Genomic DNA, 89256 nt, shown 5'->3' on the forward strand with positions numbered 1-89256 from the left:
GTGCGTGGTGGGCGACACGCCCGTGGACGAGCGCAGGCGGGCACCCGAGCTGCTCGCCCGCGGCGATGTCGCCGCGCTGGTGACCTGCGACCTGTACAACGAGGGCGTCGACCTGCCGCTGGTCGATACGCTGCTCCTGCTTCGCCCGACACAGAGCCCGGTGCTGTTCCAGCAGCAGATCGGCCGCGGCCTGCGCCTGGCCAAGGGCAAGGAGAGTTGCCTGATCCTCGATTTCGTCGGTCGGCACCGCGAGGAATTCCGCTTCGACCGCCTGCTGTCGACGCTCACCGGGCTGTCGCGTGCGCAGTTGATCGAGGCGGTGGACAAGGGCTTCGGCCTGCTGCCGCCGGGTTGCCACATCCACCTGCAGCGCCAGACGCGCGAGCAGGTGCTGCGCAGCCTGCGCAAGCTGGTGCAACAGAACTGGCGGCGGCTGAAGACGGAGCTGCAGGCCTACGCCGCCTTGCGTGGACGTACCGACATCAGGCTCTCGAGCTTCCTCGCCGAGCAGGCGATCGAGCTCGACGACCTGTATCGCAGCAGCGGCCGCTCCGGCTGGACCAACCTCAAGCGCGACGCGGGGCTGCTGAGTACGCCGCCGGGCAGCGAGGATGATTACTTCGGGCGGCGGTTTGGTGATTTGCTGCACATCGACGACCCGGTGCGGACCGATCTGCTGTGCTCGCTGCGGGAGCCGGACGCGGTCTACCGGATGCAGGGCGAGCGGGAGCGCAGCTTGCTGCAGATGCTCGCCTACCAGCTCGATGCGCAGCAGCATCAGAAGGGGCGTGGCGAGGATTTCCTGCAGCGGCTGCAGCAGCACCCCGAGCACGCGGCCGAGCTCGCCGAGTTGGGCGGGGTCTTGCAGGCGCGTAGCAGCCTCCGCTTCCAGGCGGTGCCGGGTTTGGAGGATGTGCCGCTCAGCCTGCACGCGGCCTATGGTATCCGCGAGATCCTCACGGCGCTGGGCTGGCTGAGCCCGAGCCGGCGGACGCCGTTCCAGGCCGGTGTGCTTGCGCTGCACGAGCGCAGAGTCGAGTTGCTATTCGTGACGCTGGACAAGCGTGAGGGCTACCACGAGCGCATTGCATATCGGGATTATGCGATCAGCCCCGAGCTCTTCCACTGGCAGTCGCAGAACTCGGCGGGGCCGGAAACCCCTGCCGGGCGGCGTTATTTGGAGAGCCCGGGCAATGGGTGGGGCTTCCAGCTTTTCGTGCGCATGGCCAAGGGGGCGCCGTATCGGGTGTGCGGGTCGGTCACGCTCGAGCGGGCGGAGGGTTCAAAGCCGATGAGCATCCACTGGCGGCTGGGTGTGCCTTTGCCCGGGCGGCTGTTCAGGGAGTTCAGCATCTTGAGAGGGGCGTGAGCGGTAGGGGCGGGCGGTCTGAGTGGGAAGATTTGTGCTTGGCGCCGCGCCTGCAAGCGGTCGCAGGTGGAGGATAATCGGCGCATGAAAACACGCCGCCTCCCCTCCCGCATCGTCTGCCTCACCACCGAAACCGTCGAAGTCCTCTACGCCCTGGGCGAGGAAGCCCGCATTGCGGGCATCACGGGGTACACCGTGATCCCGCCGCGCGCGCGCAAGGAGAAGCCCAAGGTGTTTGCCTTCTCCAGCGGCGACCTGGAGAAGATCCTCGCGGTCAATCCCGATCTGGTGCTGGGTTTTTCCGACATGCAGGCCGACGTGGCGCGCGATCTGATCAAGGCGGGCGTGGCGGTGCATGTGTTCAACCAGCGCAGCGTGGACGGCATCCTGGCGATGATCGAGACGCTGGGCCGCCTGGTCGGGGCGGAGGATCGCGCGCTGGCCCTGGTCGAGGAGCTCGAGGCGACGATGGCGGCGGTGCGTGCGCAGGCTGCTGCGCTGCCGCGGCGACCGCGGGTTTATTTCGAGGAGTGGGACGAGCCGCCGATCAGCGCGGTGGGCTGGGTGTCGGAGCTGATCGGGATCGCTGGCGGCGAGGATGTCTTCGCCGAGCGCGCATGCCATCCGGGCGCGGCCCAGCGCATCCTGGCCGATCCCCTGGAGGCGGCCAGGCGGGCGCCGGACATCGTGGTCGGCTCGTGGTGTGGCAAGCGCTTCCGCCCCGAACGCGTGGCAGCGCGCGCCGGCTGGGAGGACGTACCGGCAGTGCGCGATGGCGAATTGCACGAGGTGAAATCGGCGTTGATTCTGGCGCCCGGACCGGTGGCGATCCGCGAAGGCTTGCCGGCGCTGGCCGAGCTGATTGCGCGCTGGGCAGTGCGCCAACACGCCTGAGGCGGCAACGGCGGCGGCGACGCCCCGTACGGCCGGCCCGCTTATAGTGCGGGCTTCGCGGCCTGCCTTGCCGGCCCGCGCTGCGCCGGATACGCTCACGTCATTGAACACGTTTCGAGAGGCAATCTGCCCACCATGAGCCCTTCCACCCGTAGCGAAGCCCAGCAGCGCGTTGACGATATCCATGCCTTTCGTGTGGAACTCGCCCGCCTCGAAGGCGAGGGCGTGCTCCAGCTCGAGAGCGCACAGCGGCAGGCGCTGACGCGCCACCACGACAGCGTGCTGGACGACTTTGCGGTGCGCTTCGACATCGACCGCGACACCCAGGCGCGCCAGCTCTCCCTAGGCATGCGTGTGGCCTCATTCCTCGGCGCACTGGCTTTGGCGGCGAGCGTGTTCTTTCTGTTCTACCAGTTCTGGGGCTTCTTCACCGAGACCGCCCAGGTCGTGACCCTGATCGGCGCCAGCCTGGCCAGCCTGGGGCTCACGGCATGGATCCAGGGCCGCGATGCCTCGGGCTACTTCACCAAGCTTGCGGCCATGGTGGCGTTTGCCTGCTTCGTGCTCAACCTCTACATGCTGGGGCAGATCTTCAACGTCACACCGTCGGATACGGTGCTGCTGCCCTGGGCCACGTTCGCCTTCCTGCTTGCCTACCGTTATGACTTGCGTCTGCTGCTGGCTGCGGGCATTTGCTGCGTCATCGCCTGGGTGTCGGCGAGGGTGGGGGCCTTTGGTGGCGTGTACTGGCTGTCGGCCGGTGAGTGGCCCGAGCATTACTTCCCGGTCGGTGCGCTGCTACTCGCAGTGCCGATGCTGATTTCGCATCGGCGTTTTGCCGGCTTCGAGGCCATCTATCGTGTGTTCGGCTTGCTTTGCTTGCTGGTGCCGATGCTGATCCTGGGGCACTGGGGGCGGGGCAGTCACCTGGACATCGACCCCTGGCTCATCGAGGGCGGCTATCAGGTGGCGGGCTTTGTGGTCAGTGCGCTGGCGATCTGGACGGGCGCTCGGCGCTCGTGGAACGACATGGTCAACACCGGCATCGTGTTCTTCGTGCTCCTTCTCTATACCAAGTTCTTCGACTGGTGGTGGGCCATCATGCCGAAATGGTTGTTCTTCCTCGTGCTCGCGCTGTCGGCGATCCTGGTCCTGGTCGTGCTACGGCGTCTGCGTGGGCGCGGGGTGCCGGCATGAACACGCGTACGCTGACCCTGGCCTTGGGGGCCGCAATAATCGTGGTGGCCAATGCTGTCGCTTTGGGCGGGGTCGCCTGGAACCGTAGCGGCGAACCCGAGAGCCGCCTGGCGCTGTCGCAGCGCGAACTGGCGAAGACGGCTGAATGGCGGGCTCACCATGAGGACAGCGGCCTCGCACTGTCGTTGAAATGGCGCATACCGCGCGCCGGGCAGGAAGCTTACGAGAAGAACGGCTACTGGAGCTATGGCGGCAGCCCGTCCTGGCTGGACGAGCGCCGCCTTGCCGAGCTGGGTTTCGACGTTGAGCGAGCGAAGGCGCAAGGGGCAGGGCAGCAGCCTTACCTGCGCAAGTCAGAGCGTGAGGTGCTGGTCGTGCTCGAGCTGGCCGGAGCGGCCTGGGAGCAGGCGCTGGAGGGGGCCCGCCGCAACCTCGCCGACAAGCAGGCTGCGCTGGCGGCGGAGCCCGATGCAGAGCAGGTCATCCGTGCGGAGAAGCAGGCGCGCGACTGGCTGGAGCGTGAAGAACGCCACAATAGCCGCCTCTTTGCGATTGACGCCGGCACTGATCTTGCGGGCCTGCGCGCGCAGTACCCCGACCGAAGCCGCTACATGATCCTGACTGCCCACCTGCGCCTGCATCGCAGTGCGAACGGCGACGAAGTCGTGCTGGGGGGATACCTGAACACCCGCGCCGGACACCGCATCAACGTGCCGCATGCCTTGCGCGGTACTTTTGCCGCTGCGCGGGTGGCGGAGGTGTATGAGGTGTATGAGGCGAGCGGAGCGGCGCCGTTTGGCGTGGTGCTTGCGGTGGGGCGGCGGCTTGAGCCGTGGATCGAGTCTGTCGTTCAGCGTTGAACGGGCACCGGTGCGCGGCGCCGTAATTGCCTTTGAAGGCTCGCGGCTTGCGCCGCTCCCAGTGGAGAGACTCACCCGCGGCGGCTGGCTTTTCGGTAGGAGCGGCGCCAGCCGCGAGCTTTTCCGAGCCAGACCCAGGCGGCATCGCCTTCAACCCCTCGCGGCTCGCGCCGCTCCTACAGCGCTCCAACCGCTGCCGATCGCTCCCTGGAACTGCGAGCTGTTGTGCGTCCCCGCCTTGACCGTCAAGCCTTGTGGTGAAGCGAGGCGGGTGGGGAAGCGAAGAGGGCGATCGAGAACTAGAATGAAAGTGAAGGGTCCAGTATCCGAAGCTTAAAAGGAGACCGCAATGAGCCCGATTTCCGCCCCCCAGGCGAGCGGCATGCAGCAGTATGGCGCCACCGTCCAGCAGGGCGCTGGCGCGGCGCGGGCGCAGCCCTTGCCGACCCGGGCCGAGGCCCGTGAGCAACTCAACGTGCAGATTCTGCAGTCGTCGATGGAGGTCTCGATCCGCTCCGGTGATGAATCACTCGCGCTGTTGCTGAGGTCGGCAATCGAAGGTATCAATGCGGCGCTCGCGCCGACGCTCGGCCCTGATGCGTTGCAGAACGCAATGACCCAGGACAACTCGGCTGAGGCAACGGCCGAACGTATCGTGTCGATGTCGACAGGCTTTTTCGAGGCTTATGCGTCGGGCCGGCCGGGCGAGGATGCCGAGACGGTGTTGCGCGATTTCATCGACGTGATCCGCGGGGGCTTCGAGCAGGGCTTCAACGAGGCGCGTGACATCCTGAGCGGGCTGGGGGTGTTCAATGGCCAGGTCGAATCCGACGTGATGAAGACGCGTGAACTGGTGCTGCAGGGGTACGACCGCTTCATCCTCGACCGCCTGCCGACGGCCGACCAGCAGGCCTGAGCCTTGCGTTGGCCGTCAGCCTTGCTGCGGTGCCGAGGCCTTGAACCAGGCCTCGAGGAACTCCACGCACACGCGCAGCTTGGCCGAGTGTGACAGCCGCGAGGGGTAGACGGCATACACGTCAGCTTCTTGCGCATAGTCGGGCAGGACGCGAACCAGTTCGCCGCTGGCGATGCTCGGGCCGACGTCCCAGATCGAGCGCAGGATGATGCCGTGGCCATCGGCTGCCCAGCGCCGCACCACCTCGCCATTGTTTGCAGACAACGGGCCGCCGACGCGGACCGTTTCCAGCCCCTGCGGGCCGCGCAGGCTCCAGCGCCCGAAATCCTGGTCGCGCTCACGGATCACGATGCAGTCGTGCGCAGCCAGCGCTTGCAGGCTGCTCGGGGTGCCGTGGCGTTCGAGGTAGGCGGGGGCGGCGCACAGGACGCGAGCGTTACCGGCGATGCGGCGCGAGATCAGGTTGGCTTCCTGCACCGTACCGATGCGAACGTCGAGTTGGAAGCCTTCGCCCACCAGGTCGACCGGGCGGTCGAGCAGTTCGAGCTGGATCTCCAACGCGGCATAGCGCTTGGCGAGTGCGGACAGCGCGGGGGCAAGGCAATTGCGGCCGAACCCGGAGCTGCAGCACAGCCGCAGCAATCCGGCCGGCTCGGCGCGGTGGCTGCTGATTGCCTCGGTCATCTGGTCGACATTGTCGAGTATGCGCTGGGCCCACTGGTGGACGATGTCGCCCTGCTCGGTGGTGCGCAGGCTGCGTGTGCTGCGATGTACAAGGCGGGTTTGCAGGTTCTGCTCCAGCAGTGCGATCCGCTTGCTGATCAAGGCCTTGGAGACGCCGAGTTCGCGCGCCACGGCGCTGAAACTGCGCTGGCGCACGAGTTCGCAGAAGAGACGGAGGTCTTCGAGTTGGGGTCTATTGTTCACTATTCATGCACATCGAGTTCACGCTTTTCTGGATTGTAGCTTTTTACGTGAACGCTAAGCTTGGCGCTCGTGGCATGAGGATGCCAAAAAAGTCGTTTGGGCCAAGCGGAGAGAGCGGGAATGAAGACACACAGGATTGCGGTCATCGCAGGGGACGGAATTGGCAACGAGGTGATGCCGGAAGGCCTGCGCGTGGTTGAGGCGGCCGCGCACAAGTTCGGCATCGGCTTGGCGTTCACCACCTTCGACTGGGCCCATTGCGGCTACTACGAGAAGCACGGGCAGATGATGCCGGCGGACTGGTTCGAGCAGCTCCGAGGTTTCGATGCGATCTACTTCGGCGCGGTGGGCTGGCCTGACAAGGTGCCCGATCATATTTCGCTGTGGGGCTCGCTGCTCAAGTTCCGGCGTGATTTCGACCAGTACGTGAACCTGCGCCCGGTGCGCCTGATGCCGGGTGTCCCCTGCCCACTGGCAAACCGGAAGGTCGGTGACATCGACTTTTACGTGGTGCGTGAGAATACCGAGGGCGAGTACTCGGCGATCGGGGGGCGCATGTTCGAGGGCACCGAGCGCGAAACGGTGATCCAGGAATCGATCTTCACGCGCAAGGGTGTCGACCGGGTGCTGAAGTACGCGTTCGAGCTGGCGCAGCAGCGGCCGAAGAAGCATCTGACCTCGGCGACCAAGTCGAACGGGATGGCGATCAGCATGCCGTACTGGGACGAGCGTGTTGAGAACATGGCTGCCGCCTACCCCGATGTGCGCTGGGACAAGTACCACATCGACATCCTGACCGCGCGCTTCGTGCTCAGCCCGGAGCGCTTCGACGTGGTGGTGGCCTCAAACCTGTTCGGCGACATCCTGTCCGACCTGGGCCCGGCGTGCGCGGGGACGATCGCGATTGCGCCCTCGGCCAATCTCAACCCCGAGCGCAGCTTCCCGTCCCTGTTCGAGCCGGTTCATGGTTCGGCGCCAGACATTTACGGACGCAACATCGCCAATCCGGTGGGCATGATCTGGTCCGGGGCGATGATGCTCGACTTCCTGGGCAATGGGGATGCGGCCCATACCGCTGCACACGATGCCATCCTGCGTGCAATCGAGACCACGCTTGCCGAGGGGCCGCGCACGCCCGACATGGGTGGTACAGCCAGCACCAGCGACATCGGCAGGGCAATCGCCGCCGCGCTGTAAACGCAGCTGCCCGCCTGGGTGGCGGGCAGCGGGCGACACTTGGCGGGACCCCAGGGGGTGTTACTTGTCTTCGCCGTTCTGGCCGCGGACGATGAGCACGCTGATGCCGACCTTGCGCACGAGGTTCTCCGCCACGCTGCCGAGCAGCAGTCGGCGTACGCCGCGGCGGCCATGGGAGCCGACCACCAGCAGGTCTGCACCCGAGCTCTTGACCGCTTCGGCGATCAGGTCGTCGGTGTGCTCGCCATGGCCGCGCAGCATGTGGATGCGCGCGTTTACACCTGCAGCCTGTGCCTGCTCGAGCGCGCGGTTCAGTACGCCCTTGCCGCCAGACTCGAGCGCGTCCTTGAGTTGATTGGCGTTGGAGGTGGTGACCCCGCCGCTGTGGAAGACATGGACGAGGTGCTCGTCGATGGCGTGGGCGATCTCGAGCAGCGCGCCGTGCACCTTGGCGACGCCGATGGCTTCGTCGAGTGCCTTCTGCGAGGTGCGGCTCTCGTCGATGGCGATGAATACGTGTTTGTACATGCGTGACTCCTGTCGTGAGGGCGGGCGGCCCGCGTACTGTGCAGCCGCCCGCAGGGGGTCAGTCCAGGCCCTTGGCCGTGTTTGCCGGGTTGACGAACTTGCGCTGGAAGGCGAATACCACGCCTGCAGCAGCCAGGCCGATGAGGTCGGAGGCGAGGCCGCCTGCGATCATCGCCAACGCTGCCAGGATAAGCACAACACGCAGCGCCAGGTTGACCAGGCCGAAGAACCAGCCCTGGATGCCCGAGGCGAGCAGGTAGATGCCGAAGGCCGCGGTGACGAAGGCGTGCAGGTTCTCGTACCAGGCGCCTTGCATGAGCAGCGGCGCGGCATAGAAGAACATGAACGGAACCACGAAGGCGGCAAGGCCGAACTTGAAGCTCTCGACACTGGTCTTCATCGGGTCCGACTGCGCAATGGCGGCACCGGCGTAGGCTGCGAGCGCGACCGGCGGCGTGATGGCCGACATGACTGCGTAGTAGAAGATGAAGAAGTGCGCCGTCAGTGGCTCGATGCCGAGCTGGATCAGACCCGGGGCGATGACGCTGGCGGCCACCGCGTAGGCAGCCGTTGTCGGCATGCCCATGCCCAGGATGATCGACACGCACATCGCGAAGAACAGCGCCACCAGCTGACTCTGGCCCGCGAGCTCGAGCAGCATCGACGAGAAGCGGGTGCCGATGCCGGTGAGCGCAATGACGCCGACGATGACACCCGCTGCGGCGCACACCGCGACGAGCTGCAGCGACATGCGGGCGGCGATCTCGAAGGCGTAGAGGATCTCCTTCACGCCCATGCGGAAGGGCGTGAACCAGCTCACCACCGCGGCGGCGGCCATGGCCAGCGTGCCGGCGCGGATCACCGAGTAGCCCATGAAGAGGGCGCCGATCAGGGTGAAGATGGGAATGAACAGGAAGGCCTGGCGGGCGAGCTTGCCGAACTCGGGCAGGTCTTCGCGCGGCAGGCCGCGCATGCCCTTCTTCAGCGCTTCCTTGTCGACCATGAAATAGATCGACAGGAAATACAGAGCGGCCGGGATGATGGCGGCGATGACGATGTCCGAGTACGCGATGCCCGTGATCTCGGCCATGATGAAGGCGCCGGCGCCCATGATCGGCGGCAGGATCTGGCCGCCGGAGGAGGCGGCTGCCTCGACCGAGGCCGCCGTCTGCGGTGTGTAGCCGACGCGCTTCATCAGCGGGATGGTGAGCGAACCGGTGGACACGACGTTGCCGGCCGAGGTGCCGTTGATGGTGCCCATCAGTGCCGACGAGAACACCGCCACCTTGGCCGGCCCGCCGCGCGCACCACCTGCGGCAGCGAAGGCGAAGTTCACGAAGTACTCGCCCACGCGGCTAGCCTGCAGAAAGGCTGCGAAGGTGATGAACAGAATGATGTAGGTGGACGAGATCGCCGTGGTCGGGCCCAGGATGCCGTTGTCGGTGTAGATGAAGGCGAAGAAGCGCGCCGGGGCATAGCCCTTGTGCTCGAGCACGCCGGGGAGCCAGGGGCCGACGAAGCCGTAGAGGATGAATACGGAGACGATCGCGACCAGGGCGAGGCCGGCGAGGCGGCGGGTCATCTCCAGAATGAGCAGAATGCCGGCGATCGAGGCAAACATGTCATTGAAGTGGGGGAAGACCTGGGCGCGGATACGCAGGAACTCGGCGTGCGAGATGATGTAGGCGCCGACCGTGATTGCGGCGACGGCCATCAGCACGTCGGGCAGGGCGACGCGGTCGCGGGCGTGGGTGGGAGAAACCCATGAGGCGATCAGCGCAAGCGTGGTGCCGCCGAGCAGTGGATAGCCGAAGGTCCACAGCATCGCCTCCTTGGGGGCACCGGTCTTGACCAGTTCGCCAGAGGTGATGGCGAGCATGATCTGGCCCAGGGCGATCAGGATCATAACCGCTGCAGGCAGCAGCAACGCCCACTCGAGCGGGCTGAGCGCCTTCTTCCCGGCCGGCTCGGCCGGGAACGCGCGCCCCGAAAAATAGATGAAGCCGAGCGCCAGGCCGGTGGCGACGTGGGTCAGGCGGAACACCCAGGTCTCGAGGGGGTAGAAGTTCATCACCCCGATGTGGAAGGCGGTGTAGAGAATGCAGAGGGCGGCGAACACCCATGCAAGCTTGCCGGTGAATACGCGCTGGTTGGCGACGACGACTTCGGCGTCGACGCCCGCTGCGATGTTGTCCTTGTCGCGAATCTCGAAGTCGCTGGCTGGACCGGCCGTGTTCGCCGATTGCGGCGCTTGGCTGTTCATTGGGAGTCCTCCCGGTGCTGTTCTCGTTGGGATAGGGTCAAAAAAAGGGCCAGAGTCGCGGCATCGCGTTGCTCTGGCCCTTTGTCAGCGCAGGCTTCAGTCCTTGAGCTTGGCCGGGAGCGTGATGCCCTTCTCTTCGTAATAGCGCACGGCACCCGGGTGGTAGGGCAGGAAGCCGTTCTTGTCGACGTTCTCGAGCAGGGTCTCGGAGGCCGCGCTATGGATCTGCATCATGCGCGGATTGTTCTCCATCACCAGCTTGGTGATCTCGTAGGCGAGGCTGGCGGGCATGTCCTTGTGCGCTGTGGCGAAGTTCCACATGGCCACGGTGTTCTGGTCATAGTCGTGCCCGGAGTAGGTGCCGGCCTTGATCGTCAGCGCGGAAACCTCGGGGTGCTTGTCGAGGATCTTCGGCAGTTCGGTGTCATTGAAACCGAACATCACCACCTTGGCTTCGGCTGCGAGCTGGCTGAAGGCCGAGATCGGGATACCCGCGGCGAAGCAGAAGGCGTCGAGCAGGCCGTCCTGCAGTTGGCTGGCAGCGTCGGATGCGCCCGAGTTGGACTGCCGCGGCTTGACATCGAGGGTCGCCATGAAGCGCGGCCAGTAGGTGCCAGGGGTGCCGCCTGCGGGGCCGACGCTGACGCGCTTGCCGTTGAGGTCGCTCACCGCCTTGATGCCGGAACTGGCCATGGTGATGCACTGGAAGGGCGTCTGATACATCGGGAACAGGGCGCGCACATCGGTGTGCGGCAGGCCGGGTGCGAGTTCGCTCTTGCCGTTCCAGGCGTCGTACATCGGGCCCATGGTAACCAGGCCGATGCCGTGCTCCTTCATCTGCACCAGGGTGGCGTTCTGTACCGGACCACCGGTCACTTCGCCGCTGGCGGTGATGCCGAACGTCTCGCCGATGTAGGCGGCGAGGCCGTTGCCATACACGAAGTAGGTACCGCCCTGGCTTGCTGTGCCCACCGTGAGGGCGCGCGGCCAACCGGTACGGTCCTGGGCGATGGCCGCTCCTGCGCTGACGAGCGTGGCGCCGGCAATGACGGCTGCGATGGTTTTGACGAATCCTTTCATACCTGTCTCCTGGTCAAGTGGAATGGCCTTGCCGCACGAAGTGTTCGGTCGGCAGGTCAGACATCGCCCGGGCGGGCGAGCGCTGGTCGTGCGCCTCGCTTTGCTGCAAGGTCGCGGTCAGCTTGATGACAGGTTAGGCGCTCGGTCCGCCGCCGCCTATTGTGGATATCGCGTAAGGGATGCGCGCAGGCCCCACGCCTTCGCAATCTGCGCGTAGGAGTCGAGTCGGGCCTGGTGGTCGAAGATCTGCCCTGCGAGAATCAGTTCGTTGGCGCTGGTGCGTTCGACCAGGCGTGCGAGCGTATCGCGTACGCTGGCGGGGGAGCCCACTGCGGTGCACGCCAGGGACTGGTCGGCAAAGGCAAGTTCGGCGGTCGACCACTCGCGTTCGTTGAAGGCGTCCGGGGGCGGCAAGGGGCCGCGCAGGCCGCGCGCCATGGCGGCGAAGCGCAGCCGCAGCGAACGTAGCAGATGCTGCGCCTGCTCGTCGGTGTCGGCGGCGATGGCATTGGCAGCGACGATGACGTAGGGCGCTGCCAGCGCCTCCGAGGGCTGGAAGCGGTTGCGATAGAGCTCGACCGCTTCCATGAGCATGCGCGGGGCAAAGTGCGACGCGAAGCCGAAAGGCAGGCCGAAGTGGGCGGCGAGCTCTGCGCTGTAGAGGCTGGAGCCGAGCAGCCAGATCGGGACGTCGAGGCCAACCCCCGGTACGGCCATCACGGCTTGACCCGGGCGAGGTGGCTGGAAATAGCTGCGTAACTCGAGCACGTCCTGCGGGAAGCTGTTGTCGCTGTCCATGAGGTTGCGGCGTAGCGCGTGCGCGGTGATCTGGTCGGTGCCGGGCGCACGCCCGAGGCCGAGGTCGATGCGGCCGGGGAACAGGGACTCGAGCGTGCCGAACTGCTCTGCGATGACGAGCGGCGCATGGTTCGGCAGCATGATGCCACCGGCGCCGACGCGGATGCGGGTGGTCGCTGCGGCGACGTGACCGATGACCACCGCAGTTGCGGCGCTCGCGACGCCAGTCATGTTGTGGTGTTCGGCCAGCCAGTAGCGGGTGTAGCCGCAGCTGTCGGCGAGCTGCGCCAGTTCGCGGGTGTTGCGCAGCGCATCGGTCGCGCTGCTGCCGAGCGGGATGGGGGCGAGGTCCAGGATCGACAGCGGAACCGGTGGGGCGCTCGGGTACATGGCGGCTTGCTAGAATCGCGGCCTTCCATTACGCCACAGGCCCGACATGATTACCAGTAAGCCCGATATCGTGATCCTGACTGAAGACCGCTACGCGGTGATTGACGATGCGGATTGGTATCAGGGCCAGATCGCGCGTGAGGAAGCCCTGCTCGAGGCTGCCCTGCGCAGGCAGGGTCTGGGCGTGGTGCGGCGCTCGTGGTCGGATCCCGGCATGGACTGGTCGGCGTGTCGGGCGGCGGTGTTCCGCTCGACCTGGGACTATTTCGACCGCTTCGACGCCTTCATGCCCTGGCTGGAGCAGGTGTCGGCCCGGACCCGCTTGATCAACGATGCCGAACTGATCCGCTGGAACGTCGACAAGCGCTACCTGGGCGATCTTGCAGGCCGTGGGATCGATATCGTGCCGACCCGATTCGTGACGCGTGGCGAGGACCTCAGCCTCGCCGAGGTGATGGCGGAGCAGGGTTGGGAGCAAGCCGTGTTCAAGCCGGTGGTGTCGGGCGCGGCACGGCTCACCCATCGCGTCGATCGTAGCGAGGCCTGTGCTCATGAGGGCCTCTTCGCGCGCTGCGTCGCCAACGAGGCGATGATGGTGCAGCGCTTCGAGGACGGCATCCTCGCCGATGGCGAAGTCTCGGTGGTGGTCATCGGCGGCGGCGTCACCCATGCAGTGCGCAAGACTGCACGCGCGGGCGACTTCCGCGTGCAGGACGATCATGGTGGGAGCGTGCATGCACATGAACCAAGTGCGAGCGAGCGTGCCTTCGCGGAGGCCGTGGTCGCCGCCTGTCCTCAGTTGCCGGCCTACGCACGTGTCGATTTCGTGCGCAGCATCGATGGCGGGTTCCGGTTGATGGAAGTCGAGTTGGTTGAGCCGGAGCTGTTCTTCCGCTTCCACCCGCCCGCAGCCGAGCGCCTGGCGGCGCTGATCGGTGAAATTCTGATTTGAATCAAGAAGATTGCTGCGGTGCACTAACACGAATCCCGGTAACGAATGCGTGCTTAGCGGTTAGAATGCGCGCCTTTCAAGCTTCCAGAGGTTTCACCATGATCCGCCGCACGCTGATGTTCGCCGCCCTGGCGCTCGCCACCCAGGCCGCGGTTGCCAAGGACTGGGACACCATCCGCTTCGCCACCGAGGGTGCTTACCCCCCGTTCAACACGGTTGACACCGCGGGCGCGGTACAGGGCTTCGATGTCGACATCGCCAACGCCTTGTGCGAGGAGCTGAAGGCCAGGTGCACCTGGGTCAAGCAGGAGTGGGACGGCATGATCCCGGCGCTGCTCAGCCGCAAGTTCGACGCCATCTCCGCTTCGATGTCGATCACCGAGGAGCGCAAGAAGCGGGTCGACTTCACCGACAAGTACTACGCCACGCCGCTTGGGCTGGTGGCGCGCAAGGACAGTGGGCTGCTGCCGACTCTGGAGTCGCTCAAGGGCAAGCGGATCGGTGTGCAGCGTGGCACGGTGGCGGACAACTTTGCCTCGCGCTTCTGGGCCAGCCAAGGCGTCACCGTGGTGCGCTACGCGCGTCAGGAAGAGGCCTATCTCGATCTCGCTGCGGGCCGCATCGATGCCAGCTGGGTCGATGCACTGATGGCCGACGGAGGCTTCCTTCAGCAGCCTGCGGGGGCGGACTATGCCTTCGGCGGCGGCCTGTACCACGGCAGCAATGAGGCCGAGAAGGGGGTCATCGGCGAGGGTGTTGGCATTGCGCTGCGCAAGCAGGATGCGGCGCTCAAGGACAAGCTCAACCAGGCCCTGGCGGCGATCCGCGCCAACGGCAAGTACGACGAGATCCGCAAGAAGTACTTCGAGTACGACATCTACGGCGATTGACCCAGATCCACGGCGACTGTGCGGGCGCTTGCCCGCCGCCCCGCCAGCGGCCGTCTCGGGCCGGGGCTGACAGTCTGACATGGGTGGTCGCAGGGCCACCTTCACTTTCTGGCCGCAGGGCGGCGTCCGTGAGGGCGCTGCGGCGGCACAACCGATGCTTCACGGATACCTTCCTTCCCTGCTGGACGGCGCTTGGGTGACGCTGCGCGTGGCAGTGTTCTCGCTGCTGCTGGCGCTCGCGCTGGGCCTGCTCGGTGCCTCTTCACGGCTGTCGCCGCATGCGCTGCTGCGGCTGCCGGCGACCGTCTATACCACTGTCGTGCGCGGCATTCCCGACCTGGTGATGATGCTGTTGATCTTCTACGGCGGCCAGGTGGCGATCAACGCGATGACCGACGCGCTCGGCCTGGGCTATGTCGACATCAACCCCTTCGTGGCCGGCGTGGTGACGCTGGGCTTCATCTTTGGTGCCTACTTCACCGAGACCTTCCGTGGCGCCTTCATGGCGGTGCCTGCCGGCCAGCTCGAGGCCGGGCGCGCCTACGGCATGAGCCGCTGGCAGATCTTCCACCGCATCCTGTTCCCGCAGATGCTTCGCCATGCGCTGCCGGGGCTGGGCAACAACTGGCAGGTGATGCAGAAGAGCACGGCGCTGGTGTCGATCATCGGCCTGTCCGACATCACCTGGCTGGCCGACCAGGCTGGGCGCACCACCCATGAGCCCTTCCTGTTCTACATGGTGGTGTGCCTGTTCTACCTTGCGATGACGGCGCTCTCCGGGCTGTTGTTCGGCTGGCTTGAGCGGCGCTATTCGGTCGGTGTGCGGAGGGCTGCGGCATGATCGAATGGAGCCTGTTCGTCGACAGCTGGCCCTCGTACGCGGCAGGGCTGTGGGTGACGCTGCAGCTGACCGTGCTGTCGCTGGGCGCAGGCCTGGTGCTGGCGATCCCGCTAGCGGTGGGGCGGGTGTCGCCGCGGCGCTGGGTGGCCCTGCCGGTGTGGGCCTACACTTACTTCTTCCGTGGCACGCCGATGCTGGTGCAGCTGCTGCTGATGTACTACGGCATGGGCCAGTTCGAGTGGGTGCAGGCGCAGTGGGCGGACGGTAGCCGCTTCTGGCTGATCTTCCGCGAACCCTACGGCTGCGCGCTGGTGACCTTTGCGCTCAACACAGCGGCCTACACCACCGAGATCCTCGCCGGCGCGCTGCGTGCGACGCCGCATGGGGAGATCGAGGCGGCGCGCGCCTGCGGCATGTCGCGCCCGACCATGCTGCGCCGCATCCTGCTGCCGGGGGCCCTGCGGCGCGCGTTGCCGGCCTACAGCAACGAGGTGATCTTCATGCTGCACGGCACGGCGATCGCCTCCACGGTGACGCTGGTCGACCTGACCGGTGCGGCACGCAACGCCTATTCCCAATTCTTCGCACCCTTCGAAGCCTTCGTCTTCGCGGGCCTGATCTACCTGTGCATCACCTTTGCGCTGGTCGGCCTGTTTCGTGTCGCCGAGCGGCGCTGGCTTGCGCACCTGCAGCCGCGCAAAGCGTTGCGCAAGGCGGCCTGAAGGGCCATGAGGGCAAACGGAACTTCATCCATGACACAACTGAGCGTCGAAGACCTTCACAAGCGCTATGGCGACCACGAGGTGCTCAAGGGCGTCTCGCTGGCGGCCGAATCCGGCGACGTGATCAGCATCATCGGCTCGTCCGGTTCGGGCAAGAGTACCTTCCTGCGCTGCATCAACTTCCTCGAGCAGCCCGACGCCGGTCGCATCAGCGTGGCGGGCGAGGAGATCCGCCTGGTACCTGGCAAGGACGGCCATCTGCGCGTGGCCGATGCCCGCCAGTTGCAGCGCTTGCGCACGCGCCTGGCGATGGTCTTCCAGCATTTCAACCTGTGGGCGCACATGACCGTGCTCGAGAACGTGGTCGAGGCTCCCATCCATGTGCTGGGGGTGTCGAGGAAGGAGGCCCACGAGCGCGCCATGGCCTACCTCGACAAGGTCGGAATCAGCCGCTTCAAGGACAGCTATCCGGCGCACCTGTCGGGCGGTCAGCAGCAGCGCGTGGCGATTGCCCGTGCGCTGGCGATGGAGCCGGCGGTGCTTTTGTTCGACGAGCCGACTTCGGCGCTCGACCCCGAGCTGGTGGGCGAGGTGCTGAAGGTGATGCGCGGCCTCGCCGAAGAGGGGCGCACCATGGTCGTGGTGACGCACGAGATGGGCTTCGCGCGCGAGGTGTCGAACAAGGTGATGTTCCTGCACCAGGGCTTGGCCGAGGAGAGCGGCGCGCCCGCCGATGTCTTCGGCCAGCCCCGCAGCGAGCGTCTGCGCCAGTTCCTGTCGGGCAACCTCAAGTAGGCAGGCGGCGCAGGTAGAGTGCAACGGCGCCGGTCGCCAGCACACAGGCGCCCAGCAGCAGTGCGAGGCCGGGCCAGTGACCGGCGCCCCAGGCCGTGCCGGCGACGGTGCCGATGACGCTGGCGCCGAGGTAGTAGCTCGACAGGTAGAGTGCTGAACCGAGCGCCCGCCGCTCGCCTGCACGCTTGCCCACCCAGCCGCTGGCGAGCGCGTGGGCGGCGAAGAATCCGAAGGTGAATACGCCCACGCCGGCGATGATCAGTGCCAGTGGTCGGGCGAGCGTCAACGCCAGGCCCAGGCCCATCACCACCACCATGATCCACAACACCTTGTGCCGGCCGTGACGGTCCGCCAGGCGGGCGCTCAACGTCGACGCCCAGGTGCCGACCAGATAAAGCAGGAAGATCGCGCCGATGGCGGTCTGGCCCAGCAGGTAGGGCGCTTCGAGCAGCCGGAAGCCGAGGAAGTTGTAGAGCCCGACGAAGGCGCCCATGGCCAGGAAGGCCACCAGGAAAAGCGCCGGCAGGCCCGGGTCGCGATAGATGGCGAGCGTGTCGCGCAGGATGCGTGCAGGTGTTGCTGCGCGTGGCTGGAAGTGGTGCGAGGGCGGCAGGCGACGCCAGAACAGGACCGCAGAGGCGAGGCCAAGCACGCCGATAACGGCCAGCGCAATCCGCCAGGAGCTCCAGTCGGTGATCAGCGCTGCAATGAAGCGTCCGCTCATGCCGCCCAGCGCATTGCCGGCGATGTAAAGGCCCATCGCCCGCGCCTGCGCGTTGGGGGCGATCTCTTCACCGATGTAGGCCATGGCTGCTGCCGGCAAGCCAGCGATGACAGCGCCGAGCAGGGCGCGCAGCACCAGTAGCGAGCCGAAGTCGGGGGCGATCGCCGTCGCGCAGGCCAGGACCGCCGCGATTCCGAGCGCGACCATCATGACCTGGCGACGGCCGATGCGGTCGGCGAGCACGCTGCCCGGGATCAGCATCAGGGCCAGCCCGGCCGCAGCGGCAGACACCGTGAGACTGGCGCTGGCTGCACCGATGCCGAATTCGTCCGCCAGCAGGGGGAGCAAGGGCTGGGGGCCGTACACCATGGCGAAGGTGGCAAAGCCGCCGACGAACATGGCCAAGTTGGCGCGCCGATAGCCTGGCGTGCCGGCTTCAAGGGGCGCGGGCAATGTGGATGCGGGGATGGCGGCGCCGGCGGTCGGAGCGGGCAATGGCATGGCGCTTGGAGGTGGCATGTGCAGGCAGGCGGGGAGGGTGGTGAACTGCCTGATGATCTTAGGTTGCCGTCGGACTCTTGGTCCAATATATTTGAAAGGCTTCATTCATATATGGATCAGATCAATGGAGCTGAGGCACCTGCGCTACTTCCTTGCCGTGGCGGATGAACTCAACTTCACCCGCGCCGCGGCACGCCTGCATATCGGCCAACCGCCGTTGTCGATGCAGATCCGCGATCTCGAGGACGAGTTGGGCGTGCGCTTGTTCGAGCGCAATGCTCGCCGCGTGGCGTTGACGCCGGCTGGCAAGTGCCTGCAGGAGCACGCACAGCGGATCATGGCGAGTGTGCAGGAGGCGGTGGCGCAGACCCAGCGCGTGGCGCGTGGTGAGGCCGGTGAGCTGCGGGTGGGGTTTACTTCGTCGCTGCCCTTCACCGATCTGCTGCCCGATGCGCTGCATGCCTACCGCAAGCGCTATCCCGCGGTACGGCTTCAGCTACGCGAGATGTTCACGCCCGACCAGTTTGGTGCGCTCGGCCGTGACGAGCTCGACGTCGGTTTCGTACGCCTGCAGGGGACTCGTGCGCCGGAGGGGGTCCGGATACGGGAGATCGCGCGCAATCCGCTGCGCGTGGTGGTCAATGTTGCGCACAGGCTCGCCAGCGCCGGCTCGGTGTCGTTTGCAGACCTGCACGACGAGGACTTCATCGCCTTCCCGGCCGACGTTGGTACCGATCTGCCCGCCGTGTTGCGTGGCCTGTGCCGCCAGGCCGGCTTCGAGCCGCGCATCGTGCAGGTCGCACGCGAGGCGACGACGCAGATCGGCCTGGTCGCTGCCGGGTTGGGTATTGCCGTTCTGCCTGCGCCGCTCGAAACGGTGCGCATGCCACGTGTACGCTACCTCGCGCTGACCGATCCGGAGGCGGAGTTCAGGCTTGCCGTGGCCACGGCCGAGTCGGCGCAGGGGGCTTTGCTGGCGGGCTTTCTTGCGGTCGTGGATGAGCTTTCGGGCGCAGATGGTCAGGCACCGAAGAAGCGTTGACGGATCTCATGCGGCAACTCCACGCCAGTATGGCGGGCACGCTGCAGCAGCTCCCAGTAGTAGCGGTAGGAGGCGCGGTCGTGCAGGCGGCCCTTGTGCTGGATCGGACCCCACGCGGTGTCCTGTGCGGAGACGAGAATCTCGACCGCCTCCTCGACCTCGGTGAAGTCGGGTTGCATCGCGGCGACGATCGGCAGGATCTGGTTGGGATGGATGCTCCACATGCGCAGGTAGCCAAATTCGCGGCGGGCGCGGTCGGCGTCGTGGCGTATCACCGCCACGTCCCGCAACTCGGTGGTGACGTTGTGCGAGGGTACGACGCCGTTGGCCAGGGCTGCAGCGGCGATGTCGGCCTTGGCACGCACGATGAGCGGGTGCTCGAACTGGCCCGGACTTTTCATCGCACTGCCCGGGATGGCGCCGTGGTGGCCCGAGACGAAGTCCATGAGGCCGAAGTCGAGTGACTCGACGCCTTCGAGTGCGGCGATCTCCCAGGCCTCGCGCAAGGCGCCGTGGGTTTCGATGAGCACGTGCACCGGCAGCGCACGCGCCAGGCTGCAGGCCGCTTCGACGCGGCGCAGTTCGTTGATCTGTGTGGCGGCGTCGGCCACGGAGCGTACCTTTGGGAGGGTGACGAAAGCGAGGCGGTGCCCGGCGCCACCGACCAGGATTTCGAGGTCGCGCTGCCAGTGCGGATGGGTGATGTCATGGATGCGCGCTCCGACCCGGTCGTAGTGGTTCTCGGCGCCATTGACCATCTCCACGACCATGTGGGCGTGTTCGGCTTCGGCGCCGGCGGCGGCGCCGTCCTCGCAGTCGCAGGTGATGTCGAACACCGGGCCGAGTTCCTGTTGTAGCTTCAAGGCCTTGAGCATCAGCTTCTCGGCGCCGGCGTAGTGGTCGACGGCGGGAAGGGCAGGGAAGGGCTTTTCACCGGCAAACAGAACTTGGGCGGGGTGAAGCGACATGTCGGGCTCCTCGGGTGGGTGTGGCTCGTCCGCCACGGTGCGATGCAGCGCACGGCAGGCCCTCATGGGGCCCGGAGAAAAAGAAAAGGCCACGGATTTTACCCCGTGGCCTGTCGCAAGGGCGGCACGCGGCCGCCCGCGCGCAGCTTACTTCAGCATGTCGGCAACGGCCGCGCGCTCGTCCTCGAGTTCCTTGAGGGTGATGGCGATCTTGCCTTGGGAGTACTCGTCGATTTCCAGGCCCTGGATGATCTTGAACTGGCCATCCTTGCACTCGCAGGGGAAGCCGAACACGACGCCTTCGGGAATGCCGTAGGAGCCGTCCGAGGGCACGCCCATGGTGACCCAGTCGCTGGAGCCCAGCACCCAGTCGCGCACGTGGTCGATGGCGGCGTTCGCGGCCGAAGCAGCCGACGACAGGCCACGGGCCTCGATGATGGCAGCGCCGCGCTTGCCGACGGTGGGCAGGAACACGTCGTTGTTCCAGGCGTGGTCATTGATCAGCGCCTTGACGCTGTCACCGTTCGACTCGCAGAAGCGGTAGTCGGCGTACATGGAGGGCGAGTGGTTGCCCCACACCACCATCTTCTTGAGCGACGACACTTCACGGCCGGACTTGGCCGCGAGCTGCGACAGCGCGCGGTTGTGGTCCAGGCGCAGCATGCCGTGGTAGTTGTTCGGGTTGGTGCGGCCGACCTTGATGGCGGCGGCGCGAGCGATGTAGGCGTTGGTGTTGCAGGGGTTGCCCACGACCAGCACGCGAACGTCTTCCTTGGCGTTTTCAGCGATGGCCTTGCCCTGGACGGTAAAGATGGCACCGTTGGCGGTCAGCAGGTCGGCGCGCTCCATGCCAGGGCCACGCGGACGGGCGCCGACGAGCAGGCAGACGTCAGCATCCTTGAAGGCGACGTTCGGGTCGTCGGTGGCGATCATGCCGGCCAGCAGCGGGAAGGCGCAGTCTTCCAGCTCCATCATGACGCCCTTGACTGCCTTCTGTGCCTGGGGCAGGTCGAGCAGTTGCAGGATGACGGGCTGGTCCTTGCCCAGCATCTCGCCGCTGGCGATGCGGAACAGCAGGCTGTAGCCGATCTGGCCGGCGGCGCCGGTGACAGCGACGCGCATGGGGGCTTTGCTCATGTGGATACTCCCTCAAGTAAGACGGTCTAGGTTGTCCTGGATTGCTGCCCGGCGCCTGCAGTGCGCATGCTGACCGCAAGCGTCCGCACCCCGAATGACAGGGGTCGAAACGAGCGCGGGGATACTAATGCGAACGGACTGTGCTGTCAAATGTCGTTTTATATCTTATATAAGACATAAGACATGCTATGGACTGCATTTTAATTTTGTGATCAAATGCGCGCATGTCACATGAGGCGCCCACCTTCAGTCCGCTTTACCGTCAGATCAAGGCCCTGATTCTACAGGCTCTTGAGGCGGGCGAGTGGCGTCCTGGCCAGGCCATTCCAAGCGAGCAGGAGCTTGCCGCCCGGTTCAGTGTGTCGCAGGGTACCGTGCGCAAGGCGATCGATGAGATGGCGGCGGACAACCTGCTGGTGCGCAAACAGGGCAAGGGTACCTATGTCGCATCGCACAACGACCCGCGCGCGCTGTTCAGGTTCTTGCGCCTCGTGCCGAATGACGGCGATCTCTCTCCGCCGCAGAGTGTGCCGCTTGATTGCTGGCGCGCGAAGGCAGGGCAGGAGGCCTCGCGCATGCTCGGCATCGAGCCCGGTGCGCCGATCATCATCGTGCGCCGTTTGCTCAAGTTCGCGACCCGGCCTGTCGTCATCGACGAAATCTATCTCCCCGGCGAGGTTTTTCAGGGGCTGACGGCCGAGGTGCTGCAGGGATGGAACAGTTCGCTGTACAGCCTGTTCGAGACTCGTTTCGGTTTGCGCATGATTCGCGCCCAGGAGCGTATTCGTGCCGTTGCGGCTGACCGCGGGGCGAGCGAGGCGCTCAAGGTGGCCGAAGGGACGCCGCTGCTTTCGGTAGAGCGTGTCACCTACACCTATGGCGACAAGCCGGTCGAATGGCGGCGTGGTTTGTATTCGACGGCCGACCATTATTATCTGAATGAACTGAATTGAACGCGCCAGACATGAAATGTCGGCGTCGGGCAGGGCTATAATTATGTGTTTTTTCGGAGTCAGCGACGGCCGTCGTCGCACATGCAGAGGGGAGTCTTCATGTCAGAAGTGACAGTGCGCAAACCGAGGCCGAAGCATCTGGCCTTGAATCAGATCCGGCTGCCATTGCCGGGAATCGTCTCGATCCTTCACCGGGTCAGTGGTGCAGGCTTGTTCCTGCTGTTGCCCTTCCTGCTTTATCTGCTCGATCGCAGCCTGGGTTCCGCGCAGACCTTCGAGACCTTTAGTGCTGTGGTTGGCAATCCGCTCGTCAAGTTGCTGCTGCTCGGTCTGCTGTGGGCCTATCTGCATCACTTCTGCGCCGGCATCCGCTTCCTGCTGCTCGACATGCACAAGGGAACCGAGCTTGCCGCGGCGCGCAAGTCCTCGCAGATCGTTCTTGCAGTCAGCATTGCGCTGACCCTCATCATCGGGGTGAAACTATGGTGAAACGTCAACCCGTCGGCGCGCACTACGGTCTGAAGGACTGGATCGCGCAGCGCGCAACTGCCGTGTTCATGGCGATCTACACGGTCATCTTCGCCGTCTGTGCGCTGGCCCTTCCCGAGCTCAGCTATGAGGCGTGGTCGGGCCTGTTCTCGAACGGTCTGTTCAAGTTCCTCAGTTTCCTGTTCTTCCTGTCGCTCTTCTATCACGCCTGGATCGGCGTGCGTGACATCTGGATGGACTACGTCAAGCCGACCGGTGTGCGCCTGGCGCTGCATCTCGTCACCCTCTTCCTGCTCGTCGGCTACGCCGGCTGGGCTGCCCAGATCCTGTGGAGGCTCTAAGCGTGAACGTCGCTAAGCGTACCTTTGATGCAGTCATCGTCGGCGCGGGTGGCGCCGGCCTGCGTGCGGCCCTGCAGTTGTCCGAAGCCGGCCTCAAGACCGCCGTGTTGACCAAGGTTTTCCCGACTCGCTCGCACACCGTGGCGGCGCAGGGTGGAGTGGCAGCCTCGCTCGGCAACTCCACCGAGGACAACTGGCACTGGCACATGTACGACACCGTGAAGGGGTCGGACTGGCTGGGTGACCAGGATGCCATCGAGTTCATGTGCAAGAAGGCCAACGAGGTCGTCATCGAACTCGAGCACTACGGCATGCCCTTCGATCGTACCGACAACGGCAAGATCTACCAGCGTCCGTTCGGTGGCCACTCGATGAACTACGGTCAGGCACCCGTGATGCGCTCCTGTGCAGCGGCCGACCGTACCGGCCACGCCATGCTGCATGCGCTCTATCAGCGCAACGTGCGTGCCAACACCCAGTTCTTCGTCGAGTGGATGGCGCTCGACCTGATTCGCGATGCTGACGGCGACGTGCTCGGTGTCACCGCAATGGAGATGGAAACTGGCGAGGTCTCGATCTTCCACGCCAAGGCCACCGTGTTCGCCACGGGCGGTGCCGGCCGTATCTACTACTCCTCCACCAATGCCTTCATCAACACCGGTGACGGCGTGGGCATGGCGGCGCGCGCCGGTATCCCGCTCGAAGACATGGAGTTCTGGCAGTTCCACCCGACCGGGGTGGCCGGCGCGGGCGTGCTGATCACCGAGGGTGTGCGCGGCGAAGGCGGCATCCTGCGCAACGCCTCGGGCGAGCGCTTCATGGAGCGCTATGCGCCCAACCTGAAGGACCTTGCCTCCCGTGACGTGGTGTCACGCGCGATGACGACCGAGATCAACGAGGGCCGTGGTTGCGGCCCCGACAAGGATCACGTGCTCCTCGACATCACGCACCTGTCGCCCGATACCATCATGAAGCGCCTGCCTGGCATCCGCGAGATTGCGATCCAGTTCGCCGGCGTGGATCCGATCAAGGCGCCGATCCCGGTCGTGCCGACCTGCCACTACCAGATGGGCGGCATCCCGACCAACTACAAGGGTCAGGTTGTGGTGCCCAAGGACGGCAACCCGAACAGTCCGGTGGCCGGCTTCTACGCGGCAGGCGAGTGCGCCTGCGCCTCGGTGCACGGCGCCAACCGCCTCGGTACCAACTCGCTGCTCGACCTGCTCGTTTTCGGCAAGTCGGCGGGCGAGACTGTGGTCGAGGACTTCCAGTCGGGTCAGCTCAAGCTCAAGCCGCTGCCGGCCGACGCGGCCGACGTGTCGCTTGCACGACTGGCTCGACTCGACGGCCAGACCAAGGGCGAGAGCGTGTTCGACGTGGGCCTGGAAATGCGTCGCACCATGCAGAAGCATGCCGGTGTCTTCCGTTTCGACGCCTTGCTCAAGGAAGGTGTGCAGAAGATCGGCGAGGTTGCAGAACGTGCCAAGCGTACCGAGATCTCGGACAAGTCCAAGGTCTGGAACGTGGCGCGCATGGAGGCGCTAGAGCTCGACAACCTCATCGAGGTCGCCCGTGCCACCATGGTTTCGGCCGAGGCTCGCAAGGAGTCGCGCGGTGCCCACGTGCGCGATGACGCGCCCGATACACCGGAGAATCCGAACGGCCGTGACGATGCCAACTGGCTCAAGCACACCCTGTGGTACAGCGAAGGCAACCGTCTTGACTACAAGCCGGTCAACCTGAAGCCGCTGTCCGACGACGTCGAGCCGATCGCGCTCGCCAAGCGCACTTACTGAGCGCCCGGGAGAAATACTCATGACCAAGCGTACCGTTCATTTCAAGATCTACCGCTACGACCCGGACAAGGACGAGAAGCCTTACATGCAGGACATCTCGGTCGAGCTCGAGCCGTCCGACAAGAAGCTGCTGGATGCGCTCGTGCGCCTGCGGGCCAAGGACGATTCGATGTCCTTCCGCCGTTCCTGCCGTGAAGGTGTGTGCGGCTCGGACGCGATGAACATCAACGGCAAGAACGGTCTGGCTTGCCTGACCGACATCGACAGCCTGGAGCAGCCGGTCACGCTGCGCCCGCTGCCGGGGCTGCCGGTCATCCGCGACCTGATCGTGGACATGACGCAGTTCTTCAAGCAGTACCACTCGATCAAGCCCTACCTCGTCAACAACGATCCCGCACCCGAGCGCGAGCGCCTGCAGACGCCGGAGGACCGCGAGGAGCTCAACGGTCTGTACGAGTGCATCCTGTGCGCATGCTGCTCGACGTCCTGCCCGTCGTTCTGGTGGAATCCCGACAAGTTCGTCGGTCCGGCCGGCCTGCTTGCGGCCTACCGTTTCCTGGCCGACACCCGCGACCAGGATACCAATGCACGCCTCGACAACCTCGAGGATCCGTACCGCCTGTTCCGCTGCCACTCGATCATGAACTGCGTCGATGTCTGTCCGAAGGGTCTCAATCCGACCCGCGCGATTGGCAAGATCAAGGACATGATGGTCCGGCGTGCGGTATAAATACGGATTGACGCCATGAGCATCAACAGGGGGCGTGTGCGCTGGCAGTGTCGGCGGGCTCTTCTCGAACTCGACCTTGTGTTTACGCGCTTCCTGGAGCGGGATTTCGATCGTCTCACCGACGATCAGGTTGCGGATCTGGAGGAACTGCTGCGCTGTGACGACTACGACATCTGGGCGATGGTCAATGGCAGCAAGGCATGTGAAGTGGACCGCTGGAAGGAGATGATCGGCCTGCTGCGCCAGCGCTGAGGCGGCAGGTACGGTCACGATACGACAAGCAGTTAAACCGGCAAGTAGAAGGGACGATCTATGAGCACTGAACGCACTGCAACGCTAACCGTCGATGGCAAGACCGTCGAATTCCCGGTGATGACCGGCACCCATGGTCAGGATGTGATCGACATCCGCACCCTGGGCGGCAAGACCGGCCTGTTTACCTACGACTCGGGTTTTCTGTCGACTGCAAGCTGCAAGTCGAAGATCACCTTCATCGACGGCGACAAGGGTGAACTGCTGTATCGCGGCTACCCGATCGAGCAACTCGCCGAGAAGTGCAACTTCCTGGAAGTTGCCTACCTGCTCAAGAACGGCGAATTGCCGAACGCGCAGCAGCGCACGGAGTTCGAGGGTGTCATCAAGAACCACACCATGGTTCATGATCAGCTGACCCGCTTCTACAACGGTTTCCGCCGTGACGCGCATCCGATGGCGATCATGGTTGGTGTTGTCGGTGCACTGTCGGCCTTCTACCACGATGCGATGGACTTCTCCGACGAAGCGCATCGCAACGTGTCGATCAATCGTCTGATCGCCAAGCTGCCGACCATCGTGGCGATGGCCTACAAGTACAACACGGGCCAGCCGTTCATGTATCCGCGCAACGATCTTGGCTACACCGCCAACTTCATGCACATGATGTTCGGTACGCCGTGCGAGAAGTACGAGCCGAACCCGGTGCTGGTGCGCGCGCTCGACGTGATCTTCACGCTGCACGCCGACCACGAGCAGAACGCATCGACCTCGACGGTCCGCCTCGCCGGCTCGTCGGGCGCCAACCCGTTTGCCTGCATCTCGGCAGGTATCGCCTGCCTTTGGGGCCCGGCGCATGGCGGCGCGAACGAAGCCTGCCTGAACATGCTGGAAGAGATCGGCGACGTGTCGCGCGTCGGCGAGTACATCAAGCGCGCGAAGGACAAGAACGACAGCTTCAAGCTGATGGGTTTCGGCCACCGCGTGTACAAGAACTTCGACCCGCGTGCCAAGCTGATGGGCAAGGTGTGCGCCGACGTGCTTGGCGAGCTGGGTCTCGAGAACGATCGCCTGTTCAAGCTTGCGAAGGAACTCGAGCGCATTGCGCTGGAAGACGAGTACTTCGTGGAGAAGAAGCTCTACCCGAACGTCGACTTCTACTCGGGCATCGTGCAGAAGGCGCTGGGTATCCCGACCTCCATGTTCACCTGCATCTTCGCGCTGGCGCGTACGGTGGGCTGGATCACCCAGTGGGAAGAGATGATTACCGATCCCGAGTACAAGATCGGTCGTCCGCGTCAGCTCTACATCGGAGCTGCGCGTCGCGACGTTCCGTCGCTCGAACAGCGTCCGTAAGAGACGATGGAGAGAGGGAGGAGGCTTCGCCAACTCTGATGATTGCGGGGTGGCTGCGCGTGCGCGGTCATCCCGTTTTTCCTTCAGGGACGAAGGTGCAGCTTTCCAAGCATTGCAGCAAGAAGAAAGCACGACAACAGAACACGACAGGTGGCCTTCACCATGATGAAGCAACTCGAACAGACCTCGCATTTGTTCGGCTCGAACGCGCCGTTCATTGAAGAGCAATACGAAAACTACCTCGCCGATCCGGCTTCGGTTTCCGAAGAGTGGCGCGAATACTTTGACAAGCTGCAGAGCCAGGCCGGCGCTGCGCAGCGCGACGTGGCCCATGGGCCGGTGATCGCTGCGTTCGAGCAGATGGCCAAGCGTGGGCCGGTGCGTACCGTGGTCACCGGTGGCGGCGAGGACAAGCAGCAGGTTTCGGTCCTGCAGCTCATCAACGCCTACCGTTTCCTCGGCAACCGCTGGGCCAATCTCGATCCGCTCAAGCGCGTTGAACGGCCGCAGATTGCCGAGCTCGAGCCCTCGTACTACGGCTTCACAGAGGCCGACCTGTCGAAGAGTTTCAATGTCGGCTCCTTCCACGGGTTCTCGACCGAACACGCCAGCCTGCGCGAGATCCTCGAGGCGCTGCGTCAGACCTATTGCGGGTCTATCGGTGCCGAGTACATGTACATGACCGACATCGCGCAGAAGCGCTGGATCCAGAGTCGACTGGAGAGCGTGCGCGGGACGCCGAAGTTCTCGCTCGAGATGAAGAAGCGCATCCTCGAGCGCACCACGGCCGCCGAGACGCTCGAGCGCTACCTGCATACCAAGTATGTGGGTCAGAAGCGTTTCTCGCTCGAAGGTGGCGAGACCGCAATCGTGGCGATGGACGAGATCATTCGAGTGGCGGGCAGCCTGGGTGTGGCCGAGACGGTGATCGGCATGGCACACCGTGGCCGCCTCAACGTGCTCGTCAACACCCTGGGCAAGTCGCCGTCGATGCTGTTCTCGGAGTTCGAGGGCAAGGCGGCAGCCGACCTGACCGCGGGTGACGTCAAGTACCACATGGGCTTCTCGAGCGACGTCATGACCCCGGGCGGTCCGATGCACCTGACCCTGGCGTTCAACCCCTCGCACCTCGAGATCATCAATCCGGTGGTTGCGGGTTCGGTCTACGCGCGCCAGGTTCGCCGCGGCGATGCCGAAAAGCGCGAAGTGCTGCCGGTGCTGATCCACGGTGACGCCGCGGTCGCTGGGCAGGGCGTGAACCAGGAGATGCTGAACTTCTCCCAGACCCGCGGCTACGGCACGGGCGGGACGATGCACATCGTCGTCAACAACCAGATCGGTTTCACCACCTCCGATCCGCGCGACTACCGCTCCTCGCTGTACTGCACCGACATCTTCAAGATGGTCGAAGCACCGATCTTCCATGTGAACGGTGACGATCCCGAGGCGGTGGCCTTCGTGACTGCGCTGGCGATCGAGTTCCGCCAGGAGTTCAAGAAGGACGTCGTCGTCGACATCATCTGCTTCCGCAAGCTCGGCCACAACGAGCAGGACGAGCCGATGGTGACTCAGCCGCTGATGTACCGCAGCATCCAGAAGCACCCCGGCACCCGCAAGCTCTACGCCGACCGCCTGGTTGCCGAGGGCAGCATCTCCGCCGATGAGCCGGAGAGGATGATCGCCGAGTACCGCGAGCATCTCGACCGCGGCGAGCTGCTCTACAACCCGGTGCTGTCCGGGCACAATCGCCAGCATGCAGTGGACTGGACGCCCTACCTCAAGCAGCCCTACACCGACGCCGCCGAGACAGCGATCCCGACGCAGGAGGTCAAGCGCCTGGGTGAGCGCCTGAGCACGGTTCCCGAGGGCTTCGCGCTGCATTCCCGCGTCAAGAAGATCATCGATGATCGAGCCGCAATGGCCCGTGGCGAGCTGCCGCTCGACTGGGGCATGGGCGAGAACCTGGCCTATGCGAGCCTGTTGGCACAGGGCTACGGTGTGCGCATCTCGGGCGAAGACGTGAATCGCGGCACCTTCTTCCACCGCCACGCTGCACTCCACGACCAGAAGCGCGAGCGCTGGGACGAAGGGACCTACAAGCCGCTCGAGCACATCCAGGATGGCCAGGCGCGCTTCCAGTGTTTCGACTCGGTGCTGTCGGAAGAGGCGCTGCTCGCTTTCGAGTATGGCTATTCAACTGCCGAACCCAACGAGCTCGTGGTCTGGGAAGCCCAGTTCGGCGACTTCGTCAACGGCGCCCAGGTGGTGATCGATCAGTTCATCAGCTCCGGTGAGGCCAAATGGGGTCGCCTGTCGGGCCTGGTGATGATGCTGCCGCACGGCTACGAAGGCCAGGGGCCGGAGCACTCGTCGGCGCGTCCCGAGCGCTTCATGAACATGGCGGCTGAGAACAACTGGCAGATCTGCGTGCCGACCACGCCCGCCCAGATCTTCCACCTGCTGCGGCGGCAGATGGTGCGCCGCCTGCGCAAGCCGCTGATCATCATCACGCCGAAGTCGCTGCTGCGCCACAAGGAGGCGATCTCGTCGATCGAGGAACTGGCCAACGGCCGCTTCCAGACCGTGATCCCGGAGATCGAGCAGCTCGACCCGAAGAAGGTCAAGCGCGTGGTGCTGTGCCAGGGCAAGATCTACTACGAGCTGCTGGCGCATCGCCGTGAGAACAAGATCACCGACACGGCACTGGTGCGTGTTGAACAGCTCTATCCCTTCCCCGAAAGCGATTTCGCCAAGGCGATCGAGCAGTTCCCGAACGCCAAGGAAGTCGTCTGGTGCCAGGAAGAGCCGCGCAACCAGGGGGCGTGGTACTGGCTGGCCTCGCGTCAGCATCTGGTCAATGTGCTCGGTACCAAGCGCAAGCTGCTGCTCGTCAGCCGTCCGGCAGCGGCGTCGCCCGCGGTTGGTTACTATGCCAAGCACAACCAGCAGCAGAAGGCGGTGATCGAGCACGCATTCGGCCCGATCCAGGAAACCACACCGCAGTCCCCGCACTGATAGAACAACCAGGGAGATTAATCCATGCTGATCGAAGTCAAAGTACCGCAGCTGTCCGAGTCCGTTTCGGAGGCCACCCTCGTTTCCTGGCACAAGAAGGAAGGCGATGCCGTCTCGCGCGACGAGAACCTCATCGACATCGAGACCGACAAGGTCGTGCTCGAGACGCCGGCACCGGCCGATGGCGTGCTCGTCAAGCTCATCAAGCAGAACGGCGACACCGTGACCTCGGGCGAGCTGATCGCCCAGATCGACACCGAAGCCAAGGCTGCGGGCGCCGCTGCGCCGGTTGCCGCGCCGGTGCAGGCGGTGACGCCGCCGCCGGCCGCTCCCGCCGCCTCGGCCGCGGGGGCTGCAAGCCCGGCCGCGCGCAAGATCCTCGATGAGAAGGGCATCGCCGCCGGCGACGTCGCGGGCTCTGGCCGTGGCGGTCGCGTCACCAAGGAAGACGCCGTCGCCGCCCAGCCCAAGGCTGCCGCTGCTGCTGCCCCGGCGGTGATCGCCGCCGTCGGTGATCGCCCCGAAGAGCGTGTGCCGATGACGCGCCTGCGCGCCCGCATCGCCGAGCGCCTGATCCAGTCGAAGAACGAAAACGCCATCCTGACCACGTTCAACGAGGTCAACATGGCGCCGGTGATGGCGCTGCGCAAGCAATATGGCGACAAGTTCGAGAAGGCCCATGGCGTACGCCTGGGCTTCATGGGCTTCTTCGTCAAGGCCGCGGTGGCCGCGCTGAAGAAGTTCCCGATCCTGAACGCCTCGGTCGATGGCAACGACATCGTCTACCACGGCTATATCGACATCGGCATCGCGGTCGGTTCGCCGCGCGGCCTGGTGGTGCCGATCCTGCGCAACGCCGAGTCCATGTCGATCGCCGAGATCGAGCTCAAGATCGCCGAGTTCGGCCAGAAGGCCAAGGACGGCAAGCTGTCGCTCGACGACCTGTCGGGTGGCACCTTCTCGATCTCCAACGGTGGCGTGTTCGGCTCGATGATGTCGACCCCGATCATCAACCCGCCGCAGTCGGCCATCCTCGGCATCCATGCCACCAAGGATCGCGCCGTGGTCGAGAACGGCCAGGTCGTCGTGCGTCCGATCAACTACCTGGCGATGTCCTACGACCACCGTATCATCGACGGTCGTGAGGCCGTGCTTGGCCTGGTGACGATGAAGGAAGCGCTGGAAGATCCGGCTCGCCTGATCCTCGACGTCTGATCACAACGCACAGGGGCGCGTCACGCCGCCAGGCTGCTTGCCTGTGCGGCGGGGCAGCGCCCCGTTTTCCTGAAGGGAGAGATGAATGTCCAAAGAATTCGACGTCCTCGTCATCGGCGGCGGTCCCGGCGGCTATGTGGCGGCCATTCGCGCTGCACAGCTCGGTTTCAAGACCGCGTGCTGCGAGTCCAACCCCTATGCCGATCCCAAGGGCGAGCCGCGCCTGGGCGGTACCTGCCTGAACGTGGGTTGCATCCCGTCCAAGGCGCTGCTGCACACCTCGCACCTGTTCGAGGAAGCGGGTCACAGCTTCGAGAGCCAGGGCATCAGCGTCGGCACGCCGAAGATTGACGTCGCCAAGATGATCGCGCGCAAGAGCGGCATCGTCGACCAGCTCACCGGCGGCATCAAGGGTCTGTTCAAGAAGAATAAGGTCACCCTGCTGAACGGTCACGGCGCTTTCGTCGGCAAGGGTGACGCCGGTTGGCACGTCAAGGTCGGCGAAGAGCTCGTCGTCGCCAAGCAGGTCATCGTCGCCACCGGTTCGGCGCCGCGCCACCTGCCCGGCATTCCGGTCGACAACAAGATCGTCTGCGACAACGTCGGCGCCCTCGACATCGACGCGGTGCCCAAGAAGCTCGCGGTGATCGGTGCCGGTGTGATCGGACTCGAAATGGGTTCGGTGTGGCGCCGCGTGGGCGCGGATGTCACCGTGCTCGAAGCCATGCCCGACTTCCTTGCCGCTGCCGATCAGGATGTGGCCAAGGAGGCACTCAAGGTCTTCACCAAGCAAGGCCTCAAGATCAACCTCGGTGTTCAGATCGGCGAGGTGAAGGTCGGCAAGAAGGGCGTCACGATCGCCTACAAGGACAAGGACGGTGCAGAGCAGAAGCTCGAAGCCGACCGCCTGATCGTGTCGGTTGGCCGCGTCCCCAATACTGCCGGCCTCAACCCGGAAGCCGTCGGTCTCAAGATCACCGAGCGCGGCATGATCGAGGTCGATGACCACTGCCGGACGAATCTGCCCGGCGTGTGGGCGGTTGGTGATGTGGTGCGCGGTCCGATGCTGGCACACAAGGCAATGGAAGAGGCCGTGATGGTCGCCGAGCTGATGGCAGGCCAGGCGGGTCACTGCAACTTCGACACCGTGCCCTGGGTCATCTACACCAGCCCTGAGATTGCCTGGGTCGGCAAGACCGAGCAGCAGCTCAAGGCCGCTGGCGTGGCCTACAAGGTCGGCAAGATTCCCTTCCTGGCCAATGGTCGCGCGCTCGGCATGGGCGATCCCACCGGCTTCGTCAAGATGCTGGCCGATGCCAACACCGATCGTATCCTCGGCGTGCACATCATCGGCGCCAACGCGTCGGAGCTGATCTCCGAGGCCGTGGTAGCGATGGAGTTCGCCGGTTGCTCGGAAGACCTGGCGCGTATCTGCCATGCCCACCCGACACTGTCCGAGGTGGTGCACGAGGCCGCGCTGGCCTGCGACAAGCGGCCGCTGCACTTCTAAGCCGCGCCTGCGGTAACGGGGGGTGGGTGCGAGTCCTGCTCGCGCCCACCCCTTCTTGCGTTAACCTGCTGCCCCCAGCACAGCTGAACATCGACCCAAAATGCCTCATCGCATCCTGAACGTTCCCCAGCACGGGATGATCGACGCCTATGAAGCCCAGCTGAAGGCGCGTGGATTCCAGTCCGACCCGGCCCAGCGTGCTGCCGCCCAGCGCCTGCAAGGACTGTACACCGAACTCGTCGGCTTCAAGGCTGCCCGCCAGGGCAGCAGGATCAAGCAGTTCTTCAACAAGCCCCAGATGCCTCGCAGCGTATACTTCTGGGGGGGTGTCGGGCGTGGCAAGAGCTTTCTGATGGACTGCTTTTTCGATGCCGTGCCCTACAAGCGCAAGCGCCGGGTGCACTTCCATGCCTTCATGCAGGAAGTGCAGAACGACCTCAAGAATCACAATCACGAGCCCGACCCGCTGCAGAAGGTAGCGGACCGCATCGCGGGCGCAACCCGGCTGCTGTGCTTCGACGAGTTCCACGTATCGGATATCGCCGACGCGATGATCCTCGGTCGCCTGCTTGACGCCCTGTTTGCGCGCGGTGTCATCTTCGTCATGACCTCGAACTATCCGCCGGATGGCTTGTATCCCAACGGACTGATGCGCATCAATTTCCTGCCCACGATCGAGATGATCAAGCGCCGCTTCGATGTCGTCGAGGTCGACGACGGCACGGACTACCGCTTGCGCACGCTCGAGAAAATGGAGATCTACCTCGTGCCCCACGACGCTGCGGCAGAGGCCAAGATGGGAGAGGACTTCCGCCGTCTCGCGGCCAGCCCGGGCGAGGGCGGCGACATCGAGATCCTCGGACGCAGCTTAGCGGTCGTACGCCAGGCGCCAGGCGTGATCTGGTTTGATTTTGCGACCTTGTGCGGCGGACCACGGTCGCAGAACGACTACCTCGAAATTGCGCGCGAGCACCACACGCTGATCCTGTCCGCCGTACCGAAGATGCTCGTCGGCAATGCGTCCGAGGCGCGCCGCTTCACCTGGCTCATCGACGTGCTCTACGACCACCGCGTCAAGCTCATCATGAGCGCAGAGGTCGAGGCTTACGAGCTTTACACCGAAGGCCACAACGCACACGAGTTCGTACGCACCGTGAGCCGGCTCATGGAAATGCGCACCCGCGACTACCTGGCCGAAGCGCACCGCACTGAATGACAGTCCGTCGCGCCGGGGCCACGTAGGAACGGCGCAAGCCGCGAGCTTTTCGGTTGTTTCGCCTTCAACCCCTCGCGGCTTGCGCCACTCCCACGGCAGCCCCCAGTTGCGGCGGGGCCACGCAGGAGCGGCGCAAGCCGCGAGCTTTTCCGCTGGTCAGAGACCGATCACGCCGCCGTCGTTGCGGGTGATGATCACCGTGGCGCAGCGCGGACGCGGGCCCGACGGGTCGACCGTCGTGTAAGGCTGCGGACGATCGGGCCAGTTGCTGGTGAAGTTGCCCGGCGTCGAGCGGTCCCCGGGGTGCTGGTTGTTCACGAACATGGTCTTCCCATCAGGTGTCGTGATGACGCCAGTCACCTCCTGCTCCCTCGGCCCGACATAGAAGCGGCGGATCTCGCCCGTTGCCGGTTCGGCGGCCAGCATCTGGTTCTCACCGAATGGGCCCGAACCCTGCTGCGAGCCGCTCATGTCGGTCTGGATCCACAGGATACCGTTCGGGTCGATCCAAAGGCCGTCCGGGCTGGCATGGATGGCATCCTCGCCCAGCGGTTGAGTGGCGTCGCCGAGTTTGCCGCTGTCGGTCAGCGTGCCGGAAAGCACGAAGATATCCCACTCGAAACTCAGTGCCGCAGCGTCGTTGCCGGTTTCGCGCCAGCGCACGATATGGCCATAGGGGTTGGGCGCACGCGGGTTGGCCGCGTCGGCAACGGTACGGCTGCTGTTGTTGGTGAGCGTGAAGTACACCTCGCCGGTATGCGGGTGCACCGCGCCCCATTCCGGCCGGTCCATCGGTGTCGCGTCAACCGTGGCCGCGGCGAGGCGGGTGTTCAGCAGCACATCGCCCTGGTCGCTGAAGCTGACGCCCTTGGCCAGGCAGGCAGCCAGGAAGTCGGCGTTGTTGAAGTCGAGCGCGAGCCAGCGACCGCTGCCGTCGGCATCGAAGCGGGCCACGTAGAGCGTGCCGTCGTCCAGCATGCTGCCGTTGGCGGTGGCAGCCGAGTAGTTGGCGCGGGTCACGAACTTGTAGATGTACTCGTTCTGCGAGTCATCGCCCATGTAGAAGACGACGGGGCGGCCTTCGACCACCGGCGCATACACACAGCCCTCGTGCGCGAAGCGGCCGAGCGCGGTGCGCTTGATCGGGGTCGAGTCAGGGTCGAAGGGGTCGATCTCGACCACCCAGCCGAAGCCGTTGACCTCGTTGCGATAGTCCTCGCTGGCGGACGCGGCCTTGACGCTGACGTCGAAGCGCTCGTACTCGTCACCGGCCACGGTCTCCCAGCGGTAACGGCCGCTCGAGGTGGCAACGCCGTATCGGCTGTGTTCGCGCGGACGGCCGGTCTTGTTGACGAAGTAACCGGCCCAGTTCTCCTCGCAGGTGAGGTAGGTGTTCCAGGGCGTGTAGCCGTGGGCGCAGTTGTTGAGCGTGCCGCGCGTGCGGGTGCCATCCGGACTGTACTTGGTGCGCACCTTCTCGTGGCCGCGCACCGGACCACGGATCGCCATCGGGGTGGCGCCGGTGATGCGGCGGTTGTAGGCACCGCGTACGATTTCCCACTGGCCATGGGCGGTGCTGCGAATCTCCACCACCGCGACGCCGTGTGCGGCGATCTCCTTGCGAACCTCGTCGGGCACGGTGCGGATGCCGCCCACCGTCGTCGCGCCATTGGCATGCAGCACGGGCTGCACGATGTACTCGTGGTTCATCACCAGCAAGCCATGAGTCGAACTGCCGCCGATCGGGAAGAAGTGCATGCCGTCATGGCACATCCCCATCTGCTGTTCCTGCTCGGCGCCGGTGTTGGTGCCGTCGGGCTTGTACTCGGGGTAGGTGCCGCAGATCGGCGTGCCGAGCGGCAGGAAGGGCGTGGCCGTGTAGCCGGCGGGCACGGTCGTGGTGTCGGCACGCGTCACTGCGACAGCCTGGAAGCCAAGCTTGGGCTCGCTGAAGCCGGGTGCGGCGGGCGTCTCGACTGCCGGGGTGTCATTGTCGCTGTCCGACACGCAGGCCGTCAGCGTGGTCCCGAACAGGGTGGCGGTGGCCGCAGCCATGCTCCCCTTCATCAATTGCCGGCGCGACATGCGCACGGCAAGGACCTCGTTGAAATGGGGGGAGGGGCAGTCCTCGCGCAGCGGTTCGTCGAGGTAGGCCTTGGTCGGGGAATTGCTCATTGGTGTAAGGCTCCGTGGCCGTGGTTGAGAAACCGACAACTTAGGGGCTTAGCGATACAAAAAAATTATGAATTTCTTGCAGTTTGATTAAAGGCTCCCGTGCCGCCACTGAACTTGTAGCGTGCCGTCGGCCTGACGCTGCATCACGTCACCGGTCAGGGCGCCGAGTTGCTTGACTAGCTCGGGGTCGCCACCGATGCGGATGTCGCCACTGCTTCTGTGTGTGGCGTGCACCACCATGCTGGCGCTTGCCTGCAGCCGGTTGTCGCTTGGGCTGACCACGACGATCGATAAGGTGCGCTCTTCAAGTCCGAGCTGTAGCCCGAAGCGACCGAGCGATGGCCCTGGCAACACGCTGGTCGCAAGGGCGGACAGCTCCAGTGCCATCGCGCCCCTACACCTCATGCGCCAGTTGCATGCGCCTTCGCCTGCAGGCACTGAGGCACGTGCATGCCAACCGAGGCGGGCGGCAGGATGCGTGAGCGTGCGGATCAGTGGTGCGATATCGACCGGGTGGACCTGCCAGCGCAGTTCCAGGCCGCTCTGGCTGGCTGTGACGTTCAGTACTGGCTGGTCGTCGAACTCGACATCCAGTATCGGCCTCCCATGAATGAGCCCGAAGGGGGCAATCTGCCAAGCCACGGTCAGCCAGCGTATATGACCCTGCGGGGTGTGTTCGGCGAGTACGCCCCGGCCTCTCCAGAGCGTTCCCGAGCGCTCGAGCAGGCGGATGTGATGTCCGCTATGGGTAGCCAATGCGGTATCGATGAGCGCCGCCGGGGCCTGGGTGACGATGAAGGCAAGCAGGAGGAATGCCGCTAGGAGCCACTGGCGGGCTGCTGGTTGGAGGCTGCTCGTCATCAACGTACGAGCGCTGTGGGGTCGAGACGGATCAGGAAGCGACCGTTGCCGGCATCGAAGTCGAGTTCGCTCACGCGCAAGCGGTGCCGGGAATGCAGTTCAGCCAGCCACGGCAGCAAGCGTTCCAGGGAGCTCGAACCGGAAACGATGACTGCTGCCTCCTCGACCCGGATGTCGGTGACGAGGCCGTGCGCCATGGCCGACGCTGCCAGTTCTGCGGGGCCGGCTGGTGATGTGGGTGATGGGCTGCGGCGCAGGTGGGCGAGTTCTGCTGCGTCTCGCTCCATCATCTGGACGCTGAGGATGAGGGCGGGAAGCTGGCGGTCGAGCCGCGTGCGTTCGGCGATCATCCAGTCGCCGATCATCCATGCCAGCGCACACGGCACGAAAAGGCAGGCGATGCGTAGCGCCCATCGTTCGCGTGGTGCGAGGTTGGCGAACTGCGTACTCAGGGCGGAGGCGAGGCGTTTCATCATGACGGGGCGTATGGGGGCGTATGGGGCGTATGGGGCGCGTTCGGAGGGCGGAGAAGCGGGAGACAGTAGCGGTCTCAAGGCTGCGGCTGGAGGTGGATGCGATGGCCCTCCAGCCTGGCGCTCAGACCACGGTGGGCGAGCGGCGCAGTAGCCGGCAGCGGAGACGCGAGCTCCGCCTCGAGCCGCGGCGTGCGGTAGGCCATCTGCAGTGGCAGGGAGCTGTTCGCCTCGATGAGCGCCTGGAGCAGGGCCAACAGGTCGCCCGCGCTGAGCAGGCCGTGATCGCGTCGTGCTTCATCGAGGGCTCGACGCAACTGTAGCTGCGGCGCAATCGCAGGCGTGGCCGGCAAGGCATCGGCGAAGATCGCACGCTCGCGGCCTTCCAGCTCAGCGACCGTGTTGCGGTCGACCGCGATGCCCACCGCAAGCGCGATACCGGCGATGAGGGTGGCGGCGCCGGCTAGAGCGGCCGGCAGGCGCAGGGCGCCCCATATGCCTGTGCCCGCAGATGCTGCGGGGGCGAACGGACCGTGCAGCAGGTTGGCGGCAAGCAGGCTTCGCCCCCACAGCCCATCCAGCGAGCATTGGCTGATCTCCATCGCGCACTGTCGCGACAGCAGTGTCATTTCGGCATCGGTGAGCGGCGTGGCGGTGGTGAAGACGAGTTCGGCCGGCTGCTGTGCCGGTTCGGCCGTGGTTGCCAGTGTCAGTGCGCAGGCCAGGGTGTCCCCGCGGGCAGGGGCGGCCGTGGTCGATGGTGTGTGCGGTGGCATGTCGACGGTGATCGCCCCGTCGGGACCCGCGCGCAGGCTGAGGCTGCCCGTTCCGGCATCGATCGCCTGCCAGCACGTGGTGGTCGCAGGCAGGCAGTCGACAAGGGCCACCGCGCGCCCGAGCGGACGGCGAAGGGCTTCGAACTGTGCGCAGATCTGGCGCAGGCGGGCGTGGGCAATCACCACCGCAAGCAGCCGCCGCCCCCCGGGCTGCTCCTCATCGGCGCGCTCGCTCGTGATCGTCACATGCTCATGGTCGATGTCACGCGCCAGACGTGCCTCGAGGGCGTAGCGAATCAGAGGCAGGCGGTCGCGTCGCTTGCTTGGCGGGACGCGGAGGGCGGCGAGCAGGCAGTCCGCGCCGTCGATGAGCGCGACGTGCTCGCCTGCGTTCGGCCAGTGCGACGGTGCGCTGCGGCCATGTTCGACGATGCGGCCGTCGCGGTCGAGCAGCGCCCACTCGCAGTCGGGTTGATCTGGCCAGCGTTCGGGGATGATGAGGGCGAGTCGGGTGTTCATTCGATGCGATACCAGATGATGTCCACGCTGGTCTGGCGACGGTCGAGCAAGGCTTGCAGGCGCGTGATGGCCTCACCGTAGCCGGCGTGGATGTGGGCAATGAAGAAGCGGCTGTGTACGTCGAGTGCGCTGGCTGCGGGCAGGTCGAGGCCCGGTCCCAGCAGCGCAGCGATATCGCCGCGGTTGCGGAACCAGGCGTGCGTGCGTGCAGCGACCATGGTCCGGGCCGCAGACAGGTCGAGCCCATCGATGGTGGCGGCAAGGACCTCGGCGCTCGCCATGTTGGCGTTGATCGGGGCTCGGGCCGGCAAGGTGGCGACATGCGGCGTGAGTTGCGCGATTGCCTCCGGCGTGAAGGCGGGGATCGCGATCAGCTCGCCGACCTCGGTGAGCTCGAAGGCCTGCTTGCCGGACTCGGTGCCGGTGGCCGGCTGCAGGTGCGCTTCGAGCGCGTCCGCGAGCAGTCGTGCGCGCACGGCGTCACCGAGCACGAGCGCGAACAGACGCTCGGCTTGCCTGCGTGCGCTGGTGTGCGCGGGATTGCCCGGATGCAGGGCGTTGAGGTCGAAGCGGCCGGACAGCTCGTTGATGCGGCCGCCAACCGTGCCTGCCTTGGGGTCGCGGTCGATGGGTGTGGGCGGGATCTCGATTGCCCACGGCTCGCCGGCGTGGTCGGCTGCACTGGTGCGGCGGTCGTCTGCAAGGACGTTGCGTGTCCAGTCCACGGCGGCGATCGCGAGTTGCCGCGACTGCGCCTGTTCGAAGCGGCCCTCGTGCACTTCGATGCCGAGGCTCAGATCGGCGAGCGCTGCCGCAGCGAGCACGGCGGCGAGGCCGACGGTCAGCAGGGCGAGCACGATCGCGGCACCGCGCTGGCGTGCGTGGCCTTTAGCGCAGCGCGAACACACGGCGAATCGTTCCCACATCCGACAGTTCCATTTCGAAGGCGATTGCAGCAGGTAGACCGGCGTCCTGTGGCTGCTCGGGCGGCCACGCTGCGACCCAGCGGTCACCATGCAGGAACCGCCAGTGCAGCGCGTTCACACGGTCCAGAAGGCGCACGCGGCTGGGTTCCGCGGCTGCATCGGGGCCGTCCCAGATCCACCACTCGAGGCGATCGCCCACGAGCAGCAAGGCGGCGTCCTGCACCGGCCCGCCATCGGCCGCAGGCGAGGCAAAGCGCAGCATCACCTGGGCCGGGCCGGTGCCGACCGCTTCGGGTTGCCGGCTGGGGGGCGGCCCGTGGGCTAGGCGGCCGGTGCCGGGCAACGCCTGTAGCAACTCTTCGTCCACGCGTGCGACGGCGGTCGTGATCGCACGCCAGCGCTCGAGTTCGGCACCGACATGCTGGCGCGTGGTGATCAGGCTGTCGGTCGCTCGCCAGGTGAGCAGGCCGAGCAGCGCGAAGAGCGCGAGCGCAATCATGAGTTCGATGAGGGTCATGCCGCGCGCGTGGTCAATGCGCAGGCTCATCGCGGCGGCCTCGCGACGTACCCGCTCATGCGTCCGAGCGGGCGTTTGTCGTCAGCCGCGCTCACCTCGACGTCGATACGGCGGAACAGGTTGTTCGGCGTCGCACTGATGCGTTCGGTCCACACATAGCTGCCGCCTGCCATGTCGACCCGACCCTGGCGTTGGCCGAGTGCGGGCCACTGACGGTGGGCGCGCATCTCCGCCAGCCGGTTCTGCGCCACCCAGCTTGCAACGGCGTGTTCGCGCAGGCCCGCCGCGGCATGGATCGTGCTCCCCAGCGCCCGTGTTGCAGAGAGCAGAGCGATCGCCACGATCGATAGCGCCACCAGCATCTCGAGCAAGGTGAAGCCCGCTGCGCGCCTGGCGTTCATCGTCCGGCTCCGGGATGCTCGAGGCGATGGAGCACGCTACCGGCGCGGCTGCCGTCCAGGACGTGCAGTACCCCTTCGTGCGCGAGCGCCAGCCGGTACTGTGGCGGTCTCGTACCAAACTCGATGCGGCGGTGAGCCGGCGAGGCGGTGGTGCCCGCCTGTCGGCTGCTCGTGGCCAGACTGTGCCAGGCCAAGGCTGCTGGCAGGCGCCTGGGCTGCAGGGCAGGATCCGCATCGATGCGCTGCCATTGGCCGTGCCGATCCAGGCTGGTGAAGCGGTAGCCGTCGGCCTGGAACTCGATTGCCAGGCGCTGGCCGCGGATGCTGGCACGGTAGGCGGCGGTCTCGAGCGCCTTGCGTAGCTGCTCTACGGCCACAGCCGGGTCGCGCTCACGGTCGGCAGTCACGGCGAGACTCATCGCCCCGGCCGCGATACCGAGCACGAGCAGGGTGACCAGGACTTCGACGAGCGAGAAGCCGCGGGCGGGGCGCATGGCCTGGTGGCTGGCAGGGAAGCGGGCGGTGCCGGACTGGGCCTGCGCTCAGGGCTGCCAGGAGCCGATGTCGGCATCGAAGCCGTCGCCGCCGCTGCGGCCGTCGGCACCATAGCTCATCACATCGACCTCGCCATTGATACCGGGGTTCAGATACTGGTACGGGTTGCCCCAGGGGTCGCGCGGCAGGCGCTCGACATAGACTTTCCAGTTGGGCGGCAGCGGGGCCAGCGTCGGCCTGCTCACCAGGGCCTCGAGGCCTTGCTGGGTCGTCGGGTAGCTGCGGTTGTCGAGTTTGTACAGTCTGAGCGCCTGCATCAGCGAAGCGATGTCCTGGCGGGCGGCGACCACGCGTGCTTCATCCGGACGGCTCATCACCCGTGGTACGACGAGCGCGGCGAGCACGCCGAGGATGACGATGACGATCATCACTTCGATGAGGGTGAAACCGCGCGCGCACGGCGCCTTGTGGAGCAGCAGTCTGGACATGTGGATTATCTCATCAGGGTGTTGATCTCGATGATCGGCTGCATGACGGCAAGCACGATCAGTAGTACGAAGGCGCCCATCAGCAACAGCAGGGCGGGTTCGAGCAGGCTGGTGAGGGTAGCGCTGCGGCTCTCGAGCTCGAGTTGCTGCAGGCGGGCGGCCTTGTCGAGCAGCGCTGCGATCTGCCCGGTTGCCTCGCCGTTGGCGACCATGTGCAGCAGCAGCGGTGGAAAGCTGCGGGTGGCCGCAAGGGCGCGCGACAAGGCCATGCCTTCGCGCACGCGCTCGGTAGCGCTCGTCACCGCCTCGCGCACCGGAAGACGTTGCACCACGCGGCCACCGGCATCGAGCGCGCGCAGCAAGGGCACGCCGCTGCCGACCAGGATGGACAGGGTGCTCGCGAAGCGGGTGGCGTCGAGGGTGCGCAGGTGGCGGCCAATCAAGGGCAGGCCAAGCAACAGCAGGTCGACCCGGCGCCGAAAGGCCGTGTCGCGCAGCGCCGCAACGAACGCAAGGCCGAGGGCGCTGGCAGCAATCAGCATCACCAGGCCCCACGCCTGGATGAACTCGGACAGCCCGATCGTAATGCGGGTGAGTGGCGGCAGGCTCTGCCTCGACTGGGCAAATACGCCCACCACTTGCGGCACCACCCAGACCATCAGTGCGACGACGATGACGAGCGCGACGCAGGCAACCAGGCATGGGTAGATCAGTGCCTGTTCGGTCTTGCGGCGAAGGATGTCGTTCTGCTCAAGATGGTCGGCCAGTTGCAGCATCACGCGTGCAAGCTCGCCCGATTGCTCGCCAGCCGCGACCGACGCCCGATACAGGGTGGGGAACTGGGCCGGGAAGCGCTCCAGCGCGGCGGCAAGGCTCAGCCCTCCGACGATTTCGCTACGCACTCCGGCGAGCACGCGGCGCAACGGCTCGGTGTCGGCCTGTTCGATCAGCGCCGCCAACGATTGCTCTACCGTCAGCCCGGAGGCAAGCAGGGTGGCCCACTGCCGGGACATCAGGGTAAGCACGCTCGCCGGCAGGCGCGCACGCATGGCAGTGTTCGCGTGCTGGCGGCCGATGCCGCTGACCTCGAGCGGTGCGAGGCCACGTTCGCGCAGCGCGCTGCGGGCCGCGCGCGCGCTGTCGGCCTCGATCACGCCGCGTTGTTCGCGTCCGCCGGCGTCGAGCGCTCGGTACTGGAATGCCGCCATGGTGTTCGCCGCCTCAGTCGCGCATCACACGCTGAAGCTCTTCGAGCGTGGTCGTGCCGTTAGCGACGTGGCGCATGCCGTCGTCGTAGAGGCTGCGACTGCCCGTCGCGCGCGCGCGCTGACGCAGCTCGGCTTCCTGGCAGCCGTCGTGGATCAGGCGCGACAGCGTCTCATCCACCGCAATCAGCTCATGGATGCCGAGGCGCCCGGCGTAGCCGGTGTTGCCGCAACTCGGACAGCCGACCGCGCGCCAGCGGCCCTCGCTGCTTTCGGTATCAGCGGGTTGCCGGCATGCGGTACACAGCTTGCGCACCAGGCGCTGGGCAAGCACCCCGCGCAGGGTGGATGCGAGCAGGAAGGGCTCGACCCCCATGTCGATCAGGCGGGTGACGGCTGCCGCGCTGTCGTTGGTGTGCAGGGTTGCCAGTACGAGGTGTCCGGTCAGGCTGGCCTGGACGGCGATGCGGGCGGTCTCGAGATCGCGGATCTCGCCGATCATGATCACGTCCGGGTCCTGGCGCAGGATGGCTCGCAGTGCGCGCGCAAAGTCGAGATCGATGCGCGCATTGACCTGGATCTGACCGACGCCGGGGAGGTCGAACTCGACCGGATCCTCGACCGTGATGATGTTCATCCGGGTCGCGTCGAGCGTGCGCAGCGCGGCGTAGAGGGTGGTGCTCTTGCCTGAACCGGTGGGACCGGTGACGAGGATGATGCCGTGCGGTTGGGACAACAGAGCCTGGAACTGCCTTACGCTGTCCGGCGCCATGCCGAGGGCGTCGAGCCCGAGCTGCCCCGCGCTCTTGTCGAGCAGGCGCAGCACCAGGCGTTCACCGTGGCTGGTTGGCAGGGTGGAGACGCGCACGTCGATCTGGCGTCCGGCCAGGCGCAGGCTGATGCGGCCGTCCTGCGGGAGGCGTTTCTCGGCGATGTCGAGGTTGGCCATCACCTTGATGCGCGAAGCCATCGCGGCGTGCAGGGCGCGGTGGGGGCGGGCGATGTCCTGCAGCACGCCGTCGCGGCGCAGTCGTACCACGGAGGACTGCTCGTAGGGCTCGATGTGCACGTCCGAGGCACGGTCGCGTACCGCTTGGGCGAGCAGCGCGTTGATCATGCGGATGATGGGGGCGTCGTCCTGGCGCTCGAGGAGGTCCTCGACCGCGGGGAGCTCGGTCATGAGCTGGGCGAGGTCGATCTCCTGGCCGACGTCCGCAACCACCTCGGCCGCATTGCGCTCGCCATCTCCATAGGCCTGCGCCAGCGCAAGCTCGAATGCGCCCGGCGTTGCGGTCTCGATGCGTAGCGGGCGGCGCAGGAAGCGTCTGGCCTCGTTGACCGCGCCGAGTGCGGCACCACTGCGTACGAGCAGTTCGGCTTGCGCTTCGTCGCCGCCGCGCAACAGCACGCCTTGGCTGCGTGCGAACGCATAGGGCAGGGAGGGCTGGCTCATCGCGACACCTCGTCCGCAGGCGGGCGGATCAGCAACTCGGCAACCGGTACGATGCGGGCATCGACAATCGGCGGTAGTTCGGGGGCGGAGTCCTCGCCGCGCATCAGCTGCCTGGGCAGGGCGCTGGCGCGCTGCTGGCCGATCACATACTCATAGCGAGACTGGGTCATCTCGGCGTAGCTGTCGCGGTCGCGCAGGATCACCGGGCGCAGGAACACCACCAGATTGGTCTTGCTGCGCTTGCGCGTGTTGTAGCGAAACAGGCTGCCGGCGACCGGCAGGTCGCCGAGCATGGGTACCTTCTCCTCGCCGCCCGCATAGCTGTCTTCGACCAGGCCGCCGAGGGCGATGATGGCTCCGTCATCTACCAGCACCATGGACTCGATCGAGCGCTTGGTGGTAACCGGGCCGGTTGCTGCATCGACGTTGCCGACGACCGCCGAGGCTTCCTGGTAGATCTGCAGGCGAATGGCGCCGCCTTCGGAGATCTGCGGCCGCACCTGCAGGGTCAGGCCGACATCGCGGCGCTCGATGGTCTGGAACGGGTTGGCCGGCGTGGTGCCGCCGCCGGTGTTGGTGTACTGGCCAGTGACGAAGGGCAGGTTGCGGCCGACGACGATCTTGGCCTCCTCGTTGTCGAGGGTGACGATGTTGGGCGTCGACAGGATGTTGGCGCGTACCTCGTTTTCCAGAAAGCGGGCCAGGACGCCCAGGCTCAGTACCTCGCCGATCCCCGGGATGTTGACTCGACCGCCACCGATCGCCAGGTTGAGCCCGTTCCCGGGCAGGCTCGGATTGCCGCTGGCGGTGCTGGCGATGAGCTGCAGCAGGTTGTTGCCGCCGCTGCCGAAGCTGCTCCCGCCGATGATGCCGGTTGCGCCCGAACCGCCACCGACCGAACCTGCCCCGACCCACTGCAGGCCGAACTCGGCCGCGCGCTCGGTGGAGATCTCGGCGATGAGGGCTTCGATATAGACCTGGGCGCGGCGGCGATCCAGTTGATCGATCACCTGGCGCAGGTTGCGGTAGATGGCGTCCGGTGCGGTGATGATGAGGGCGTTGTTGACTACGTCTGCCTGGACGCTCGCGTTCGGGTTCGCGCTGCCGCTGGCAAGCGGGATGTCGGTGCTCGGGCGTCCGCCGCCGTCGCCGCCGTCGGCTGCAGTGTTCGCGAAGCCGCGCGCTGTGGTGGCCGCTGCGGCCGGAGTCGCAGTGCCGCTCAGGGCGCTGTTGAGCGTCGCGGCAACATGGCGTGCTTCGGCGTTGCGCAGGTACACGACGTGGATGTTGCCGCCTGCGCCTGGGCGGTCGAGCGAAGCGACGAGCTGACGGATTGCAGTGAGCCGGCTGGGGTTGTCGGCACGTACGAGGAGGGCGTTGCTTCGGGGTTCGGCCATGACCTGGGGCACCGTGGTGCCGGGTTGGCCAGCGCCGCCCTGCTCGGCCAGCAGGCGAGCGAGGACTGGGGCCAGGTCGGCGGCGGCGGCATGCTGGAGTTCGAGCACGGCGACGTCGGTCTGGCTGATGTCGATGGCGGCGATGACTGCCGCGATCTGCTCGATGTTGGATGCGTAGTCGGTGACGACCAGGGTGTTGTTCGACGGAAACGCGGTGACTGTGTTGTTCGGCGAGACAAGCGGTCTGACGACGCCGAGCATCTGTGTGGCCGACTCGAAGCGCAGGGCGAAGACCTGGGTCACCAGGCGGTCTCCGCGTGCGCTGACCTGGCGGGTGCCGACAGGTGCCGCATGCTGCTTGGCATCGGCCTCGGGAACGATCTTGACCACGCCTTCGCCTTCCACCGCGGTAAACCCCTGCAGGCGCAGCGCGGACAGCAGGATCTGGTAGCTGAGGGCACGCGGCACCGGGGTGTTGGTGACGATGTTGAGCTTGCCCTTGACGCGCGGATCAATGAGGAAGTTTTGCCCGGTGATCTCGCCGACGGCATGGATAACCGCGTCGATCTCGGCATTCTGGAAATTGAGCGAGATGGTCTCTTCACGCTGCTGGGCGCTGGCAGGCATGCTCAACGCGAGCAGAACGGCAACACAACTCGCATGCAGGCACATTGGCAGCAGGGGGAGGATCGACTTTCGGATCGCCTTGCGGATCGATGTTGTGAAGCGGGCTGAAGGCGAAGGTCGGGGAAATGAGGCGACCGGATTGGGCTCAGCGTTGATGCGCACTGCTAGGGGCATTTTCTTGGGCTGCAGATCGGGAAATGGAAGGGGGATGGGGCGGATGCTCGGACTGGTCAGGGGATTGCGCCGATGGGGTGACTGGCCGCGGACGTGGGGAGGGGGTTACTCCCCTTGTTCGGCGGTGAGGTGCTGGCGTGCTGCCAGATCAAGCCTCACCGAAGCACCCTCGCGCTCGAGGATGACGTGGTCGGGGTGGATGGACGCCAGTCGCCAGCCGTCGCTGCTGGTGCCTCCGGCCCCGATTGTCTTCACGCTGCCGTCAGCGGTCTTGAACAAGGCGAATCCACCTGCGTCGCCAAAGCCAGTGGCCAGGCCGTGGAGGGACAACGGCGGCCGGGCCGTGGCGCTGCTTGCGCTGCCAGGCCCGGGCTTGCCGCCGGTGCCGGCGATACGCAGGATGCCTTCGGCAGCGCTGACCGGATCGGTTTCATGGAACGCCAGCGCCGCAGCTTGCGGTGTCGCGTGGAAGGACCAGTACGCCGCAGCCGCCAGCCAGCTGGTGAAGCTCAGGGCCAGAATCCAGGCCAGCGGCGCAATCCACCGCATCGCCAGCATTGCGGCTCGCCTCTGTGCCTCCCCCCTCAATGACATGCTTACTCCGGCTGACCGTTACAAATTCGTTGCGGATGATGCATGGCTTGTGTGACGCGAGTGTTATCTGCCCCGGCGCAGTGCTTTGGAGGCCGGCTGTGGAACTGCCCGGGTCGCTGGCGGGTCTTTACGGGCCGGACATGAAGGAGTTCCGTTTTGGCACGTAAGCTCATTCCCTTGTTTGCCCTGATCGTCCTGCTTGCGCTCGCAGGCCTGTTCTCCGCAGCGACGCTGGCTGCCGCAGCCGCCCCCGTGGATCCGACTCAGCCGCCACATCAACGTCTGGCTGACCTGCTCGAGGATGACGCCACCCGCAGCGTGCTGATCGAACAGCTACGCAGCCTGGGCGAGGAGGGTGCCGCGCGTGCGCTTGAACCCGAGGCGCCCGTCGAGTCGATGGCGGGGCGCGTTGCCGCGCTGACGCAGAGCCTCGCGCAGGGAACGGTCAGCGAGTTCGGTGCCGCTCTGTCTGCGCTCGGTGAGGCGACCGGGCAGCTTGCCGATGCCCGGCTCGATTCCGTGCTGTGGCAGCTTGGCGAATTTGCCGTACTGGTCGTCGTCACCCTGGTCGTCCTCCGCGCGCTGGCGGCGGCCGCCGGCGGGTTGTTCGCCGCGCTCGATCGGCAGGCCGGCGCGGCCGATGGGCCGCGCGCACTGGTCTGGGGGCGACGGCTCCTGGCGACGGCCGGCGCAGGACTCATCGACCTGCTCACCATTGCATTCGCCTGGCTTGCCGGGTATGGCGTGGCGCTGTTCGTGATCGGCGAGTCCGGGGCGATACGCGTGCACGAGTCCCTGTTTCTGAACGCCTTTCTGATGGTCGAGGCCGTTCGGGTGGGGCTCCGTATCCTGTTGTCCCGGCATGGCGACACGTTGCGTGTGCTTCCCGTGACGGACGAAGAGGGCGCCTACTGGTACCTGTGGGCATCGCGCATGGTGTTCTTCGTCGGCTATGGCCTGATGCTGCTGGTCCCGGTGATCGGCCACTATCTCAGTCCAGCGCTAAGCCGTGCGGTGGCCATCGTGATCATGCTCTCCGCCCTCCTCAAGGCGGCCGTGATCGTGATGCAGAACCGACAGCGCGTGCGTGCTGCCATCGAGGCGCTGGCCGAGCGCATGCAGTCTTCCTTTGCTCGCATCAGCATCACGATCGGCGCGCGTACCTGGCACATCGTGGCCATTGCCTACCTGGGCGCAATCCTGGTCACCGCCATTCTCTATCCGCAGGATGCGCTGCCGTTCATGGTCGCTGCAACGGCGCAGACCGTGCTGGCAGTTGCCTTGGGCATCGGCCTGGCGGCATTGCTGACGCAGGTGATCCTGCGCCGGATCCGGCTCAGCGAGGCGCTGCAGCAGAAGTTTCCGTTGCTCGAAGCGCGTCTTAACGCCTATGTGCCGACGGCGTTGAAGATCGCCCGCTTCGCGATCCTCGCCGTGGTCGTGGCGGCAATCGTGGACGCGTGGACGCCATTCGACCTCGGCGCCTGGCTGGTCTCCGACGCCGGCACGCGTCTGCTCGGCAAGCTGGTGTCGATCGCGCTCATCGTGGCGCTCGCCTTGCTGCTGTGGCTCATCGTTGCGAGCTGGATCGAGTTCCGCCTGAACGCCGAGGCGGGCGGCGAGCCCAATGCCCGTGCGCGCACCCTGCTGACGATCTTCCGCAATGCGGTGGCGATCGCACTGGTGGTGGTGACTACGATGGTGGTGCTGGCGGAGATCGGCCTCAACATCGCGCCGCTGCTCGCCGGCGCAGGCGTGCTCGGGCTTGCGATTGGCTTCGGCGCCCAGAAGCTGGTTCAGGACGTGATCACGGGCGTCTTCATCCAGCTCGAGCGCGCGATCAACGTTGGTGACGTGGTCACCGCCGCCGGGGTTACCGGCACGGTGGAGAAGATGACCATCCGCTCGCTGGGCATGCGTGATCTCTCCGGCACCTATCACCTGTTGCCGTTCTCATCGGTCACCACCGTGGCCAACTACAACCGCGACTTCGGCTACCACGTTGGCGAGTACGGCATCGGCTACCGCGAAGACAGCGACGAGGCCATCGTCCAGCTGCGCGCGGCCTTCGATGAACTGCGCCAGGACCCCGCTTTCGCAGGGTTGATCCTGAGCTCCGAGCTCGAGGTGCACGGGGTGACGGCGCTGGCCGACAGTTCGGTGAACATCCGCGTCCGCATCAAGACGGTGGCGGGTTCACAGTTCCCGGTTGGTCGCGCCTACAACCGCCTGGTCAAGCGTCACTTCGACGCTGCCGGCATCGAGATCCCATTCCCGCACATGACGCTCTACTTTGGCGAGGACAAGCAGGGCAAGGCGCCGCCTGCGCGCATCAGCATGCTGGGGGCGGGGCCCGCGCCGGGTGGGGTGGGGCGATCTGCCGGATAATGACAAACGGGTGCAGTCGCGAAGGCGGATAGGGCCGGCAAGCGCTATACTCGCGGGTCTGCCCAGAACCCGCCGTGCCCATGTCCGACCCGACCCCGCTTTTCGCCGACGATGGCCCGCTCGCAGCTGCGATTCCTGGCTTTCGAGCCCGTCCGCAGCAGATCGAGATGGCACGGAAGATCGCCGAGGCGCTGCGCGAGAGCCGTGTGCTGGTGGCCGAGGCCGGAACCGGTACCGGCAAGACCTTCGCCTATCTCGTACCGGCGCTGATGGCGGGCGGCAAGGTCATCATCTCCACCGGCACCAAGACCCTTCAGGACCAGCTCTTCAACCGCGACCTGCCGACCGTGCGTGCCGCGCTCAAGGTCCCGGTGAGCATCGCGCTGCTAAAGGGCAGGGCCAACTACGTCTGCCACTACCACCTCGAGCGTAATGCGCGCGATGGCCGCTTCCTCACCGCGCAGGACGCCGCCGACCTGCGCGCAATCGGCCGTTTCGCCCAGGTCACGCAGACGGGCGACAAGGCCGAATGCACGGACGTGCGCGAAGACTCGCTGGCCTGGATCGCCGCAACCTCGACGCGTGACAATTGCCTCGGCCAGGACTGCCCGCACAAGGACGAGTGCTTCGTGATGCAGGCGCGGCGTAATGCGATGGACGCCGACGTCGTGGTGGTCAATCACCATCTGTTCTTCGCCGACGTGATGCTGCGCGACGAGGGCCTGGGCGAGCTGCTGCCAGCCTGCAATGCCGTGATCTTCGACGAGGCTCACCAGTTGCCGGAGACCGCGAGCCTGTTCTTCGGCGACAGCGTGTCCACGGCCCAGGTGCTGGAGTTGGCGCGTGACACTCGCTCCGAAACGGTGGCCGCAGCGCGCGACTGCGTGGCGATGATCGACCAGACGCGCAACCTCGAGAAGGCCGCGCGCGACCTGCGCCTGGTGTTCGGTACCGAGACTGCGCGCATCTCGGCTGCGCAGGCGGCCGAGCGGGAGAACTTCGATGCCATGGTCGAGGCGCTGGAGAAGTCGCTGACCGAGTTCCAGACCGTGCTCGACACCCAGGCCGAGCGCTCCGAAGGGCTCGCAAACTGCCTGCGCCGCACCGAGGAGATGGCTGCGCGCCTGGCCAGCTGGCGCAGCCCCGAGGACAAGGACCTCATCCGCTGGGTCGAGGTGTTTGCCCAGTCGCTGGCGCTCAATGCCACTCCGCTGCATGTATCGGACGTCTTCAAGCGCCAGCTCGAGGGCCACCCGCGGGCGTGGATCTTCACCTCTGCGACGCTGGCGGTGGGCAAGGCGGACTTCGGCCACTACTGCCGCGAGATGGGCCTGGCCTGGATGGATCCGCCGCCGCTCACCGCGGTGTGGGGTAGCCCCTTCGATTATGCCGAGCAGGCCTTGCTGTATGCCCCCGCCGGCATGCCCGAACCGAACTCGTCCGAATACACCGAGCGTGTCGCCCAGGTGGCGCTGCCGCTGATCCGCGCCGCGCGAGGGCGTGCCTTCGTGCTGTGCACCTCGCTGCGCGCGATGCGCCGCATCCACGAGCTGATCCTCGACGGCCTGCAGCATAGTGGGGACGAGTTGCCGGTGCTGCTTCAGGGCGAGGGTTCGCGTACCGAACTGCTGGAGCGCTTCCGCCGTCTTGGCAACGCAGTGCTGGTGGCGAGCCAGAGCTTCTGGGAGGGCGTGGACGTGCCCGGCGATGCGCTGTCGCTGGTGGTGATCGACAAGCTTCCTTTCGCTCCGCCGGACGACCCTGTGCTGGCCGCGCGCGTCGAGCACATGCAGAAGCAGGGCTTGAGTCCCTTCGTGCATCATCAGTTGCCCAAGACCGTGATCAATATGAAGCAGGGCGCCGGGCGGCTCATCCGTACCGAGCGCGACCGTGGTGTGCTGTGCATCTGCGATCCGCGCATGATCGAGAAGTCCTATGGCAAGGTGGTGTGGCGCAGTCTGCCGCCGATGCGGCGCACGCGGGCCGAGACCGACGCGGTTGCCTTCCTGGCTTCGTTGCCGCCGCCTCGTGCCAGCGCACGCAGCCCCGCGCAGGGGAGCGGCTGAGAGCGGTCTGTTGTATCCTTCAAGGCTATCTCACGATGCCTGCGGGCAATGCTCCGATGAAAGTCTTCGGTTTTGGCGGTTGGTCGGGCTCAGGCAAGACGACGCTGGTGGAGAAGCTGATCCCCGAGTTCACCGCGCGTGGTCTGCGCGTGTCGGTCATCAAGCATGCACACCATGGTTTCGATCTGGACAAGCCGGGTAAGGACTCCTGGCGCCACCGCGAGGCCGGCGCCACACAGGTGCTGATGCTGTCCAACGACCGCTGGGTGCTGATGCATGAGCTGCGCGGCGCGCCCGAGCCCAGCCTGGAAGAGCAGCTGCGCTTGCTCGAGCCCTGCGATCTGGTGCTGATCGAAGGCTACAAGGCAGCGGCCGTGCCCAAGATCGAGATCCATCGGCCCGCCTTGGGCAAGCCGCCGCTGTGGCCGGATAACCCCCATGTGGTGGCGGTGGCAAGCGACCTTGCCATCGATTGCCCGCTGCCTCTGCTTCCGCTCAATGAACCGGCGCGGGTCGCCAGTTTCATTCTCGACCATCTGAAGATTCAATGAACGGCACCATGCTCTCTTTTGACGAAGCCTACGAAAAGCTGCTCGGATTCGCGCGTCCGGTACGCGAGATCGAGCAGGTGGACACGATGTTCGCCGCCGGCCGGGTGCTCGCGGTCGCCCAGTTCTCAACGATCGACCAGCCGCCGATGGACAACTCGGGGATGGATGGCTACGCGCTGCGTGCCGCCGACGTTCCCGTTGCCGGTACGCGCCTGCCGGTCAGTCAGCGCATTCCGGCGGGCAGTGTCGGCCACGAGCTTGCGCCGGGCACCGCGGCGCGCATATTCACTGGCGCCCCCTTGCCGCAAGGCGCAGATGCCGTGGTGATGCAGGAGTTGTGCGAGCACGATGGCGCCGAAGTCATCATCAACACCGTGCCACGTTCCGGCGAGGCGGTACGAAGGATGGGCGAGGACATCGCGCGCGGTGAACTGATCCTGCCCGCGGGCGAGAGGCTTACGCCGCAGGCGGTCGCGCTGGCGGCGTCGGTGGGCCTGGCCCAGCTGCCCGTGCTGAGGCGGGTGAAGGTGGCGATGTTCTCCACCGGCTCCGAGTTGGTGATGCCGGGCGAGCCTCTGCCGCCCGGGGGTATCTACAACTCCAATCGCTACATGCTGCGCAGCCTGCTTGTCGGCCTGGGGTGCGAGGTGGAGGATTTCGGCATCGTCCCCGACCGTCTCGATGCTACCCGCGAAGTCCTTCGCCGCGCCGCGCAGGGCCATGATCTCATCCTTACCAGCGGCGGGGTGTCGGTCGGCGAGGAGGACCATGTCAAGCCTGCGGTCGAGGCCGAGGGTAGTCTGGATATGTGGAAGATCGCGATGAAGCCGGGCAAGCCCTTGGCGTATGGCCATGTGGCAGGGGCTGCATTCATCGGCCTGCCAGGCAATCCGGTGTCGAGCTTCGTCACCTTCCTGATGATGGTGCGTCCCTTCCTGCTGGCCACGCAGGGCGTGCGCGAGGTGGCGCCGGCGGCGCTGGCCTTGCGTGCCGATTTCGATTGGCCGCGGCCCGATCGCCGACGCGAGTTCCTGCGTGCGCGCATGAATTCGCAGGGTGGGGTGGAGCTGTTCGACAACCAGGGTTCGGCGGCGCTCAACTCGACGGTATGGGCAAACGGGCTGGTGGATATTCCTGCGGCCACATCCGTCAGGCGCGGCGAGAGCGTCCGCTTTCTGCCCTACGGCGATCTGCTGCACTGAATGAGTACATTGACGGGACAGGACATGACGAGCAAGGTGAAGGTTCTTTATTTCGCCAGCCTGCGCGAAGCGGTTGGGACGCCTGGCGAGGAGTTGGCGTTGCCGGCCAATGTGGGCACCGTCGGTGCGCTGCGGGAGCATCTCGCTGCACGGGGCGACGCGTGGGGGGCGATGGCGGCAGGCCGTAACGTGCGCAGTGCGGTTAACCAGCGCATGGTTGGTGCCGACGCGCCGGTGGCGGCGGGGGACGAGGTCGCTTTCTTTCCGCCTGTGACCGGGGGCTGAGCATGGGGCGCTACAAAGTCTGCGTTCAGGAAGACGACTTCGACGTCGGCGCGGAGATTGCCGCGCTCAGTCAGGAGCGTGCCGATGTGGGGGCGGTCGCCAGCTTCGTCGGCCTGGTCCGTGACGTCAACGACGGTAGCGGCGTATCGGCGATGACGCTCGAGCACTATCCCGGGATGACCGAGCGTGCCCTCGAAGAGATCGTGATCGAGGCGCGTGCACGCTGGTCGGTACTGGATGCGTGCGTCATCCATCGCCATGGTCGACTCATGCCCGCGGAGCGCATCGTATTCGTCGGCGTAGCCAGCGCACATCGCGGCGATGCATTCGCCGCCTGCGAATTCATCATGGACTACCTGAAGACACGAGCTCCGTTCTGGAAACGTGAAGAGACCCCGGATGGCGGGCGCTGGGTGGATGCGCGCGAGGCGGACGATTCGGCGGCTGCGCGCTGGAGTGCCACGCCGGCCGACGATGTCTCGATAGACGACAGCTGGGACGAGATCGAGCAGCGTCGTTGAGCGTGCTGCAGCCCCGCAAGGCATAACGGCGCCCGAGGGCGCCGTTATGCCTGCCTGCGCGGGACTCCGGCGGGCAGCTTACTTGCGGCCCTTGCCGCCCTGCTGGGTGAAAGCCTGGAAGGCCTCCGTCGAGGCACGGGTCATCTGCTCGAAGGCCGCGCGCGTGGTGTCCATCGCCGTCTGCATGGCACCGAGGGCGTTCTGGTCGGCGATCGGCATGCCCTTGAACATCTTCTGCATGGCGTCGAACATGTCGGTGCTGCCGGTGCTCAACTGCTCACCGACGAGCTTGCCGAACTCGGCCTGAGTGCGTGCCGTGATCTCGGCGATTTCGCGCGCACATGCGAGCATCTGCTCGGTGGTGCTCTGCGCGTAGTGGGCGCGCAGCTCCATCATGCCCTTGGGGTCCTTGGTGCTCGACAGTGCCTTGGCATTCTCGACGCCTTCCTCGAACAGGCGCTTGGCTGCGCCGACCTGGATTTCCATGATGCGCTGGGAGTTCTCGATCGACATCTGCGCCAGACGCATGGCCGCTTCGAGATTCTTCTTCTGAAGTTCGTTGAACTGATCCTGTTTGGTAGCCATAAGCACTCTCCACTCCCGCCATGCGGCGCTGATTTATATGTCGTGAGGCGTCCCTCGGCACGATTGCAGATCGATATCCCTGTTCGGGTATGCAAGCTCGTGCTCCCTCGCCTCAGCCGCACAATAGCACAGCGCGGGTGTGCGTTAGCGGGCAATCGCCTGTTGCTGAGCCCGAATCGGGCAGTGCGCCCTGCATAGCGGGGTGTGTTTCTTGTTCTTCCTCAAGGCGACGGCCTTTGCGGCCAAATACGATTTCCGGGCTGCGAATCCGGCCGCAGGACAAGTCCGGTATCCCAACGATGGAAGACACCACGATGTTCCAGAACGACGTTCACCCCTTCGACGCGCGCGGCGTGGCCAAGCGCTTCCGCCATGCTGCCATCTTCGGTGCCCTCGAATCGCTCGAAGACGGCGAGGTGATGCGGTTCGTCAATGACCACGACCCGCTGCCGCTGCTTGGCCAGATCCAGCAGCGCTACGGCAACCAGGTGGGTATCACCTATGTCGCACGTGACCCGGGCAATATCGTCATCGACTTCAAGATCCAGCTTGGTGCGCCGGCCAGCGCGGGTGCGCCCGCCGCTGCGGCGGCAGCCACAGGCGGCGGATGCGGCGGCGGCGGCGGACACGGCTGCTGCTCCGGCCACTAAGGCTTGCCGTACTTGCGATAGACGGCGCGTGCGTCGGCGGCCGCGCGCTCCGGCGTACAGATCGACGGATCGTCGTCGTGACCGCTGAAGAAGTCGTCCGCCTGGGCGGCCATCACCAGTTTGATGGCCGCCTTTTCGCTTTGCTCGTAGCGTTCGTAGAGCAGGGTGGCCACTTCGTCCAGGTGCTGTTCGTAGGTCATGGGCATGGGGAGGCTCCGTTTCAGCGCAGGGTCACGAACTCTTCGGCGCTGGTAGGGTGGATGGCAATGGTGTCGTCGAAATCGCGCTTGCGGGCGCCCATCTTCACCGCCACGGCAAAACCCTGCAGCATTTCGTCGGCACCCTCGCCGATGACGTGGGCACCGACGATGCGCTCGTCTGCGCCGGCGCAGATCAACTTCATCGATGTTCTTGGTCTGTGCTCGGTCAGGGCGTGGTACATCCCGGTGAAGCGGGTGCCATAGACCTTTACCTGCTCATGGCATGCGCGCGCCTCCTCTTCGGTCAGGCCTACCGTGCCAATCGGGGGGTGGCTGAAGACGACGGTGGGTATGGTGTCGTAGTCGAGCTTGCTGTCCTTCTGGCCGAGGAACAGGCGGGCTGCGAGTCTTCGCCCTGCCGCAATTGCGACCGGGGTGAGTTCTGCGCGACCGGTGATGTCGCCGATGGCGTAGATGCCGTCGACGCCCGTATTCTGGAACGCGTCGGTCGCGACCATGCCGCGTGCGTCGGCACTCAGGCCTGCCGCTTCGAGTCGAAGGCGGTCGGTATTCGCCCGGCGGCCGGTCGCCCACACCAGGGCGTCGACTTCGAGCACGCCGCCGCCATCGCAGGCAACGCGCAGGCTGCCGTCCGCCTGCCGTGTCACTGCCTCCACGCGAGTGCCGAAACGCAGGTCTACGCCGTCTTCGCGCATCTGGGCGCCGAGTTCGTCGCGCAGCATGGCGTCGAAGGGGCGCAACAGATGCGGTCCGCGCACCAGCATGTGTACAGTGCTGCCAAGGGCGTTGAGGACGCCAGCCAACTCCACCGCGATGTAACCGGCACCGACCACCGCAACCCGACGCGGCTGGGTCTCGAGTGCAAAGAAACCGTCTGAGTCGATGCCGAACTCTGCGCCGGGAGTATCGGGGACCTCGGGTCGGCCGCCCGTGGCGATCACGATGTGAGGCGCGCTGAAGCGTTCTCCGTCGACCTCGATGGTGTGTGCATCGACAAATCGTGCAAAACCCCGAACGACATCGACGCCTGCCTTGTCGAGCATGCTGGCGTAGATACCGTTGAGACGCAGCACATAGGCATCGCGCCGGGCCTTGAGCGTTGGCCAGTCAAAGTGGGTGGAGCCGACCGTGAAGCCATAGCCGGGTGCGTCGCGCATCGCCTGGGCGAGGTTTGCGGCGTACCACATGACCTTCTTCGGCACGCAGCCGACATTCACGCAGGTGCCGCCGAGACGCGCGGCCTCCACGACGAGGGCGCGGGCACCGTATTCCGCCGCGCGGCGGGCGCTGGCAACACCTCCGCTGCCGCCACCGATGGCGATGAAGTCATAGTTGCGCATGTGCGGGCTCCATTGTGTGCTGGGGCGGCGGTCATCGCCGCCGGGTAAGGAATGGGCGACATTTTCGCTGCTTGGCCCGCGTTTGTGGACTTGCCGGACGCGATATCGCTGCTTTGCCAAGCTCGGGATGTAGACCTGTCTGGAGATATAAAAAGATAACTTTATATTCTTTTGAGATCTTTGAGCGATCCGGTAAGGTGCGAGTCTTCATTTTGCACTGCACCACTCCGCCATGCTCATTCCTGACAGCGCGCATGCACTGATCGTCGGCATCGTCCTGATCGGGCTGTTCATCACTTTCGTGCGCGAATGGGTCAAGGCCGACGTTGCAGTGATCTGCGCCGTTGCCCTGCTTCTTGCGCTGGGACTGCTCACGCCTGCGAAGGTATTGAGCGTGTTCAGCAACAGCGCACCAATCACCATCATCTGCCTGTTCATCATCAGCGGGGCGCTCGGTCGTACGGGCTGTGTTGACAGGCTCGGGGAGTGGATCGGCAACGTGGCGGGACATAGCGAGCGCCGCCTGCTGCTCGCGATGCTGCTCGTCGGTGTTGCCGTGTCGCCCTTCATCAACAACACACCGGTTGTCATGGTCATGATTCCGGCAGTGATTGCGATGGCTGGGCGATTCTCGATTGCCCCCTCGCGTCTGCTCATTCCTCTGTCCTACGCAACGATCCTGGGCGGCCTTATCACCATGGTGGGGACCTCGACCAACATTCTGGTCGATGGTGTCGCTCGTGACATGGGGTTGGCGCCGTTTACGATGTTCGAGATCAGTGCGCCGGCGATAGTCATGGCACTGATCGGCTGCACGTTCATGCTGTTCTTTGCGCAGCGCTTCCTGCCGGCACGCGAGACACTCACCCAGCAGTTCTCGGGCAGCAGCGACCGTTTGTTCATGACCGAGCTTTTCGTACCCGAGAACTCGCGTCTGGCAGGTCGTACGCTGAAGGAAGCGCGTCTGTCGAATGGCGTGATCAAGGTTCTCAAGCTCTTCCGCGGCGAGGAGGAGTGGTCTGCGCCGGCTCCCGACACACGTCTCGAGGTTGGCGACCGGCTGGTCGTGCATACCCGCAGCAGCGCAATGGTCGATCTGCGCAGCACCGATCTCGTCGGTTTGCGCGCGCAGACGCCGCCTGCGGCCGACCCTCAGGACCTGGAGACCCTGCGCAGACGCGACGTCGTAATCGTCGAGGCTCTGGTAGGACAGACCTCGCGTTACGTGCAACGTCCGATCCGCGACCTCGATCTGGCCGCTCGCTACGGCATCCATCTGATCGCCGTACATCGGCGCAATGCCTCCATCCCGGACGTGGGGGACGACTTCCAGCTCCAGTTCGGTGACGTGCTGCTGGTCGAGGGCACACCGACCCAGATCAAGCGCTTCTGCGATAACGGCGATCTGTTTGCCATCACCGATGGCAAGGTGTCGGCGACCCGAAGCACCAAGGCGCCGATCGCACTCGCGACCATTGCGGGGGTGATGCTGCTTGCCGCATTCAACGTGATGCCGATCGAGGGCCTGGCGATCATCGGGGCGGCGGTCGTGCTGATCACTGGCTGCATTCGTCCCGACGAGGCCTACAAGTCCGTCGAATGGCCCATCATCGTGCTCATTTTCGGCATGCTCGCAATCAGCATCGCGATGCGGGATTCGGGTCTGGCAGCGATGCTGGCGGGTAGCCTGGTGACGGTGGGAGAGGGCTTGTCGCCGTGGATGATGCTTGCGCTGGTGATCCTGATCACTTCGATCGCCACCGAGTTCATCAGCAACAATGCGGTGGCGGTCCTGTTCACGCCGGTCGTCATCGGCGTCGCCCAGCATCTGGGCGTGGATCCGCGCCCCTTCGTGGTCGGGGTGATGTTTGCCGCGAGTGCAAGCTTTGCCACGCCTATCGGCTACCAGACCAACACGCTCGTCTATAGCGCGGGCAACTATCGCTTCTCGGACTTCGCCCGCCTCGGCATCCCGATGAACCTCATCGTGTGGCTGACGGCAAGCCTGTTGATCCCGCTGTTCTGGCCACTGAACCCGCTCTGAACGGCAATTGCCGAGTACGTCGCGCTCAGAGGACGCGCTCGATCGCTTTCAGCACCTCGGGGGCGTCAGGTTTCACGCGGCTTGGAAAGGCAGCAACGACTCGACCGTTGCGGTCGATGACGTACTTGTGAAAGTTCCAAGTCGGTGCAGAGGACTGGCGGGCGATCTCGCGAAACAGCGGGTGGGCCGCCTCGCCCGTCACCGTGATCGGCGCATACATGTCGAATGTGACGCCGAAGTTCTGGAAGCACACTTCGGCCGTCTTGGCTTCGTCGTCTGCCTCCTGGCGAAAGTCGTCCGAAGGGAAGCCGGCAACTTTCAGGCCACGGTCCTTGTACGTCTGGTGCACCACCTCGAGTTCGCGGAACTGACGGGTGAAGCCGCAGTGGCTCGCGGTGTTCACCACCAGGACCGGCTGGCCTGCGTAACGCTCGGCCAGCCGCACCAGTTCGTCGGCGTGCAGACGCCTCAGTTCGTAACCGCTTCCCTGGCCAAAGATGGGCGCTACCGCAGGCGACTCGTCGGCGAGCGCTGGCGCGCACAGGATCGTCAAGGCAAACGGCAGCAAGCGCCGGCGAAAGGTGTCAAGCGGCATGGCATGGCCTCCGGTCGAATGAGCGAGTACGCGTGTTCGCGAGCGCTCGGTGTGGACCATAGACCGCGGTCGTCGCAGCCAGTTCGTCCGCTCAACGGATGCGAAAGCCGCCTACTGCTTGAGAAAGTTCGCGCGCGGCGCGGTCGAGGGAACCCACTTCGAGCGCCACCTTGCTGGCCGAGGCCTCGGTCTCGTCCGCAAGGTTGGCGACCGATACGACTGCGCCGGCAATACTGCGCGCGGCGGCACTGTGCTCGCCAAGATTGTTTGCGATCGACTCGAAGACCTGCTCGACGCGGCCCGCCTCCTCGGTGATGCGCGCGATCGAAGCGCCTGCCTCCGCGGCCAGAGCGGTACCTGTGCCTACTCGCTCCACTGCCGACTCGATGTTCGCCAGCGCCTGACCCTTGCTGGTCTGGATGTCATTGATCATCGCTACCACTTCTTCGGTCGCCGACGCCGTCCGTTCGGCCAGCTTGCGAACCTCGTCGGCAACCACGGCGAATCCGCGCCCCTGTTCACCAGCCCGTGCGGCCTCGATCGCGGCATTGAGCGCGAGCAAGTTGGTCTGGCCTGCGATGTCCTTGATCAGGCTGACGACTGCAGCGACGCGGTCCGACTGCTTGCCCAGTTCCTCGACACTATCGGCCGAGCTTTGAATTGTGCTGGCAATGCTGGCGATCTCGTCAATCGCAGCCTTGACGATACCGGCACCTTTGCGGGCGGATGTACCCGAGTCTTTCGCAAGAGTACGCGCCTGTTCGGCATCGTCGGCGAGCGCGGCGAGGCCTGCTGTCAGGGTGTCCACCGAGGCCGAAATATCATTGGTTGCAGCACGTTGCTGTCGCATGCGCTGGGCGGCAACGTCGGAGTGGTGGTCCAGTGCTTGCGCGCTGCTTGCAACCGACCGTGCTTCCTGGTCGAAACGCTCGAGCATGCCGGCGAGCTTGGTGCGCATGTCCAGCACTGAGCGCAGCAGCTCCGAGTCTTCGCCGCGACTGGTGATACCGCCGCGCAGATCCCCCTCGCCAATGCGGGCGGCGAGTTGTCCGACACGTGCCGATACCACCGCTTCGCGCTCGAGGCGGATCGCCATGTAGATCAGCATGCCCGCCTGCACGACCACATAGGCCGCATGAGCGAGCACGCGCGTGATCGAGGGGCCGGCATCGAACACGTAGAAGCCCCAGTTGAGCGCCTGCAGGTAGTTGAAGGCCACGTGGTGGACGGCAATGAGTGCAGCGGCAAGCAGGATCGGCCGCCAGTCGCGGTAATAAAGCAGGAAGGCAAGCAGCACGAATATGCTGAAGTGCGCCTCGATCACGCCGCCGAACTGCTGGATCGTGAGCGCGGAGAACACCATGAACGCCGCTGCAATCGCCGATCGTGCGAGCAGTGAGCCAGGCCCAGTGGCCACCAGCGCAGCGGGCGCCAGTACGGCGGGCAGCCCCACTGCAATTGCGAGCAACCAGGTGCCGGTATGCGCGGCTATGCCGAGGGTGATCAGCAGATGCGCGCCCAGGAAGGCGAGCATCAGGCGATCTGCCGATGCGCGGAAAGGGCGCAGGACGTCGTTCGATTCTGGGTGGTCGGACATGAACGCCTCCGGGTTCTGGCCGATGCCTGCCTCAGCGTACGAGGCAGGCATCGGCGGGCGGTGCGCTGAGGGCGTGCCAGCCCAGCACAGCACCGCTGTAGGCGATCCACAGAATGAACACGAGCCAGCCCAAGTGGCGACCAAGCCTACCGCCCCGCGGCACTTGCGCACTGCGGGGTTGTTGGGAGTGGTCGGGGGAAAGGCTCTTATCTGCAATCGACATGGCAACTATGGACGGCATGCAAGCCAGAAACTTTAGCCCCTGCAAGCGAACGGCCTCACACGAGTTGTCAGCAGCACGGAGAAAAACGATTCGAAAAACCTGCGTTCAACTCGGGGTTCGCGGCGACTTACAGCAACGGTATGGCGTCCTTCTCGCCACGCTCGTATACGACGTTCGCCCGGCCGACCAGCAAGGGGTCGAGCGGGCCGACACGGTCGATCTCCTTGTTGGAGTAGGGCAGCTTGTGCAGTACGTAACGCAAGGCGTTCAGGCGTGCACGCTTCTTGCAATCGGACTTCACCACCGTCCAGGGAGAGTCGGCGGTGTCGGTGTAGAAGAACATCGCCTCCTTGGCCTTCGTATAGTCGTCCCACTTGTCGAGCGACGCGAGGTCGATCGGCGACAGTTTCCATTGCTTGAGCGGGTGCGATTCGCGCTCGCGGAAACGGCGGCGCTGCTCGTCGCGGCTGACCGAGAACCAGAACTTGATCAGGTGGATGCCGCTGCGCACGAGGTTGCGCTCGAACTCGGGTACCTGGCGCATGAACTCGTTGTATTCGTCGTTGGAGCAGAAGCCCATCACTCGTTCGACCCCGGCGCGGTTGTACCAGGAGCGGTCAAAGAGAACGATTTCGCCGGTCGAGGGCAGGTGCTGGATGTAGCGCTGGAAGTACCACTGTCCGCGCTCGGTCTCGCTCGGCTTCTCGAGTGCCACGACGTGTGCACCACGCGGATTGAGGTGCTCCATGAAACGCTTGATGGTGCCCCCCTTGCCCGCGGCGTCGCGGCCTTCGAACAGGATCACTACGCGTTGGCCGGTCTCCTTGACCCAGGCCTGCAGCTTCAGGAGTTCGACCTGCAGTCTGTACTTCTGCTTTTCGTAGGCCTTGCGCGACATCAGGTTACGGTACGGGTAGCCACCCTGGCGCCAGTCCTCGGCAAGTTCGTCATCGGGGTTGGCTGTGCCGGTCACGATCGGGCTGTCGGCCCGCATCAAGGCCCGGCGCAGCATGTGGACGTCGTCCGGTGAGGCACCGGCGAGGATGGACTCCAGTGCCTTGAGCGCCCGCTTCGGGTCCTGGCGCGACTCGGTCTGAAGAATCTCGGTGACAGCGACGATCTTGGACTCTTCGGCGGCCCCGATTGCCTGTTCGACTTCGAAAGTCTCGATGTCGGCAGGGGTCAGGGAGGGCGCGGTATCGCCTTGCTGCGAGCGCCGCGCGGCCTTCCTTGCTCTCGGTTTGGCGGGAGCGGGCGAGGGCGCGCTCGAGTCGGCTGCGTTCGGGGCACGGTTGTTCTTTTCGATGTCTGTCATATTCAATGTCCTCGCTGTCAACTGTGGAAATTGTAGCGCTGATGGATGGCTTGCAGCGCGCGAAAAGTCGCATTGGCAGCATGGTTTTATCTCCCGGCTGTAGAATCCGCCTTTTCTCGAATAGAAGGGCGCGCCGACGCGCCTCGTTCTGCCTTCCATGCCCCTGACGCCCCACGCTCGCTCCCTTCTCGACATGGCTTACCGTGTCGGTGCCCCCCGCTTTCACGAACTTGGTGAAGCCCAGGCACGTCACTCTTTCGAAAAGCTGCAGTTTGCATTCCGGCCGGAATCACCCGCTGTGGCCTCTACGGTGGATGTACCCATGCCACGGCCCGACGGTAGCGCCTTGCTGGCGCGGCTTTACCGCCCGCTGTCGAGCCACGCTGACGAGCCTTTGGCGCTGCTTATCTACTTCCATGGGGGTGGTTGGTGCGTTGGCGATGTCGCAAGCTACGACGTGCTGTGCCGGGAGCTTGCCAATCTCGCGCGCTGTGCCGTGCTTTCCGTCGACTATCGCCTTGCGCCCGAGCACCCATTCCCGGCTGCGATCAGGGATGCGCGCCTGGCCTTCGAGTGGGCGGTGGAAAATGCTTCTCTGCTTGCCATCGATCCCGCTCGGATTGCCCTCGGCGGTGATAGCGCAGGGGGCAACCTGTCGATCGTGACCGCCCTCGCACTGCGCGATGAGCCTGCAAGGCCGAGCTGCCTGGCGCTGGTCTATCCGAGTACCGAGATCGTCAGCACGCGGCCATCACGAGAGCGTTACGCCGAGGGTTTCTTCCTCGATCGCGGGACACTGCAGTGGTTCTTCGAGCGTTACCTTCCGGACGGCAATACGGAGGATTGGCGTGTGTCGCCCATGCGGGCCGAGCGGCTTGCCGGCTTGCCGCCAACGCTCCTTGTCGGGGCGGAGTTCGATCCTCTGGTGGACGATTGCGTCGCCTTTGCGGAGCGGATGAAGGCCGAGGGCTGCACGGTGGACTACGTCGAGATGCCCGGCGTCATCCATGGTTTCCTGACGCTGGGCAAGGTTTTCCCCGAGTCGGCGCAAACACTCGTACTGCTTGCTCGCCACCTGCAAACCTGCCTCGCGCTGCCGCCGGCCTGAAGCGGCGCACGGCCCGGACCAGTCAACCGCACACCGCTGCGAGCATTTCCTGGCGGGTGTCGCGTGCCGTGACAAGGAGGGCGTCGAAAGCCTCCTTGCCGGCCTCACCCAGGCTGGCATCGAGCAGTTCCGGCCGGCGTTGCACGCCAAGCAGGCTCTCGAAGGGGTTGGGCGTCTCGGCTGCCAGTGTGGCAAAGAAGACGATGTCGCCCATGGCTGCGGGAGGCCACTCGGTGTGCGCCACCGGATCGGCTTCGCAGGCGTCGACGATGAGCGCGGGCATCTCGAAGGCGTCGAGCACTGCGCTGCGTACCGGGTCATCCCAGAGCGAGACGATCTCGGCGAAGCGCTTCATGTCGCCTTCGATCGCCGGATAGCGGGCCGCTCGGGCGAGCAGGTAGAACTGACCGACGTTGATCATCAGCCCGGCGAGCAGGGCCGTATCCGGCGTGTGGCGTCCGAGGTGGCGCGAGAACGCGAATGCCCAAGATGCGACGTCGATCGAGTGCATCCACAGTCCGCTCGCCACCAGCCGCATCTGGCGTGAGCGGTGGTCTCGGGCCAGCTGTTCGGCGGCGACCGCGTAGGCAAGGCAGCGCAGCGCCGACAGACCGATGCGCCCGATGGCGTCGCCCACGCTGTTGATCTCGCCGCGATATGGGTTGAGCGCTACCGTATTGGCCATGCGCAGCACCTTTGCCGCAAGCACCGGTTCGGCCCGGACCACTTCGGCAATGTCGGACAAGGAGCTGTCGGGGTCGTCCGCCATCTTCTTGATGCGCAGCGACAGGTCGAACACGGTCGGGAAGCTCAGCACACCGTCGCGCAGTTCTTCCTCGATCTGTTGTGCGAAGGCTTCGGTCTGAGATTCGAATTCTTCCATGGCGGCTAGGCTTCCTGCGGGTGGCGTTGCGACGTGCCTGGATTCAAGAGTGCGGCACTGGGCGCACCGCGGCTGCAAGTCTAACGCCGCTTGGCTTCGGCGTCGCGTGCAGTTGCTGCTCAGCGCGGGAGTCGCATGCGCGCCGGTGTGCTTGCCGTGGCGTCATGGCTGGCTCAGAACCGCACGCCCGTTCTCCAGCGCCTCCACCTGGGCGAGCGTCGACACCGGCACGCCCTCCGCCTCGATTGCGCCGTGGCCCTGCTTGAACCGCTTTTCGACGATGAAGCTTGCGCACAAGACCTCGGCTCCCGCTTCGCGCGCCATCTCGATGAGCGCGACTGCGGTGCGTCCGTTGGACAGGAAGTCGTCGACGATGACGACGCGATCACCCGGCACGATGTAGCGCTGCGAGAGCACCAGCTTGGTTTCGCCGCCCTTGGTCGGCGACGGGATGATGCGCGCGATTGCGGGCGACTCGACCTGCGGGGCGTATTTCTTGGCATAGACCAGCGGTACCCCGAGGGCCTGAGCAACGACAAGGCCGGGGGCGATGCCGCTCGCTTCCGCAGTCAGGATGACGCTGGGCTCGAAGCGGCCGACACGGCGTGCCAGTTCCCGGCCCATCTCGGTGATGAAAGCAGGCTCGATGCGGTGGTTGAGGAAGTGGTCGATCTTCAGGATCTGGTCACCGATCACGGTCGCCTCGGCTTCGATGCGGCGGACCAGAGGCCCATAGGGGGCGGTGAGCGAAGGGGTGTTGAGCGCGGCGGCGTTATTCATACTGCGGATTCCGGTGGTGGGCACCCGGGGGCGAGTGCGGATGCGCCGCATTCTAGCGCAGCCCTCGTCCGGTAGAATCGCGTCTTTCAACCGCGACGGTGGGGCGCCTTGGCTCGTCCTGCAGCGCATTCGACACATGCCGATGAACGACGAAGACTACATGCGTGCGGCGCTCGAGGAAGCGCGCCGCGCGGGGGCCTGCGACGAGGTGCCGGTGGGGGCGGTGGTGGTACTCGACGGCCAGATTGTGGGCCGGGGCTTCAACCAGCCCATCGGCCGCCACGATCCGACCGCGCACGCCGAAGTGATGGCCTTGCGCGATGCCGCCGCGCGTCTGGGCAACTATCGCCTGCCGGGGTGCGAGCTCTATGTGACCCTGGAGCCGTGCGCCATGTGCAGCGGCGCGATCATGCACGCGCGCATCGCCCGCGTCGTGTTCGGGGCGCGGGATCCGAAGACGGGTGTCGCAGGCAGTGTGATGGATCTCTTTGCCGAGTCGCGGCTCAACCATCATGCGCGCGTCGAGGGCGGCGTGCTTGCCGACGAGTGCGGGCGCATGCTGTCGAGCTTTTTTGCCGCGCGGCGCGGCAAGACGCAGGTGGCTTGAGTGCGTATCGAGATCGATCTTGGCTCACAGACGCTCGCCCTTTTTGGGGCGGACGACGCCTGCATCCGGCGCTACAGCGTGTCGACGGCGGCCAGGGGGGCAGGGGAATTGAACGGCAGCCTGTGCACACCGCGCGGGCGCCATCGCATACGCGCCCGGATCGGAGCCGGTGCGCCGGAGGGCGCAGTGTTCCGCGGACGCCGGCCCACCGGGGAGCGCTGGAGCCGCGACTTCGCCGCGGCTCATCCCGGACGCGACTGGGTCCTAACGCGCATCCTTTGGCTGTGTGGCGAGGAGTCCGGGCGCAATCGCGGCGGTGATGTCGACTCGATGCGGCGTTTCATCTACATCCACGGCACTGGCGACGACCAGCCCATGGGGGTCCCGCGTTCGCATGGCTGCATCCGCATGCGCAACCGCGACCTGATCGAACTCTTCGAGCTGGTCGCCCCAGGCACGATTGTGGATATCCGCGCATGAGCATGGCCGTCCTGCCCACCGTTTGCGTCCTCGACTGGGCACAGGTGCAAGCCCTGGTTACGCCGCTGCGCACGGCAGTGTTCGTCGAGGAGCAGGGCGTACCGGTCGAGATCGAGCGCGACGTCTTCGACGCGGTGAGCCGGCATGCGCTGGCGCGCTCCGGCGCCGGCGAAGTGATCGGTACCGGGCGTCTGCTGCCCGACGGCCACATCGGTCGCATGGCCGTGGCTTGCCGCTGGCGAGGCAAGGGTGTGGGCGGACTGGTGCTGGCGGCCTTGGTCCAGGAGGCGGTCCGGTTGAACATGGGCGAGGTGGTACTCAACGCGCAGGTGCATGCCGAGGCCTTCTATCTGCGCCATGGCTTCGTCGCCGAGGGCTGCGTGTTCGAGGAGGCCGGCATTCCCCATCGCGTGATGCGTCGACGCCTCGATCAAGGAAGTCGCAGCTGACGCTGTTCAGGTCGTCGGCTGGGTGGCGAAGCGGTGGGTGACGGCGCTGGCCTGTTCGCCATGCGCGTCCCAGGTCCATTCATCGAAGCGGATACGGCCATCGTCGTGCTGCACTACGACGCTCGTGCACCGTGTGCCATAGCCCGGCGCGCGAATGAAGGCGGGCGACAGCCAGCGCTCCCATTCGAGGCTGACGCCGGTGGCCGGCAGGTGCGGGTCGGCCGCCGGTCGAGGGTCGCGCATCAGGGCCAGCAGTCCCTGGCACAGGGCGTGCTCATCGAGCGCGTCCACGCGGCCTTCTGCCTGCCCCGCGCCGAGCAGCTCGGCAAGGCCGGCACGGGTCTTGAGCAGCTTGGGCCACGGGCTGTCGAGCAGGTGGTTCGACAGCCCATAGATGCCGGGCTCGAGTGCCCGAACGGTGCCGTTGGTGCTCTCGAGAACGGCCAGCGTGCTGCCGTCGCCGACGAGGAGATTGAAGCCGGCATAGCGCGAGCACTCGGCGCCCAAACCCTGCAGGACCCGCGTCGCAGGTAGCTCGGCCTCGAGCGCCTCGCGCACCAGCACACCACGCGAGGGCGCACCTTCCACGTGCCGGCTGGGGTCACGGTAGTTGGTGAGTGCGGCGAAGCGTCCGCTGCGGCTCAGCCCCATCCAGGTGCCACCGGCTTCGAGGTCACGGCCCGCGAGCAGGTCAGGCGCGTCGGCCCACCAATGGGCGGGGGAGGACGGCCGCGAGAGGTACTCGTCGCGGTTGGCGGCGACCACGAGCGGGTAGCGTGGATGAGCGCGCCACGCGAAAACGATCAGGCACATCGGATACGGCGGTGTGCGCTCAGCCCAGGGCGTAGGGCAAGGGCAGCAGTTCGAGCGTCGCCCCTTCGCCAGCGCCCAGGCGCAATTGCCCCGCCTCAGCGCTGCTGGACTGGATTACCGCCAACGCTTCGATGCCACCATCCGCGGTCGGTGCCACATTGACCACCTTGCCCGCGGACTGCTCGCCGAAGTCGGGGGCGTGGATGTCCATCCCCGCGACGACCTCGATGCCGGGGGCTGCGGCAACGCGGTACATCCGTTTCTTGAGCTTGCCGAGGTACTGCGTACGCGCGACGATCTCCTGACCAGGGTAGCAGCCCTTGTGGAAGCTCACGCCGCCGATCAGCTCGTAGTTGAGCATCTGGGCGACGAATTCTTCCTGCGTCGGCGCGGTAACCAGCGGCAGGCCTGCGCGGATCATGCTGAGCTGCCAGGCCGCAGTGCCCGCCTTGACGGCACCGCCGGCGACGAGGGCGTCGAACACCCCGGCCGCATCGTCGGCAGCCACTGCCAGGAGGTAGCGCTCGGCGTCGATGCGCACGCAGCGCACGCCGTCGGCCGTGAGGGTCTGACGCATGTCGGCCGCCGGCATCTCGATACCCGCCGTCTGCAATACCGCCGCCGCGTTCTTGCCGCACACGCCGATCAGGGCGAGTGTGTCGCTGGCGTTGGCAAGCTTGACCTTGCTGCGCAGTACGTACATCGACAGTTTCTTGAGGAAGGCGGGCAGGATGTCCGCCGACAGGACGAGGCCATGGCCTTCGTCTTCCGCCCACATCAGGAAACTCGCGATCATCCGTCCCTTGGGCGAGTTGAAGCTGTTCCAGGCGGCGCCGTCGGCAGGGAGCTTGTTGACGTCGTTCGAAACCAGGTTGTGCAGGAAGGCCGCCGAATCCGGCCCCACGGAGCGGATGATGCCCAGATGAAGCAGAGGCACCACGACGGTCGATTCGCTTGCGGCGCGGGCTTCGTCGGTCGCGGCGGCAAAGCGAACGGAGGGCAGCGGGGCGGCGGTAGTTTGGGTCTCGGCCAGGGTGGCACCCAGGCGGGAGAGGTGTTCGGTCCAGACGGTCATGGGGCGGTCAGCGGTAGCAAGGGGGTTGGCAGTAGCAAGGCGGGTTGGCGGTAGCGCACGACCTCGCTCGGAGGTGCTTGCGCGATGAAGTATTATAGGCGCCCGCCGCAAGTCGGTCGCCCCTGCGCCCGACATGGCTTTTTCCGTCGATGCTGTGCTGATGCGTTCCCTTGTGCGCTTCGTTGTATACCTCTTGATTGTGTCCATGCTCGGCGCGATGTTGCTCGTCGGTGCGGGGTGGTGGTACGCGCACGCACCGCTGACGCTGGCGTCCGAAAAGGTCGAATTCACCGTGCCGCGTGGGGCTGGCATGCGCCATGCCGCCGGTGTGATCGAGGATGCGGGCGTGGGTGTCGATGCGCGCTTCCTCACCCTGCTCGCACGTATCGGCGACAAGGCGCACACGATCAAGGCCGGCAGTTACGAAGTGCGCACCGGAGTGACCCCCTGGCAGCTGATCGAGAAGCTGGCGAGCGGGGATGTGACACAGGGCGAACTGCTGCTGGTGGAAGGCTGGACCTTCCGCCAGGTGCGCCAGGCGCTCGAGAGCAATCCTGACCTCGAGCAGGACACGAGTGGCTTGTCGGACGCGGAGCTCTTGCAGCGAATCGGTGCCAGCGAGACACACCCCGAGGGCCTGTTCTTCCCTGACACATACCGGTTCGACAAGCGCTCGAGCGCGCTCGCGGTGCTCAAGCGCGCCTACGACGCCATGCAGCTGCGCCTGGCCGCAACGTGGGAAGCGCGCGACCCGGCGATGCCGCTGGCTTCGCCTTACGAAGCCCTCATCCTGGCCTCGATCATAGAAAAGGAGACCGGCCGTGCGGAGGACCGTGGACTGGTGGCATCGGTATTCGCCAACCGCCTGCGCGTGGGCATGCGGCTGCAGACCGACCCCACGGTGATCTATGGTCTGGGGCCGGAGTTCGATGGGCGCTTGCGCCGTGTCCATCTCGACACCGATCACCCCTGGAACACCTATACGCGCGCCGGTCTGCCGCCGACGCCGATTGCGATGCCGGGCGAAGCGGCGCTGCGTGCGGCCTTGAAGCCGGAGAACAGCGAGTTCTTCTATTTCGTCGCACGTGGGGATGGCAGCAGCGAGTTCTCGCGTACCCTGGCCGAGCACAACCGGGCGGTCAATCGTTTCATCCGCAATGGGGGGGGGCGATGAGTGCAATGCCGCCGCGCCTGCCCGAACCGATCATATCTGCCTCTCCTGCGACGGCCATGGAACGTCTTTCTCACGAGGCCGCAGGGCGCGGCCGCTTCATCACTTTCGAAGGTATCGACGGCGCAGGCAAGAGCAGCCAGATCGACGCGGTCGTCAGCTTGCTGCGTGCGCAAGGCAGGGTCGTGGAGCAATCTCGTGAACCCGGCGGTACTGCGCTGGGCGAGCGTTTGCGCGAACTGCTGCTGCATGAGGCCATGCACCTCGAGACAGAGGCGATGCTGATGTTCGCAGCACGTCGCGAACACCTCGCCGCACGGATCGAGCCCGCGCTCGCTGCCGGGCACTGGGTTGTCTGCGACCGCTTCTCCGATGCCACCTTCGCCTATCAGGTTGGCGGGCGGGGGCTCGCACGCGACAAGTTCGAAGCACTCGAGGCCTGGGTTCATCCGGGACTCCAACCTGACCTGACCCTGCTCTTCGATCTTCCACCGGAGATCGCTGCTGCGCGTGTCGCTGCCACTGGTGCCGCGCCCGATCGCTTCGAGCGCGAGCAACGTGACTTCTTCGAGCGTGTACGTACCGCTTATCTCGAGCGTGCCCGACTGGACCCGGCGCGTTTCTGCATCGTCGACGCCACGCGTTCCCCTGCATCCATCCGCGCCGACATCGAGGACGTCGTGCGCGACCGACTGCAGCCATGATCCATTCCTGGTTGCAGCCCACCTGGACACGACTCGTTGAGCTTGGCGATCGCCTGCCTCACGCCTTGCTGCTGGTTGGTCCGCCTGGCCTGGGCAAGCGCGAGCTTGCCGATGCGCTCGCCGCTCGTCTGCTGTGTGATTCTCCGGCTGACGATGGCCACGCCTGCGGACGCTGTGAGCCTTGCGTCTGGCGGCTGGCCGACAACCATCCCGACCTGCATCGGGTGGTCCCCGCGGCAGCGGCAGAGGCCGCTGCCGCCGAGCGCGGCGAGGGCGAGGGCGGCGATGCCGCTGGCGGGCGCGAGGGGGGCGGCAAGGCAGCGTCGGCGCAGATCGTCATCGAGCAGATCCGGGACCTGCAAGCGGCCTTGAGTGTCACCGGACACCATGGTGCACGCCGTGTTGTCGTACTCGATCCGGCAGAAGCGATGAACCCCTTTACCGCTAACGCCTTGCTCAAGCTGCTCGAGGAGCCGCCAGCGGGCTGCGTGTTCCTGCTCGTATCCTCGGCGTCACGCCGGCTGCTGCCGACGATTCGCAGTCGGTGCCAGCAGTGGCTGTTTGCGCGTCCGGAAGAGCAAGCGCTCGCGCACTGGAAAACGCGTGCGGACCCCGATGTGCTTGCGCTGCTCGCCCTCGGCGGCGGAATGCCGCTGGCGGCCGAACGCCTCGCGCGTGCGGGCGGTGGGGCCCTGCTTGCACGTTTCGTACGTGATCTGGCCGGCCTGCAGGCGTCCGACGCACTCAAGCTGGCCGCCCAGTGGGAGAGCTGGCTGAAATCGCGCGAGGCCTTGGCCGCTGGTTTCGGCTTGCCAGAACTGTGCGACTGGATGCAGCGCTGGGTCAGTGACCTGGCCAGCGTACGACTAGGTGGCCGTGTACGCTTCTTTCCCGCCCAGCAGGCTGTCCTCTCCACCCTCGCCAGCCGTTGCAGCGTGGCGGCGGCGAGCGCCTGTTACAATGAAATGGCGCAGATTCGCAGGGTGTCGCGGCACCCCTTGAGCTTGCGCCTGGTACTGGAGGATCTGCTGATGCGTTACGTTCGCGCCACTGCTGGAGTTCGTGGATGAGTGATGCGTCTCGAACGACACCGACGCGGCCGAGCGTGCTGTCGCTCAACATCAACAGCAAGTCGGCGCTGTACGCGGCCTATATGCCGTTTCTCGTCAATGGCGGCATCTTTCTGCCTACGCCCAAGAACTACAAGCTGGGCGATGAGGTCTTCCTGCTGCTGCAGTTGATCGACGACCCCACCCGTCACCCGGTGGCCGGCAATGTTGCCTGGATCACCCCTCATGGTGCGCAAGGGGGCAAGACGCAGGGGATCGGGGTGCACTTTTCGGCCGACGAGTCGAGCAAGGTGCTGCGCGGCCGTATCGAGCAGATCCTTGCCGGCCATCTGGGCTCGAGCCGGCCTACGCATACCCTCTGAACCCTGGGCGCTTGCTGCATGCCAGTGCCTCGTACCGGCTCTCGATGCCGACCCATTACACCAACCCGGTCCAATGTTCGTAGATTCTCACTGCCATATCGACTTCCCCGACCTTGCCGCGCGAGAGGACGAGGTGCTTGCCAACATGGCGGCCAATCGGGTCGGCACAGCGCTTTGCATCAGTGTCACGCTCGAAGCCTTTCCCCGCGTGCTCGGGCTGGCCGAACGCCACGCCCAGCTTTGGGCATCGGTCGGCGTCCATCCCGACAACGATGGTTGCGAAGAGCCTGACGTGGCCCGCCTGCTCGCGTTGGCAGACCATCCCAAGGTGGTGGCCATCGGCGAAACCGGGCTCGACTACTACTGGCAGAAGGACGAGCCGGAGTGGCAGCGCGAGCGTTTTCGTACGCACATCCGTGCCGCGCGCCACTGCGGCAAACCGCTGATCATCCATACGCGCAGTGCTGCCGAGGACACGCTCAGGTTGATGCGCGACGAGGGCGCAGGTGAGGCGGGCGGCGTGATGCACTGCTTCACCGAGAGCTGGGAGGTTGCTGAAGCCGCGCTCGAGTTGGGCTTCTACATTTCCTTTTCGGGCATCGTCACCTTCCGCAACGCCAAGGCGCTCAAGGAGGTCGCGTGCCGGGTACCGCTCGAGCGCCTGCTCATCGAAACCGATGCGCCCTATCTTGCTCCGGTTCCGCATCGTGGCAAGATCAACGAACCCGCCTGGGTCGTGCACGTGGCCGAGGAGATCGCTCGCCTGCGTGACGAACCGCTCGAGCATATTGCGCGCGCGACCACCGACAACTTCTTTCGCCTATTCCGCCATGTCACCAGACCAGCCTGACGTCCGTGTCGCGGACACCTCCGCCGCAACGCTGCGCCGCTTCCTCCTTGTTGGGCTGTTGGCCACTGCGAGCCTGATTTCGGCGCCCGCATTTGCCAACAGCTATGAGGCCGCGCTCAGTTCCGCGCGCCTGGGTGACACCCGCCAACTCGTCGGTTTGCTCAATCGTGGCATCGATCCTAATACCGTCGATGCCAATGGCAATACCTTGCTGATCCTGGCCGCACGCGAGGGCCAACTCGCAACCGTTGAGGCGCTGCTGCGTTACCGGGTGCGTATCGATTACCGCAATCTGGCAGGCGATTCAGCGCTGATGCTTGCCGTCCTGCATGGCCATGCGCAGGTGGTCGAAGCGCTGATCAATGCGAGCGCAACACTGGACCACGAGGGTTGGGCACCGGTGCATTACGCTGCGTTCGAGGGCCGGGATGCAATCCTCGACAGGCTCCTCGTCGCCGGAGTCGATGTAAATGCGCGTGCGCCCAACCAGGCAACGGCGCTGATGCTGGCGGCGCGCAATGGCCATGTGGGGGTCGTACGGCGCTTGCTGTCGCTGCCCCAGATCGAGCTCAATGCGCTCAACGAGGCAGGCCTGTCAGCCGATGCATGGGCTGCACAGAACGGGAACACCGATATCGCCGAACTGATCGCTGCCGAGCGCAAGCGCAGGGGATTGGCTGCGCCGGCCATACGGCTGACGATCGACTAGTTGGTAACCGACGGTCGATTCTGTCGGGGACTCAGGAAGCAAGACGGCCGGTATTACCGGCCGTCTTGCTTATGTCCGTGCGTTTTCCATGGCAGGAACGGATACGCATTCAGTGGGAAATTGTGCATTGCACAATTCATTTGACAACGCCAGAGAGGCCTATATAATCATCGCCATGTTGCAGTGCAACATGGCGGCCCGGGAACTTGGTCGCACGTCCAGTTGGACGAATCCTCTCACAACCCGTTTTCAAGGATGTTAAAGATGACCAAGATCACCACCCCCGAGCAGCTCCTCGCCGTCAACAAGGCTCAACTCGAGACCCTGCTGTCGCTCGCCAACAGCGCCCTGGCCCGTGCCGAGCGCCTGACCGAGCTCAACCTCAACACCACCCGCTCGGTGCTCGAGGACGGCGTTGCCATCACCCGCAAGCTCGCCGAGGCGAAAACCCCGCAGGAGCTTGCCAGTCTGCAGGCCGAACTCACCCAGCCGATGCTCGACAAGGCCGTCGCTTACGCACGCAACGTTCAGGAACTGGCTGCCGAAGGCCAGCAGGAGACCGCCAAGCTGGTCGAGTCTCAGGTGGCCGAGCTCAACAGCGCGTTCAGCACCGCGCTCGAGCAAGCGGCCAAGACGGCGCCGGCTGGCTCGGAAGCCTTCTTCGCCGCCGTCAAGTCGGCGATGGATACCGCCAATGGCCTGTATGAGAACGTCAGCAGCGCCGCCAAGCTTGCCGAGGCCAAGCTGGCCGCTGCCACCGAGCAGGCCGTCGAGGCAGTGACCGCGAGTGTCAAGAGCGCGACGCCCAAGAAGCGCGCCTAAGCTACCGTACAGGGCAGCCATGCTGCCCCCTGCGCTGGACAGGAAAGGGACCGTGCGGCCGTGAGCCGGACGGTCCCTTTTTGCGTCGTCGTGCCCGCGCTTAGCTGGACAGACGGGACTTCATTGCCTCCGACGGCAACATACCGAAGGTGGATCTGTAGCGTTCCGAGAATCGGCCGAGGTGGGTGAATCCATACTCGAGTGCAACTGCAGTGACGTTGGGCGCCTTGCTCGCGGGATTGGTCAGGGTCGCGTGCACATGCTCGAGTTTTTTCTGGCGGATGAACTGCTTTGGCGTCGTCTTCGCGTTCTTCTCGAACAACAGATAGAGCGAGCGCAGGCTCAGGCGGGAAAAGTGGGAGAGCTGCTCGGCGCTGATGTCCTGCCTGATGTTGTCGTTGATGTACTGCACGAGACGCTCGAAACACGGCGCATGCTGGCAGGGCTCCTCGAGCCCCAGGTTGTGTTCGAGCATGGTCATGAGCTTGGTCGTGACCACGCGGTTGTAATGCTGGAGCATCTGGGGGGTCGTCAACGCAGACTCGGCTTCTTCGCAGATGAGCTGGAGGAGAACGATGAGGCTCTCGAGCTCCTGGAAGCGGTAAGGCACCTGCTTGAAGGTGATGCGTTCGCGCGAGCGGGTCCAGCGATGCTCTGCACAAGCGTCACCGAGCATCGTCGCGGGCAACTTGACGATGAATTTCTCACAGTCCTCGGAGTAGGTGATGTCGAGCGGGTCGTCCGGGTTCAGCAGCAGGAAATGCCCGGCCGACAGGTCAAGCGTGGTGTGGGGCAGGGTGTAGCGACAGTAGCCGCGCAGAATGAACTGGAGGTGGTAGATGTCGGCCAGCCCCTCGGAGATCACGCGCGCACGGGCGCCGTAGCTCAGTCGGCACAGGTCGAGTCCACCGGCCTTGCGATGCGAAAGTGACGCGCTGCCCTGACTGCGCGAACTCAGGCTCAGGCTATGAGACCCCACGTTCGCGCGCACGTAGTCCGACACCTCGAAAGGATTGGCACCATTGAAGATGCTGCTTTGGGCGTTCAGGAAGGCCAGGGGCATGATCAGACCCCGGCGCGTAGAACAGGCGATCGGTCCGATGCGGCCCCCGCAGTTGCAGGCAAGGCCAGGGTAGTCTCTCGTGCGCGCATCATCTCTCTCCCGGTGGGGCTATCTCCCGTCGCCCAGGTCTGCGCTGTGCGTCGAGAATTTTTGGAATCTCGAGTTTATTCTCGATAAGAAATTTTGTCTATGGCCGCATAGTCTGAACGAACGGTTGCTGGCGTGTAAACGTGGCAAGGCCGCAGCGCAATGATGCGCTGCGGCCTTGCCAGGGACGTGGCCGAGGGTGATCAGCCCTGGTCGCCACCTCCGACCGGGATGACGGTGCCGGTGATGTAGGCCGAGTCGTCGGAGGCGAGGAACAGGATCGGATCGGCCTGCTCGTCCAGCGTACCGTAGCGCTTCATCAGGCTGCTGTCGATCGACTGGCTGTAGATCTGCTTGTACCAGCGCTTCTCCTCCTCGCTCTGCTTTTCCGCGTTACGCGGTACCAGACGCGGCGGAGCCTCGGTGGCACCGGGGGCGGTCGCATTGACGCGGATACCGCGCTCTGCGGTCTCGAAGGCCAGGCAGGCGGTAAGTGCATTTACGCCGCCCTTGGCCGCCCCATAGGGGACGCGGTTGACGCCGCGGGTGGCGATTGATGACACATTCACGATCGAACCCTTGCCCTTGTCCAGCATGTGGGGCAGGGCTGCGCGGCAGCACCACAGGGTGGGGAACAGCGAGCGTCGCACCTCGGCCTCGATCTGATCCTCCTGATAGTGCTCGAAGGGCTTGGTCCAGATCGTGCCGCCGACGTTGTTGATCAGGATGTCGATGCAGCCGAACTTCTCCACCGCGGCATCCATGACCCGCTTGCACTCGGAGAACTGCTCGAGGTCGGCCGTGAGGCTCAGCACCTCCACCTTCGTTGACAGTTCCTTGGCCACCTCATGCACGATCTCCGAGCGGTCGACCAGTACCAGGGTGCCCTTTTCCTTGGCCATCTTCTCGGCGACCCGCTTGCCGATGCCTTGTGCGGCACCGGTGATCACGGCCACTTTCTTCTTGAAACGGTTTGCCATTGTCGCTCCTGACGGGATGGGCAGCGCTCAGACGCTGGCGGCGAACTTCTCGTAGTGGAAGCTGTTCGGTTCGACCTTGCGTTCGCGCAGGTCATGGGCCACAGCCTCGACCATCGGCGGGGGGCCGCAGAGGTAGATGTCGACATTGCCGTCGTCAAGGTGGGCCGGCTCGATGTGGGCGGTGACGTAGCCCTTCTTCGGCCAGCTGCTGTCATCGGCGACGACGCACACGTCGTAGCTGAAGTTGGGCAGCGCGGCCTTGAAGGCATCCAGGCGCTCGAGCTCGACCACGTCGGCGTCGGTGTTGACGCCGTAAATGAGGTGGATCGGGTGGGCGCTGCCACCGCCGGTGACGAGCTTGTCGAGCATGGCGAGGAAGGGCGCGAGGCCGGTGCCGCCGGCGAGCATCAGCACCGGGCGTGCGACGTCGCGCAGGTAGAAGCTGCCGATCGGGCCGGCGAGCTTGATGGTGTCGCCGGCCTTGGCGGTGCCGGTGAGGTAGCCGCTCATCAGGCCGTTGGGTACGTTGCGGATGAGGAAGCTGACCTTGCTCTCGGCAGGCATCGAGCTAAAGGAGTAGGCACGCGTCTGCTCGGTGCCGGGCACGGTGAGGTTGGCGTACTGGCCGGGCAGGAAAGCGAGCTTGGCGATGCCTTCACCCTGGAGCACCAGGGAGAGTGTGCTCGGCGACAGCTGGCGCACTTCGGCCACGGTGGCGGTGAGGGTGGCGTGCTTGATCTTGCACACCTCGGACGAGGCGGGCACGTTCACCACGCAGTCGCTCTTGGGGTGCATCTGGCAGGTGAGGACGTAGCCGAGCCTGGCCTCTTCTTCGCTCATCGCGTCGTCGATGTAAAAGCCGAGCTCGTACTGGCCGGATTCGGCCTTGCACTTGCACGCGCCACAGGCGCCGTCACGGCAGTCGATTGGGACGTTGACGCCCTGGCGGTAAGCGGCGTCTGCCACCGTCTCGGTGGCGTTGCAGTCGATGAAGCGGGTGACGCCGTCCTCGAAGTTCAGCGCGATCTTGAATGTCATGGTTGTCTCTCCGGGATGGGGCAGGGTCGCCGCTGTCTGCGCAGGCTGGCGCCCCGCCCTCGTTATCAGACGTGGTACACGTCGATGACGTGACGGATGTAGTCGGTCTTCAGAACGACCTTCTTGAACTTGATCACCGGGTTGGCGCCCGATACGTCGAGGGTGTAGAAGCTCGTGCCGCAGAAGTGGTCGGTGTGGTTGTAGCGCACGCTCATGGTGTGCCAGTTGAAGCGCAGCTTGACCGTGTTGCCGTCCTGCGCCAGCACCTCGATGTTGCTGATGTGGTGATTGGTGCGGGTGTCGGGGATGGTCGCGCTCGAACGCTCGGTGCGGATGCGGAATACGCGGTCTTCCAGGCCGGCACGGCGGCCGTACCAGATCAGCGAGATCTCGGACTGGGGGTCTTCGGTCAACTCGCCGTCGTCATCCCAGGCGGGCATCCAGAAGGTGCAGTTCTCGTCGTACATCGCCAGCCAGCTGTCCCAGTCGCGATCGTCCAGGTAACGGGCTTCGCGGTACAGGAAGGCACACAGGTCTTGGTAGCTCAGGCTCATTTTCTCGTCTCCGCTCAGGCTTGTGCTTGTTCGGCCGCTAGGGCCTTCTTCATCTGCTCCAGCCAGTAAGTGTGCTGCGCCACGTACAGGCCTTCGTCCTCGGTCTTGACGCCCGACAGGATGGGCTTGAGGCCGATCTTGTCGGCTTCCTCGTCCGGGCCTTCTACCCAGTGCTCGGCGCCGCGCGCCATGTCGTTCCACTCAAGGGCGCGGCCCATGAAGCCTTCCTGGCAGGCGCGGAACTCCTCGAGGTCGTCCGGGGTGGCCATGCCCGAGGCGTTGAAGAAGTCCTCGTACTGGCGGATGCGGCGAGCGCGCGCCTCGGCCGACTCGCCCTTGGGCGCGATGCAGTAGATGGTGACTTCGGTGCGATTGACGTCGAGCGGGCGGAACACGCGGATCTGCGAGCTGAACTGGTCCATCAGGTACACGTTCGGGTACAGGCACAGGTTGCGCGAGTTGCCGATCATCCAGTCGGCCTTGGCCTCACCGAACTCGGCGACCAGGCGGTCGCGCTGTTCCATCAGCGGACGGTCCTCGGGGTTGTCCCAGCGCGTCCACAACAGCAGGTGGCCGTTCTCGAAGGAGTATGAACCACCGCCCTTCTTGGCCCAGCCGCCGGCGCTCATCGCCTTGATGTCGTCACCGGCGTCGCGGCTTTTACGCTGCGCCTGGGTGGCGGCGTAGTTCCAGTGCGTGGCGGTGACGTGGTAGCCGTCGGCGCCGTTCTCGGCCTGCAGCTTCCAGTTGCCCTCGTACACATAGGTGGACGAGCCGCGTAGCACCTCAAGACCTTCGGGCGACTGGTCGACGATCATGTCGATGATCGCCTTCGATTCGCCGAGGAAGGCTTCCAGCGGCTGCACGTCGGCATTCAGGCTGCCGAAAAGGAAACCGCGATAGGACTCGAAGCGGGCGATCTTCTTGAGGTCGTGAGAGCCCTCACAGTTGAAGCTCTCCGGATAGCCGGTCTCGGTCGGGTCCTTGATCTTGAGCAGCTTGCCCGAGTTGTTGAAGGTCCAGCCGTGGAAGGGGCAGGTGTAGGTCGCCTTGTTGCCGTGCTTGAAGCGCGCGAGTGTGGCGCCGCGGTGGGCGCAGGCGTTGATGAAGCAGTTGAGCTGGTTGTCCTTGTTGCGGGTGATGAACACCGGCTGGCGGCCAATCTTCGTCGTGTAGTAATCGTTGATCTTCGGCAGTTGGCTCTCGTGTGCGAGATAGACCCAGTTGCCTTCGAAGATGTGCTTCATCTCCAGCTCGAACAGTTCGCGGCTGGTGAACATTTCACGCTTGCAGCGGAACAGGCCTTGAGCCTTGTCCTTCTGGATCAGTGCGTCCAGGTATTCCATTGTGATCATCGCCGAGGTCTCCGATGGTGTTAGTACGGAGTCCGCATCGTAGGTAGGGCGGCGGCGGCGAAATATCCAGTTTCTGCACGATCGCTATCCACTCCCTGCATACGCCGTTGCGTGCACAAAGCGGATAAGCATCGTGCAGAAACTGGATATTGCCGTTCCCCGGCACCGCCTAATCTGCGCTCCACACGAAGCCCGGGCGCCATCGCAAAGCGTTTGCCGGCCAGGACCCGGTGCTGCGTGAATGGCGAGGCCGTCGCGGTGCCCGAGCACGCGGAAGGCCTCCCGCCCCCTGACCACAAGGAGAGAGGAAATGGCGACAAGTGGTGTGATGCGTCCCGGACATATCCAGCTGCGTGTGCTGGACCTGGATGAGAGTGTCAATTTTTACCGGAACGTGCTCGGACTGGTCGAGACGGGCCGTGACGCCGCTGGCCGCGTCTACTTCAAGGCTTGGGACGAGCGTGATCACAACAGCGTGGTCCTGCGCGAAGCCGAGCAGGCAGGCATGGACCTGATGGGTTTCAAGGTCAAGGACAGGGCCACCCTCGAACAGCTCGACAAGGATCTCCAGGCCTACGGCGTGCAGACCGAGCGCATCCCGGCTGGCGAACTGCTGGAGACTGGCGAGCGCGTGCGTTTCACCATTCCGACGGGTCACGTCATGGAGCTTTACGCCGACAAGACCGACGTGGGCAACGGCCAGCCCTACACCAACCCTGATCCGTGGATTCCGGCCGCAGAGCACGGCATCGCGCCGCATCGCTTCGATCACTGCCTGCTCTACGGTCCGAACCTGGAGGACAACCTCAAGCTGTTCACCGAGGTGCTGGGCTTCCACCTCGTCGAGCGCGTGCTGCTCGAGGACGGCAAGTCGCTGCTGGCGACCTTCATTTCCTGTTCGCACAAGGCGCACGACCTCGCTTTCGTCGCCCACCCGGAGCCAGGCAAGCTACACCACCTGTCCTTCCTGCTTGGCAGCTGGGAGCAGGTGCTGCGTGCGGCCGACATCATGTCGATGAACCGTGTATCGATCGATATTGGCCCGACCCGCCACGGTATCACCCGCGGTACCACGATCTACGCCTTCGACCCCTCCGGCAACCGGTTCGAGACCTTCTGCGGCGGCTACGAGACCTACCCTGACCATGCCCCGATCACCTGGACCTTCGACGAGGTCGGCGCGGGCATCTTCTATCACGACCGCAAGCTCAACGAGCGCTTCCTCACCGTCGTGACCTGAGCCTGACCCAAATTCGAAACTGCTCCAAAGGAAGAGACAAATGGACAAGCACTATAAAATCGTTTGCAACCTGGTCCTTGGTGCCGCGCTCGTGACGACCGGCATGGGGTCGGCGCTGGCGCAGGACAAGGTCAAGGTCGGCCTGATGCTGCCCTACACCGGCACCTTCGCGGCACTCGGCAACAACATCACCAATGGCTTCAAGCAGTACGTCGAGGAGAACGGTGGCAAGCTCGCCGGCCGCGAGGTGCAGTACGTTGTTGTGGACGACGAATCCAACCCGGCGCGTGCCACCGAGATCGCCCGTCGCCTGGTGACCCGCGACAAGGTCGACGTGCTGATCGGTTCGGTGCACTCGGGCGTGGCGCTTGCCGCCGCGCGCGTCGCCGCCAACACCAAGACGCTGATGATCGTGCCCAACGCCGGCGCCAACGAGATCACGGGTGCGCAGTGCTCGCCCTATGTGTTCCGTTCGTCCTTTTCGGCCTGGCAGCCGTCCTACGCAATGGGTGAGGCGCTCGCCAAGCGCGGCGTCAAGAACGTCGTCACCCTGGCATGGAAGTACTCCTTCGGCACCGAGTCGGTCGAAGGCTTCACCGAGGGCTTCACCAAGGGTGGCGGCAAGATCGTCAAGGACATGAGCCTGCCCTTCCCGAACGTGGAGTTCCAGCCCTTCCTCACCGAGATCGCCGCGCTCAAGCCCGACGCCGTGTTTGTCTTCTTCGCCGGCGCTGGCGCCGCCAAGTTCGTGAGCGATTACGCTGCAGCAGGCCTCAAGGGCAGCATCCCGCTTTATGGCCCGGGTTTCCTGAGCGAGGATGTTGCGGCCATGGGAGGCGCCGGCGAGGGGCTGCAGACCACGCTGCACTACGCCGACGGCCTCAATACTGAGCGTGACAACGCCTTCCGTACCGCATACGCCGCGGCCTACAAGGCGCAGCCGGACGTCTATGCGGTGCAGGGCTACGATGCGGCGCAGATGTACCACGCCGGTCTCAAGGCTGCCAATGGCGACCCCGCCAAGCTCGACGCCGTGATCGACGGCATCCGCGCAGCCACCATCGACAGCCCGCGCGGCAGCTTCACCCTGTCCAAGGCCCACAACCCGGTGCAGGACATCTACCTGCGCGAGGTCAAGGACGGCAAGAACGCCGTCGTCGAGGTCGTCTCCGCCGGGCTCGAGGACCCTGCCCGCGGCTGCAGCATGTAAGCGTCCCGCTTCCCTTCCCAACTCAACGCATACGTCGTCCCGGCAGGCTTGCGCCTGCCGGGCGGGGGATAGTCATGGATTTTGCGAGCTTCCTGATTCAGGTGCTGAACTCGCTGCAGTACGGCTTGCTGCTTTTTCTGGTGGCAAGCGGGCTGACGCTGGTCTTCGGCATCATGGGCATCATCAACCTGGCGCACGGCAGTTTCTACATGATCGGCGCCTACCTGGCCTTCGTGCTTACGAGTGCGACCGGCAGCCTGGTGCTGGCTATTGCGCTCGGCATTCCGCTGGCACTGATCTTCGGTGCCCTCCTGGAGTGGGCACTGTTTTCCCACCTCTACAAGCGCGACCACCTCGAGCAGGTGCTGCTTACCTACGGCCTCATCCTGATCTTCGAGCAGCTGCGCAGCCTGCTGGTGGGCGATGACGTGCATGGCGTGGCCATCCCGGCCTTCCTCGACGCATCGATCCAGCTCACCGAGGTGATGAGCTATCCGGTGTATCGCCTGGCCATCTCGGTCGTCTGCATCGTGCTCGCGGTGGCGCTCTACTACGTCATTCAGCGTACCCGCCTGGGCATGATGATCCGCGCCGGCAACGACGACCGCAGCATGGTCGAGGCGCTGGGCATCAACATCAACATGATCTATCGCGTGGTGTTCGCGCTCGGGGTGGCCCTGGCTGCGCTCGCCGGCATGCTCGCCGCACCGATCTCCTCGGTGTTCCCGAACATGGGCAGCCATGTGCTGATCATCTCCTTCGTGATCGTCGTCATCGGTGGCATCGGGTCGGTGTGGGGCGCGCTCGTTGCTGCGCTGATCGTCGGCTTCGCCGACACCTTCGGCAAGGTTCTGCTGCCCGAGATCTCCGGAATGATCGTGTACCTGGTCATGGCCGTGGTCCTGCTGTGGCGCCCCGAAGGCATCCTGAAGAAGGGCTGAGATCATGAACGTCAATGCTTCCCTCATCTTCAAGCTCATCGCGGTCGCCGCGATTGCCTGTGTGCCCATGTCGGGCGAGTCGTTCTACGTCGAACTGGTTGCGAAGATGCTGCTCATGGCGATCTTCGCCATGAGCCTGGACCTGCTGGTGGGCTTCACCGGCCTGGTGAGCTTCGGCCATGCGGCCTACTTCGGCATCGCCGCCTACTCGGTGGCCCTGTTTACCGCCAAGTTCGGTCAGATGAGCCTGTGGGTGATGCTGCCCGCGGCCATCCTGCTGTCGGCTGCAGCTGCGCTCGTGATCGGCATCTTCGTGATCCGTACCAAGGGCATCTACTTCATCATGGTCACGCTCGCCTTCGCCCAGATGGCGTACTTCGTGTTCCATGACACGCCCCTGGGCGGTGGCTCGGACGGCGTCTATGTGGACGCACGGCCGACCGCGGCGATCGGCAGCTGGGTCCCCTTCGACCTGGATAACGAGCTGCACATGTTCTATTTCGTGCTCGTCATGATGCTGCTGGTGTACCTGTTTCTTCATCGCGTGCTGCAGTCGCCCTTCGGTCGCGTGCTCATGGGCATCAGGAGCAACGAGCACCGCATGCAGTCGCTGGGTTACTTCACCTTCGGCTACAAGCTGGCCGCATTCACCCTGGCGGGCGCGCTGGGCGGGGTCGCCGGCTTCCTTTATGCGGTCCTGTTCGGCTTCGTCACCCCCGAACTGCTGTCGTGGCACGAGTCGGGCAACGTGCTGCTGATGGTGATCCTGGGCGGCATGGGCAACCTTGCGGGTGCGGTACTGGGCGCCTTCGCCTTCGAGGCCATGCGCGAGTTCTTTGCCGATATCACCAAGTACTGGCAGTTGCTGATGGGTGGCGTCATCGTGGCCCTGGTGCTCTTTCTGCCGGGTGGGCTGACCGCAATTCCGGGCCGCATCAAGCGCGCCCTGCAGGGAGGTGGCGCAAAATGAGCCAGACCAGCAAGAACGAAGTGTTGCTCGAGGCGCGCAAGCTCACGCGTCGCTTCGGCGGCCTGGTGGCCAACCAGGACATCGACGTCACCCTCGAGCGCGGCATGATCCACGTGCTGCTCGGCCCCAACGGGGCAGGCAAGTCGACCTGCATCAACATGCTGTCGGGCGACCTGCCGCCCTCCGAAGGCGAGATCCGCTATCTGGGCAAGGACATCACCCGGCTCAGCGCGGCGCAGCGCTCGCAGGAAGGCATCGGGCGCAGCTACCAGCGCACCAATATCTTCCCTCAGTTCACCGTGCTCGAAAACGTGCGCCTTGCCGCGCAGTCGCGCCGCCAGCAGCCGTGGCGCATCTTCAGCAAGGCCATGGAGCAGCAGTGGGCGCTGGAGAAGGCGCGCGCCTGCATCGAGGAGGCCGGCCTCGGCAGGCGCGTAGACTGGGTGTCGGGCGTGCTCAGCCACGGCGAACAGCGCCAGCTCGAGATCGCCATGGTGCTTGCCACCGACGCCCAGGTGCTGCTGCTCGACGAGCCGCTCGCCGGCATGGGCTCGGAAGAGTCCGCGAGCATGGTCGCGGTGCTCAAGCGCCTGCGCCAGACGCGGGGCATCCTGCTCGTCGAGCACGACATGGACGCCGTGTTCGCAGTTGCCGACAGGATCACGGTGATGGTCAATGGCCAGTTGCTGGAGTGCGGTCCGCCCGCACAGATCAAGGCCAGCGTGGCCGTCCAGCAGGCCTATCTGGGTACGGAGGACAGCTTCCATGTCTAACATGCTGCTCGAAGCCAAGGAAGTTCATACCTATTACGGTGCCAGCCACATCCTGCACGGCATCGACTTCAGTATCCGCGAAGGCGAGGGCATCGCGCTCATGGGTCGCAACGGCATGGGCAAGTCGACGCTGATCAAGAGCATGCTCGGCATCGTCAGGCCCAGGCATGGCCGGGTGCTGGTGCGTGGTGACGACTACAGCCGCGCGCGCACCTTCCAGACTGCGCAGCAGGGCATCGCCTACGTGCCCGAAGGCCGTGGCATCTTCAAGAGCCTGACCGTGCGCGAGAACCTGCTGATGTCGGCGCGTGCCGGCATCGACGGTCGCCGCGAATGGACCTTCGAGCGCGTCATGGAGACCTTCCCGCGCCTGGGTGAGCGCATCAACAACGGTGGCTGGCAGCTGTCGGGGGGCGAGCAGCAGATGCTCACCATCGGCCGCGCGCTGATGACCAACCCCGACCTGCTGATCCTCGACGAGGCCACCGAGGGCCTGGCGCCGCTGATCGCCATGGAGATCTGGCGCATCGTCAAGGAGATCCGCAGGACCGGGATCGCCACCGTGATCGTGGACAAGAACCACGGCGCAGTCACCAGCATCTGCGACCGCGCGATGATCCTGGTGAAGGGGCAGGTGGTGTTCGACGGCACCAGCGACGAGATCCGCGCCCAGCCCGAACTGATCCAGAAGCACCTCGGCGTCTGAGCCGGACGCGCCACAGCAGGAGAGATACGCCATGACCATCAAGTCACTCGACATCATCCACGACGAGCACCGCGCGCTCGCCGCCATGCTCAGCGGTCTGCGATCGATCGCCTCTGGCATCGAAGCCGGGCGCCTGAAGCCAGACTACGACCTGCTCGAGTCGATGATCGAGTACATCGACAAGGTGCCGGAGAAGGTGCACCACCCGAAAGAGGACCAGTACCTCTTCGCCAAGCTGCGCCAGCGCTGCGCCGAGGCACTGCCGGTGATCGAGCGTCTGGAGACCGAGCATCGCCAGGGCGACGCGCGCATGGCCACCTTGCGCGACGCGCTCGCCAGCTATCGCCAGCAGGGCGAGGCCGGCTTCCAGGGCTACCACGAGGCGCTCAAGACCTACATCGAGCAGGAATGGAAGCACATGAACACCGAAGAGCGCGAGGTGTTCCCCCTTGCCAAGGCGCATCTGACCGCGGAGGATTGGGCCGAGATCGACGCCGCCTTCCTCAGTAACCAAAACCCCTGGGAAGGCGCAGCCGGCGAATACCGGGCGTTGTTCTCGAAGATCGTCAACATCGCGCCCGCACCCGTCGGACTTGGCGGCTGAGTCGCCGCGGGCGGCGCCAACTCTGGAGCATCATGGGCATGACCGAACACGCAGGATTCGACTGGGACGACCGTTACTTGCTGGGCTACAACGCGATGGATGACACCCATCGCGAGTTCGTCAGCCTGGTCGATGCCTTGCTGACCGTCGAGGATGCGCAGCTCGCGGCTGCGCTCGACGCCTTTGCAGCCCATGCCGAGGCCCACTTCGAGCAAGAGAACCGTTGGATGGACGTCGATGGTTTCCCGGCGCGCGACTGCCATGTCGATGAGCACGCCAAGGTGCTCGCTTCGGTACGCGAAGTGCAGCAATTGCTCGCTGAGGGCAAGGTCGAGGTAGTCCGTGAGCTCGCGGTCGCGCTCAAGGACTGGTTCCCGGGGCATGCCGATTACATGGATTCTGCGCTCGCGCTGTGGATGGTGAAGCGCTCGCACGGCGGTGCGCCGCTGGTCTTCCGACGCGAGAGCGCAAAGAGCAGCTGAGCACTTCATACAGTCATCTCCCTCCCCGGAATCACGTTTTTGTCGTGGTTGCTTCCGGCGTCCCCGCCTGGTGGGGCGTCGGGAGGATTTCGGGTTTGGCCCGCCTCGGCGGGCCATTTTTTGGGCGGGCTGCAGCCGGCCCAGACTACCCGCATCCGCGAGATCCGCTCGGCCTACTTCCATCCCGAGCGTCCGCCGGCGGTGACCCTGCTCGGCATCGAGCGTCTCGCCTTCGAAGGTCTGGTGGTCGAGGTGGATGTCGTCGCCGCGCGCTGAAAGCGCACTCCCGGCCCCGGTCTTGCCGCGCCAGCGAGTGTGGGCATGGCCTGGAGCCGCCCATCCTGAGGAGGACGCCAGCCATGTTTCCGTGCTGGGTGCGCGGGTCGTCGGCTTCGTTGTCTCGTGGCTGATGGAGCGGCAGGACTTCGTGGCGCTGGCCAAGTGAGTGGGGCTGCTGCACTTTCACCGGCCTGTGGCGCTGATGCGCCCTAAAACGCTCACCCTGACGCTTGACGCCCTCCTAACCGCCTTCTAGAATGCGGCCTCTTTGCATGGGGGCGGTTAGCTCAGCGGTAGAGCACTGCCTTCACACGGCAGGGGTCACTGGTTCGATCCCAGTACCGCCCACCAAGTAAATCAAGGACTTGGTGCCCCCCAGAAAAGAGCGTACGGAAACCATACGGAAACAGGTTTCCAGAAAAGGGCGATTAACTCAGCGGTAGAGTGCCACCTTCACACGGTGGAAGTCACTGGTTCGATCCCAGTATCGCCCACCAGACAGCGTGAAAAGCCGGCCAGCGTGCCGGCTTTTTTCTTATTCGTGCCGCCCACATCCCAACAGGAAGAGGGTGCGCATGGCCGCCCGCATTCGACGCTGTTGCATTGACGCAACAAAAGGCTCACGGTTAGCAACCGGTCTCGATGCGCGTTGGGTTCCATCTCAGTCCCCGCCCGTCGGCATATCGACGAGCATTGCCTCACGACCTGTTCCTGCGGTGTGCTTCGCTCCAGCAGGGCTCTACATCGTGGGTCGGTTGAAGATGGCTTGCCCGTCGGGGTGTGAGAATCAGTGAAGTCATCACTCGATGATGAAGAGCAGTGGCGCATTGTTGGTTCGGAGTCTTCCAAGAGAATCCACGATCGCTCGCTTGTTCGTGCTGGGGTGTTCAACCCAACTGCGCGGCTGGCGAACCATCTAGTTGTCGTTCCCTTCCTTCTGCATGCGTTGGGGCGTTGCCTGCCGCCTGCGGAACCACCGTCGTGAGTCTGAGGAGCCACGCCTCAGGGTGACACGAGGTACGACCGGATGATCCGATCGCGAGAACTCTGGGAACTTGCTCTCGGGACGGATACGCTGTCCGGTGGAGCCTACAAATGAGTGTCGTCCGTCTGTTTCTTGATACCGAGTTCACGTCCTTCAACAACCCTCGGCTGATTTCGTTCTCGCTCGTTGCCGAAACCGGCGAGGCGCTGTATCTCGAGCGCTCAGAGGGCTGGACGATCGAGGACTGCTCAGGCTTCGTACGAGAGGCAGTCCTGCCGCTCCTAGGCCCTCCAGAAGCGCGCGCAACCGATTCGATGATCAGGTGGGCCCTCAGAGCATGGATCCACTCCCTCGGGCGTCCTGCGATGATCTACACGGACTGCCTCTGGCACGATGAGCCTGCCTTCAAGAGCCTTTTCACAGACCGCATGAACCTGTGGCCTGACGGCCTCGATCAGCGGTTCCTGGAGTTCGATAGCCCCGCAGTCGAGCTCGCCTTCCAGTCGAAGGGGCTGCGGCGACATCATGCGCTTGATGACGCGATCGCATTGAAGACGGCGTACCTGCTTCAGTCGATGTGACCACGAGTCAAGGCACGCCCGTCCGGTGATCCTGATCGTTTGCTCAACCATGCGGTTCACGCTAGTAGCCACCAAAGGCGCGCCTAGTCTCACATTCTCAATGTGGTGACATGGGCCCTGTGGGTAGACGCTTATGGCATTAGAATATGAGCATCTTACTCGAGTGATGGGATCATGAAGCTCAAGCGATTTGTGGGTGATGAGGTACGCGAGCTGCGTCGCAAGTGCGGGATGAACCAGGCCGAATTCTGGACGAGGTTCATGACTACGCAGAGCGGCGGGAGCCGTTATGAGTCGGGGCGAGATATACCCGAGCCTGTGCAAGTTCTTTTGAACATCGCCTTCGGGTCCGAGGGGAAGGTTGCCGGCATTGTCGAGCATCTCCGAGAGCTCGGAGCGAGGAAAAAGGGGCAGACAAGACGGTCAGAGCCAAAGCGGGTGGTTGAGCACTGATGACGGCCGCTGCAGTGATCCTCGGCCTGGTGGTTGCCATTGCGGATGGTGACACCCTCACTGTTTTGAACAGCGACCTTGAGCAGGTCAGAGTTCGCCTCGCCGAGATCGACGCGCCTGAGAAGCGACAGCCCTTCGGAACGCGCTCGAGGCAGTCGCTTGCGACTCTGTGCCACGAAAAGCGCGCTGAAGTCCTTGTCGTGAATGTTGATCGGTACAAGCGCATTGTCGGGCGTGTGCATTGCGATGGTGTCGATGCGAATGCGGCACAGGTTAGACGAGGGATGGCCTGGGTGTATGAGCGCTATGCGACCGATGCCGCGCTCCCCGAACTTCAGGACGAGGCGCGTACCGCGAAGAGGGGATTGTGGGTAGATCCCGCACCGGTGCCGCCCTGGGAGTGGCGAAAGCGCTGAAGTGTTGACGCGCACTGAAAACTACCCAGATTTCGCGGGGTCTGCGCGCTGAAAAGTATCCAGGTGATTAACCTCCGCCGCTTCCGTCGAGGAGCGGGGAACAGAGGAGATGATCACCATGAATCTGC

91 protein-coding genes and 2 tRNA genes (1 of these 93 only partly in view) are annotated in these 89256 nt (G+C 65.1%); 57 read left to right on the plus strand and 36 right to left on the minus strand.

The genetic code is table 11. The features are described from left to right. The 5 genes from P7F68_RS09845 to P7F68_RS09865 form a co-directional block, all read left to right on the plus strand. Window positions 1–1369, plus strand: the 3' end of a protein-coding gene (locus P7F68_RS09845) for a DUF3427 domain-containing protein (protein ID WP_277832750.1). Its footprint begins 1766 nt before the window's first position; the window shows 1369 of its 3135 coding nt (coding positions 1767–3135); its start codon lies off the left edge, out of view; it ends in the stop codon at window positions 1367–1369. 84 nt (window positions 1370–1453) lie between these two features. Further along, entirely contained in the window at window positions 1454–2263 is an 810-nt protein-coding gene (locus P7F68_RS09850) for an ABC transporter substrate-binding protein (protein ID WP_277832752.1), read from the plus strand. A 135-nt stretch (window positions 2264–2398) separates the two neighbouring features. Continuing rightward, the gene (locus tag P7F68_RS09855; RefSeq protein ID WP_002942333.1) at window positions 2399–3460 is read left to right on the plus strand and encodes a DUF2157 domain-containing protein; all 1062 of its coding nucleotides are present in this window, start codon (window positions 2399–2401) and stop codon (window positions 3458–3460) included. Beyond that, on the plus strand, window positions 3457–4320 hold the full coding sequence (locus tag P7F68_RS09860; protein WP_277832755.1) for a DUF4824 family protein: 864 nt from the start codon (window positions 3457–3459) through the stop codon (window positions 4318–4320). The genes P7F68_RS09855 and P7F68_RS09860 overlap by 4 nt, the downstream gene beginning before the upstream one ends. Before the next feature lie 349 nt (window positions 4321–4669). Next, window positions 4670–5236, plus strand: a complete 567-nt coding sequence (locus P7F68_RS09865; protein ID WP_002942339.1) for a DUF5610 domain-containing protein — start codon at window positions 4670–4672, stop codon at window positions 5234–5236. A 15-nt stretch (window positions 5237–5251) separates the two neighbouring features. Here P7F68_RS09865 and P7F68_RS09870 read toward each other — a convergent pair whose 3' ends face one another. Next, window positions 5252–6163, minus strand: a complete 912-nt coding sequence (locus tag P7F68_RS09870; protein ID WP_277832757.1) for a LysR family transcriptional regulator — start codon at window positions 6161–6163, stop codon at window positions 5252–5254. Window positions 6164–6283: 120 nt separating this feature from the next. Here P7F68_RS09870 and P7F68_RS09875 point away from each other — a divergent pair, with 120 nt between their 5' ends. Then, window positions 6284–7360 carry a tartrate dehydrogenase gene (locus P7F68_RS09875; RefSeq protein WP_277832759.1) on the plus strand — a complete coding sequence of 359 codons (1077 nt, stop codon included), beginning with the start codon at window positions 6284–6286 and terminating at the stop codon, window positions 7358–7360. A gap of 60 nt (window positions 7361–7420) precedes the next feature. On the opposite strand, the gene P7F68_RS09880 is transcribed toward P7F68_RS09875, so the two are convergent. The 4 genes from P7F68_RS09880 to P7F68_RS09895 form a co-directional block, all read right to left on the minus strand. After that, on the minus strand, window positions 7421–7888 hold the full coding sequence (locus P7F68_RS09880; RefSeq protein ID WP_002942353.1) for a universal stress protein: 468 nt from the start codon (window positions 7886–7888) through the stop codon (window positions 7421–7423). A 58-nt stretch (window positions 7889–7946) separates the two neighbouring features. Continuing rightward, entirely contained in the window at window positions 7947–10151 is a 2205-nt protein-coding gene (locus P7F68_RS09885) for a TRAP transporter permease (protein ID WP_277832763.1), read from the minus strand. 96 nt (window positions 10152–10247) lie between these two features. Then, window positions 10248–11231, minus strand: a complete 984-nt coding sequence (locus tag P7F68_RS09890) for a TAXI family TRAP transporter solute-binding subunit (RefSeq protein WP_277832765.1) — start codon at window positions 11229–11231, stop codon at window positions 10248–10250. Window positions 11232–11387: 156 nt separating this feature from the next. Continuing rightward, on the minus strand, window positions 11388–12419 hold the full coding sequence (locus P7F68_RS09895) for an LLM class flavin-dependent oxidoreductase (RefSeq protein ID WP_002942359.1): 1032 nt from the start codon (window positions 12417–12419) through the stop codon (window positions 11388–11390). 46 nt (window positions 12420–12465) lie between these two features. On the opposite strand from P7F68_RS09895, the gene P7F68_RS09900 reads away from it, so the two are divergent. The 5 genes from P7F68_RS09900 (at window position 12466) to P7F68_RS09920 (ending at window position 16619) form a co-directional block, all read left to right on the plus strand. Beyond that, a complete protein-coding gene (locus P7F68_RS09900; protein WP_277832768.1) occupies window positions 12466–13371 on the plus strand; it encodes an ATP-grasp domain-containing protein in 906 nt (301 codons plus the stop codon). Between the two features lie 98 nt (window positions 13372–13469). Further along, the gene (locus P7F68_RS09905; protein ID WP_002942365.1) at window positions 13470–14261 is read left to right on the plus strand and encodes an ABC transporter substrate-binding protein; all 792 of its coding nucleotides are present in this window, start codon (window positions 13470–13472) and stop codon (window positions 14259–14261) included. 154 nt (window positions 14262–14415) lie between these two features. After that, window positions 14416–15102, plus strand: coding sequence for an ABC transporter permease (locus P7F68_RS09910; protein ID WP_002942367.1), 687 nt, complete (start codon window positions 14416–14418; stop codon window positions 15100–15102). After that, complete coding sequence (locus P7F68_RS09915) at window positions 15099–15824, plus strand: ABC transporter permease (RefSeq protein ID WP_277832773.1); 726 nt, start codon at window positions 15099–15101, stop codon at window positions 15822–15824. The genes P7F68_RS09910 and P7F68_RS09915 overlap by 4 nt, the downstream gene beginning before the upstream one ends. 30 nt (window positions 15825–15854) lie before the next feature. Continuing rightward, window positions 15855–16619 carry an ABC transporter ATP-binding protein gene (locus P7F68_RS09920; protein ID WP_002942371.1) on the plus strand — a complete coding sequence of 255 codons (765 nt, stop codon included), beginning with the start codon at window positions 15855–15857 and terminating at the stop codon, window positions 16617–16619. Here the strand turns inward: P7F68_RS09920 and P7F68_RS09925 are convergent. Beyond that, window positions 16612–17742 (minus strand): MFS transporter, encoded by a 1131-nt coding sequence (locus P7F68_RS09925; RefSeq protein ID WP_277832901.1) that lies wholly within the window; start codon window positions 17740–17742, stop codon window positions 16612–16614. The genes P7F68_RS09920 and P7F68_RS09925 overlap by 8 nt on opposite strands. A 226-nt stretch (window positions 17743–17968) precedes the next feature. Here P7F68_RS09925 and P7F68_RS09930 point away from each other — a divergent pair, with 226 nt between their 5' ends. Next, window positions 17969–18886 carry a LysR substrate-binding domain-containing protein gene (locus P7F68_RS09930; RefSeq protein ID WP_002942381.1) on the plus strand — a complete coding sequence of 306 codons (918 nt, stop codon included), beginning with the start codon at window positions 17969–17971 and terminating at the stop codon, window positions 18884–18886. Here the strand turns inward: P7F68_RS09930 and P7F68_RS09935 are convergent. Both P7F68_RS09935 and P7F68_RS09940 read right to left on the minus strand, forming a co-directional pair. After that, window positions 18865–19854, minus strand: coding sequence for an HpcH/HpaI aldolase/citrate lyase family protein (locus tag P7F68_RS09935; RefSeq protein WP_277832777.1), 990 nt, complete (start codon window positions 19852–19854; stop codon window positions 18865–18867). The genes P7F68_RS09930 and P7F68_RS09935 overlap by 22 nt on opposite strands. 147 nt (window positions 19855–20001) lie before the next feature. Further along, on the minus strand, window positions 20002–20991 hold the full coding sequence (locus P7F68_RS09940; protein WP_002924935.1) for a malate dehydrogenase: 990 nt from the start codon (window positions 20989–20991) through the stop codon (window positions 20002–20004). Window positions 20992–21215: 224 nt separating this feature from the next. On the opposite strand from P7F68_RS09940, the gene P7F68_RS09945 reads away from it, so the two are divergent. The 11 genes from P7F68_RS09945 to zapE all read left to right on the plus strand — a co-directional run bounded on the left by P7F68_RS09945 (window position 21216) and on the right by zapE (window position 33864). Next, complete coding sequence (locus P7F68_RS09945; protein WP_002924937.1) at window positions 21216–21944, plus strand: GntR family transcriptional regulator; 729 nt, start codon at window positions 21216–21218, stop codon at window positions 21942–21944. Between the two features lie 99 nt (window positions 21945–22043). Continuing rightward, entirely contained in the window at window positions 22044–22433 is a 390-nt protein-coding gene (gene sdhC / locus P7F68_RS09950; protein WP_002924940.1) for a succinate dehydrogenase, cytochrome b556 subunit, read from the plus strand. Next, entirely contained in the window at window positions 22427–22774 is a 348-nt protein-coding gene (gene sdhD, locus P7F68_RS09955; RefSeq protein ID WP_002924942.1) for a succinate dehydrogenase, hydrophobic membrane anchor protein, read from the plus strand. Before sdhC ends, sdhD begins: the two co-directional genes overlap by 7 nt. A gap of 2 nt (window positions 22775–22776) precedes the next feature. After that, window positions 22777–24570 carry a succinate dehydrogenase flavoprotein subunit gene (gene sdhA / locus P7F68_RS09960; protein WP_002942396.1) on the plus strand — a complete coding sequence of 598 codons (1794 nt, stop codon included), beginning with the start codon at window positions 22777–22779 and terminating at the stop codon, window positions 24568–24570. A 19-nt stretch (window positions 24571–24589) separates the two neighbouring features. After that, window positions 24590–25300: a succinate dehydrogenase iron-sulfur subunit gene (locus P7F68_RS09965; protein WP_002924946.1), complete on the plus strand. Its 711-nt coding sequence runs from the start codon at window positions 24590–24592 to the stop codon at window positions 25298–25300. 15 nt (window positions 25301–25315) lie between these two features. Beyond that, entirely contained in the window at window positions 25316–25552 is a 237-nt protein-coding gene (locus P7F68_RS09970) for an FAD assembly factor SdhE (protein ID WP_002924948.1), read from the plus strand. Between the two features lie 60 nt (window positions 25553–25612). Next, complete coding sequence (gene gltA / locus P7F68_RS09975; protein WP_002924950.1) at window positions 25613–26908, plus strand: citrate synthase; 1296 nt, start codon at window positions 25613–25615, stop codon at window positions 26906–26908. 162 nt (window positions 26909–27070) lie between these two features. Continuing rightward, window positions 27071–29923, plus strand: coding sequence for a 2-oxoglutarate dehydrogenase E1 component (locus P7F68_RS09980; protein ID WP_037982947.1), 2853 nt, complete (start codon window positions 27071–27073; stop codon window positions 29921–29923). A gap of 24 nt (window positions 29924–29947) precedes the next feature. After that, window positions 29948–31138 (plus strand): 2-oxoglutarate dehydrogenase complex dihydrolipoyllysine-residue succinyltransferase, encoded by a 1191-nt coding sequence (gene odhB / locus P7F68_RS09985; RefSeq protein ID WP_277832793.1) that lies wholly within the window; start codon window positions 29948–29950, stop codon window positions 31136–31138. Between the two features lie 85 nt (window positions 31139–31223). Beyond that, on the plus strand, window positions 31224–32648 hold the full coding sequence (lpdA, locus tag P7F68_RS09990; RefSeq protein WP_002929731.1) for a dihydrolipoyl dehydrogenase: 1425 nt from the start codon (window positions 31224–31226) through the stop codon (window positions 32646–32648). A gap of 100 nt (window positions 32649–32748) precedes the next feature. Then, a complete protein-coding gene (zapE, locus tag P7F68_RS09995) occupies window positions 32749–33864 on the plus strand; it encodes a cell division protein ZapE (protein ID WP_002929733.1) in 1116 nt (371 codons plus the stop codon). Between the two features lie 156 nt (window positions 33865–34020). Here the strand turns inward: zapE and P7F68_RS10000 are convergent, their stop codons facing one another. The 13 genes from P7F68_RS10000 to P7F68_RS10060 form a co-directional block, all read right to left on the minus strand. Then, entirely contained in the window at window positions 34021–36039 is a 2019-nt protein-coding gene (locus tag P7F68_RS10000; protein WP_002939473.1) for a PhoX family protein, read from the minus strand. Window positions 36040–36126: 87 nt separating this feature from the next. Beyond that, window positions 36127–36900 (minus strand): type II secretion system protein N, encoded by a 774-nt coding sequence (gene gspN, locus P7F68_RS10005; RefSeq protein ID WP_277832808.1) that lies wholly within the window; start codon window positions 36898–36900, stop codon window positions 36127–36129. Continuing rightward, window positions 36900–37376: a type II secretion system protein GspM gene (gspM, locus tag P7F68_RS10010; RefSeq protein WP_002939487.1), complete on the minus strand. Its 477-nt coding sequence runs from the start codon at window positions 37374–37376 to the stop codon at window positions 36900–36902. Before gspM ends, gspN begins: the two co-directional genes overlap by 1 nt. A gap of 74 nt (window positions 37377–37450) precedes the next feature. Beyond that, a complete protein-coding gene (gspL, locus tag P7F68_RS10015) occupies window positions 37451–38668 on the minus strand; it encodes a type II secretion system protein GspL (protein WP_277832811.1) in 1218 nt (405 codons plus the stop codon). Next, window positions 38665–39594 carry a type II secretion system minor pseudopilin GspK gene (gene gspK / locus P7F68_RS10020; RefSeq protein WP_277832813.1) on the minus strand — a complete coding sequence of 310 codons (930 nt, stop codon included), beginning with the start codon at window positions 39592–39594 and terminating at the stop codon, window positions 38665–38667. The genes gspL and gspK overlap by 4 nt, the downstream gene beginning before the upstream one ends. After that, window positions 39557–40141, minus strand: a complete 585-nt coding sequence (gene gspJ, locus P7F68_RS10025) for a type II secretion system minor pseudopilin GspJ (RefSeq protein WP_002939495.1) — start codon at window positions 40139–40141, stop codon at window positions 39557–39559. The genes gspK and gspJ overlap by 38 nt, the downstream gene beginning before the upstream one ends. Then, on the minus strand, window positions 40138–40512 hold the full coding sequence (gene gspI / locus P7F68_RS10030; RefSeq protein ID WP_002929749.1) for a type II secretion system minor pseudopilin GspI: 375 nt from the start codon (window positions 40510–40512) through the stop codon (window positions 40138–40140). Before gspI ends, gspJ begins: the two co-directional genes overlap by 4 nt. Next, the gene (locus tag P7F68_RS10035; protein ID WP_002939500.1) at window positions 40509–41006 is read right to left on the minus strand and encodes a prepilin-type N-terminal cleavage/methylation domain-containing protein; all 498 of its coding nucleotides are present in this window, start codon (window positions 41004–41006) and stop codon (window positions 40509–40511) included. Before P7F68_RS10035 ends, gspI begins: the two co-directional genes overlap by 4 nt. 48 nt (window positions 41007–41054) lie before the next feature. Then, entirely contained in the window at window positions 41055–41495 is a 441-nt protein-coding gene (gene gspG, locus P7F68_RS10040) for a type II secretion system major pseudopilin GspG (RefSeq protein ID WP_002929754.1), read from the minus strand. A 5-nt stretch (window positions 41496–41500) separates the two neighbouring features. After that, window positions 41501–42703 (minus strand): type II secretion system inner membrane protein GspF, encoded by a 1203-nt coding sequence (gene gspF, locus P7F68_RS10045; protein ID WP_277832819.1) that lies wholly within the window; start codon window positions 42701–42703, stop codon window positions 41501–41503. A 13-nt stretch (window positions 42704–42716) separates the two neighbouring features. After that, on the minus strand, window positions 42717–44153 hold the full coding sequence (gene gspE / locus P7F68_RS10050; protein ID WP_002939502.1) for a type II secretion system ATPase GspE: 1437 nt from the start codon (window positions 44151–44153) through the stop codon (window positions 42717–42719). Beyond that, window positions 44150–46177: a type II secretion system secretin GspD gene (gspD, locus tag P7F68_RS10055; RefSeq protein WP_277832822.1), complete on the minus strand. Its 2028-nt coding sequence runs from the start codon at window positions 46175–46177 to the stop codon at window positions 44150–44152. The genes gspE and gspD overlap by 4 nt, the downstream gene beginning before the upstream one ends. A gap of 279 nt (window positions 46178–46456) precedes the next feature. Continuing rightward, window positions 46457–46909, minus strand: a complete 453-nt coding sequence (locus P7F68_RS10060; protein ID WP_002939507.1) for a type II secretion system protein N — start codon at window positions 46907–46909, stop codon at window positions 46457–46459. Window positions 46910–47101: 192 nt separating this feature from the next. Between P7F68_RS10060 and P7F68_RS10065 the strand changes: the two genes are divergently transcribed. The 6 genes from P7F68_RS10065 (at window position 47102) to moaE (ending at window position 53958) form a co-directional block, all read left to right on the plus strand. Continuing rightward, window positions 47102–49333, plus strand: coding sequence for a mechanosensitive ion channel domain-containing protein (locus tag P7F68_RS10065; RefSeq protein WP_277832825.1), 2232 nt, complete (start codon window positions 47102–47104; stop codon window positions 49331–49333). A gap of 80 nt (window positions 49334–49413) precedes the next feature. After that, on the plus strand, window positions 49414–51399 hold the full coding sequence (locus tag P7F68_RS10070; RefSeq protein WP_277832827.1) for a DNA repair helicase YoaA: 1986 nt from the start codon (window positions 49414–49416) through the stop codon (window positions 51397–51399). A gap of 35 nt (window positions 51400–51434) precedes the next feature. Then, the gene (gene mobB / locus P7F68_RS10075) at window positions 51435–51950 is read left to right on the plus strand and encodes a molybdopterin-guanine dinucleotide biosynthesis protein B (protein WP_277832829.1); all 516 of its coding nucleotides are present in this window, start codon (window positions 51435–51437) and stop codon (window positions 51948–51950) included. Continuing rightward, a complete protein-coding gene (locus P7F68_RS10080; RefSeq protein WP_002939518.1) occupies window positions 51947–53152 on the plus strand; it encodes a molybdopterin molybdotransferase MoeA in 1206 nt (401 codons plus the stop codon). The genes mobB and P7F68_RS10080 overlap by 4 nt, the downstream gene beginning before the upstream one ends. A gap of 24 nt (window positions 53153–53176) precedes the next feature. Next, a complete protein-coding gene (gene moaD / locus P7F68_RS10085; protein WP_002929772.1) occupies window positions 53177–53437 on the plus strand; it encodes a molybdopterin converting factor subunit 1 in 261 nt (86 codons plus the stop codon). A gap of 2 nt (window positions 53438–53439) precedes the next feature. Beyond that, window positions 53440–53958 carry a molybdopterin synthase catalytic subunit MoaE gene (gene moaE / locus P7F68_RS10090; RefSeq protein ID WP_002939523.1) on the plus strand — a complete coding sequence of 173 codons (519 nt, stop codon included), beginning with the start codon at window positions 53440–53442 and terminating at the stop codon, window positions 53956–53958. 78 nt (window positions 53959–54036) lie between these two features. Here the strand turns inward: moaE and P7F68_RS10095 are convergent, their stop codons facing one another. Next, window positions 54037–54543: a phasin family protein gene (locus tag P7F68_RS10095; RefSeq protein WP_002929777.1), complete on the minus strand. Its 507-nt coding sequence runs from the start codon at window positions 54541–54543 to the stop codon at window positions 54037–54039. A 299-nt stretch (window positions 54544–54842) separates the two neighbouring features. Here P7F68_RS10095 and P7F68_RS10100 point away from each other — a divergent pair, with 299 nt between their 5' ends. Continuing rightward, window positions 54843–55193 (plus strand): DUF2249 domain-containing protein, encoded by a 351-nt coding sequence (locus P7F68_RS10100; RefSeq protein ID WP_002929783.1) that lies wholly within the window; start codon window positions 54843–54845, stop codon window positions 55191–55193. Here P7F68_RS10100 and P7F68_RS10105 read toward each other — a convergent pair. Further along, the gene (locus P7F68_RS10105) at window positions 55190–55399 is read right to left on the minus strand and encodes a hypothetical protein (RefSeq protein ID WP_002929785.1); all 210 of its coding nucleotides are present in this window, start codon (window positions 55397–55399) and stop codon (window positions 55190–55192) included. The genes P7F68_RS10100 and P7F68_RS10105 overlap by 4 nt on opposite strands. A gap of 14 nt (window positions 55400–55413) precedes the next feature. Then, complete coding sequence (gorA, locus tag P7F68_RS10110; RefSeq protein ID WP_277832835.1) at window positions 55414–56754, minus strand: glutathione-disulfide reductase; 1341 nt, start codon at window positions 56752–56754, stop codon at window positions 55414–55416. A gap of 232 nt (window positions 56755–56986) precedes the next feature. On the opposite strand from gorA, the gene P7F68_RS10115 reads away from it, so the two are divergent. Next, window positions 56987–58798 carry an SLC13 family permease gene (locus P7F68_RS10115; RefSeq protein ID WP_002929788.1) on the plus strand — a complete coding sequence of 604 codons (1812 nt, stop codon included), beginning with the start codon at window positions 56987–56989 and terminating at the stop codon, window positions 58796–58798. Between the two features lie 25 nt (window positions 58799–58823). Here the strand turns inward: P7F68_RS10115 and P7F68_RS10120 are convergent, their stop codons facing one another. From P7F68_RS10120 to ppk2, 3 genes are all read right to left on the minus strand, one after another. Beyond that, window positions 58824–59393, minus strand: a complete 570-nt coding sequence (locus tag P7F68_RS10120) for a glutathione peroxidase (protein WP_002939529.1) — start codon at window positions 59391–59393, stop codon at window positions 58824–58826. 91 nt (window positions 59394–59484) lie between these two features. Then, window positions 59485–60990, minus strand: a complete 1506-nt coding sequence (locus P7F68_RS10125) for a methyl-accepting chemotaxis protein (RefSeq protein WP_002939530.1) — start codon at window positions 60988–60990, stop codon at window positions 59485–59487. Between the two features lie 350 nt (window positions 60991–61340). Beyond that, on the minus strand, window positions 61341–62528 hold the full coding sequence (gene ppk2 / locus P7F68_RS10130; RefSeq protein WP_002939531.1) for a polyphosphate kinase 2: 1188 nt from the start codon (window positions 62526–62528) through the stop codon (window positions 61341–61343). 322 nt (window positions 62529–62850) lie between these two features. On the opposite strand from ppk2, the gene P7F68_RS10135 reads away from it, so the two are divergent. Beyond that, complete coding sequence (locus P7F68_RS10135; protein ID WP_002939532.1) at window positions 62851–63636, plus strand: alpha/beta hydrolase; 786 nt, start codon at window positions 62851–62853, stop codon at window positions 63634–63636. A 22-nt stretch (window positions 63637–63658) separates the two neighbouring features. On the opposite strand, the gene P7F68_RS10140 is transcribed toward P7F68_RS10135, so the two are convergent. Continuing rightward, on the minus strand, window positions 63659–64519 hold the full coding sequence (locus P7F68_RS10140; protein ID WP_002929803.1) for an HDOD domain-containing protein: 861 nt from the start codon (window positions 64517–64519) through the stop codon (window positions 63659–63661). Window positions 64520–64681: 162 nt separating this feature from the next. After that, window positions 64682–65299: a xanthine phosphoribosyltransferase gene (gene xpt / locus P7F68_RS10145; RefSeq protein ID WP_002929804.1), complete on the minus strand. Its 618-nt coding sequence runs from the start codon at window positions 65297–65299 to the stop codon at window positions 64682–64684. A gap of 142 nt (window positions 65300–65441) precedes the next feature. Here xpt and tadA point away from each other — a divergent pair, with 142 nt between their 5' ends. The 3 genes from tadA to P7F68_RS10160 are packed head-to-tail and all read left to right on the plus strand — an operon-like array spanning window position 65442 to window position 66835. Beyond that, window positions 65442–65906, plus strand: coding sequence for a tRNA adenosine(34) deaminase TadA (gene tadA, locus P7F68_RS10150; protein WP_198291777.1), 465 nt, complete (start codon window positions 65442–65444; stop codon window positions 65904–65906). Continuing rightward, window positions 65907–66386 (plus strand): L,D-transpeptidase, encoded by a 480-nt coding sequence (locus P7F68_RS10155; protein ID WP_277832845.1) that lies wholly within the window; start codon window positions 65907–65909, stop codon window positions 66384–66386. It abuts the gene before it with no gap. Further along, window positions 66383–66835, plus strand: coding sequence for a GNAT family N-acetyltransferase (locus tag P7F68_RS10160; RefSeq protein ID WP_270067902.1), 453 nt, complete (start codon window positions 66383–66385; stop codon window positions 66833–66835). The genes P7F68_RS10155 and P7F68_RS10160 overlap by 4 nt, the downstream gene beginning before the upstream one ends. A gap of 6 nt (window positions 66836–66841) precedes the next feature. Here the strand turns inward: P7F68_RS10160 and P7F68_RS10165 are convergent, their stop codons facing one another. After that, window positions 66842–67648 (minus strand): NRDE family protein, encoded by an 807-nt coding sequence (locus P7F68_RS10165; RefSeq protein WP_002939539.1) that lies wholly within the window; start codon window positions 67646–67648, stop codon window positions 66842–66844. Between the two features lie 19 nt (window positions 67649–67667). Further along, window positions 67668–68723, minus strand: coding sequence for a CAF17-like 4Fe-4S cluster assembly/insertion protein YgfZ (gene ygfZ / locus P7F68_RS10170; RefSeq protein ID WP_277832855.1), 1056 nt, complete (start codon window positions 68721–68723; stop codon window positions 67668–67670). Between the two features lie 133 nt (window positions 68724–68856). Between ygfZ and mltG the strand changes: the two genes are divergently transcribed. The 7 genes from mltG (at window position 68857) to P7F68_RS10205 (ending at window position 74411) form a co-directional block, all read left to right on the plus strand. Then, the gene (gene mltG / locus P7F68_RS10175) at window positions 68857–69897 is read left to right on the plus strand and encodes an endolytic transglycosylase MltG (RefSeq protein WP_002939548.1); all 1041 of its coding nucleotides are present in this window, start codon (window positions 68857–68859) and stop codon (window positions 69895–69897) included. Between the two features lie 56 nt (window positions 69898–69953). Further along, window positions 69954–70598: a dTMP kinase gene (gene tmk / locus P7F68_RS10180; RefSeq protein ID WP_277832859.1), complete on the plus strand. Its 645-nt coding sequence runs from the start codon at window positions 69954–69956 to the stop codon at window positions 70596–70598. Continuing rightward, the gene (gene holB, locus P7F68_RS10185) at window positions 70595–71668 is read left to right on the plus strand and encodes a DNA polymerase III subunit delta' (RefSeq protein WP_277832861.1); all 1074 of its coding nucleotides are present in this window, start codon (window positions 70595–70597) and stop codon (window positions 71666–71668) included. Before tmk ends, holB begins: the two co-directional genes overlap by 4 nt. After that, window positions 71665–72030, plus strand: a complete 366-nt coding sequence (locus P7F68_RS10190; RefSeq protein ID WP_002939554.1) for a PilZ domain-containing protein — start codon at window positions 71665–71667, stop codon at window positions 72028–72030. The genes holB and P7F68_RS10190 overlap by 4 nt, the downstream gene beginning before the upstream one ends. Before the next feature lie 73 nt (window positions 72031–72103). Next, window positions 72104–72880 (plus strand): TatD family hydrolase, encoded by a 777-nt coding sequence (locus tag P7F68_RS10195; RefSeq protein ID WP_277832864.1) that lies wholly within the window; start codon window positions 72104–72106, stop codon window positions 72878–72880. Beyond that, complete coding sequence (locus tag P7F68_RS10200) at window positions 72861–73589, plus strand: ankyrin repeat domain-containing protein (protein WP_002939575.1); 729 nt, start codon at window positions 72861–72863, stop codon at window positions 73587–73589. Before P7F68_RS10195 ends, P7F68_RS10200 begins: the two co-directional genes overlap by 20 nt. Window positions 73590–73853: 264 nt before the next feature. Continuing rightward, window positions 73854–74411, plus strand: a complete 558-nt coding sequence (locus P7F68_RS10205) for a phasin family protein (protein ID WP_002929828.1) — start codon at window positions 73854–73856, stop codon at window positions 74409–74411. A 100-nt stretch (window positions 74412–74511) separates the two neighbouring features. Here the strand turns inward: P7F68_RS10205 and P7F68_RS10210 are convergent, their stop codons facing one another. From P7F68_RS10210 to benA, 5 genes are all read right to left on the minus strand, one after another. Further along, window positions 74512–75474: an AraC family transcriptional regulator gene (locus P7F68_RS10210; protein WP_277832867.1), complete on the minus strand. Its 963-nt coding sequence runs from the start codon at window positions 75472–75474 to the stop codon at window positions 74512–74514. A 290-nt stretch (window positions 75475–75764) separates the two neighbouring features. After that, on the minus strand, window positions 75765–76541 hold the full coding sequence (locus P7F68_RS10215; RefSeq protein WP_002939580.1) for a 1,6-dihydroxycyclohexa-2,4-diene-1-carboxylate dehydrogenase: 777 nt from the start codon (window positions 76539–76541) through the stop codon (window positions 75765–75767). A 27-nt stretch (window positions 76542–76568) separates the two neighbouring features. Then, window positions 76569–77579, minus strand: coding sequence for a benzoate 1,2-dioxygenase electron transfer component BenC (gene benC / locus P7F68_RS10220; RefSeq protein WP_277832871.1), 1011 nt, complete (start codon window positions 77577–77579; stop codon window positions 76569–76571). A gap of 65 nt (window positions 77580–77644) precedes the next feature. Beyond that, entirely contained in the window at window positions 77645–78133 is a 489-nt protein-coding gene (gene benB, locus P7F68_RS10225; protein ID WP_002929839.1) for a benzoate 1,2-dioxygenase small subunit, read from the minus strand. A gap of 14 nt (window positions 78134–78147) precedes the next feature. Beyond that, complete coding sequence (gene benA / locus P7F68_RS10230; protein WP_002939586.1) at window positions 78148–79488, minus strand: benzoate 1,2-dioxygenase large subunit; 1341 nt, start codon at window positions 79486–79488, stop codon at window positions 78148–78150. Window positions 79489–79798: 310 nt separating this feature from the next. Here benA and P7F68_RS10235 point away from each other — a divergent pair, with 310 nt between their 5' ends. The 15 genes from P7F68_RS10235 (at window position 79799) to P7F68_RS10305 (ending at window position 89128) form a co-directional block, all read left to right on the plus strand. After that, window positions 79799–80728: a catechol 2,3-dioxygenase gene (locus tag P7F68_RS10235; protein WP_002939590.1), complete on the plus strand. Its 930-nt coding sequence runs from the start codon at window positions 79799–79801 to the stop codon at window positions 80726–80728. A gap of 40 nt (window positions 80729–80768) precedes the next feature. Continuing rightward, complete coding sequence (locus P7F68_RS10240) at window positions 80769–81938, plus strand: ABC transporter substrate-binding protein (RefSeq protein WP_002939594.1); 1170 nt, start codon at window positions 80769–80771, stop codon at window positions 81936–81938. Window positions 81939–82012: 74 nt separating this feature from the next. Beyond that, window positions 82013–82879, plus strand: a complete 867-nt coding sequence (locus P7F68_RS10245) for a branched-chain amino acid ABC transporter permease (protein WP_002929847.1) — start codon at window positions 82013–82015, stop codon at window positions 82877–82879. Between the two features lie 4 nt (window positions 82880–82883). Continuing rightward, window positions 82884–83849 carry a branched-chain amino acid ABC transporter permease gene (locus P7F68_RS10250; RefSeq protein WP_002939596.1) on the plus strand — a complete coding sequence of 322 codons (966 nt, stop codon included), beginning with the start codon at window positions 82884–82886 and terminating at the stop codon, window positions 83847–83849. Further along, entirely contained in the window at window positions 83846–84622 is a 777-nt protein-coding gene (locus P7F68_RS10255; RefSeq protein ID WP_270067911.1) for an ABC transporter ATP-binding protein, read from the plus strand. Before P7F68_RS10250 ends, P7F68_RS10255 begins: the two co-directional genes overlap by 4 nt. Then, window positions 84615–85328 (plus strand): ABC transporter ATP-binding protein, encoded by a 714-nt coding sequence (locus P7F68_RS10260; RefSeq protein ID WP_002929856.1) that lies wholly within the window; start codon window positions 84615–84617, stop codon window positions 85326–85328. The genes P7F68_RS10255 and P7F68_RS10260 overlap by 8 nt, the downstream gene beginning before the upstream one ends. A 31-nt stretch (window positions 85329–85359) precedes the next feature. Then, a complete protein-coding gene (locus P7F68_RS10265; RefSeq protein ID WP_002939601.1) occupies window positions 85360–85932 on the plus strand; it encodes a hemerythrin domain-containing protein in 573 nt (190 codons plus the stop codon). Between the two features lie 38 nt (window positions 85933–85970). Next, window positions 85971–86414 carry a bacteriohemerythrin gene (locus P7F68_RS10270; RefSeq protein ID WP_002929859.1) on the plus strand — a complete coding sequence of 148 codons (444 nt, stop codon included), beginning with the start codon at window positions 85971–85973 and terminating at the stop codon, window positions 86412–86414. Between the two features lie 120 nt (window positions 86415–86534). Continuing rightward, on the plus strand, window positions 86535–86690 hold the full coding sequence (locus P7F68_RS10275; RefSeq protein ID WP_277832882.1) for a RidA family protein: 156 nt from the start codon (window positions 86535–86537) through the stop codon (window positions 86688–86690). 22 nt (window positions 86691–86712) lie between these two features. Beyond that, entirely contained in the window at window positions 86713–86859 is a 147-nt protein-coding gene (locus P7F68_RS10280) for a hypothetical protein (protein WP_157384661.1), read from the plus strand. Window positions 86860–86969: 110 nt separating this feature from the next. After that, a tRNA-Val gene (locus tag P7F68_RS10285) sits at window positions 86970–87044 on the plus strand. A 71-nt stretch (window positions 87045–87115) separates the two neighbouring features. Beyond that, window positions 87116–87190 (plus strand) — tRNA-Val (locus P7F68_RS10290). Window positions 87191–87788: 598 nt separating this feature from the next. After that, entirely contained in the window at window positions 87789–88259 is a 471-nt protein-coding gene (locus P7F68_RS10295) for a hypothetical protein (protein ID WP_277832885.1), read from the plus strand. A 174-nt stretch (window positions 88260–88433) separates the two neighbouring features. Further along, window positions 88434–88712 carry a helix-turn-helix domain-containing protein gene (locus tag P7F68_RS19965; RefSeq protein WP_277832887.1) on the plus strand — a complete coding sequence of 93 codons (279 nt, stop codon included), beginning with the start codon at window positions 88434–88436 and terminating at the stop codon, window positions 88710–88712. Beyond that, window positions 88712–89128, plus strand: a complete 417-nt coding sequence (locus tag P7F68_RS10305; protein ID WP_277832889.1) for a thermonuclease family protein — start codon at window positions 88712–88714, stop codon at window positions 89126–89128. Before P7F68_RS19965 ends, P7F68_RS10305 begins: the two co-directional genes overlap by 1 nt. Window positions 89129–89256: the final 128 nt, after the last annotated feature.

This window comes from Thauera mechernichensis (assembly GCF_029588855.1).
Taxonomy (GTDB): domain Bacteria; phylum Pseudomonadota; class Gammaproteobacteria; order Burkholderiales; family Rhodocyclaceae; genus Thauera; species Thauera mechernichensis.

What these genes read in the sequence shown, in the direction of transcription:
- zapE (WP_002929733.1), top strand. Translation starts at nt 32,749, where the DNA reads ATGCCTCATCGCATCCTGAACGTTCCCCAGCACGGGATGATCGACGCC.
- P7F68_RS09875 (WP_277832759.1), top strand. Translation starts at nt 6,284, where the DNA reads ATGAAGACACACAGGATTGCGGTCATCGCAGGGGACGGAATTGGCAAC.
- sdhC (WP_002924940.1), top strand. Translation starts at nt 22,044, where the DNA reads ATGTCAGAAGTGACAGTGCGCAAACCGAGGCCGAAGCATCTGGCCTTG.
- P7F68_RS09965 (WP_002924946.1), top strand. Translation starts at nt 24,590, where the DNA reads ATGACCAAGCGTACCGTTCATTTCAAGATCTACCGCTACGACCCGGAC.
- P7F68_RS10200 (WP_002939575.1), top strand. Translation starts at nt 72,861, where the DNA reads ATGTCACCAGACCAGCCTGACGTCCGTGTCGCGGACACCTCCGCCGCA.
- P7F68_RS10035 (WP_002939500.1), bottom strand. Translation starts at nt 41,006, where the DNA reads ATGCGCCCCGCCCGCGGCTTCTCGCTCGTCGAAGTCCTGGTCACCCTG.
- gspJ (WP_002939495.1), bottom strand. Translation starts at nt 40,141, where the DNA reads ATGAGCCTGCGCATTGACCACGCGCGCGGCATGACCCTCATCGAACTC.
- gspG (WP_002929754.1), bottom strand. Translation starts at nt 41,495, where the DNA reads ATGTCCAGACTGCTGCTCCACAAGGCGCCGTGCGCGCGCGGTTTCACC.
- P7F68_RS10245 (WP_002929847.1), top strand. Translation starts at nt 82,013, where the DNA reads ATGGATTTTGCGAGCTTCCTGATTCAGGTGCTGAACTCGCTGCAGTAC.
- odhB (WP_277832793.1), top strand. Translation starts at nt 29,948, where the DNA reads ATGCTGATCGAAGTCAAAGTACCGCAGCTGTCCGAGTCCGTTTCGGAG.
- gorA (WP_277832835.1), bottom strand. Translation starts at nt 56,754, where the DNA reads ATGCGCAACTATGACTTCATCGCCATCGGTGGCGGCAGCGGAGGTGTT.
- P7F68_RS10140 (WP_002929803.1), bottom strand. Translation starts at nt 64,519, where the DNA reads ATGGAAGAATTCGAATCTCAGACCGAAGCCTTCGCACAACAGATCGAG.
- P7F68_RS10215 (WP_002939580.1), bottom strand. Translation starts at nt 76,541, where the DNA reads ATGGCAAACCGTTTCAAGAAGAAAGTGGCCGTGATCACCGGTGCCGCA.
- ygfZ (WP_277832855.1), bottom strand. Translation starts at nt 68,723, where the DNA reads ATGACCGTCTGGACCGAACACCTCTCCCGCCTGGGTGCCACCCTGGCC.
- P7F68_RS09970 (WP_002924948.1), top strand. Translation starts at nt 25,316, where the DNA reads ATGAGCATCAACAGGGGGCGTGTGCGCTGGCAGTGTCGGCGGGCTCTT.
- gspN (WP_277832808.1), bottom strand. Translation starts at nt 36,900, where the DNA reads ATGACGAGCAGCCTCCAACCAGCAGCCCGCCAGTGGCTCCTAGCGGCA.
- P7F68_RS10255 (WP_270067911.1), top strand. Translation starts at nt 83,846, where the DNA reads ATGAGCCAGACCAGCAAGAACGAAGTGTTGCTCGAGGCGCGCAAGCTC.
- P7F68_RS10190 (WP_002939554.1), top strand. Translation starts at nt 71,665, where the DNA reads ATGAGTGATGCGTCTCGAACGACACCGACGCGGCCGAGCGTGCTGTCG.
- P7F68_RS10205 (WP_002929828.1), top strand. Translation starts at nt 73,854, where the DNA reads ATGACCAAGATCACCACCCCCGAGCAGCTCCTCGCCGTCAACAAGGCT.
- P7F68_RS19965 (WP_277832887.1), top strand. Translation starts at nt 88,434, where the DNA reads ATGAAGCTCAAGCGATTTGTGGGTGATGAGGTACGCGAGCTGCGTCGC.
- P7F68_RS10060 (WP_002939507.1), bottom strand. Translation starts at nt 46,909, where the DNA reads ATGCTGGCGATGCGGTGGATTGCGCCGCTGGCCTGGATTCTGGCCCTG.
- gspI (WP_002929749.1), bottom strand. Translation starts at nt 40,512, where the DNA reads ATGAACGCCAGGCGCGCAGCGGGCTTCACCTTGCTCGAGATGCTGGTG.
- mltG (WP_002939548.1), top strand. Translation starts at nt 68,857, where the DNA reads ATGGCTTTTTCCGTCGATGCTGTGCTGATGCGTTCCCTTGTGCGCTTC.
- P7F68_RS10235 (WP_002939590.1), top strand. Translation starts at nt 79,799, where the DNA reads ATGGCGACAAGTGGTGTGATGCGTCCCGGACATATCCAGCTGCGTGTG.
- P7F68_RS10260 (WP_002929856.1), top strand. Translation starts at nt 84,615, where the DNA reads ATGTCTAACATGCTGCTCGAAGCCAAGGAAGTTCATACCTATTACGGT.
- P7F68_RS09980 (WP_037982947.1), top strand. Translation starts at nt 27,071, where the DNA reads ATGATGAAGCAACTCGAACAGACCTCGCATTTGTTCGGCTCGAACGCG.
- P7F68_RS09940 (WP_002924935.1), bottom strand. Translation starts at nt 20,991, where the DNA reads ATGAGCAAAGCCCCCATGCGCGTCGCTGTCACCGGCGCCGCCGGCCAG.
- P7F68_RS10080 (WP_002939518.1), top strand. Translation starts at nt 51,947, where the DNA reads ATGAACGGCACCATGCTCTCTTTTGACGAAGCCTACGAAAAGCTGCTC.
- gspL (WP_277832811.1), bottom strand. Translation starts at nt 38,668, where the DNA reads ATGAACACCCGACTCGCCCTCATCATCCCCGAACGCTGGCCAGATCAA.
- gspK (WP_277832813.1), bottom strand. Translation starts at nt 39,594, where the DNA reads ATGTGGGAACGATTCGCCGTGTGTTCGCGCTGCGCTAAAGGCCACGCA.
- P7F68_RS10000 (WP_002939473.1), bottom strand. Translation starts at nt 36,039, where the DNA reads ATGAGCAATTCCCCGACCAAGGCCTACCTCGACGAACCGCTGCGCGAG.
- xpt (WP_002929804.1), bottom strand. Translation starts at nt 65,299, where the DNA reads ATGAATAACGCCGCCGCGCTCAACACCCCTTCGCTCACCGCCCCCTAT.
- P7F68_RS09910 (WP_002942367.1), top strand. Translation starts at nt 14,416, where the DNA reads ATGCTTCACGGATACCTTCCTTCCCTGCTGGACGGCGCTTGGGTGACG.
- P7F68_RS09890 (WP_277832765.1), bottom strand. Translation starts at nt 11,231, where the DNA reads ATGAAAGGATTCGTCAAAACCATCGCAGCCGTCATTGCCGGCGCCACG.
- P7F68_RS09885 (WP_277832763.1), bottom strand. Translation starts at nt 10,151, where the DNA reads ATGAACAGCCAAGCGCCGCAATCGGCGAACACGGCCGGTCCAGCCAGC.
- P7F68_RS09880 (WP_002942353.1), bottom strand. Translation starts at nt 7,888, where the DNA reads ATGTACAAACACGTATTCATCGCCATCGACGAGAGCCGCACCTCGCAG.
- mobB (WP_277832829.1), top strand. Translation starts at nt 51,435, where the DNA reads ATGCCTGCGGGCAATGCTCCGATGAAAGTCTTCGGTTTTGGCGGTTGG.
- P7F68_RS10160 (WP_270067902.1), top strand. Translation starts at nt 66,383, where the DNA reads ATGAGCATGGCCGTCCTGCCCACCGTTTGCGTCCTCGACTGGGCACAG.
- benC (WP_277832871.1), bottom strand. Translation starts at nt 77,579, where the DNA reads ATGACATTCAAGATCGCGCTGAACTTCGAGGACGGCGTCACCCGCTTC.
- P7F68_RS10095 (WP_002929777.1), bottom strand. Translation starts at nt 54,543, where the DNA reads ATGGCTACCAAACAGGATCAGTTCAACGAACTTCAGAAGAAGAATCTC.
- gspE (WP_002939502.1), bottom strand. Translation starts at nt 44,153, where the DNA reads ATGAGCCAGCCCTCCCTGCCCTATGCGTTCGCACGCAGCCAAGGCGTG.
- P7F68_RS10305 (WP_277832889.1), top strand. Translation starts at nt 88,712, where the DNA reads ATGACGGCCGCTGCAGTGATCCTCGGCCTGGTGGTTGCCATTGCGGAT.
- P7F68_RS10240 (WP_002939594.1), top strand. Translation starts at nt 80,769, where the DNA reads ATGGACAAGCACTATAAAATCGTTTGCAACCTGGTCCTTGGTGCCGCG.
- P7F68_RS10250 (WP_002939596.1), top strand. Translation starts at nt 82,884, where the DNA reads ATGAACGTCAATGCTTCCCTCATCTTCAAGCTCATCGCGGTCGCCGCG.
- ppk2 (WP_002939531.1), bottom strand. Translation starts at nt 62,528, where the DNA reads ATGACAGACATCGAAAAGAACAACCGTGCCCCGAACGCAGCCGACTCG.
- P7F68_RS09920 (WP_002942371.1), top strand. Translation starts at nt 15,855, where the DNA reads ATGACACAACTGAGCGTCGAAGACCTTCACAAGCGCTATGGCGACCAC.
- P7F68_RS09850 (WP_277832752.1), top strand. Translation starts at nt 1,454, where the DNA reads ATGAAAACACGCCGCCTCCCCTCCCGCATCGTCTGCCTCACCACCGAA.
- P7F68_RS09905 (WP_002942365.1), top strand. Translation starts at nt 13,470, where the DNA reads ATGATCCGCCGCACGCTGATGTTCGCCGCCCTGGCGCTCGCCACCCAG.
- moaD (WP_002929772.1), top strand. Translation starts at nt 53,177, where the DNA reads ATGACGAGCAAGGTGAAGGTTCTTTATTTCGCCAGCCTGCGCGAAGCG.
- P7F68_RS09895 (WP_002942359.1), bottom strand. Translation starts at nt 12,419, where the DNA reads ATGTACCCGAGCGCCCCACCGGTTCCGCTGTCGATCCTGGACCTCGCC.
- P7F68_RS10070 (WP_277832827.1), top strand. Translation starts at nt 49,414, where the DNA reads ATGTCCGACCCGACCCCGCTTTTCGCCGACGATGGCCCGCTCGCAGCT.
- benB (WP_002929839.1), bottom strand. Translation starts at nt 78,133, where the DNA reads ATGAGCCTGAGCTACCAAGACCTGTGTGCCTTCCTGTACCGCGAAGCC.
- P7F68_RS10270 (WP_002929859.1), top strand. Translation starts at nt 85,971, where the DNA reads ATGACCGAACACGCAGGATTCGACTGGGACGACCGTTACTTGCTGGGC.
- gltA (WP_002924950.1), top strand. Translation starts at nt 25,613, where the DNA reads ATGAGCACTGAACGCACTGCAACGCTAACCGTCGATGGCAAGACCGTC.
- P7F68_RS10165 (WP_002939539.1), bottom strand. Translation starts at nt 67,648, where the DNA reads ATGTGCCTGATCGTTTTCGCGTGGCGCGCTCATCCACGCTACCCGCTC.
- moaE (WP_002939523.1), top strand. Translation starts at nt 53,440, where the DNA reads ATGGGGCGCTACAAAGTCTGCGTTCAGGAAGACGACTTCGACGTCGGC.
- P7F68_RS10135 (WP_002939532.1), top strand. Translation starts at nt 62,851, where the DNA reads ATGCCACGGCCCGACGGTAGCGCCTTGCTGGCGCGGCTTTACCGCCCG.
- P7F68_RS09860 (WP_277832755.1), top strand. Translation starts at nt 3,457, where the DNA reads ATGAACACGCGTACGCTGACCCTGGCCTTGGGGGCCGCAATAATCGTG.
- P7F68_RS10295 (WP_277832885.1), top strand. Translation starts at nt 87,789, where the DNA reads ATGAGTGTCGTCCGTCTGTTTCTTGATACCGAGTTCACGTCCTTCAAC.
- P7F68_RS09935 (WP_277832777.1), bottom strand. Translation starts at nt 19,854, where the DNA reads ATGTCGCTTCACCCCGCCCAAGTTCTGTTTGCCGGTGAAAAGCCCTTC.
- P7F68_RS10195 (WP_277832864.1), top strand. Translation starts at nt 72,104, where the DNA reads ATGTTCGTAGATTCTCACTGCCATATCGACTTCCCCGACCTTGCCGCG.
- benA (WP_002939586.1), bottom strand. Translation starts at nt 79,488, where the DNA reads ATGATCACAATGGAATACCTGGACGCACTGATCCAGAAGGACAAGGCT.
- gspF (WP_277832819.1), bottom strand. Translation starts at nt 42,703, where the DNA reads ATGGCGGCATTCCAGTACCGAGCGCTCGACGCCGGCGGACGCGAACAA.
- P7F68_RS09855 (WP_002942333.1), top strand. Translation starts at nt 2,399, where the DNA reads ATGAGCCCTTCCACCCGTAGCGAAGCCCAGCAGCGCGTTGACGATATC.
- sdhD (WP_002924942.1), top strand. Translation starts at nt 22,427, where the DNA reads ATGGTGAAACGTCAACCCGTCGGCGCGCACTACGGTCTGAAGGACTGG.
- P7F68_RS10120 (WP_002939529.1), bottom strand. Translation starts at nt 59,393, where the DNA reads ATGCCGCTTGACACCTTTCGCCGGCGCTTGCTGCCGTTTGCCTTGACG.
- P7F68_RS10115 (WP_002929788.1), top strand. Translation starts at nt 56,987, where the DNA reads ATGCTCATTCCTGACAGCGCGCATGCACTGATCGTCGGCATCGTCCTG.
- P7F68_RS09915 (WP_277832773.1), top strand. Translation starts at nt 15,099, where the DNA reads ATGATCGAATGGAGCCTGTTCGTCGACAGCTGGCCCTCGTACGCGGCA.
- P7F68_RS09925 (WP_277832901.1), bottom strand. Translation starts at nt 17,742, where the DNA reads ATGTTCGTCGGCGGCTTTGCCACCTTCGCCATGGTGTACGGCCCCCAG.
- holB (WP_277832861.1), top strand. Translation starts at nt 70,595, where the DNA reads ATGATCCATTCCTGGTTGCAGCCCACCTGGACACGACTCGTTGAGCTT.
- P7F68_RS09945 (WP_002924937.1), top strand. Translation starts at nt 21,216, where the DNA reads ATGTCACATGAGGCGCCCACCTTCAGTCCGCTTTACCGTCAGATCAAG.
- tmk (WP_277832859.1), top strand. Translation starts at nt 69,954, where the DNA reads ATGGAACGTCTTTCTCACGAGGCCGCAGGGCGCGGCCGCTTCATCACT.
- gspD (WP_277832822.1), bottom strand. Translation starts at nt 46,177, where the DNA reads ATGCCTGCCAGCGCCCAGCAGCGTGAAGAGACCATCTCGCTCAATTTC.
- P7F68_RS10105 (WP_002929785.1), bottom strand. Translation starts at nt 55,399, where the DNA reads ATGCCCATGACCTACGAACAGCACCTGGACGAAGTGGCCACCCTGCTC.
- lpdA (WP_002929731.1), top strand. Translation starts at nt 31,224, where the DNA reads ATGTCCAAAGAATTCGACGTCCTCGTCATCGGCGGCGGTCCCGGCGGC.
- P7F68_RS10210 (WP_277832867.1), bottom strand. Translation starts at nt 75,474, where the DNA reads ATGCCCCTGGCCTTCCTGAACGCCCAAAGCAGCATCTTCAATGGTGCC.
- P7F68_RS09865 (WP_002942339.1), top strand. Translation starts at nt 4,670, where the DNA reads ATGAGCCCGATTTCCGCCCCCCAGGCGAGCGGCATGCAGCAGTATGGC.
- P7F68_RS09900 (WP_277832768.1), top strand. Translation starts at nt 12,466, where the DNA reads ATGATTACCAGTAAGCCCGATATCGTGATCCTGACTGAAGACCGCTAC.
- tadA (WP_198291777.1), top strand. Translation starts at nt 65,442, where the DNA reads ATGAACGACGAAGACTACATGCGTGCGGCGCTCGAGGAAGCGCGCCGC.
- P7F68_RS10265 (WP_002939601.1), top strand. Translation starts at nt 85,360, where the DNA reads ATGACCATCAAGTCACTCGACATCATCCACGACGAGCACCGCGCGCTC.
- P7F68_RS10100 (WP_002929783.1), top strand. Translation starts at nt 54,843, where the DNA reads ATGGAAGACACCACGATGTTCCAGAACGACGTTCACCCCTTCGACGCG.
- P7F68_RS09930 (WP_002942381.1), top strand. Translation starts at nt 17,969, where the DNA reads ATGGAGCTGAGGCACCTGCGCTACTTCCTTGCCGTGGCGGATGAACTC.
- gspM (WP_002939487.1), bottom strand. Translation starts at nt 37,376, where the DNA reads ATGATGAAACGCCTCGCCTCCGCCCTGAGTACGCAGTTCGCCAACCTC.
- P7F68_RS10125 (WP_002939530.1), bottom strand. Translation starts at nt 60,990, where the DNA reads ATGTCCGACCACCCAGAATCGAACGACGTCCTGCGCCCTTTCCGCGCA.